The 114,455-nt window shown below is 72.6% G+C and carries 96 protein-coding genes, 1 tRNA gene, 2 pseudogenes and 1 riboswitch (2 of these 100 only partly in view); of the genes and pseudogenes, 62 read left to right on the top strand and 37 right to left on the bottom strand.

Features of this window, described 5'->3' with window-relative positions; translation table 11 throughout:
- Nucleotides 1–718, top strand: partial view of a MazG family protein gene (locus ACIRRH_RS03975; protein ID WP_403061382.1) — the 3' portion only. It extends 320 nt beyond the left edge of the window; the window shows 718 of its 1,038 coding nt (coding positions 321–1,038); its start codon lies beyond the left edge, outside the window; it ends in the stop codon at nt 716–718.
- Between the two features lie 65 nt (nt 719–783).
- Here the strand turns inward: ACIRRH_RS03975 and ACIRRH_RS03980 are convergent, their stop codons facing one another.
- A complete protein-coding gene (locus ACIRRH_RS03980) occupies nt 784–1,206 on the bottom strand; it encodes an SDR family NAD(P)-dependent oxidoreductase (RefSeq protein WP_403061385.1) in 423 nt (140 codons plus the stop codon).
- Nucleotides 1,207–1,484: 278 nt separating this feature from the next.
- Between ACIRRH_RS03980 and ACIRRH_RS03985 the strand changes: the two genes are divergently transcribed.
- From ACIRRH_RS03985 to ACIRRH_RS04015, 7 genes and pseudogenes are all read left to right on the top strand, one after another.
- Nucleotides 1,485–2,807, top strand: coding sequence for a cytochrome P450 (locus ACIRRH_RS03985; protein ID WP_403061388.1), 1,323 nt, complete (start codon nt 1,485–1,487; stop codon nt 2,805–2,807).
- A gap of 219 nt (nt 2,808–3,026) precedes the next feature.
- A riboswitch (cyclic di-AMP (ydaO/yuaA leader) is annotated at nt 3,027–3,195 on the top strand.
- A gap of 5 nt (nt 3,196–3,200) precedes the next feature.
- Nucleotides 3,201–4,106 carry a transglycosylase family protein gene (locus tag ACIRRH_RS03990; protein WP_403061390.1) on the top strand — a complete coding sequence of 302 codons (906 nt, stop codon included), beginning with the start codon at nt 3,201–3,203 and terminating at the stop codon, nt 4,104–4,106.
- Between the two features lie 322 nt (nt 4,107–4,428).
- A complete protein-coding gene (gene eno / locus ACIRRH_RS03995) occupies nt 4,429–5,715 on the top strand; it encodes a phosphopyruvate hydratase (RefSeq protein ID WP_224281265.1) in 1,287 nt (428 codons plus the stop codon).
- Nucleotides 5,716–5,856: 141 nt separating this feature from the next.
- The gene (locus tag ACIRRH_RS04000; protein WP_403061394.1) at nt 5,857–6,375 is read left to right on the top strand and encodes a septum formation initiator family protein; all 519 of its coding nucleotides are present in this window, start codon (nt 5,857–5,859) and stop codon (nt 6,373–6,375) included.
- Nucleotides 6,347–6,874 (top strand): annotated as a pseudogene (locus tag ACIRRH_RS04005) (DUF501 domain-containing protein); the annotation flags it as partial. The gene ACIRRH_RS04000 and the pseudogene ACIRRH_RS04005, both read left to right, overlap by 29 nt.
- Nucleotides 6,875–7,014: 140 nt before the next feature.
- Nucleotides 7,015–7,956, top strand: coding sequence for an exopolyphosphatase (locus ACIRRH_RS04010; RefSeq protein WP_403061397.1), 942 nt, complete (start codon nt 7,015–7,017; stop codon nt 7,954–7,956).
- 428 nt (nt 7,957–8,384) lie between these two features.
- Entirely contained in the window at nt 8,385–9,752 is a 1,368-nt protein-coding gene (locus ACIRRH_RS04015; RefSeq protein ID WP_403061400.1) for an NAD(P)/FAD-dependent oxidoreductase, read from the top strand.
- A gap of 179 nt (nt 9,753–9,931) precedes the next feature.
- Here ACIRRH_RS04015 and ACIRRH_RS04020 read toward each other — a convergent pair whose 3' ends face one another.
- Nucleotides 9,932–12,490 (bottom strand): ABC transporter permease, encoded by a 2,559-nt coding sequence (locus ACIRRH_RS04020; RefSeq protein ID WP_403061403.1) that lies wholly within the window; start codon nt 12,488–12,490, stop codon nt 9,932–9,934.
- Nucleotides 12,491–12,536: 46 nt separating this feature from the next.
- A complete protein-coding gene (locus ACIRRH_RS04025; RefSeq protein WP_403061406.1) occupies nt 12,537–13,310 on the bottom strand; it encodes an ABC transporter ATP-binding protein in 774 nt (257 codons plus the stop codon).
- 293 nt (nt 13,311–13,603) lie between these two features.
- On the opposite strand from ACIRRH_RS04025, the gene ACIRRH_RS04030 reads away from it, so the two are divergent.
- The 3 genes from ACIRRH_RS04030 to ACIRRH_RS04040 all read left to right on the top strand — a co-directional run bounded on the left by ACIRRH_RS04030 (nt 13,604) and on the right by ACIRRH_RS04040 (nt 15,153).
- Nucleotides 13,604–13,685, top strand: a tRNA-Leu gene (locus ACIRRH_RS04030).
- 139 nt (nt 13,686–13,824) lie between these two features.
- Nucleotides 13,825–14,697: a Bax inhibitor-1/YccA family protein gene (locus ACIRRH_RS04035; protein ID WP_403061409.1), complete on the top strand. Its 873-nt coding sequence runs from the start codon at nt 13,825–13,827 to the stop codon at nt 14,695–14,697.
- A gap of 87 nt (nt 14,698–14,784) precedes the next feature.
- Nucleotides 14,785–15,153 (top strand): hypothetical protein, encoded by a 369-nt coding sequence (locus ACIRRH_RS04040; RefSeq protein WP_403061412.1) that lies wholly within the window; start codon nt 14,785–14,787, stop codon nt 15,151–15,153.
- 199 nt (nt 15,154–15,352) lie between these two features.
- Here ACIRRH_RS04040 and ACIRRH_RS04045 read toward each other — a convergent pair whose 3' ends face one another.
- From ACIRRH_RS04045 to ACIRRH_RS04055, 3 genes are all read right to left on the bottom strand, one after another.
- Nucleotides 15,353–16,294, bottom strand: coding sequence for a hypothetical protein (locus ACIRRH_RS04045; protein ID WP_403061415.1), 942 nt, complete (start codon nt 16,292–16,294; stop codon nt 15,353–15,355).
- Between the two features lie 290 nt (nt 16,295–16,584).
- Nucleotides 16,585–17,805: an acetyl-CoA C-acetyltransferase gene (locus tag ACIRRH_RS04050; protein ID WP_403061418.1), complete on the bottom strand. Its 1,221-nt coding sequence runs from the start codon at nt 17,803–17,805 to the stop codon at nt 16,585–16,587.
- Nucleotides 17,806–17,868: 63 nt separating this feature from the next.
- Nucleotides 17,869–18,951, bottom strand: coding sequence for an SGNH/GDSL hydrolase family protein (locus tag ACIRRH_RS04055; protein WP_403061421.1), 1,083 nt, complete (start codon nt 18,949–18,951; stop codon nt 17,869–17,871).
- 214 nt (nt 18,952–19,165) lie between these two features.
- Between ACIRRH_RS04055 and ACIRRH_RS04060 the strand changes: the two genes are divergently transcribed.
- The 5 genes from ACIRRH_RS04060 (at nt 19,166) to ACIRRH_RS04080 (ending at nt 24,355) form a co-directional block, all read left to right on the top strand.
- The gene (locus ACIRRH_RS04060; protein WP_403061424.1) at nt 19,166–20,566 is read left to right on the top strand and encodes a cystathionine beta-synthase; all 1,401 of its coding nucleotides are present in this window, start codon (nt 19,166–19,168) and stop codon (nt 20,564–20,566) included.
- A gap of 511 nt (nt 20,567–21,077) precedes the next feature.
- Complete coding sequence (locus ACIRRH_RS04065) at nt 21,078–21,416, top strand: hypothetical protein (protein ID WP_224279784.1); 339 nt, start codon at nt 21,078–21,080, stop codon at nt 21,414–21,416.
- 200 nt (nt 21,417–21,616) lie between these two features.
- Entirely contained in the window at nt 21,617–22,903 is a 1,287-nt protein-coding gene (locus ACIRRH_RS04070) for an Ig-like domain-containing protein (RefSeq protein WP_403061428.1), read from the top strand.
- Nucleotides 22,904–22,979: 76 nt separating this feature from the next.
- Complete coding sequence (locus ACIRRH_RS04075) at nt 22,980–23,531, top strand: SigE family RNA polymerase sigma factor (protein WP_224279788.1); 552 nt, start codon at nt 22,980–22,982, stop codon at nt 23,529–23,531.
- Nucleotides 23,528–24,355 carry a hypothetical protein gene (locus tag ACIRRH_RS04080; RefSeq protein WP_403061431.1) on the top strand — a complete coding sequence of 276 codons (828 nt, stop codon included), beginning with the start codon at nt 23,528–23,530 and terminating at the stop codon, nt 24,353–24,355. The genes ACIRRH_RS04075 and ACIRRH_RS04080 overlap by 4 nt, the downstream gene beginning before the upstream one ends.
- Nucleotides 24,356–24,371: 16 nt before the next feature.
- Here ACIRRH_RS04080 and msrA read toward each other — a convergent pair whose 3' ends face one another.
- The 3 genes from msrA to ACIRRH_RS04095 all read right to left on the bottom strand — a co-directional run bounded on the left by msrA (nt 24,372) and on the right by ACIRRH_RS04095 (nt 27,899).
- A complete protein-coding gene (gene msrA / locus ACIRRH_RS04085; protein ID WP_403061434.1) occupies nt 24,372–25,037 on the bottom strand; it encodes a peptide-methionine (S)-S-oxide reductase MsrA in 666 nt (221 codons plus the stop codon).
- A gap of 91 nt (nt 25,038–25,128) precedes the next feature.
- Nucleotides 25,129–26,250: a hypothetical protein gene (locus ACIRRH_RS04090; RefSeq protein WP_403061437.1), complete on the bottom strand. Its 1,122-nt coding sequence runs from the start codon at nt 26,248–26,250 to the stop codon at nt 25,129–25,131.
- Nucleotides 26,251–26,285: 35 nt separating this feature from the next.
- Nucleotides 26,286–27,899, bottom strand: coding sequence for a M48 family metalloprotease (locus ACIRRH_RS04095; RefSeq protein ID WP_403061440.1), 1,614 nt, complete (start codon nt 27,897–27,899; stop codon nt 26,286–26,288).
- Between the two features lie 234 nt (nt 27,900–28,133).
- On the opposite strand from ACIRRH_RS04095, the gene ACIRRH_RS04100 reads away from it, so the two are divergent.
- Complete coding sequence (locus ACIRRH_RS04100) at nt 28,134–29,288, top strand: cystathionine gamma-synthase (RefSeq protein WP_224279810.1); 1,155 nt, start codon at nt 28,134–28,136, stop codon at nt 29,286–29,288.
- A 24-nt stretch (nt 29,289–29,312) separates the two neighbouring features.
- On the opposite strand, the gene ACIRRH_RS04105 is transcribed toward ACIRRH_RS04100, so the two are convergent.
- Nucleotides 29,313–29,795, bottom strand: coding sequence for a MarR family winged helix-turn-helix transcriptional regulator (locus ACIRRH_RS04105; protein ID WP_403061444.1), 483 nt, complete (start codon nt 29,793–29,795; stop codon nt 29,313–29,315).
- A gap of 122 nt (nt 29,796–29,917) precedes the next feature.
- Between ACIRRH_RS04105 and ilvA the strand changes: the two genes are divergently transcribed.
- From ilvA to ACIRRH_RS04120, 3 genes are all read left to right on the top strand, one after another.
- Entirely contained in the window at nt 29,918–31,129 is a 1,212-nt protein-coding gene (ilvA, locus tag ACIRRH_RS04110; RefSeq protein WP_403061447.1) for a threonine ammonia-lyase, read from the top strand.
- Nucleotides 31,130–31,283: 154 nt separating this feature from the next.
- Nucleotides 31,284–32,348 carry an ATP-binding cassette domain-containing protein gene (locus ACIRRH_RS04115; RefSeq protein WP_403061450.1) on the top strand — a complete coding sequence of 355 codons (1,065 nt, stop codon included), beginning with the start codon at nt 31,284–31,286 and terminating at the stop codon, nt 32,346–32,348.
- A gap of 1 nt (nt 32,349) precedes the next feature.
- The gene (locus ACIRRH_RS04120; RefSeq protein ID WP_403061453.1) at nt 32,350–33,207 is read left to right on the top strand and encodes an ABC transporter permease; all 858 of its coding nucleotides are present in this window, start codon (nt 32,350–32,352) and stop codon (nt 33,205–33,207) included.
- A gap of 78 nt (nt 33,208–33,285) precedes the next feature.
- On the opposite strand, the gene greA is transcribed toward ACIRRH_RS04120, so the two are convergent.
- Both greA and ACIRRH_RS04130 read right to left on the bottom strand, forming a co-directional pair.
- Nucleotides 33,286–33,786: a transcription elongation factor GreA gene (gene greA, locus ACIRRH_RS04125; RefSeq protein ID WP_207811066.1), complete on the bottom strand. Its 501-nt coding sequence runs from the start codon at nt 33,784–33,786 to the stop codon at nt 33,286–33,288.
- A 330-nt stretch (nt 33,787–34,116) separates the two neighbouring features.
- Nucleotides 34,117–34,530, bottom strand: coding sequence for a DUF4307 domain-containing protein (locus ACIRRH_RS04130; protein ID WP_403061456.1), 414 nt, complete (start codon nt 34,528–34,530; stop codon nt 34,117–34,119).
- Between the two features lie 244 nt (nt 34,531–34,774).
- Between ACIRRH_RS04130 and mca the strand changes: the two genes are divergently transcribed.
- The 4 genes from mca (at nt 34,775) to ACIRRH_RS04150 (ending at nt 39,097) form a co-directional block, all read left to right on the top strand.
- Nucleotides 34,775–35,680 (top strand): mycothiol conjugate amidase Mca, encoded by a 906-nt coding sequence (mca, locus tag ACIRRH_RS04135; RefSeq protein WP_403061459.1) that lies wholly within the window; start codon nt 34,775–34,777, stop codon nt 35,678–35,680.
- A 49-nt stretch (nt 35,681–35,729) separates the two neighbouring features.
- Nucleotides 35,730–35,921: a hypothetical protein gene (locus ACIRRH_RS04140; RefSeq protein ID WP_224279824.1), complete on the top strand. Its 192-nt coding sequence runs from the start codon at nt 35,730–35,732 to the stop codon at nt 35,919–35,921.
- Between the two features lie 177 nt (nt 35,922–36,098).
- The gene (locus tag ACIRRH_RS04145) at nt 36,099–38,141 is read left to right on the top strand and encodes a thioredoxin domain-containing protein (protein WP_403061462.1); all 2,043 of its coding nucleotides are present in this window, start codon (nt 36,099–36,101) and stop codon (nt 38,139–38,141) included.
- Between the two features lie 65 nt (nt 38,142–38,206).
- The gene (locus ACIRRH_RS04150; RefSeq protein WP_403061465.1) at nt 38,207–39,097 is read left to right on the top strand and encodes a GNAT family N-acetyltransferase; all 891 of its coding nucleotides are present in this window, start codon (nt 38,207–38,209) and stop codon (nt 39,095–39,097) included.
- A gap of 436 nt (nt 39,098–39,533) precedes the next feature.
- Here the strand turns inward: ACIRRH_RS04150 and ACIRRH_RS04155 are convergent, their stop codons facing one another.
- The 3 genes from ACIRRH_RS04155 to ACIRRH_RS04165 are packed head-to-tail and all read right to left on the bottom strand — an operon-like array spanning nt 39,534 to nt 42,321.
- Nucleotides 39,534–40,061: a hypothetical protein gene (locus ACIRRH_RS04155; protein ID WP_403061468.1), complete on the bottom strand. Its 528-nt coding sequence runs from the start codon at nt 40,059–40,061 to the stop codon at nt 39,534–39,536.
- 51 nt (nt 40,062–40,112) lie between these two features.
- On the bottom strand, nt 40,113–40,769 hold the full coding sequence (locus ACIRRH_RS04160; protein ID WP_403061471.1) for a TetR family transcriptional regulator: 657 nt from the start codon (nt 40,767–40,769) through the stop codon (nt 40,113–40,115).
- Between the two features lie 7 nt (nt 40,770–40,776).
- Nucleotides 40,777–42,321 (bottom strand): MFS transporter, encoded by a 1,545-nt coding sequence (locus ACIRRH_RS04165; RefSeq protein ID WP_403061474.1) that lies wholly within the window; start codon nt 42,319–42,321, stop codon nt 40,777–40,779.
- A gap of 344 nt (nt 42,322–42,665) precedes the next feature.
- On the opposite strand from ACIRRH_RS04165, the gene ACIRRH_RS04170 reads away from it, so the two are divergent.
- Nucleotides 42,666–43,283, top strand: a complete 618-nt coding sequence (locus ACIRRH_RS04170; RefSeq protein ID WP_403061477.1) for a hypothetical protein — start codon at nt 42,666–42,668, stop codon at nt 43,281–43,283.
- Here ACIRRH_RS04170 and ACIRRH_RS04175 read toward each other — a convergent pair.
- Entirely contained in the window at nt 43,254–43,928 is a 675-nt protein-coding gene (locus tag ACIRRH_RS04175) for a hemolysin III family protein (RefSeq protein WP_403061480.1), read from the bottom strand. The two genes, ACIRRH_RS04170 and ACIRRH_RS04175, sit on opposite strands and share 30 nt — an antisense overlap.
- A gap of 284 nt (nt 43,929–44,212) precedes the next feature.
- Between ACIRRH_RS04175 and ACIRRH_RS04180 the strand changes: the two genes are divergently transcribed.
- Nucleotides 44,213–46,039 (top strand): phosphoenolpyruvate carboxykinase (GTP), encoded by a 1,827-nt coding sequence (locus ACIRRH_RS04180; RefSeq protein WP_403061483.1) that lies wholly within the window; start codon nt 44,213–44,215, stop codon nt 46,037–46,039.
- Nucleotides 46,040–46,205: 166 nt separating this feature from the next.
- On the opposite strand, the gene ACIRRH_RS04185 is transcribed toward ACIRRH_RS04180, so the two are convergent.
- Complete coding sequence (locus ACIRRH_RS04185) at nt 46,206–47,420, bottom strand: pyridoxal phosphate-dependent aminotransferase (RefSeq protein WP_224284358.1); 1,215 nt, start codon at nt 47,418–47,420, stop codon at nt 46,206–46,208.
- Between the two features lie 245 nt (nt 47,421–47,665).
- On the opposite strand from ACIRRH_RS04185, the gene ACIRRH_RS04190 reads away from it, so the two are divergent.
- The gene (locus ACIRRH_RS04190; RefSeq protein WP_403061487.1) at nt 47,666–48,385 is read left to right on the top strand and encodes a prepilin peptidase; all 720 of its coding nucleotides are present in this window, start codon (nt 47,666–47,668) and stop codon (nt 48,383–48,385) included.
- 236 nt (nt 48,386–48,621) lie between these two features.
- Here ACIRRH_RS04190 and ACIRRH_RS04195 read toward each other — a convergent pair whose 3' ends face one another.
- Complete coding sequence (locus ACIRRH_RS04195) at nt 48,622–50,229, bottom strand: chitinase (protein ID WP_403061490.1); 1,608 nt, start codon at nt 50,227–50,229, stop codon at nt 48,622–48,624.
- A gap of 398 nt (nt 50,230–50,627) precedes the next feature.
- Here ACIRRH_RS04195 and ACIRRH_RS04200 point away from each other — a divergent pair, with 398 nt between their 5' ends.
- The 4 genes from ACIRRH_RS04200 to ACIRRH_RS04215 all read left to right on the top strand — a co-directional run bounded on the left by ACIRRH_RS04200 (nt 50,628) and on the right by ACIRRH_RS04215 (nt 56,201).
- Nucleotides 50,628–51,422: an isoprenyl transferase gene (locus tag ACIRRH_RS04200; protein WP_403061493.1), complete on the top strand. Its 795-nt coding sequence runs from the start codon at nt 50,628–50,630 to the stop codon at nt 51,420–51,422.
- 237 nt (nt 51,423–51,659) lie between these two features.
- Nucleotides 51,660–52,994 carry a PhoH family protein gene (locus ACIRRH_RS04205; protein WP_403061496.1) on the top strand — a complete coding sequence of 445 codons (1,335 nt, stop codon included), beginning with the start codon at nt 51,660–51,662 and terminating at the stop codon, nt 52,992–52,994.
- Nucleotides 52,995–53,427: 433 nt separating this feature from the next.
- Nucleotides 53,428–54,186, top strand: coding sequence for a transglycosylase SLT domain-containing protein (locus tag ACIRRH_RS04210; RefSeq protein WP_403061499.1), 759 nt, complete (start codon nt 53,428–53,430; stop codon nt 54,184–54,186).
- Nucleotides 54,187–54,677: 491 nt separating this feature from the next.
- Nucleotides 54,678–56,201, top strand: a complete 1,524-nt coding sequence (locus ACIRRH_RS04215) for an AI-2E family transporter (RefSeq protein WP_403061502.1) — start codon at nt 54,678–54,680, stop codon at nt 56,199–56,201.
- Nucleotides 56,202–56,311: 110 nt separating this feature from the next.
- On the opposite strand, the gene ACIRRH_RS04220 is transcribed toward ACIRRH_RS04215, so the two are convergent.
- Nucleotides 56,312–56,854 carry an alkyl hydroperoxide reductase gene (locus tag ACIRRH_RS04220; protein ID WP_403061505.1) on the bottom strand — a complete coding sequence of 181 codons (543 nt, stop codon included), beginning with the start codon at nt 56,852–56,854 and terminating at the stop codon, nt 56,312–56,314.
- 3 nt (nt 56,855–56,857) lie between these two features.
- On the bottom strand, nt 56,858–57,409 hold the full coding sequence (locus ACIRRH_RS04225; protein ID WP_224283642.1) for a peroxiredoxin: 552 nt from the start codon (nt 57,407–57,409) through the stop codon (nt 56,858–56,860).
- Nucleotides 57,410–57,600: 191 nt separating this feature from the next.
- On the opposite strand from ACIRRH_RS04225, the gene ACIRRH_RS04230 reads away from it, so the two are divergent.
- On the top strand, nt 57,601–58,551 hold the full coding sequence (locus ACIRRH_RS04230) for a LysR substrate-binding domain-containing protein (protein WP_403061508.1): 951 nt from the start codon (nt 57,601–57,603) through the stop codon (nt 58,549–58,551).
- On the opposite strand, the gene ACIRRH_RS04235 is transcribed toward ACIRRH_RS04230, so the two are convergent.
- Nucleotides 58,548–59,186, bottom strand: a complete 639-nt coding sequence (locus ACIRRH_RS04235; RefSeq protein WP_403061511.1) for a TetR/AcrR family transcriptional regulator — start codon at nt 59,184–59,186, stop codon at nt 58,548–58,550. The genes ACIRRH_RS04230 and ACIRRH_RS04235 overlap by 4 nt on opposite strands.
- A 124-nt stretch (nt 59,187–59,310) precedes the next feature.
- Between ACIRRH_RS04235 and ACIRRH_RS04240 the strand changes: the two genes are divergently transcribed.
- The gene (locus ACIRRH_RS04240) at nt 59,311–61,506 is read left to right on the top strand and encodes an MMPL family transporter (protein ID WP_403061513.1); all 2,196 of its coding nucleotides are present in this window, start codon (nt 59,311–59,313) and stop codon (nt 61,504–61,506) included.
- A 45-nt stretch (nt 61,507–61,551) separates the two neighbouring features.
- Here ACIRRH_RS04240 and ACIRRH_RS04245 read toward each other — a convergent pair whose 3' ends face one another.
- From ACIRRH_RS04245 to ACIRRH_RS04255, 3 genes are all read right to left on the bottom strand, one after another.
- Nucleotides 61,552–63,456, bottom strand: a complete 1,905-nt coding sequence (locus ACIRRH_RS04245) for a SpoIIE family protein phosphatase (RefSeq protein ID WP_403061516.1) — start codon at nt 63,454–63,456, stop codon at nt 61,552–61,554.
- A gap of 83 nt (nt 63,457–63,539) precedes the next feature.
- Nucleotides 63,540–64,304 (bottom strand): class I SAM-dependent methyltransferase, encoded by a 765-nt coding sequence (locus ACIRRH_RS04250; RefSeq protein ID WP_403061519.1) that lies wholly within the window; start codon nt 64,302–64,304, stop codon nt 63,540–63,542.
- Nucleotides 64,305–64,787: 483 nt separating this feature from the next.
- Nucleotides 64,788–67,742, bottom strand: a complete 2,955-nt coding sequence (locus ACIRRH_RS04255) for an AfsR/SARP family transcriptional regulator (protein ID WP_403061522.1) — start codon at nt 67,740–67,742, stop codon at nt 64,788–64,790.
- A 214-nt stretch (nt 67,743–67,956) separates the two neighbouring features.
- On the opposite strand from ACIRRH_RS04255, the gene ACIRRH_RS04260 reads away from it, so the two are divergent.
- Nucleotides 67,957–68,241, top strand: coding sequence for a hypothetical protein (locus ACIRRH_RS04260; RefSeq protein ID WP_403061525.1), 285 nt, complete (start codon nt 67,957–67,959; stop codon nt 68,239–68,241).
- Nucleotides 68,242–68,495: 254 nt separating this feature from the next.
- Here ACIRRH_RS04260 and ACIRRH_RS04265 read toward each other — a convergent pair whose 3' ends face one another.
- The gene (locus tag ACIRRH_RS04265; protein ID WP_224282603.1) at nt 68,496–68,699 is read right to left on the bottom strand and encodes a hypothetical protein; all 204 of its coding nucleotides are present in this window, start codon (nt 68,697–68,699) and stop codon (nt 68,496–68,498) included.
- Between the two features lie 137 nt (nt 68,700–68,836).
- Here ACIRRH_RS04265 and ACIRRH_RS04270 point away from each other — a divergent pair, with 137 nt between their 5' ends.
- Nucleotides 68,837–69,595: a GntR family transcriptional regulator gene (locus ACIRRH_RS04270; RefSeq protein WP_403061528.1), complete on the top strand. Its 759-nt coding sequence runs from the start codon at nt 68,837–68,839 to the stop codon at nt 69,593–69,595.
- A gap of 73 nt (nt 69,596–69,668) precedes the next feature.
- Here ACIRRH_RS04270 and ACIRRH_RS04275 read toward each other — a convergent pair whose 3' ends face one another.
- The gene (locus tag ACIRRH_RS04275) at nt 69,669–71,336 is read right to left on the bottom strand and encodes a fumarate hydratase (RefSeq protein WP_403061531.1); all 1,668 of its coding nucleotides are present in this window, start codon (nt 71,334–71,336) and stop codon (nt 69,669–69,671) included.
- A gap of 147 nt (nt 71,337–71,483) precedes the next feature.
- Between ACIRRH_RS04275 and ACIRRH_RS04280 the strand changes: the two genes are divergently transcribed.
- Nucleotides 71,484–72,239: a DUF1707 domain-containing protein gene (locus tag ACIRRH_RS04280; protein ID WP_403061534.1), complete on the top strand. Its 756-nt coding sequence runs from the start codon at nt 71,484–71,486 to the stop codon at nt 72,237–72,239.
- Between the two features lie 315 nt (nt 72,240–72,554).
- Nucleotides 72,555–72,932, top strand: a complete 378-nt coding sequence (locus ACIRRH_RS04285) for a WhiB family transcriptional regulator (RefSeq protein ID WP_403062399.1) — start codon at nt 72,555–72,557, stop codon at nt 72,930–72,932.
- An 87-nt stretch (nt 72,933–73,019) separates the two neighbouring features.
- On the opposite strand, the gene glpX is transcribed toward ACIRRH_RS04285, so the two are convergent.
- Nucleotides 73,020–74,060: a class II fructose-bisphosphatase gene (glpX, locus tag ACIRRH_RS04290; RefSeq protein WP_224283188.1), complete on the bottom strand. Its 1,041-nt coding sequence runs from the start codon at nt 74,058–74,060 to the stop codon at nt 73,020–73,022.
- A gap of 215 nt (nt 74,061–74,275) precedes the next feature.
- Here glpX and ACIRRH_RS04295 point away from each other — a divergent pair, with 215 nt between their 5' ends.
- Nucleotides 74,276–74,812, top strand: a complete 537-nt coding sequence (locus tag ACIRRH_RS04295; RefSeq protein ID WP_403061537.1) for a DUF4245 domain-containing protein — start codon at nt 74,276–74,278, stop codon at nt 74,810–74,812.
- A 76-nt stretch (nt 74,813–74,888) separates the two neighbouring features.
- Here ACIRRH_RS04295 and ACIRRH_RS04300 read toward each other — a convergent pair whose 3' ends face one another.
- From ACIRRH_RS04300 to ACIRRH_RS04315, 4 genes are all read right to left on the bottom strand, one after another.
- Entirely contained in the window at nt 74,889–75,491 is a 603-nt protein-coding gene (locus ACIRRH_RS04300) for a malonic semialdehyde reductase (protein ID WP_403061540.1), read from the bottom strand.
- A 111-nt stretch (nt 75,492–75,602) separates the two neighbouring features.
- Nucleotides 75,603–75,869, bottom strand: a complete 267-nt coding sequence (locus ACIRRH_RS04305; protein WP_403061543.1) for an exodeoxyribonuclease VII small subunit — start codon at nt 75,867–75,869, stop codon at nt 75,603–75,605.
- A gap of 62 nt (nt 75,870–75,931) precedes the next feature.
- A complete protein-coding gene (xseA, locus tag ACIRRH_RS04310) occupies nt 75,932–77,146 on the bottom strand; it encodes an exodeoxyribonuclease VII large subunit (RefSeq protein ID WP_403061546.1) in 1,215 nt (404 codons plus the stop codon).
- Between the two features lie 10 nt (nt 77,147–77,156).
- Nucleotides 77,157–78,524: an APC family permease gene (locus ACIRRH_RS04315; RefSeq protein WP_403061549.1), complete on the bottom strand. Its 1,368-nt coding sequence runs from the start codon at nt 78,522–78,524 to the stop codon at nt 77,157–77,159.
- A gap of 120 nt (nt 78,525–78,644) precedes the next feature.
- Between ACIRRH_RS04315 and ACIRRH_RS04320 the strand changes: the two genes are divergently transcribed.
- Both ACIRRH_RS04320 and ppgK read left to right on the top strand, forming a co-directional pair.
- The gene (locus ACIRRH_RS04320) at nt 78,645–79,619 is read left to right on the top strand and encodes a 4-hydroxy-3-methylbut-2-enyl diphosphate reductase (protein ID WP_403061552.1); all 975 of its coding nucleotides are present in this window, start codon (nt 78,645–78,647) and stop codon (nt 79,617–79,619) included.
- Between the two features lie 162 nt (nt 79,620–79,781).
- Entirely contained in the window at nt 79,782–80,528 is a 747-nt protein-coding gene (gene ppgK / locus ACIRRH_RS04325) for a polyphosphate--glucose phosphotransferase (protein ID WP_403061555.1), read from the top strand.
- A gap of 22 nt (nt 80,529–80,550) precedes the next feature.
- Here the strand turns inward: ppgK and ACIRRH_RS04330 are convergent, their stop codons facing one another.
- Nucleotides 80,551–81,198 (bottom strand): DUF6542 domain-containing protein, encoded by a 648-nt coding sequence (locus tag ACIRRH_RS04330; protein ID WP_403061558.1) that lies wholly within the window; start codon nt 81,196–81,198, stop codon nt 80,551–80,553.
- 152 nt (nt 81,199–81,350) lie between these two features.
- On the opposite strand from ACIRRH_RS04330, the gene ACIRRH_RS04335 reads away from it, so the two are divergent.
- The 5 genes from ACIRRH_RS04335 (at nt 81,351) to ACIRRH_RS04355 (ending at nt 86,026) form a co-directional block, all read left to right on the top strand.
- Nucleotides 81,351–81,482 (top strand): hypothetical protein, encoded by a 132-nt coding sequence (locus ACIRRH_RS04335; protein WP_403061561.1) that lies wholly within the window; start codon nt 81,351–81,353, stop codon nt 81,480–81,482.
- A gap of 84 nt (nt 81,483–81,566) precedes the next feature.
- Nucleotides 81,567–82,640, top strand: a complete 1,074-nt coding sequence (gene ychF / locus ACIRRH_RS04340) for a redox-regulated ATPase YchF (RefSeq protein WP_403061563.1) — start codon at nt 81,567–81,569, stop codon at nt 82,638–82,640.
- 158 nt (nt 82,641–82,798) lie between these two features.
- Entirely contained in the window at nt 82,799–84,139 is a 1,341-nt protein-coding gene (locus ACIRRH_RS04345; protein ID WP_403061565.1) for a sensor histidine kinase, read from the top strand.
- A 36-nt stretch (nt 84,140–84,175) separates the two neighbouring features.
- Nucleotides 84,176–84,946, top strand: coding sequence for a hypothetical protein (locus tag ACIRRH_RS04350; protein WP_403061567.1), 771 nt, complete (start codon nt 84,176–84,178; stop codon nt 84,944–84,946).
- Nucleotides 84,947–85,054: 108 nt separating this feature from the next.
- Entirely contained in the window at nt 85,055–86,026 is a 972-nt protein-coding gene (locus ACIRRH_RS04355) for an ArsR/SmtB family transcription factor (RefSeq protein ID WP_403061570.1), read from the top strand.
- 222 nt (nt 86,027–86,248) lie between these two features.
- Here ACIRRH_RS04355 and ACIRRH_RS04360 read toward each other — a convergent pair whose 3' ends face one another.
- Complete coding sequence (locus ACIRRH_RS04360) at nt 86,249–86,905, bottom strand: response regulator (protein ID WP_403061573.1); 657 nt, start codon at nt 86,903–86,905, stop codon at nt 86,249–86,251.
- Nucleotides 86,906–87,267: 362 nt separating this feature from the next.
- Here ACIRRH_RS04360 and lanKC point away from each other — a divergent pair, with 362 nt between their 5' ends.
- From lanKC to ACIRRH_RS04405, 9 genes are all read left to right on the top strand, one after another.
- Nucleotides 87,268–89,865, top strand: a complete 2,598-nt coding sequence (gene lanKC / locus ACIRRH_RS04365; protein ID WP_403061576.1) for a class III lanthionine synthetase LanKC — start codon at nt 87,268–87,270, stop codon at nt 89,863–89,865.
- Nucleotides 89,859–89,948 (top strand): class III lanthipeptide, encoded by a 90-nt coding sequence (locus ACIRRH_RS04370; RefSeq protein ID WP_194252494.1) that lies wholly within the window; start codon nt 89,859–89,861, stop codon nt 89,946–89,948. Before lanKC ends, ACIRRH_RS04370 begins: the two co-directional genes overlap by 7 nt.
- A 59-nt stretch (nt 89,949–90,007) precedes the next feature.
- On the top strand, nt 90,008–90,097 hold the full coding sequence (locus ACIRRH_RS04375) for a class III lanthipeptide (protein WP_403061580.1): 90 nt from the start codon (nt 90,008–90,010) through the stop codon (nt 90,095–90,097).
- Nucleotides 90,098–90,151: 54 nt separating this feature from the next.
- On the top strand, nt 90,152–90,241 hold the full coding sequence (locus tag ACIRRH_RS04380) for a class III lanthipeptide (RefSeq protein ID WP_224279911.1): 90 nt from the start codon (nt 90,152–90,154) through the stop codon (nt 90,239–90,241).
- Nucleotides 90,242–90,295: 54 nt separating this feature from the next.
- Complete coding sequence (locus tag ACIRRH_RS04385; protein ID WP_194252494.1) at nt 90,296–90,385, top strand: class III lanthipeptide; 90 nt, start codon at nt 90,296–90,298, stop codon at nt 90,383–90,385.
- A 260-nt stretch (nt 90,386–90,645) separates the two neighbouring features.
- Complete coding sequence (locus ACIRRH_RS04390; protein WP_403061584.1) at nt 90,646–92,589, top strand: FtsX-like permease family protein; 1,944 nt, start codon at nt 90,646–90,648, stop codon at nt 92,587–92,589.
- Entirely contained in the window at nt 92,586–93,857 is a 1,272-nt protein-coding gene (locus tag ACIRRH_RS04395; RefSeq protein WP_403061587.1) for an MFS transporter, read from the top strand. The genes ACIRRH_RS04390 and ACIRRH_RS04395 overlap by 4 nt, the downstream gene beginning before the upstream one ends.
- Nucleotides 93,850–95,847, top strand: coding sequence for a prolyl oligopeptidase family serine peptidase (locus ACIRRH_RS04400; RefSeq protein ID WP_403061590.1), 1,998 nt, complete (start codon nt 93,850–93,852; stop codon nt 95,845–95,847). The genes ACIRRH_RS04395 and ACIRRH_RS04400 overlap by 8 nt, the downstream gene beginning before the upstream one ends.
- The gene (locus ACIRRH_RS04405; protein ID WP_403061593.1) at nt 95,844–96,638 is read left to right on the top strand and encodes an ABC transporter ATP-binding protein; all 795 of its coding nucleotides are present in this window, start codon (nt 95,844–95,846) and stop codon (nt 96,636–96,638) included. The genes ACIRRH_RS04400 and ACIRRH_RS04405 overlap by 4 nt, the downstream gene beginning before the upstream one ends.
- A gap of 152 nt (nt 96,639–96,790) precedes the next feature.
- Here ACIRRH_RS04405 and ACIRRH_RS04410 read toward each other — a convergent pair whose 3' ends face one another.
- Together ACIRRH_RS04410 and ACIRRH_RS04415 are read right to left on the bottom strand one after the other, a co-directional pair.
- The gene (locus tag ACIRRH_RS04410) at nt 96,791–97,453 is read right to left on the bottom strand and encodes an HAD-IA family hydrolase (protein ID WP_403061596.1); all 663 of its coding nucleotides are present in this window, start codon (nt 97,451–97,453) and stop codon (nt 96,791–96,793) included.
- Nucleotides 97,454–97,529: 76 nt separating this feature from the next.
- A pseudogene (locus ACIRRH_RS04415) lies at nt 97,530–98,671 on the bottom strand (dihydrofolate reductase family protein).
- 163 nt (nt 98,672–98,834) lie between these two features.
- On the opposite strand from ACIRRH_RS04415, the gene ACIRRH_RS04420 reads away from it, so the two are divergent.
- The 6 genes from ACIRRH_RS04420 (at nt 98,835) to ACIRRH_RS04445 (ending at nt 109,764) form a co-directional block, all read left to right on the top strand.
- On the top strand, nt 98,835–99,653 hold the full coding sequence (locus tag ACIRRH_RS04420; protein ID WP_403061598.1) for a methyltransferase domain-containing protein: 819 nt from the start codon (nt 98,835–98,837) through the stop codon (nt 99,651–99,653).
- Nucleotides 99,654–99,801: 148 nt separating this feature from the next.
- Nucleotides 99,802–101,310 (top strand): DUF4190 domain-containing protein, encoded by a 1,509-nt coding sequence (locus ACIRRH_RS04425; protein WP_403061601.1) that lies wholly within the window; start codon nt 99,802–99,804, stop codon nt 101,308–101,310.
- Nucleotides 101,311–101,647: 337 nt separating this feature from the next.
- The gene (locus ACIRRH_RS04430; RefSeq protein ID WP_403061604.1) at nt 101,648–102,145 is read left to right on the top strand and encodes an NUDIX domain-containing protein; all 498 of its coding nucleotides are present in this window, start codon (nt 101,648–101,650) and stop codon (nt 102,143–102,145) included.
- A 139-nt stretch (nt 102,146–102,284) separates the two neighbouring features.
- Entirely contained in the window at nt 102,285–105,032 is a 2,748-nt protein-coding gene (locus tag ACIRRH_RS04435; protein ID WP_403061607.1) for a SpoIIE family protein phosphatase, read from the top strand.
- 309 nt (nt 105,033–105,341) lie between these two features.
- Nucleotides 105,342–107,861, top strand: coding sequence for a SpoIIE family protein phosphatase (locus tag ACIRRH_RS04440; RefSeq protein WP_403062402.1), 2,520 nt, complete (start codon nt 105,342–105,344; stop codon nt 107,859–107,861).
- 91 nt (nt 107,862–107,952) lie between these two features.
- Nucleotides 107,953–109,764 (top strand): ABC transporter family substrate-binding protein, encoded by a 1,812-nt coding sequence (locus tag ACIRRH_RS04445; protein WP_403061610.1) that lies wholly within the window; start codon nt 107,953–107,955, stop codon nt 109,762–109,764.
- Here the strand turns inward: ACIRRH_RS04445 and ACIRRH_RS04450 are convergent.
- Together ACIRRH_RS04450 and ACIRRH_RS04455 are read right to left on the bottom strand one after the other, a co-directional pair.
- Complete coding sequence (locus ACIRRH_RS04450) at nt 109,761–110,474, bottom strand: alpha/beta fold hydrolase (protein WP_403061613.1); 714 nt, start codon at nt 110,472–110,474, stop codon at nt 109,761–109,763. The genes ACIRRH_RS04445 and ACIRRH_RS04450 overlap by 4 nt on opposite strands.
- Nucleotides 110,471–110,641: a hypothetical protein gene (locus ACIRRH_RS04455; RefSeq protein ID WP_403061616.1), complete on the bottom strand. Its 171-nt coding sequence runs from the start codon at nt 110,639–110,641 to the stop codon at nt 110,471–110,473. The genes ACIRRH_RS04450 and ACIRRH_RS04455 overlap by 4 nt, the downstream gene beginning before the upstream one ends.
- Before the next feature lie 257 nt (nt 110,642–110,898).
- Between ACIRRH_RS04455 and typA the strand changes: the two genes are divergently transcribed.
- Entirely contained in the window at nt 110,899–112,803 is a 1,905-nt protein-coding gene (gene typA, locus ACIRRH_RS04460; RefSeq protein ID WP_224279967.1) for a translational GTPase TypA, read from the top strand.
- A gap of 431 nt (nt 112,804–113,234) precedes the next feature.
- A protein-coding gene (locus ACIRRH_RS04465) for an ABC transporter substrate-binding protein (protein WP_403061619.1) crosses the window boundary here: on the top strand, nt 113,235–114,455 show its 5' portion. The gene runs 414 nt beyond the window's last position; 1,221 of the gene's 1,635 nt are visible here — the first part of the coding sequence; it begins with the start codon at nt 113,235–113,237; its stop codon lies beyond the right edge, outside the window.

The raw sequence follows: 114,455 nt of genomic DNA on the forward strand, positions 1-114,455 counted from the left end.
CGCGGTGGAGCACGCCGGCGAGGTGCCGGAGATCGAGGTGCTGCCCGGCTCGTACGACCTGCCGGGGTCACGGCTGCTGGACCTGGTGACGGTGATGGACCGGCTGCGCTCCCCGGGCGGCTGCCCCTGGGACGCCGAGCAGACGCACGAGAGCCTGGTGAAGTACCTGGTCGAGGAGGCGTACGAGCTGGTCGAGGCGATCGAGGAGGGGGACCGGGAGACGCTGCGCGAGGAGCTGGGTGACGTCCTGCTGCAGGTGTTCTTCCACTCCCGGATCGCCGAGGAGCACCCGGCCGAGCCGTTCACCATCGACGACGTGGCCGGGGACATCGTCGAGAAGCTGATGTACCGGCACCCGCACGTGTTCGGGGACGTCGAGGCCGGGGGCGCCGCCGAGGTGGAGGCGAACTGGGAGCAGCTGAAGGCGGCCGAGAAGGCGGACCGCGAGTCGGTGCTGGACGGGGTGCCGGCCGGGCTGCCCTCGTTGGCGTACGCGGCGAAGCTGGTGTCCCGGGTGCGCCGGGCGGGCTTCACGGGGGTGCCGGACGAGCCGTACGAGCTGCCGGCCGAGCTGACCGCCGACTCGGCGGGCCGGCTGCTGCTCGCGGTGGCGCAGCGGGCGCACGACGCCGGGGTGGACGTGGACGCGGCACTGCGGTCGGCCGCGCGCGGTTACCGGGACGCGGTGCGCGCGGCCGAGGGCCTCAAGCCGGAGTGACGGGCCCCGGCTCGGAGTGACGGGCCCGGGCTCGGGGTGACGGCCCGGGCCTGGAGTGACGGGCCTCAGGCCGCCTTGGCGGCGGGCTCGGGGCGCCGCTGCGGCGGGACGAGTTCGCCGATGGCCTCGCCGACGAGGACGACGAGTTCGGCGAGGCGCTCCAGGTCGAGGTGGTCGGGCAGCTCGGCCAGCGAGACGATCCGTTCGCCGTCCGGGCCGGCCACGGCGAACAGGTCGATCGGTCCGAGGTGCTTCTCGGCGGTGTCCACGAGGGCGGCGACGTCGCTGGGGCGGCGGATGTCGCCGCAGACGCCGACGACGGGGCAGCCGGGCCGGTCGAGCTCGGAGGCGAGGTCCTCGGCGATGCCGACGTGCTGGTCGGCGATCAGCATTCCGGTGGCGCCGGCCGCGGCGAACCGACGGGCGAGGCCCGCGCCCGACCCGCCGTCGAGGACCGCGATGACGACGACTGACCCGCTGACCCGCATGGCCTGCTCCTCCCTGTGGACGACACCGCACCGGCGCCCACGCGTACTGCGGAGGATCGTAGGCACGTCCTGACCCTCCGCAACAGGGATTACCCCTCAGGTGACCAGGCTCACGCCCGCCCCGCGGCCAAGAGTCGGCCAAGAGCTGTCCACGGGCTGTCCACGGCCCGTCCATGGACGGGCCACGGAGTGTTGGCGCGCCGGACGCGATCCGCGGGCGGGGGAGCGGCGGCCCGCCGGAGGGAGGGCGGGCCCGTCGCACCGGATACGGTCGGTCCATGCCTGCTCAGCCCGACCCCGCCCGTCCCGCCGCCGCGACCTCCGACGCCACCGCCCCGCAGCTGTTCACCTGGGAGTTCGCCGCCGACCCGTACCCCGCCTACGCCTGGCTGCGCGAGCACGCCCCGGTGCACCGCACCACGCTGCCGAGCGGCGTCGACGCCTGGCTGGTGACCCGGTACGCGGACGCCCGGCAGGCGCTCGCGGACAGCCGGCTGTCGAAGAACCCGGCGCACCACAGCGGGCAGGCGCACCGCACCGGCCGGGTGGGCATCCCGGGGGAGCGGCAGGCGGACCTGATGACCCACCTGCTGAACATCGACCCGCCGGACCACACCCGGCTGCGCCGACTGGTGTCGAAGGCGTTCACCCCGCGCCGGGTGGCCGAGTTCGAGCCGCGGGTGCAGCAGCTCACCGACCGGCTGATCGACGGCTTCGCGCAGCGCGGTTCGGCGGACCTGATCCACGAGTTCGCCTTCCCGCTCCCCATCTACGCGATCTGCGACATGCTGGGCGTGCCGGCCGAGGACCAGGACGATCTGCGTGACTGGGCGGGCATGATGATCCGCCACCACGGTGGGCAGCGCGGTGGGGTGGGCCGGGCGGTCAAGCGCATCCGCGCCTACCTGGTGGACCTCATCCACCGCAAGCGGGCGGACCTCGGTGACGACCTGATCTCCGGCCTGATCCGGGCCAGCGACCACGGCGAGCACCTGACGGAGAACGAGGCCGCCGCCATGTGCTTCGTGTTGATCTTCGCGGGGTTCGAAACCACCATCAACCTGATCGGCAACGGCACCTACGCGCTGCTGCGCAATCCGGAGCAGCGCCGGTTGCTGCAGGAGTCGGTGGCGCGCGGGGAGACCGCGCTGCTGGAGACCGGGATCGAGGAACTCCTGCGCTACGACGGGCCGGTGGAGCTGGCGACCTGGCGGTTCGCGACCCGGCCGCTGACCATCGGCGGGGTGGACATCCCGGTCGGCGACCCGGTGCTGGTGGTGCTGGCCGCGGCGGACCGCGACCCGGCCCGGTTCGCGGACGAGAACACCCTGGACCTGGCCCGGGCCGACAACCCCCACCTGGGGTTCGGGCACGGCATCCACTACTGCATCGGCGCCCCGCTGGCCCGGATGGAAGGGCGCGCCGCGCTGGCCACGCTGCTTTCCCGGCTGCCCGATCTGCGGCTCGCGGAAAGCCCGGAGAATCTGCGCTGGCGCGGCGGTCTGATCATGCGTGGGCTGCGCGAACTCCCGGTGGAATTCAGCCCGGAGAGCCGCTCCCCGCACACGCCTGCGCATACCCCGTCCGCGCCCTCGCGCTGAGGTCACGCGACGGACGTCACCGATCGCCTGCCGGCGAGGGTGTGAACGCCCATCAATCCGGACATAACGCCGCCGGTGGTAGGCGATCGGACACGGGCCGTAATTTTCATGTGATATCGACGATATGAGCTTGTGATTGGTCTGATGATCTGTCTACTCTCCCTGGAGTTCGCAGCTGCGGACCTCGTGCGCGGAACGCCGAATCCTGCCCGCCGCGCCACGGGAAACCGACCAGAACCCTGGGCAGGGGCGGGGGAACCAGGTTTGTTGCCGTCTCCCCACGGCTTGGGGTGAAGCCGCCCGAGCGGAATCGTCTCCGCGTACGGCGGCCGGGCCACCTCCCGGTCCGAACCCGACAGCTCACCTCGCAGGCGTGCGGAGAGGGACCTCTTCATGCTGTTCGTTGGAACTGGCCGTCACCGTCGTCGCACCCAGGCCGAGAAGGCCATCGCCGTCGCCGGTGTGGCCGGCGTCGGACTCGCGATGCCGCTCCTCACCGCCACCGGCGCCTCCGCCGCCCCGGCCTCCACCTGGGACTCCGTCGCCCAGTGCGAGAGCGGCGGCAACTGGAGCATCAACACCGGCAACGGCTTCTACGGCGGCCTCCAGTTCACCTCCAGCACCTGGAAGGCGTACGGCGGCACCGCCTACGCGCCGCAGGCCAACCAGGCCAGCAAGGCCCAGCAGATCTCGGTCGCCGAGAAGGTGCTGGCCTCGCAGGGTCCGGGGGCCTGGCCGGTCTGCTCCCAGAAGGCCGGTCTGGCCAAGGGCGGTGCCCCGGCCGCGGTCGACACCTCCTCGGACGCCAAGGCGCAGTCCGCCCCCAAGCAGCAGACCCCGAAGCCCGCCGCCAAGCCGGCCGAGAAGCCGGTCGCGCAGAAGCAGGCCGCCCAGAAGCCGGCGCAGAAGCCCGCCGCGCAGCCGGTCCAGCAGGCCGCCCCGCAGCAGCAGGCGCAGCCGCAGACCCCGGGCTTCTCCGGCAAGGCCGGCTGGGACGCCGACGCCAAGGTGTACTGGTACCAGAACAACGGCGCCTGGTACTGGACCAGCCACCAGAGCGTCTACCAGCAGTACGCCGGCCAGGCCGCCGCCCAGCCGCAGTACGCCCCGCAGGCCGCGCAGTACGCCCCGCAGGCCACCGGCCACGACTACACGGTCCGCGCGGGTGACACCCTGTCGACCATCGCCGCCGCCCAGGGCGTGTCCGGCGGCTGGAACGCGCTGTACGAGCAGAACCACGCCACCGTCGGCGGCGACCCGAACCTGATCCTGCCCGGCCAGGTGCTGCACCTCGGCTGAGCCGTCGCGGCCGGCGCCGGGCCGTGGTGCCCGGCGCCGGTCCGTCATGTCCGGCGCCGACGCCGTCGCGTGTTCCGTCCCGGCATCCGAAGGGGCCTCGGTCCTACCGGTCCCCTTCGTCCGCATTCGCCCGCTCCGGTGGGACAAGCTGGGGCAAGCAGGTGAACTACCGGTGGGTAGTGGGGCCACACGCTGAGACGGGACCGAGGTCGGCGTGGCCCCGGGAGCCCGGGCGGTTAGGCTCTGGTCGTAACGACTCCGCAATCGTCCTGCTGACAGCACCACCGTCAGACCGGACCCTGCTTCCGCAAGGAGATGCCTCGTGCCGTCCATCGATGTCGTCGTAGCCCGTGAGATCCTCGACTCGCGCGGCAACCCCACGGTCGAGGTCGAGGTCGGCCTCGACGACGGCAGCACGGGTCGTGCCGCTGTCCCGTCGGGTGCCTCCACCGGTGCCTTCGAGGCGCTGGAGCTGCGTGACGGCGACAAGAACCGCTACTTCGGCAAGGGCGTCGAGAAGGCCGTCCTGGCCGTCATCGAGCAGATCGGCCCGGAGCTGGTCGGCTACGACGCCACCGAGCAGCGCCTGATCGACCAGGCCATGCTGGACCTGGACGCCACCCCGGACAAGTCCTCGCTCGGCGCCAACGCCATCCTGGGCGTCTCGCTGGCCGTCGCGCACGCCGCCTCCGAGGCCAGCGACCTGCCGCTGTTCCGCTACCTGGGCGGCCCGAACGCGCACGTCCTGCCGGTCCCGATGATGAACATCCTCAACGGCGGTTCGCACGCGGACTCCAACGTCGACATCCAGGAGTTCATGATCGCCCCGATCGGCGCGGAGTCCTTCTCCGAGGCCGTCCGCTGGGGCGTCGAGGTCTACCACACGCTCAAGGGCGTGCTGAAGGAGCGCGGCCTGTCCACCGGTCTGGGCGACGAGGGCGGCTTCGCCCCGAACCTGGACTCCAACCGCGAGGCCCTGGACCTCATCGTCGAGGCCATCCAGAAGGCCGGCTACGTGCCCGGCCGTGACGTCGCGCTGGCCCTGGACGTCGCCTCCTCCGAGTTCTACGAGGACGGTGCCTACCAGTTCGAGGGCAAGGCGCTCACCTCCGCCGAGCTCATCGAGTACTACGCCGGGCTGGTCGCCGCCTACCCGCTGGTCTCCATCGAGGACCCGCTGGACGAGTCGGACTGGGACGGCTGGAAGGCCATGACCGAGAAGCTGGGCGACAAGGTCCAGCTGGTCGGCGACGACCTGTTCGTCACCAACCCGGCCCGCCTGGCCCGCGGCATCGAGACCGGCACCGCCAACGCGCTGCTGGTGAAGGTGAACCAGATCGGTTCGCTGACCGAGACCCTGGACGCCGTCGAGCTGGCCCAGCGCAACGGCTACCGCTGCATGATGTCGCACCGCTCCGGCGAGACCGAGGACGTCACCATCGCCGACCTGGCCGTCGCCACCAACTGCGGCCAGATCAAGACCGGTGCCCCGGCCCGCTCCGAGCGCGTCGCCAAGTACAACCAGCTGCTGCGCATCGAGGAGATCCTCGACGACGCCGCCGAGTACGCCGGCCGCGGCGCCTTCCCGCGCTTCCGCTCCGCGGAGTGATCGGTACCGCCACGCGGACTGTCGAGCACGGCAAGCACGAGGGCCGGGCGTTCCCGGTAGCGCACGCCTGACCGGTGCCCCGCCGTTCACCCCGTAGGGTGGACGGCGGGGCACCGTCGCGACCAGGAGGGGATACGGGAGATGGCTGGCTGGAGGATCCCGGGCTTGGCGGCCCGGCCCCGGTTCACGAGCCGGGCGACCGTCCTCGTCCTGGTGCTCTGCTCGCTGGTGGCGATCCTCGCCTACCCGACGCGGCAGTTCATCTCCCAGCGCGCCGAGATCTCCGCCCAGCGGGCGAAGGCCGACCACGCGCGCCAGCAGGTCGAGCAGCTGCGCCGGGAGAAGGCCCGCTGGCAGGACCCGGAGTACGTCAAGGCGCAGGCCCGCGCCCGGCTGCACTACGCGGTGCCGGGGGAGACCCCGTACATCGCGGTGGATCCGGCCGGCCAGTCCTCCGCCCAGCCCTCCTCGTCCGCGGCCGGTGCCGCCTCCTCCCAGAACACAGCCTCCGGAAGCGCCGGCGAGGCGAAGGCCGCCAAGCCCTGGTACGCCGGCATCTGGGACTCGGTGGACGCCGCCGACACCGCTGCGGCGGCCGCCGCCACCCCCCTTCCGCTCCCACCGTCCCCCGTTGGAGACACCTCCCCCCATGACCACTGAGAACCACCCCACCGTCTCCGACGCCGACGTCGCGGCCATCGCCGCCCAGCTCGGCCGGGTGCCGCGCGGCCTGCGCGGCGTGGCGCACCGCTGCCCCTGCGGCAACCCGGACGTCGTGGAGACGGCGCCCCGGCTGCCGGACGGCACGCCGTTCCCCACGCTCTACTACCTGACCTGCCCCAAGGCCGCCTCGCTGATCGGCACCCTGGAGGCGGAGGGCGTGATGAAGGAGCAGAGCGCCCGGCTCGCCGAGGACCCGGAGCTGGCCGCCGCCTACCAGAAGGCGCACGAGGACTACATCGCCCGGCGCGACGCGATCGAGGTACTGGAGGGCTTCCCGAGCGCGGGCGGCATGCCGGACCGGGTGAAGTGCCTGCACGTGCTGGTCGGCCACTCGCTGGCGGCCGGCGAGGGCGTCAACCCGCTCGGCGACGAGGCGATCGGCATGCTGGAGGACTGGTGGGCCAAGGGCCCGTGCGTCTCCCCGGCCGAGGTCGAGGCCGCCGGTGAGCGGGTCGCCCGCAACCGCGCCAAGGAGCAGGACCACGAGGCCGTGATCGCCGCCAAGCAGCAGAAGACCGCCGAGCGCGCCGCGAAGAAGCGCGCCGCCGACGAGGCCGCGGCGGAGCAGGAGTCCGAGTGAGCACGACCCGTGTGGCCGCGATTGACTGCGGCACCAACTCGATCCGCCTGCTGGTCGCCGACCTCGACCCGGAGACCGGGGAGATCACCGACCTGGACCGCCGGATGATCGTCAACCGGCTGGGCCAGGGCGTGGACCAGACCGGCCGGCTGCACCCGGACGCGCTGGCCCGCACCTTCGCGGCCTGCCGGGAGTACCAGGAGATCATCTCCGGCTTCGGCGTCGGCCCCGAGCGGCTCCGCTTCGTCGCCACCAGCGCCTCCCGGGACGCCGAGAACAGCGACGAGTACGTCAAGGGCGTGCGCGACATCCTGGGTGTCGAGCCCGAGGTGGTGAGCGGCGAGGAGGAGGCGCACCTGTCCTTCGTGGGCGCCACCAAGGAGCTGACCGGCGGGCAGTTCCCCGGTCCGTACCTGGTGTTCGACCTCGGTGGCGGCTCCACCGAGTTCGTGCTCGGCGCGGACGACGTGCAGGCGGCGCGTTCGGTGAACATCGGCTGCGTGCGGCTCACCGAGCGGTACTTCGGCGACACCGAGCTGCCCTCCGAGGAACAGGTCGCGGCGGCCCGGGCGCACGTGCGCGCCGAGCTGGACCGGGCCGAGGAGGTCGTCCCGCTGACCGGCGCGGCCACCCTGGTGGGCCTGGCCGGCACGGTCACCACGGTGTCCGCGATCGCCCAGGGCCTGCCCGGCTACGACTCGGCGGCGATCCACCACTCGCGGGTGAGCCGGGAGCGGGTCGCCGAGATCACCCGGGAGCTGCTGGCCGCCACCCACGCCGAGCGCGCGGCCATCCCGTCGATGCACCCGGGCCGGGTGGACGTGATCGCGGCCGGGGCGCTGGAGCTCCTGGAGATCATGGAGCGCACCGGCGCTGCCGAGGTGGTCGTGAGCGAGCACGACATCCTCGACGGCATTGCCTGGGGTATTGCCCCCTGACCCCGTGCACGGCTTATCCGGACCGGCCCCGGCACCCCTTTCGGGGGTCGGGGCCGGGGCGCGCCCGAACCCGGACGGGAAAGTTCGTGAATTTCTTCACATGGTGATCGGGTCATTCGTCGCACCGGCCCGCCCGCTACGTCCGAAATGTGGGACCGAAGGCCCGTCGGTCGGGTCGCCCATGAGATCGCAGGTCAGACCTGGTTCGAGGTTTGAATATCGAAAACACGCGCGGGAACCCGGGCGCTGTGCGGATCGTTGCTGCTCAGGCCGGTAGTGCTCCGGCGCGCGTTCGCGCGGGGTCGCCCAGGGGTGCGAGCCCCCGCGCCGGGCCCGGTTTTGCGGCCGCGCAGTGTAGCACGGGGGGTCCGTCAACTTGTGACCGGGCTCACGAAGGCTGCTCCGGACGGTGCTGGATACTTTCGGATATGAGCACCACGGAGCGTCCTCGCATCCTCATTGTCGGCGGTGGTTACGTCGGCCTGTATGCCGCGATGCGCATCCTCAAGAAGATGCGCTACGGCGAAGCGACCGTCACGGTCGTGGACCCGCGGTCGTACATGACGTACCTGCCCTTCCTCCCCGAGGCGGCCGGCGGCAACGTCGCGCCCCGCAACCTCGTCGCGCCGCTGCGCAGCGCCCTCAAGCAGGCGGAGGTGCTGACCGGGTCCGTCACCGGCATCGACCACGCCCGTAAGGTCGCCACCATCCAGCCCGCGGCCGGCGACAGCTACGAGCTGCCCTTCGAGTACCTGGTCGTCGCGACCGGCTCGGTCTCCCGCACCTTCCCGATCCCGGGTCTGGCGGAGAACGGCATCGGCATGAAGACGGTCGAGGAGGCCATCGGCCTCCGCAACCACGTCATGGCCCAGCTGGACAAGGCCGAGTCCACCACGGACGAGGAGATCCGCCGCAAGGCCCTGACCTTCGTGGTGATCGGTGGCGGCTTCGCCGGCATCGAGACGGTCGCCGAGATCGAGGACATGGCCCGCGACGCGGCCAAGCTGTACAAGACCGTCAGCCGCGACGACATGCGCTTCGTCGTCGTCGAGGCGGCCAACCGCATCCTCCCCGAGATGGGCCCGGACCTCGGTCTGTGGACCAAGGAGAAGCTCGAGGAGCGCAACATCGAGGTCTACATCGAGACCTCGATGGACTCCTGCGTCGACGGCCACGTCATGCTGAAGAACGGCATGGAGATGGACGCCTCCACCATCGTGTGGACGGCCGGCGTGAAGCCGAACCCGGTGCTGTCCGAGTTCGGTCTGCCGCTGGGCCCGCGCGGCCACGTCGACACCGCGCCGACCCTGCAGGTCCAGGGCTTCGACTACGTCTGGGCCGCCGGCGACAACGCCCAGGTCCCGGACCTCGCCGCCGGCGAGGGCGCCTGGTGCCCGCCGAACGCGCAGCACGCCTGCCGCCAGGCCGTCGTCCTCGGCGACAACGTGATCTCCGGCATGCGCGGCTTCCCGCAGAAGGAGTACAAGCACAAGAACCTCGGTGCGGTCGCCGGTCTCGGCCTGCACAAGGGCGTGGCGATCCTCTTCGGCAAGTACAAGCTGAAGGGCCGTCCGGCCTGGTGGTTCCACCGCCTGTACCACGGCGCGATGGTGCCGACCTTCAACCGCAAGGTCCGCGTCTTCACCGACTGGACGCTCGCGATGTTCCTCAAGCGCGAGATGGTCGGCCTGTCCCAGATGGAGCGGCCGCAGCTTCCGATCCAGGAGGTCACCCCGCCCACCAAGCCCGTCGAGGCCGCCAAGCCGGCCGCCGACAAGGCGCTCGCCAGCAAGTAAGCGACTGAGACCCCGGTGTGGGAGCACCGGGGTATGAGTCGGAGGCTCTCCGCCCGGCAGCATTGCCGGACCACGACCTCCGTGGTGCTCAGCCGGCCGTGCGACCGGGCGGAGTACAGAAGTAGAAGGTCCCCTGCCGAAACCCTTCGGCAGGGGACCTCTCTCGTTCCGGGGAGCGGTCAGTCGGTCTTGATGCTCGACAGGATGTCCAGCTTGGACGCCCGGCGGGCCGGCCAGATCGCGGCCACCAGGCCGACCACCCCGGCCAGCGCCAGGAACAGCGCCAGCTGGCCGTACGGCAGGACCGTGGTCAGGCCGGAGAGGCTGGACTTCAGGGTGCCGTTGATCGCCCAGGCGATGAAGCAGCCGAGCAGCAGGCCGATGCCGGCGCCGAACAGCGAGATCAGCACGGACTCCAGACGGACCATCCGCTTGATGCCTCCGCGGTCCAGGCCGATCGCCCGCAGCATCCCGATCTCGCGCTTGCGCTCGAAGACCGACATCGCCAGCGTGTTGACCACGCCCAGGATCGCGATCAGGACCGCCATCCCGAGCAGGCCGTACATCACGTTCAGCGCGAAGGTGATGGTCTGGCTGAACCCGTCCCGGATGTCCTGCCGGGACTTCACCTCGATCACCGGGTTGGCCCCGGTGGCGTCCTTGAGCGCCTGCTTGAGGCCGTCGGTGGCGCCGTCCTTGCCCTTGACCAGGACGTCGGAGACGTATGGCTTGGGCTCGTGCTTGGCGATCTCGCTGTTGGCCAGCATGACCTTGCCGAGCGCGCCGCCCGCCTTGTACACGCCGCCGACGGTGAGCTGACCGGTGGACTCGTCCGGGAAGGTCACGTTCAGCACCGAGCCGGTGGTGGCGTTCAGCTTCTTGGCGGCGTCCTCGTCGAGCAGCAGCCGGCCGTTGCCGAAGTCGGCGGTGGAGCCGCTGGTCAGCTCGACGTCGGCGAGCTGGTCGAGGGTGGCCGGGTCCAGGCCGCTGATCGTCTTGTAGGTGCCGTTGAGCTTCCAGTCGGTGGTGGTCATCGCCGAGGAAGCGGCCACCCCGGGGGCCTTGGCGATCTGGGCGGGCACCTGCTCGGACAGGCTCATGCCGTTGGCGGCCCCGACGACGAAGTCGGCCTTCATCGAGCTGGTGACGGCCCGGTCGATGGTGTCGTTGACCGAGGCGCCGATCACGGTGAGGCCGGTGACCAGGGTCAGACCGATGGTCAGCGCGGCGGCGGTGGCGGCGGTGCGGCGCGGGTTGCGCACCGCGTTCTGCTGGGCGAGCTTGCCCGGGGTGCCGCCGAGCCCGCGCAGCAGCGGGCCGACCAGTGCGACGACCGGACGGGAGAGCAGCGGCAGCAGGACGAACACGCCGATCAGGGTCAGGAAGGCCCCCAGGGCGACCGGTATCCGGCCGCTGTCGTTGCCGGTGGAGGCGCCGTAGCCGATCAGCGCCAGGCCGCCGGCGGCGAGCACCGAGCCGATCGTGTTGCGGACCACCAGGCTCTTCTGGGAGACCGGCTGGTCGCCGCTGCTCATCGCGGCCACCGGGGCGATCCGGGAGGCGCGGATGGCGGGCAGCAGGGCCGAGGCGACCGTCACCAGGATGCCGACCACGACCGTCACCACGATGGTGAGCGGCTTGATCACCAGCGAGCCGTTCGGCATGTTCTCGTTCATCGCACCGATCAGCGACTGCATCCCGGCGCCGATCCCGACGCCGGCCAGCAGACCGGCCGCGGCGGAGACAGTGCCGATCAGCAGGGCCTCGATCAGCACGGACCGGGTGACCTGCTTGCGGCTGGCGCCGATGGCGCGCATCAGGGCCAGTTCCTTGGTGCGCTGGGCGACCAGCATGGTGAAGGTGTTGGCGATGATGAAGATGCCGACGAAGAGCGAGATGCAGGCGAAGGCCAGGAACATCGTGCGCAGGCTGTCGGTGGCCTTGGTGATCATGGCCTGCTCGTCGGCCTTGAGCTTGGCGCCGGTCTCGACGTCGAACTGGGGGCCGGACGGCATCGTGGGCTGGGCCTGGGCGAGCAGAGCGTCCTGGCTGGTCCCGGGCTTGGCGGTGAGCACGATGCTGCTGTAGCGGCCCGGCTCCAGCAGGGTCTGCTGGGCGGTGGCCTTGTCGAACAGGGTGAGCGTGCCGCCCGTGTTCACCACCGGGTCGTCGGTGGTGAAGACGCCGGTGAGCTTCGCCTCGACGACCGGGCCGTTGGCGGCGACCCGGACGGTGTCGCCGACCTTGTAGCCGGCCTTGTCGGCGGTCTTGCGGTCGAGCGCGACCTCCTTGGCGGCCTTCGGGCCCTGGCCCTCGACCATCGGGTAGCGCGGGTCCTTGCCGTCCTGGCCCGGCGCGAAGTTGGCACCCTTGGCGGCCCAGACCTGGCCGATCAGGGTGCCCTTCTTGTCGGCGACGCCGGTGAAGCCGCTGACCACGCCACGGGCGCCGGCGGTGCCCGGCAGGGCGGCCAGCTGCTGGAGGGTGGCGTCGGTGAGGGTGGCCGAGCCGCCCTCGCTCTTCTGCCGGGCGGAGGCGGAGGAACCGGCCGCGCGGTCCACCACCTGGACCGAGACGTCCGAGTAGCTCTTGGAGTTGCTGTCCCGCATGGCCTTGCCGAAGGTGTCGGAGAAGACCATGGTGCCGGCCACGAAGGCGGTGCCGAGCATGACGGCCAGCGCCGTCATCAGCAGTCGGCCCTTGTGGGCCAGCACGTTGCGCAGTGCGGTGCGATACATGGGGTGTCCTGGGAGGGTCGGTGAGCGGGCTGCGGCTGCCGGTGTGTCAGCTGGTACGGCCCTTGGCGTCGAAGCGGCGCATGCGGTCCAGGACGGTGTCGGCGGTGGGGTTGTGGAGTTCGTCGACGATGCGGCCGTCGGCGAGGAAGACGACGCGGTCGGCGTAGGAGGCGGCGACCGGGTCGTGGGTGACCATGACGACGGTCTGGCCGAGTTCGCGTACGGAGTTGCGCAGGAAGGAGAGGATCTCGGCGCCGGAGCGGGAGTCGAGGTTGCCGGTGGGCTCGTCGGCGAAGATGATGTCGGGCTTGCCGGCCAGGGCGCGGGCGCAGGCGACGCGCTGCTGCTGGCCGCCGGAGAGCTGGGAGGGCCGGTGGCTGAGGCGCCCGGACAGGCCCACGGTGTCGACGACGCGGTCGAGCCAGGCCTTGTCGACCTTGCGGCCGGCGATGTCCATCGGGAGCGTGATGTTCTCCAGGGCGGTCAGCGTGGGGAGCAGGTTGAAGGCCTGGAAGATGAAGCCGATGTGGTCCCGGCGCAGCTGGGTGAGCTGCTTGTCCTTGAGGCCGACGAGCTCGGTGTCGCCGATGGTGGAGGAGCCGGAGGTGACGGTGTCGAGGCCGGCCATGCAGTGCATGAGGGTGGACTTGCCGGAGCCGGACGGGCCCATGATGGCGGTGAACTCGCCCTGGGGGAAGACGACGCTGACGTTGTCGAGGGCGACGACGCGGGTCTCCCCCTCCCCGTAGACCTTGTTCAGGCCGGTGGCTCGGGCGGCCGCCAGGCCGGTGTGGACGGCGGTTGCGGTCGACGTGGTCACGGGGGGCTCCTTTTGTGCTGGTGGACTTGTACCTCCATGTTCCGCGACGTGATCATGGTCTTGCGTCGCTCCGCCGGACGGTTGGCCCTACCACCGCTGGGCGTACGGGATGGGTGGACCTCTCCTCCTGCGGTATGACGTGAACCCTGAGGCAGGAGGATGGCCGGAACGGATATCCTTCGTGGCCGAATCCCGAACAGGTCGTCAGATCGCAAGGAAACATGACAACTTCCGGGGCTTGGAACATGCGAAAGGGCGAGCCGGACGACTAGGCTCAGGGTGGTTTCGCAGACGCCCGGATGGTGGAACGCAGACACGGGCAGCTTAAAACTGCTTGGCCGCGAGGCCGTGCCGGTTCGAGTCCGGCTCCGGGCACCGATCGTCCGGCGGGGGCGCGACGGCGTCCCCGCCGGACGTTGTTCACTGGATCCTCCTCGCGGCGTATCCCGAAATTTTTGCCATGCCATTACCCTTGTGCACGGGCGGTGCAGTGCCGCCACGGAGGGAATGAGCAATGAGAAGCAGCAACCCGGTCTTCTCGCGGGAGGGGTCCTTCACCCGCGACGCCGGCTACGCGGGGTTCGGTACCACCGCGCAGGCCGGGAGCCCGAACGGCAACAACCCCTACGCGGGCACGCCGTACGCCCAGCAGCCGCAGGGTCAGCCCCCGCTGACCGACGAGCAGCTCTACGAGCTGTACAACGGGCCGTCGGCCGGCCCGGCGGCCACCGGGCGGATGACGCTGGACGACGTGGTCGCCCGCACCGCGATGACGCTGCTGACGCTGGTCGCCGCCGGTGCGGTGGCCTGGTTCGCGCTGCCGTTCGAGAACTACGGCTACGCCGCCGGCGCCTCGATCGTCGCCTTCGTCGTCTACCTGGTCATCGCCTTCAAGCGCAGTGTGAGCCCGCCGCTGATACTGACGTACGCGGCCCTCCAGGGCTTCGCGATGGGCGCCATCTCACACGCCTTCAACACCGTGCTGAACGGCATCGTGATCCAGGCGGTGCTGGGTACGGCGGCGGTCTTCGCGGCGATGCTGTTCGCCTACAAGAGCGGTCGCATCCGGGTCACCGCGCGCTACCAGCGGATCGGCATCGCGATCGCCATGGGCTTCGTGCTGCTCATGCTGGTCAACATGGTCGCCATGGCCTTCGGCGCCGACATGGGGCTGCGCTCCGGCCCGCTGGGCATCGTGGTCGGCCTGGTCGGCATCGGTCTGGGTGCCTTCTTCCTGTCGCTGGACTTCGCGGCGATCGAGGAGGCCATCGCCCAGGGCGCCCCGCAGCGTGAGTCGTGGCGGGCCGCCTTCGGGCTGACCCTGTCGCTGGTCTGGATCTACATGGAGATGCTGCGGCTGATCGCGATCCTGCGCGGCGACGACTGACGGTCCGTCCCGCTGTGCACCACTGCCGCCGGGCCCCGGAGCCACTCGCTCCGGGGCCCGGCGGCTTTCTCGCTTACGCTCCTACCCATGCATGACGTAGAGCCCCTGGTCGAAGCCGTCGAGTCCCTGGCGGATCGTTTCCGCTCGCTGCCGCAGAGCAAGCTGCTGGGCACAGTGCCCGGGTACGCCTCGCGGGCGGCGGCCGCGCTGGAGCTGGCCCGTCGGCTGGCCGGGCTGGCGCTGGCGGCGGAGGGCGGGCCGCAGCGGGAGTTCCCGGACGCCGGGGCCTTCGCGGTGGGGGACCAGCTGGCCGTCGCCGGGCACGACCTGGCGGCCGCGCTCGCGGCGCTGCCGGAGGGCGCGGAGGTGGCGCTGCCGGACGGGCCGGTGGCGGCGGCCGAGGTGCTGGCCGGAGCGGTGGCCGCGGTGCGGGAGACGGCGGCGCTCTGCGGCTGAGCGGGCGGAGCGGGCTCACCATCGAGCGGCGCGCGGGGGCGAACGCCCCTGCCGGGCGGTGGGGGAGCGGCCGGTGCGCGAGCGCCCGTACGGGCGGCACGGAGGTGCCGGACGGAGTCCGGGAACGCCGAAGGCCGGCCGGGTCGGTAACCCCTTGACCCGGCCGGCCTTCGGCGTGCTGCGCGCCGGTGAACTGGTGTCAGATGCTGGCGACCACCCGGTCGGCGAGCACGTAGACGGCCTCCTCGTCGGTGGAGAAGGTCAGCGAGTAGGAGCCGGAGAAGCGCGAGCCGCCGAGCAGCCGGACGTGTTCACCGGCGCGGACGGCGTCGATCAGCCGGTAGGCGGCCTCCCGGTCGCCCGGGGCCACGCAGAGGGTGGTGCCGTCGGCGAAGGCGTACACGTCCAGGGTGCCCAGCGGGCCCGGGCGGACGTCGATCAGGGCGACGGCCTCCTCGGCGAGGGCGGCCAGCCGGCCGTCGGTCCACTCCCGGGACGACGCCTGGCTGGGCACGAAGTCGGGGTGCGAGGGGTGGCGGCGCGGGTCGGGCGCGGCGACCGGGGCCTCCTCGACGGCCGGGTCGGCGTCCAGCAGTCCGGCCTCCAGGCCGGTGGCCAGCAGGTCGGCCTCGCGGCGGGCCCGGGCGTCCTTGGCGGTCTCGCCGACCGGGTGGCCGGGGCGCAGCGGCACGCCGCCCTCGGTGCCGGGCTCGGCGGGGGCGGTGCCGCCCTCGTCGATCAGGTCCTCCAGCGCGGAGCGCAGCGCCTCGCCGAACTCCGGGTCCATCGTCCCGGCGTTGTCGGCGGCGTCCTGCGGGCCGGTGGGGCGGGGGAAGAAGAGCGGCCACTCGTCGGTGCCGGAGAACGTGCCGGAGAACGGGGAGTCGAACAGCGGCGCGTCCTCGGCCGCGCGGGCCTCCTGCTCGGCCCAGAACGCCCGGGCCTCGGTGATCTCCCGCTCACGGTCGGCGGCGAGCGCCTCGGTGACGGCCCGGCGTATCGCGGCCTCGTCCACCGGCGCGGGCGCGGCCTGGGCCGCGGCCTGCGCGTCCAGCCGGCGGGACAGTCCCCGGAGGTGGAGCAGCACGGCGGTCGACACGGTGATCAGGATCAGCAGCAGGATGGTGTAGACGGCGCTCACGGAACGTACTCCTAGCGAGGAGCGGAACGGGGTTACGTGTCCACACTGCCGCATGCGGGGCTGTTACCGCAGTGGCGAATGTCCAATTCGTCCGTGACTTTCGCTCTTGTCCCCAAATTGTTAGGTAACACCGTTCTACGCAGTGGAGTTGATCCGCTCCGCAGTGTCGATTTCCGGCTCGAAAACGACAGAAAAGAGGGCCGGATCGACCTCGCGGTGTGATTCGGCCCTCAATTACGCAGTGTCACTCCAAATGGGTGGTCCAGACCCTTCGGAGGGTGACCGGAGGGTCAGCTGAGGCGCTCGATGACCATCGCCATGCCCTGGCCGCCGCCGACGCACATGGTCTCCAGGCCGAACTGCTTGTCGTGCCACTGCAGGGAGTTGATCAGGGTGGTGGTGATCCGGGCGCCGGTCATGCCGAAGGGGTGGCCGACCGCGATCGCGCCGCCGTTGACGTTCAGCTTGTCCAGGTCGACGCCGAGGTCGCGGTAGGACGGGATCACCTGGGCCGCGAAGGCCTCGTTGATCTCGACCAGGTCGATGTCGTCGATGGTCAGGCCGGCCCGCTTGAGCGCCTGCTTGGAGGCCTCGACCGGGCCGTAGCCCATGATCTCGGGGGAGAGCGCGCTGACACCGGTGGAGACCACCCGGGCGAGCGGGGTGATGCCCAGCTCGCGGGCCTTGGTGTCGGACATGATGACCAGCGCGGCCGCGCCGTCGTTCAGCGGGCAGCAGTTACCCGCGGTCACGGTGCCGTCGGGGCGGAACACCGGCTTCAGGCCGGCCACGCCCTCCAGGGTGACGCCGGCGCGCGGGCCGTCGTCCGTGCTGACCACGGTCCCGTCCGGAAGCGTCACCGGGGTGATCTCGCGCTCCCAGAAGCCGGCCTTGATGGCGGCCTCGGCGAGGTTCTGCGAGCGGACGCCGAACTCGTCCTGCTCGGCGCGCGTGATGCCCTTGAGCGCGGCCAGGTTCTCGGCGGTCTGGCCCATCGCGATGTAGGCGTCCGGCAGCAGGCCGTCCTCGCGCGGGTCGTGCCACTCGCCGCCTCCCTCCTCCGCGCGCTTCCTGGTGCGGGCCTGGGCCTCGTCGAAGATCGGGTTCATGGTGCCCGGCAGGCCGTCCGAGGTGCCGTTCACGCTGCGCGAGACGGTCTCCACGCCGGCCGAGACGAAGACGTCGCCCTCGCCCGCCCTGATCGCGTGCAGCGCCATCCGCGTGGTCTGGAGCGAGGAGGAGCAGTAGCGGGTGATGGTGGTGCCGGGCAGGTAGTCCATGCCCATCTGGACGGCCACGATGCGGGCCAGGTTGTGGCCCTGCTCGCCGCCGGGCAGGCCGCAGCCCAGCATCAGGTCGTCGATCTCGCGCGGGTCCAGCTGCGGCACCTTGGCCAGGGCGGCCTGGATGATGTGGGCGGTCAGGTCGTCCGGGCGGACGTCCTTGAGCGAGCCCTTGAAGGCCCGGCCGATCGGCGAACGGGCGGCGCTGACGATGACGGCTTCGGGCATGGCGGGCTCCTCGCTCGGTGACGGCGGACCTGGCGTCCGGGAGGAAAGTTACCGCCTGGTAGGTCAGGCGTCACCCGCCGCAGGGTGTGAGCTGGCCGACGTGTTCCCGGAGGCCCCGCCGGGGGCCGTACCGGCTTTCTTCCCGTTCTCCGGGCCGGGCAGGCCTGTCCGCAGCCGGTGGCGCAACTGGGCCCAGCGGCGCCCGGCGCCCTCCGCCGGTACGGCCGCCACCTCGGTGCCCGCCCGCCCGGCCGCCGCGGCGGCGGCCATGGCGACCGGCAGCACCGCGGCGCCCGGGGCGGCCGTGGCCGGGCGCTCCTCCTCCGGCCAGAGTCCGAGCGCGGCACAGACCGAGGGCAGCACGGCCATCGCGGCGGTCGCGTAGCCCTGGGCGGAGGGGTGGTAGCGGTCGGCGGCGAACATCTCCGGGCGGGCGGCGAATTCCGGGCCCAGCAGCGAGCCCAGCGAGACCGTCCGGCCGCCCGCCTCCACCACCGCGATGGTCTGCGCGGCGGCCAGCTGCCGGCTCAGCCGGCGGGCCACCCAGCGCAGCGGCGGCCGCACCGGCTTGATCGTCCCGAGGTCCGGGCAGGTTCCCACAACCACCTCGCAGCCGTTGGCGTGCAGGGCGGCGACGGCCTCGCCGAGGTGACGGACGGCCAGTTGGGCCGGGCTGTGCCGGGTCACGTCGTTGGCGCCGACCATGATCACGGCGACGTCCGGGTGGTGCGGCAGCGCCTGCTCCAGCTGGCCGGAGAGGTCGGCCGAGCGGCCGCCGGAGCGGGCCGCGTTGACCAGCCGGACGGGGCGCTCGGCCACCGACGCGAGGCCGGCGGCCAGCAGCGCGCCCGGGGTCTCGCCGGCCCGGGCGACGCCGAGGCCGGCGCCGGTGGAGTCGCCGAGGACGGCCAGCACGAGCGGGGCCTGTGCGGCGGCGGAGCCGTCGGCGAAGGCCTCGCCGTAGACGCCGTCCGCCCTGGGCGGGAGGGTCTCCAGGGCGCCGATGGCCTGGATGGCGAGTTTGCTCTCGGTCAGCAGCAGGCCGACCAGGCCCACCCCGAGCAGGCCGAGCCCGCCGCCGCCGTACGCCGCCGCCGTGGCGATCCGGCGGGCCACCCGGGCCCGCGAGTCCCGTGCCCCTGGCATCCGGTGCCCCCTTCACGTGGTCCTGCCGGCCCTCCGGGGCCACGGCAATGCCTGCACAGCGGTCTTACCCGCGCGCGGGGCGGGAGTACCGGAGGCGCCGGTGGGGGTGGGCCATTGGGGGAGGTGGGCAAGAGGGGGGTCGCGGGGCGGGTGCCACGCCCTACGCTTTGCAGTACCGAAAGCACTCGCATGCCCACAGACCGGGAGGACCCCCGTGCGGTACCACAACTCGATCATCGACCTGGTCGGCAACACGCCGCTGGTCAAGCTGAACAAGGTCACCGAGGGCATCAGCGCGACAGTGCTGGCGAAGGTCGAGTACTTCAACCCCGGCGGCTCGGTCAAGGACCGCATCGCGATGCGCATGATCGAGGCCGCCGAGGCCTCGGGTGCCCTCAAGCCGGGCGGCACCATCGTCGAGCCTACCTCCGGCAACACCGGTGTCGGCCTGGCGATCGTGGCCCAGCAGAAGGGCTACAAGTGCATCTTCGTCTGTCCTGACAAGGTCTCGACCGACAAGATCAACACCCTGCGCGCGTACGGCGCCGAGGTGGTCGTCTGCCCGACCGCCGTCGCCCCGGAGCACCCGGACTCGTACTACAACGTCTCCGACCGCCTGGTCCGGGAGACCCCGAACGCCTGGAAGCCGGACCAGTACTCCAACCCGGAGAACCCGGCCTCGCACTACCACTCCACCGGCCCGGAGCTGTGGGAGCAGACCGAGGGGCGGATCACCCACTTCGTGGCCGGCGTCGGCACCGGCGGCACCATCTCCGGCACCGGCAACTACCTGAAGGAGGCCTCCGGCGGCAAGGTCAAGGTGATCGGCGCCGACCCGGAGGGCTCGGTCTACTCGGGCGGCACCGGCCGGCCGTACCTGGTCGAGGGCGTCGGTGAGGACTTCTGGCCGACCGCCTACGACCGCAACGTCGCGGACCGGATCGTCGCCGTCTCCGACAAGGACTCGTTCCAGATGACCCGCCGCCTGGCCAAGGAGGAGGGCCTGCTGGTCGGCGGCTCCTGCGGCATGGCCGTGGTGGCCGCGCTGGAGGTCGCCAAGGACCTCGGGCCGGACGACGTCGTGGTGGTGCTGCTGCCGGACGGCGGCCGCGGCTACCTGTCGAAGATCTTCAACGACGACTGGATGGCCGACTACGGCTTCCTGCCCTCCTCCACCGACGAGGCGCACATCGGCGAGGTGCTGGCCCGCAAGGAGTCCATCGAGCAGGGCGGCGTCCCGCAGTTCGTCCACATGCACCCGAACGAGACGGTCGCCGAGGCGGTCCGGGTGCTGCGCGAGTACGGCGTCTCGCAGATGCCGGTGGTCTCCCCGGGCGCCGGCCACCCGGACATCATGGCCGGCGAGGTGATCGGCTCGGTGGTGGAGAAGCTGCTGCTGGAGGGCATCTTCGCCAAGGAGATCGAGCTCAGCGACACGCTGGACAAGGTGATGTCCAAGCCGCTGCCGGTGGTCGGCTCGGGCGAGACCGTCACCAACCTGATGACCGTGCTGGAGAAGGCCGACGCGGCCGTCGTGCTGGTCGAGGGCAAGCCCCAGGGCATCGTCACCCGTCAGGACCTGCTGGGCTTCCTGACCGGCCGCGGCCAGCACTGACGCGACGTCACCGGCGCTGCCGCCCTTCCGCGGGCGGATGCGGAGGATCCGTCCACGGGGGAAGTGGTACACCGGCGTCACCTGCCCGCAGCACGTGGTTAACAAGGCTCGGGCATCGTGGTCGTCAACGGCAGGACGCCGAGTGAGGCGACGGCAACCGTCCGGGAGCGGCTCCCCGGCGACCGCGGTCGGCTCCGGACACGTCGGGCGGCCCTGACCCGGCCGCCGTGTCCTCCCGCCGTGGGAGGCGCCGTCGTCCCGCCCCTGCCCGGCCCCGGCCGGCTGGCAGGGTGCGGCGGCTCCCGCGGCAGCACCGCGCCGCACGGCGCGTGTCCCCGCGGCTCCCGGGTGGGGGAGTCCGCGGGGGGAACGGTGGGGCCGGTCCTTCTCCGAGGGGCCGGCCCCTTCCGTTCGCGCCGTCCGGGCTTGTTCGCGCCGGGCGCGCGGGGGTGTGTTCCGGGCAGCCGCCCGTGCGCCACGCCGGGCGTGGCCGTCCCGTACGCTCGCACGCATGACCAGCACTGAAACGACCGACCAGGACGCCCCGCGCTACGTCCGGGTCAAGATCGAGCTCATCGCGGAGATCACCGACGAGGGCGCGCTCAAGGCGGCCGCCCTGGAGGCCGTCACCGCGGACGAGTACCTCGACGACGAGGAGCGCGCCCAGTCCGTCGAGGCCATCGAGGTGGACCCGTCGGGTTCGCTCGCCCACTTCATCGACCCCGTCGCGCTGCTCGGCGAGGTGCCCGGGGTGGAGCTCGCCTCGGCGACCTGGGAGTCGGCGCAGACCGAGTTCGACCCGGACGACGAGGAGTGGGACGAGTACCGGGTGGAAGACTCCGCCGAGTAGGACGGAACCACCGGGTGACGGCGTCCGCCGTCACCGCCCGTGAACGCCCGGTCCGCCCTGCGGGTCGGGCGTTTTGTCCCTGTTCGTCGGGAAGTTGGGTCATCTCATACGATCGCTTACCCTTCGGTGATGGAACCGTGAACGGGCGGATTGCGTTTCTGTATCCGTAATGCCCGGGATGATCTACAGGGAGACGCGACGTGACGGCACGGGACGGTCAGGGGCGGGCGGCCGCAAGCAGCTGGAGCCGGCGCGGGGTCCTCGCGGGACTGATCGGAGCGCCCGTCCTGCTGCTGGCGGCCTGCAACGACAACAGCAGCAGCGCCAGCAGCAGTGGCACCGGTGGCAGCGGCGCCGGCGGCGCGAACGGCACCCCGGGCTCCGGCGGTGCGAGCAGCAGCGCCCCGAAGACCTCGGCCGCGGTCATCACGGTCGTCCCGGCCGACGGCGCCGCCTCGGCGAGCTTCAGCGAGCCGGTCAAGGTCACCGTCGCCAACGGCACCCTGAGCAGCGTCAAGGTCACCGACACCACCGGCAAGGAGCTGGCCGGCCAGCTCTCCGCCGACGGCACCGGCTGGACCTCGGCCGCCGCCCCTGCCAGCGGTACCAAGTACACCGTCGCCGCCACCGCTTTCGACAAGGACAAGCTGGAGGCGGACTCCAACGCCGTCTTCACCACGGCGACCCCGGCCAACACCTTCGTCGGCTACTTCACCCCCGAGGACGGCTCGACGGTCGGCGTCGGCATGCCGGTCTCGATCAACTTCAGCAAGCCGATCACCGACCGCAAGACCGTCCAGCAGGCGATCACGGTGATAGCCGAGCCGGGCGTCGAGATCGTCGGTCACTGGTTCTCCAGCACCCGCCTCGACTTCCGGCCGCAGGAGTACTGGGCCAAGGGCACCAAGGTCACCCTCAAGCTCCGGCTCAAGGACGTCGAGGGCGCCAAGGGCGTGTACGGCACCCAGTCCAAGGACGTGAGCTTCACCATCGGCCGCGCCCAGACCAGCGTCGCCGACCTCGCCGCCAAGAAGCTCACCGTCACCACGGACGGCCAGGTCAGCGCGGTCTACAAGATCTCCGGCGGCTCGCCCGAGCACACCACCTGGGGCGGCAAGATGGTGATCTCCGAGCAGTACACCCAGACCCGGATGAACTCGCAGACCGTCAACCTGGGCAGCGAGTACGACATCGCGGACGTGCCGCACGCCCAGCGCCTCAGCACCTCGGGCACCTTCATCCACGGCAACTACTGGTCCTCGCCGTCGATCTTCGGCGGCCAGAACACCAGCCACGGCTGCGTCGGCCTCCAGGACGCCAAGGGCGCCCAGGACGCCGGCACGGACGGCTACAAGTTCTACAAGTCCTCGATGGTCGGCGACGTGGTCGAGGTCGTGAACTCCGGTGACAAGACGGTGGCCCCGGACAACGGCCTGAACGGCTGGAACATGGGCTGGGCCGCCTGGAAGGCCGGCAGCGCCGTCTGACCCGGCTCCGCACCCCAGCCGGAAAAACTTTCCGGGCGGACCGAACCTCGCGGTCCGCCCGAGGAGTAGGACGGGTGTGAAACGCGAGCAGAGACAGCGCCAGGACGCCGAGTTCAGCGCGTTCGTCGCCGGGAGCGGTCGCCAACTGCTGAGGCTGGCCGAGCTGCTGACCGGCGACCCGGACCGGGCGAAGGACATCGTGCAGTCCGCGCTGGAGCGGGCCTACCTGAACTGGCACCGGATCACCGGGGACGACCCGAGCGCGTACGTCCGCCGGATCGTGGTCAACCAGCACCGCGACTGGTGGCGCCGGCTGCGCAACCACGAGCTGCCCACCGAGCACACCCCCGACCGGCCGCTCGCCGAGGACCTCGCCGAACGGCAGGCCGAACGGGCCCTGCTGCACCAGGCGCTGGGCACCCTCACCCGCCGGGAGCGGACGGTCGTCGTGCTGCGGTACTACGGGGACCTCACCGAGGCCGCCGTCGCGGCCGAACTGGGCATCGCCCAGGGCACGGTGAAGAGCACGCTGCACCGGGCGATGTCGAAGCTGCGCGCACTACCCCAACTCGCCGACCGCTCCGGCGGGGTGGCGGGTTCCACGACGCACATCGAGGTGACGGTATGAGCTTCGAGAACCGGCTGGGCCGGCTGCTCAAGGACGAGGACCCGTACGCGAGCGGGCCGGACCCGGTGCCGATCATCGCCGCCGCCCGGCGCCGCCGGGCCAGGCGCAGAGCGGGGACCGGGGCGGCCGTGGTCGCGGTGGCCCTGGTCTGCGGGGCGACGGCGGTGACGGCCGGCAACGCCCGGCACGTCGGGCGGATCGCGGGCGAGGCGGGGGCGGCGATGACCCCGTCGGCCGGAGCAGTGATGACCCCCTCGGCAGGGGTGGCCACGCAGCTGCCCGGCACTGCGACCGCCACCCCCAGCTACGTCCCGTCCCCGCTGCCGACCAGGCTGCTGCTCTCCCCGGTGAAGCGGGTCGCCGCCGGGGAGAGGATCCAGATCACCGAGAACTTCCGGATGTGGGTCACCCCGACCGAGAAGTGCCAGGACGTCCGGACCGGTGGGGTCTGGAGCCCCGGCGCGAACTGCTGGGACCTGCGCAGCGACAACCTGGACCACGACAAGCCCAACGTCGCGGCCCAGATGTACAGCAACAAGGACGCCGCGGTCGTCGCCAGCTACTACCTGGGCCCGTCCCCGAGCACGATCGTCGCGTACCGGGACGGCATTCCGACCACGGCCACCCTGGTCACCACCGCCGGTATGCAGGGGTGGACCGGCTACTACGTGGTCCTGCCCCCGATGCCCGAGCGCGACCCCGCCATCCACCGGCCGTCGGTCAGCCCCGCGATCGGGGTGTACGACGCCACGGGCGCCCTGCTGGCGTCGCTTCCCGGCTTCGCGACGGACGGCAGCGACGAGAAGGTCCCGGACCGGCTGTGACCGGCGCCGGGGAAGGTCAGCCCTCGGTGCGGGCCACGCCGATCGGGCAGGAGGCGCCGGTGCCGCCGAGACCGCAGTACCCGTTGGGGTTCTTGGCCTCCGACAGGTACTGCTGGTGGTACGGCTCGGCCGGGAAGAACGGGCCCGCCGGGGCGATCTCGGTGGTGACCGGGCCGTAACCGAGCGCGGTCAGGGACGGCTGGAACGCGTCCCGGGTGGCCGCCGCGGCCTCGGCCTGGGCGGGGGAGTGGGTGTAGACGGCGGAGCGGTACTGGGTGCCCACGTCGTTGCCCTGGCGGTTGCCCTGGGTCGGGTCGTGCGCCTCCCAGAAGGTCTTCAGCAGGCGCTCGTAGGAGATCACCGCCGGGTCGTACACCACCCGGACCGCCTCGGTGTGCCCGGTCAGCCCGCTGCACACCTCCTCGTACGTCGGGTTGGGGGTGTGGCCGCCCTGGTAGCCGACCAGGGTCGTCCAGACGCCGGGCAGCCGCCAGAAGGTGCGCTCGGCGCCCCAGAAGCAGCCCAGTCCGAAGTCGGCCACCTCCAGGCCCTGCGGGTACGGACCGGTCAGCGGGTGCCCGAGCACGGTGTGCGGCTCGGTCAGGGCGAAGCCCGGGCTCGGCCGACCGGGCAGCGCCTGGTCGGCGGGGACGAGCGAGGTCTTGTGGCGGTTGAACAGCACGGCCTGCTCCAGCGGGTCGGGAAAGGTGGCTCAGGGTGCAACGCGAACGGCCGCCCCCGGATTCCGGGAGCGGCCGTACGGACCGGTCTTCCTAGCGGGCCGCCTCGACGGCGCCTTGGACCGCGTCGATCCGCAGGTCGACGAAGGACTGCCGGGGATCGTTGAAGTTGGTGAACGGCGGCGGGATGAACCGGCCGAGTGCCTGGTACTGCTCCAGCGCCTCGGTCATCCGGCCGGCCCGGGTCAGGGCGTACGCGAGCCAGCCGCGGGTGTACGTGGTGCGGATGTGGTCGGGGTCGGCGGCCGCGAGGTCGGCGAGTGCGGCGTCCAGGGCGGCGCCGACCTCCGGGCGCTGCCAGGCGGAGAGCTTCTCCCGGTCCCGGGCGAACTGCTCCCAGTACGCCTCCAGCTTGATCGGCGCGAGCAGACTGCCGGTCGGCGCGGCGGCGATCGCCTCGTCGATGAAGGCGTGCATCAGCTCGTGGCTGCCGTGCCACTTCGCGCACCAGTACTGCAGCGCCCGGTTGTGCGCGCCCCAGTGGTGCGGATCGCGCGCGGTCAGCTCGGCCCAGAGCTGCCGGAACCGGTCGTTGGACCAGTTGTGGCCCATGGCGACGCCGATCCGGGCGGCCCACGGGTTGGGATCGTCGGGGGCGAGCTCGGCCGCCTTCGCGCACGCCTCGTCGGCCTCCGTCAGGATCCGGTGGAAGCCCTCGAACTGCTCGCGGGTGACCTCGCTGGCCCGGGCGCTGGTCCGGATCTTCCATGCCAGGCCGATCAGCGCGTTCGCGTGCAGCAGCGCGGCGGTCGGGTCCTGCGGTCGTTCCGCGCGCCAGGCGCGCAGCCAGGCGTCGTCCTCGGCCGCCAGGTCGGCCGGTTCGTACAGCCGCCGCCAGCGGACATCGGGGGTGCCGTCAGCGGCGAGGTGGGCGGCGACCGGCCGCCAGTCGCCGGCCTTCGCGGCGGCGAGCGCGGCCGCCTCCTCGGGGCCGGGCTCGCCGAACGGGACCAGCTCGCTGCCGAGGAGCAGCCCGTGGTCGGCGGGGGTGATGGTGTTCGCCGCCCGCCTCTCCTCGGCGAGCCGCGCCTCGTGGCGGGCGATGGTCGCCTTGGCCCGTTCCAGCTGCGCCAGCTTGCGCTTGGCCAGCCGGGTCATGACGACCGGGAACAGCAGGGCGAGGCCGACGACGACGAGCACGATGATGCCGATCAAGGGAGCTCCTTCCGCGTGTGGACGGGGTCAGGCGGTCAGGCGGCCGGGAGGCCGGCCCCGGCGAGCAGCGCGCGCAGCGGCGCGGTGTCCGCGGTGTCCGTGCAGGCGGCGTCGAGGGCCGCCCCGAAGCCGTCCTCGAAGCCGTCCGGCAGGTGGAGCTCGGCCGGTCCGGACCAGGAGAGCTCCCAGCGGGCCAGGCCGGCGTCGGCCAGTGCGACGACGGTGGCGTGTGACAGTTCCTCGCGCAGCACCGGGCGGGCGAACTCGCGGGCGGCCCGGCCGGTGGCCGCGGCGGCCTCCTCGCTCTTCGGCAGCCGGTCGGTGAACTCCCAGGCCCGGCCGGCGTCGACGGCGTCGAGCAGGCCGTGGACGGTGGGCCGCAGGCCCAGCTCGGTCAGCGCCCGGTACGCCGGGGCGGCCGCCTCGCGGGCGTGCGACAGCATCGCCCCGCGGACCAGCTCGGGCCATTCGACCCGCTGCTTGCGGGCCGCCTCGGGGATCAGGGAGACGACCTCCAGTTCGGTCAGCACCCGCTCGGCGTCGTGCAGCAGGGCGAGGGCCGGGCCGGCGGCACCGGGGCCGCGCCCGTCGTCGGGCAGCGCCTCGATCGCGGCGACCCGGCGGTCGATCGGCGGGTGCGAGTCGTACGGGTCGGGCTGCTCCTCGGGCAGTTCGAGCGCGTACTCGGCGAGTTCCTGCCGGCGCTTCGGGTCGGTCAGCAGGTGGGCCAGGCCGCCGTAGACCTGGCCGGGCGGCGGGAGCAGGCCCGCGTCCCAGCCGAGGGTGGCGTAGCGGCCGAGGTAGAAGTCCTGCGCGGAGTCCAGCACCGGAATCTTGCGGAGCGCCGCGGCGGTGGCGTCCCGGCCGGCGATCTGGGCGGCGACCTGGTCGGCCGCGTACTCCTGGCGGCGGCCGACCGCCTCGGAGACCCGGAAGTAGAGCTTGGCGTAGAGGGTGAAGAGCTTGGCGAGCACCCGGTCGACGCCGCCGGAGGCCTGCTCGCCGGACGGCTTGCGGCCCTTGGCCAGCCGCTTTTCGGCCTTGGCGGCCAGCTTGGCGGCCTCCGTGGCCTGGTGCTGGTCGGCGCGCTGGTGGAGCCCGCCGATGGTGTGCAGGACGGCGCGGCGGCCGGCCACCGTGACGGCGGCCAGCCGGACGTCCCGGTTGCTGTAGTGGCCGAACTCGTGGGCCAGCACGGACTCCAGCTCGCCCTCGGTGAGGCCGATCAGCAGTGGGGCGCCGATGACCAGGTGCCGCTTGCCGGGGACCAGGCCGAGCATCCTGGCCTCCTCGTACACGCCCGCGTTGACCTCGGGCACGAGCCGGATCTCGGCCGGTCCGCGGACGCCGGTCCGCTCGGAGATCCGGTCGACCACGGCCCAGAGGGCGGGCTGCTGCTCGCGGGTGAGGAGCACGCCGGGCACCTCGCCGTCGTCCTTGCGGCGGCGGGTCAGGAACACCACCCGGACCACCGGGTAGGCGATGACGGCGGTCAGCGCCCAGATCTTGAACAGACCCGGGCGCATGTGGTCCGACGCCTGGTACAGGGCGATGTCGAGGGCGAGCAGGCCCACGACGATGCCGACGGCGAGCAGGTAGAAGCCGACGAGCAGGGCCACGGCCGTGACGGCTCGGATGGATGTGCTCATGCCAGTGGAACGCTGGGGCGCGCCCATGCGGTGATCCTCCCCGGGGGCGCGACGGCAGGGCGGCGCGCGACTGTTGCATGGTGAACATGTGTACGACGGGTGGAGATCGTAGCGGTCGCCAGGGGCTCGGCGCACCGCGGTTTCGGCCCGCCGCACCCCCGCTCCCACCTGCGGGTTCGTACTGCTTTCCGGTTCGTGCGGGCTTGACGGCATTCGCACACTAGGCTCGGACCCATGACCCAGCACCAGCTTCCTCAGGGCTTCGAGACCCTCGCCATCCACGCGGGTCAGGAAGCAGACCCCCAGACCGGGGCCGTCGTCACGCCGATCTACCAGGTGTCCACCTACAAGCAGGACGGGGTGGGGGGCCTGCGGGGCGGCTACGAGTACAGCCGCAGCGCCAACCCGACCCGCACCGCGCTGGAGGAGTGCCTCGCGGCGCTGGAGGGCGGCGCCCGCGGCCTCGCCTTCGCCTCCGGCCTGGCCGCCGAGGACACCCTGCTGCGCACCATCCTCAAGCCGGGTGACCACATCGTGATCCCCAACGACGCCTACGGCGGCACCTTCCGGCTGTTCGCCAAGGTGCTGACCCGCTGGGGCGTCGAGTTCTCCGTCGCCAACACCCAGGACCTGGCCACCGTCCGCGAGGCGCTGCGCCCCAACACCCGTGCGGTGTGGGTGGAGACGCCGTCCAACCCGCTGCTGGGCATCACCGACCTGGCCGCGCTGGCCGAGCTCGCGCACGGCGCCGGCGCGCTGCTGGTGGTCGACAACACCTTCGCCAGCCCGTACCTCCAGCAGCCGATCTCGCTCGGCGCGGACGCGGTCGTGCACTCCACCACCAAGTACATGGGCGGCCACTCGGACGTGGTCGGCGGTGCGCTGGTGCTGGCCGACGCGGGCCTCGGCGAGGAGGTCGCGTACCACCAGAACGCGATGGGCGCCGTTTCCGGCCCGTTCGACGCCTGGCTGGTGCTGCGCGGCATCAAGACGCTGGGTGTCCGGATGGACCGGCACAGCGCCAACGCGGAGAAGGTCGCCGAGCTGCTGGCGAGCCACCCGAAGGTCAGCCAGGTGCTCTACCCGGGCCTGCCCGAGCACCCCGGCCACGACATCGCGGCCAAGCAGATGAAGGCCTTCGGCGGCATGGTCTCGTTCCGGGTCGCCGGCGGCGAGGAGGCGGCCGTCGAGGTCTGCAACCGTGCGCAGCTGTTCACCCTCGGCGAGTCGCTCGGCGGTGTCGAGTCGCTGATCGAGCACCCGGGCCGGATGACCCACGCCTCGGCGGCCGGCTCGCCGCTGGAGGTGCCGTCCGACCTGGTGCGCGTCTCGGTCGGCATCGAGTCGATCGACGACCTGCTGGCCGACCTCAAGCAGGCGCTGGGCTGAGGCCGTCGGGGGCCCCGCGGCCCCTCACTGCCCCTGCTGGTCCGCCGTGTACGACTCCATCGCGAGGTTGAAGCGGGCCAGCAGGGCGCAGAACGCGCGCTGCTCCTCCGGCGGCCAGCCGGCCACCAGGCGGCGGGTCAACTCGGCCCGGCCGTCCCGGACTTCGGTGAGCCGGCCGGCGCCGTGCGAGGTCAGCGCGAGCCGTACGGCGCGGCGGTCGGCCGGGTCCTGCACCCGGCCGACCAGTCCGGCCGCGACCAGCGGGGCGACCTGGCGGGTCACCGTGGAGGAGTCCACGCCCAGCGCCTCGGCCAGCGCCTTGACGTTGGCCGGCCCGTGCCGCTCCAGCCGGTCGAGCAGCAGGTAGGCGGCCCGGTCCAGCGCCCCGACCCCGCCGCCGGGGGTCCGGACCTGCTCCATGCGGCGTGCGAACACCGCTAGCTGGTACTGGAGTTGGGTGTGCACGGGGTCGGTGCGGTCGGTGGCCTGGGGCGAGGTCGTCGTCATCGCGGCTCACGATCGTCGTGCGGTGAGGGAGGCTCAGAAGCAGCAGCGTACGCGGGCCGGGCGGGCCCGGGAACAGGCCCGGCATCCCGGATTGCCGCCGCCCGCGCCCGTAGTCTGGCGCCATGCACAACTGGCCGATCACCCTCGACGACGTCCGCGGCGCCCAGAAAATGCTTGCCGGGGTCGCCCGGGTGACCCCGATGGAGGGCAGTCGGCACCTCTCCGGGCTGGTCGGTGCGCCGGTCCACCTGAAGTGCGAGAACCTCCAGCGCACCGGGTCCTTCAAGCTGCGCGGGGCGTACGTGCGGATCGCGGGACTCTCCCCGGTGCAGCGGGCCGGCGGGGTGGTGGCGGCGAGCGCCGGGAACCACGCCCAGGGAGTGGCGCTGGCGGCCTCGCTGCTGGGCGTGCACTCCACGGTGTTCATGCCGGTCTCGGCGCCGCTGCCGAAGGTCGCGGCCACCCGTGAGTACGGCGCCGAGGTGCGGCTGCACGGCGCCACCGTGGACGAGGCGCTCCAGGCCGCTCAGCGGTACGCGGAGGCGACCGGAGCGGTGTTCATCCACCCCTTCGACCACTGGGACGTGGTCACCGGTCAGGCGACCGTCGGGCTGGAGATCCTGGAGCAGTGCCCCGAGGTGCGGACCATCCTGGTCGCGGTGGGCGGCGGCGGACTGCTGGCCGGGATCGCGGCGGCGGTCAAGCCGCTGCGGCCGGACGTGCGGGTGGTCGGGGTGCAGGCGGCCGGCGCGGCCGCGTACCCGCCCTCGCTGGCGGCTGGGCGGCCGGTGTCGCTGGAGCGCTTCGCCACCATGGCGGACGGGATCATGGTCGGGCGCCCCGGCGACATCCCGTTCGAGGTGGTGAACGTGCTGGCGGACGGCATCCGCACGGTCTCCGAGGACGCACTGTCGCGGGCGCTGCTGCTGGGGCTGGAGCGGCTGAAGCTGGTGGTCGAGCCGGCCGGGGCGGCCCCGATCGCGGCGCTGCTGGAACAGCCGGACTCCTTCGAGGGTCCGGTGGTGGCGGTGCTGTCCGGCGGCAACATCGACCCGCAGCTGATGCAGCGGGTGCTGCGGCACGGGCTGGCGGCGGCCGGGCGCTACCTGTCGCTGCGGGTGCGGCTGGCGGACAAGCCAGGCGCGCTGGCGGACCTGCTGGGCGTGCTGACCAGGGTGGACGCCAACGTGCTGGACGTGGCGCACGTGCGGATCGACCCGCGGCTGGGGCTGACCGAGGTCGAGGTGGACCTGCACCTGGAGACCAAGGGGCCGGAGCACTGCGCGCTGGTGGTCGGAGAGTTGCGGGACGCGGGCTACGTGGTCTCCGGCTGACTCCTGCCCCTTGACGCGATATATCGCGTACTGCGAGACTCGCGATACATCGCGTTCGCGTTCCCACGCGTCGAGAAGCGAGTCACTCGCGTGCCCGAAAACAGGGCGAAGTGGGACGGATCGCCCCATACGTTCGAGGAGATGAGGCAAGGCCATGGCGCCAGCCATCCAAGCCGAGAACCTGGTGAAGACCTTCGGCGACGTACGAGCTCTGGACGGTGTCAGTCTCGACGTCCCGGAGGGCACGGTGCTCGGGCTGCTCGGCCCGAACGGCGCCGGGAAGACCACCACCGTGCGGGTGCTCACCACCCTGCTCCGCCCCGACTCCGGCCGCGCCGTGGTCGCCGGGGTCGACGTGCTCAAGCACCCGAACAAGGTCCGCAGCCTGATCGGCCTGTCCGGCCAGTACGCGGCGGTCGACGAGTACCTGACCGGCTTCGAGAACCTCACCATGGTCGGCGAGCTCTACCAGATGAGCAACCGCGCGGCGAAGGCCCGCGCGCTGGAGCTGCTGGAGTGGTTCAACCTCACCGAGGCCAAGGACCGCACCGCCAAGACCTACTCCGGCGGCATGCGCCGGCGCCTGGACCTCGCCGCCGCGCTGGTCGTCCGGCCGCCGGTGATGTTCCTGGACGAGCCGACCACCGGCCTCGACCCGCGCAACCGGCTCGCGCTCTGGGAGGTCATCGAGACGCTGGTCGAGCAGGGCACCACGCTGCTGCTCACCACCCAGTACCTGGAGGAGGCCGACCGGCTCGCCCACGACATCGCGGTGGTCGACCACGGCCGGGTGATCGCCCGCGGCACCGCCGACCAGCTCAAGGCGCAGATCGGCGGCGAGCGGATCGAGGTCGTGGTGCACGAGCGCGGCAGGATCGGCGACGCGGTCGCCGCGCTGTCCGGCTACGCGCTGAACGAACCGACGGTGGAGAAGAACACCCGCCGGATCACCGTGCCGGTCAGCGGCGGCGCCCGGGTGCTGGCCGACGCGATCCGCGAACTGGACGCCCGCGGGATCGAGATGGACGACATCGGGCTGCGCCGCCCGACCCTGGACGACGTCTTCCTCACCCTCACCGGCCGCGTCGCCGAGGAGCAGCAGGAGGAGGACGGCGCCGACCCCGGGGCGCGCGGCCGGGGCAAGGGCAAGGGGGGCGTGGGCGGAACGGACGGCCCGGGTCCGGACAGGCAGGCCGTCGCGGCCGGGAAGGGGAACTGAGATGAGCACCGCCACCGAGCACGCCATCGGCGGGGCGGTACCCAGGCAGCGCCGGGGGATCGCCGCCTCCCTGCACGACTCCTGGGTGGTTGCCAAGCGCAACCTGCGCCGGATGACCCGCATCCCGGAGATCGTGGTCTTCGGACTGATGCAGCCGGTCATGTTCGTGCTGCTGTTCTCGTACGTGATGGGCGGGGCGATCAAGATCCCCGGCACGGACTCCAGCTCGGACACGTACATCCAGTTCCTGATGGCCGGCATCTTCGCCCAGACCGTCACCTTCGCCGTCGCCGGCGCCTCGGCTGGCATCGCCGAGGACATGAGCAAGGGGCTGGTGGACCGGTTCCGCTCGCTGCCGATGGCCCGTTCGGCGGTGCTCGTCGGCCGCACCCTCGCGGACCTGTGCCAGACCGCGTTCATCCTGGTCGTGCTGGCGCTGGTCGCGCTGCTGGTCGGCTGGCGGATCCACGACGGCGTGCTCAACGCGCTCGGCGCCTTCGCACTGCTGCTCCTGCTGGGCTACGCCTTCTCCTGGATCGGAGCGCTGATCGGCCTGTCGGTGCGCAGCCCCGAGGCGGCCACCTCGGCCGGTCTGATCTGGCTGTTCCCGCTGACCTTCGTCTCCAACGCCTTCGTGCCGGTCTCCTCGATGCCGGATTGGCTCCAGCAGGTCGGGTACTGGAACCCGTTCAGCGCCACCGTGCAGGCCTGCCGGGTGCTGTTCGGCAATCAGGTCGGGCCGGTCGACAGCGCCTGGCCGATGGAGCACGCGGCGCTGGTGTCGGTGATGTGGTCGGTGGTGATCACCGCGGTGTTCTCGTGGCTGGCGGTGCGCAAGTACCGCTCCTCCACCGCCTGACCGGGCACCCCCGGAACACCGGAGGGCGGCCGCGGAAGTCCTGGACCTCCGCGGCCGCCCTCGTGTCGTGCGACTAGGTCAGCCGGCGTGCGGCACGACCTTGACGATCTTCACCATGGCCGGCTTGCCGTTCGGCAGCTCGTAGGTGGCCTCGTCGCCGATCTGCTTGCCGTCGATCGCGCGGCCCAGCGGGGACTGCGGCGAGTAGACGTCCAGGTCGTCGGCGCCCGCGACCTCGCGGGAGGCGAGCAGGAACTCCATGAGGTCGTCCTCGTCGCCGTCGAAGGCGACCGTGACGACCATGCCCGGGGCCACCACGCCCGAGTCGGCCGGCGCCTCGCCGACCTTGGCCCGCTCCAGCAGCTGGGTCAGCTGGCGGATGCGCAGCTCGTACTTCCCCTGCTCCTCCTTCGCCGCGTGATAGCCGGCGTTCTCCTTGAGGTCGCCCTCCTCGCGCGCCGCCTCGATCTTCTGGGCGATCTCGATGCGCCAGGGCCCGGTCAGGTGGTCCAGCTCGGCCTTGAGCTGGTCGTAGCCGGCCTGAGTGAGCCAGGTCACGTTCTCGCTGGTCTGGGTCACGGGTGCTCCTCGTAGGTGCTGGGGCTGTGCTGAGGGTGTGAGTCGTCAGCAGGGGTGGTGGTGATATCGGTCTCAACTACAAAGCAACGCCCGCTCCCGTACCATCCGGTGCGGAAGGGGCGAAACCACGAGCCTAACAAGTCCTGCTGACAAGCGGGAGAGGCGTTGGCGCGCCATTGACGGTGGCGTGACGCCGGGGTGTACGGCAACGGAGTGCGGGACCTTCTACGGATGCCCGCTCTCCGGATCGAATATGCGCGCTACGGGAGACGGAGTGCACTGCTCAGGGCGCACACCGCCGGGCGGGGGTGCACGCTGCTCGGGTGCGCGCTACTTGGCCGGGGTGCAGCCGAGCAGCTCGGCGGTGGTGCCGCGCGAGGTGGTGCGCAGGGTGACCACCGCGTCGTAGCTGGAGCCGGCCGCCGGGACCGGGAAGTCGGCCACCCCGACCGTCCCGTGGTCGTCGCCCTGCGAGCGGACCGTGCAGGTGCCGGCCTGCCCGTCGCTCTTGCGCACGGTGAGGTGCAGCTGGACCTCGGAGTCGGAGAGCACCTGGAAGGTCGGCACCGAGCCGTTGATCTTCGACTCGCGCAGCACGTAGGAGCCGCCCAGCCAGGCGATCAGGCCCAGGCCGAGCACGCCGCAGACCGCGCCGATCACCTTCAGGCGGCGGTCCGAGGCGCGGTCGCCGCCGCGGCCGTAGCGCCCCTCGGGCAGACCGGTGGCGGTGGTGTCTGCACTCATCGGACTCCGTCCTCTCCTGGGGGAGGGGCCGCGCGGGTGGTGCGGGGGGAATGCGACGCTCCTCCAGTCCGTCACTATAGGAGGGGCACGCCCGCGGCCGGTCCGGCGGGGGCAGGGCTCGGCCGCGCCGGCGACGTTCAGCGGCCCGGCCCCGCGGCGACGCGGTCCCGAAGTGAGCGGTTCGTACGGTGGGCAGACCCGGACTTCGCGGAACGCCCGACGAGTGTGGAAGGAACGCAAGGCGTTGACTGAGCAGTTGCGACTGATGGCGGTGCACGCCCACCCGGACGACGAGTCCAGCAAGGGCGCGGCCACCATGGCCATGTACGTCGAGCAGGGCGTGGACGTGCTGGTGGCCACCTGCACGGGGGGCGAGCGCGGGTCGGTCCTCAACCCCAAGCTCCAGGGGGACCCGTACATCGAGGAGAACATCCACGAGGTGCGCCGCAAGGAGATGGACGAGGCGCGGGCGATCCTCGGCGTCGGGCAGGCCTGGCTGGGCTTCGTGGACTCCGGCCTGCCCGAGGGGGACCCGCTGCCCCCGCTGCCCGAGGGCTGCTTCGCCCTCCAGGACATCAAGGAGGCGGCGGAGCCGCTGGTCCGGCTGATCCGCGAGTTCAAGCCGCAGGTCATCACGACCTACGACGAGAACGGCGGCTACCCGCACCCGGACCACATCATGACCCACAAGATCACCATGGTGGCCTTCGACGCCGCGGGCGACCCGGACGCCTACCCGCAGGCCGGTGAGCCCTGGCAGCCGCTCAAGCTGTACTACAACCACGGCTTCCCGATGGGCCGCATCCGGGCCCTGCACGAGTACCTCACCGAGCACGGCCACGAGTCGCCGTACGGCGAGTGGATCGAGGGCTGGGAGAAGAGCGGCCGCAAGGAGCGCGAGATCACCACCCGGGTCCACTGCGGCGACTGGTTCGAGACCCGTGACCGCGCGCTGATCGCCCACGCGACCCAGATCGACCCGGACGGCCCGTGGTTCCGCGTCCCGCTGGAGGTCCAGCGGGAGGTCTGGCCCACCGAGGACTACGAGCTCGCCCGTACCCTGGTCGACGTGGACCTGCCGGAGGACGACCTGTTCGCCGGCCTGCGCACGCCCACCCTGGCGGTCGAGGCCGCCGACACGCGCGACTGAACCACCCCCCGATGGCCCGGCTCCCCGTGAGCCGGGCCACCATAGAGATATGAGTGCCTCCGTGAACCTCGTCCACCTCGCCGCTGACCTCGCCGTCGACGACGCCAAGGTCACCCCTGGCCTCCTCGGCTTCCTCGTCTTCGCCGCCCTCGGCGTCGCGACCTGGTTCCTGGCCAAGTCGATGAACCGGCAGTTCAAGAAGGTCGACTTCGTCGAGCAGCCGGAGGCCCCGAAGGAGTGAGCCGCCGGCCCCGCCCGCGGTGACCACCGGGCTCCGGCCGCATCGTCGACGGACTCCTCGGCCCGACCCCGACCGGGGTGCCCGGGCGGATGCGGACCTTCGACGCCGACCTCGGGACCGGCTCCCGGACCGGCCTGACCTGCCGCGCGCCGGCGCCGGATGCGCGAGGATGGGGGCATGCCGAACCGTCTCGCGGACGCGACCTCGCCGTACCTGCTCCAGCACGCCGACAACCCCGTGGACTGGTGGCCGTGGGGGGTGGAGGCCTTCGACGAGGCGCGGCGGCGCGGCGTGCCGGTGCTGCTCTCGGTCGGCTACTCGGCTTGCCACTGGTGTCACGTCATGGCGCACGAGAGCTTCGAGGACGCCGGGCTCGCCGAGTACCTCAACGAGCGGTTCGTCTCCGTCAAGGTGGACCGGGAGGAGCGGCCGGACGTCGACGCCGTGTACATGGAGGCGGTGCAGGCCGCGACCGGGCAGGGCGGGTGGCCGATGACGGTGTTCCTCACCCCCGACAAGGAGCCGTTCTACTTCGGCACCTACTTCCCGCCGCAGCCCCGGCACGGGATGCCGTCCTTCCGGCAGGTGCTGGAGGGTGTGGACGCCGCCTGGCGGGACCGGCGGGAGGAGGTCGGCCAGGTCGCCGGACGGATCCGGGCCGACCTGGCCGAACGGGCCGCCGTCTACTCGGCCGGCGCCCACAACCCGCCCGGAGAGGCGGATCTGCACCAGGCGCTGGTGACCCTCAGCCGGGACTTCGACCAGAGCCGCGGCGGCTTCGGCGGCGCCCCCAAGTTCCCGCCGGCCATGGTGCTGGAGTTCCTGCTGCGCCACCACGCCCGGACCGGCTCGGAGGCGGCGCTGGAGATGGCCGTCCGCACCGGCGAGGCGATGGCCCGCGGCGGCATCCACGACCAGCTCGGCGGCGGCTTCGCCCGGTACGCGGTGGACGCCGGCTGGGTGGTGCCGCACTTCGAGAAGATGCTGTACGACAACGCCCTGCTGCTGCGTGCCTACCTGCACCTGTGGCGGTCCACCGGATCGGACCTGGCCCGCCGGGTCGCGCTGTCCACGGCGGACTTCCTGCTGCGCGAACTCCGCACGCCCGAGGGCGCGTTCGCCTCGGCGCTGGACGCCGACAGCCTGGACGAGGAGACCGGCGCGATGGCCGAGGGTGCCTACTACGCCTGGGAGCCCGGCCAGTTGGTCGACCTGCTCGGCCCCGCCGACGCGGCCACCGCCGCCCGGCTGTTCACCGTAACCGCCGACGGCACCTTCGAACACAGCAGCTCCGTGCTCCAACTCCTCGCTGACCCCGAGGACTTCGCCGAGTACGAGACGATCCGGGCGCGGATGGCCGAGGCCCGGGCGGCCCGCCCCGCCCCGGCCCGGGACGACAAGGTGGTCGCCGCCTGGAACGGCCTCGCCATCGCCGCCCTCGCCGAGACCGGTGCACTGCTGGACCGCCCCGACCTGGTCGAGGCCGCCGAACGCGCCGCCGACCTGCTGCTCGCCGTCCACCTCACCGAGGACGGCCGGCTGCTGCGCACCTCCCGGGACGGCCGGGCCGGAACCAACGCCGGCGTGCTGGAGGACTACGCGGACACCGCCGAGGGCTTCCTCGCGCTGTACGCCGTCACCGGCGAGTCCTCCTGGCTCCAGCTGGCGGGCGGCCTGCTCGACACCGTGCTCAAGCACTTCACCGACGAGGCCTCCGGCGCGCTCTACGACACCGCCGATGACGCCGAGGAGCTGATCCGCCGCCCGCAGGACCCGACCGACAACGCCACCCCGTCCGGCTGGACGGCCGCCGCCGGCGCCCTGCTCACGTACGCCGCGTACACCGGATCCGACCGGCACCGCACGGCCGCCGAGCGGGCCCTCGGCGTGGTCGGCGCGCTCGCCGGCCGGGCGCCGCGGTTCATCGGCTGGGGCCTCGCCGTCGCCGAGGCGCTGCTCGACGGGCCGCGCGAGGTCGCCGTCGTCGGCCCGGACGGCGACCCGGCCACCGCGGCGCTGCGGCGGGCCGCGCTGCTCGGGACGGCGCCGGGGACGGTGGTCGCGGTCGGCACGCTCGGAGGGACCGAGGTGCCGCTGCTGGCCGACCGGCCGCTGGTCGACGGGGCGCCCGCGGCGTACGTCTGCCGGCACTTCGCCTGTGACGCCCCGACCACCGATCCGGCGGTACTGGCCGAGAAGCTGGGCGTGGTGGTCGCATAGCGGGCGTTCCGGCGGCGGCCGGATAATCGTTGGCGGACACGTCCGGGTCCGGTCCACCATGGGCCATGACCTGGACTTTCAGCACCTCCCTCGACGAGTTCCGGGAGGAGGCAGGGGCCTTCCTGGCCGCCCGCCCCGCCGAGAACACCGTCCTGCTCACCATCACGCACCGGCTGACCGAGTCCGGCCCGACCGTGTTCGGCGAACCGCCGGTCTTCGGCTGGTGGCGGGCCGAGGAGGGCGGCCCGGTCGCGGGCGCCTTCCTCCGGACACCGCCGTTCGACCCCCGGCTCTCCTTCATGCCGCCGGCCGCGGCCGCCGAGCTGGCGGTCGGCCTGGCCGCCGCCGGAACCGGGTTCACCACGGTGACCGGGGTCGGCGGCGGCTCCGAAGCGGTCCGCGCCTTCGCCGACGCCTGGACGGCGGCCACCGGCACCGAGCAGTCCGTCCGCTTCGACGAACGGCTCTACCGGCTCGGCGAGTTGGCCGACCCGCCGCGCCCGCCCGCAGGCCGCCACCGGCTGGCCGAACCGGCCGACCGCGAACTGGCGATCCGCTGGTACGAGGAGTTCCTGGTCGAGGCCGAGGTCGAACTCCCCGACGTCCCGCGGGCGGTGGACGAGCGGATCGCGAACGGCTGCCTGCACCTGTGGGAGGACGACGGCCGCCCGGTCGCCCTGGCGGGCAGCAGCCCGATCCTCGTCGGCATGTCCCGCATCGGCCCGGTCTACACCCCCACCGGGAGCCGCGGGCACGGCTACGGCACCGCCGTCACCGCCGCCGCCTCGGCCCACGTCCTCGCCCACGGCGCCACCGAGGTCCTGCTCTACACCAACCTCGCCAACCCGACCAGCAACTCCATCTACCAGCAGATCGGCTACCTGCCGGTGGAGGACTCCCTGATCGTGGACTTCCGCGCCCCCTGGCGGAGCCGCGGGGCCGTCAAGCGTCCTTGATCGGGTGCACACCAGCCACCTTCGTCCCGAAGGGGTCGGTGGTGGCCACCGTGGCCGGCGCCGGCAGGTGATCGGCGTTCTTCGGCGAACGAACCGGGTGCGCCGTACCTGAGGGACATGCCGGCGGTGGGGGCGCCTCCGGAGACCTGTGGCCCCTCGTTGGGAAACATCGCTGCGGTTGTCGCGGGCAAGCCCGGCGAGGTCCATGTGACGAAGGGCCGGGGATGATGTCCCGCTGGACGGCGATCGGCTCGGCAGCGCTGTCCGTCGTCGTCGCGGCGACCCTCGGAACGGTGTTGTTCTCCAACGGTTACGGGCCGTTGGCCCTGCACGACCGGGGCGGCGCGCTGAGTCCCAGTGCGGCGCAGAGCCGGGTCGACGCCGTCCTGCGTGCCACCATGGGGGCGGTCTCACCGGCGCTCAGCGGGGCCGGCCGTCACTCCCAGTCCCACCTGATCCCCAGGAGGCACGGCCGCAGGGCCGTGGCGACCAGGTGGACGCAGTGGTGGCCGTCGAGGGTGAGTTCCTCGGTCTCGTACGGGGCGTCGCCGGGGGAGCGGAGGGCGAAGCGGTGGCAGCGGACGGGGAGGGCGGCGGGGTGGAAGGCGATCTGGAGGACGTACTGGCCGGCGCCGGCGTTGAAGCCGCGGACGTATTCGCAGCTGGGGTCGGCGGAGGGTGCGTCGTCGAAGCCGTAGCCGAGCAGCTGGGTGTCGCCGGTGCGTAACCGGCGGTCGAGGAGCAGTTCGGCGGCGAGCAGGTGGTGGGCCTGGTCGCGTCGGATGCGGCCGGGGCGGCAGTTCTCGGCCGTGACGGCGGCGGCCGCCCTGGGGGCCACCGCGCTGGCGGGCGCGGGTGCCGTGCTGCGGCGCAGGACGGGTGTCCGTCGCGGCTGACGGCGGGCGGGGCCCGGCCGGTCGGGCCGGGCCCCGCTGCCCGCACGCGTCATGCCCGCACGCGTCATGACGGGAGCGCACCCCGAGGGAGGGAGTCCCACCCGCCGTCGGAGGGGATCTCACATCCCGGCGAAGCCGCTCCCCAACAGCGCGAAGGTCTGATCGATCAGGGAAGCGATGTCCTCCCGCCCCCCGCCCGCGGCCCATTGGAGGAGGGCTTCGGCGGTGGCCGCGGTGATGGCGGCCGCGGTCACCCTCATCTCGTACGTGGGCTCCTCGACGCCGGCCCGCCGGGTGAGCACGGTGAGGAAGAGCTCCTGCGGGTTGTTGTCGCCCCGGTGCAGTGCGGCGCGCAGCGCGGAGACCTCGGTGATCAGCCGCATCCGGGTGAACAGTTCCTCGCGCTCGTGCTGGAGCAGCTCGTGGATCAGGTTGGCCATGGCTCCCCGGCAGGACTCCAGGAAGGGCTCGTCGGCGGGCCGCTCCAGCAGGGCGGCGATCACCGCCGGGTCGTACTCGTCGGAGAGGACCAGGTCCTCCTTGGTGGCGAAGTAGCGGAAGAAGGTGGACGGCGAGACCTCGGCGGCGGCGGCGATCTGCTCGACCGTGGTGTTGTCGTAGCCCTGCTCGGAGATCAGCCGGTACGCCTCGCGGCGGATGGTCTGGCGGGTCTTCAGCTTCTTGCGCTCGCGCAGCGACAGCGGCGCCTCCAGTTTCGCCTGGACCGGGTTGGTCGGGGCGTCCGGGAGGGCCGCGGTCGGCTGCTGGGGAGTCATGCCCCGATTATCCGTGATCTCCGGCGTCGGCCGGGGTGTCCGCGGGCATCCGGGCCGCGACCAGCACCGCCGAGACCACCGCGACCAGCCCGGAGACCAGCAGCACCACCCCCATCCCGTGCACGTACGCGGCGTGCGCGGAGGCGCTGAGCGCCGGCCCGCCGCCGGCCCGGGCGACGGCGTCGGCGGCGACCACCGACTCGCCGGCCCGGTGCGCCGCCTCGGCCGGCAGCCCGCCGGTGTCCAGTGCACCGCGGTACGCCCCGGACAGCAGGCTGCCGAAGGCGGCGATCCCGATCGCGCCGCCGACCTGCCGCAGGGTCTGCAACAGTCCCGAGCCGACCCCGGCCCGGGCCGGCGGCAGCGTGACCAGGGCGGAGGACTGTGCGGTGATCAGCGACAGTCCCATGCCGACGCCGAGCACGCTGAGCCAGATCGCGGCCCGCCCGTAGCCGTCGCCGAGGCCGGTACGGCTGCCGAACAGCAGCGCGGCGGCGAGCAGGGCCAGGCCGAGGGTGATCACCGTACGGGCGCCGAGCCGGTCGACCAGGCGCTCGGTGGCCTTGGCGGCGACCAGCAGCCCGAGCATCATCGGCATCAGCCGCAGCCCGCTGCCCAGGGCGTCCGCGCCGAGCACGCTCTGGAAGTAGAGCGGCAGGACGAAGAAGGCGCCGAACAGGACGAGCGAGATCAGCGTGGCGGCGACGGAGGACCAGCGGAAGGTGCGGTCCGCGAGCAGCCCGAGGTCGAGCATCGGGTCGCGCTGCCGGCGGCTGCGCAGCACCAGCGCGGTGAGGGCGAGCAGCGAGCCGGCCAGCGTGCCGAGCACCAGCGGATCGGTCCAGCCGCGCTCGGCGCCCTCGATGATGCCGTAGGTGAGTCCGGCCAGGCCGGCGGCGGCGAGCACGGTGGCGAGCAGGTCGATCCGGGGCGCGGCCGGGTTGCGGCTCTCCGGCAGCAGCAGCACGCAGGCGGCGATGCCGATCGCGGTGAGCGGGACGTTGATCGCGAAGACCGAGCCCCACCAGAAGTGCCGGAGCAGGAAGCCGCCGACCAGCGGCCCGAGCGGAGCGCCGAGGGAGAGCGCGGCGGCCAGGATCGCGGTGGCCCGGCGCTGTTCGGCGGGCGGGAAGAGACCGGGGATCACCGCCAGCGACATCGGCATCACCAGCGCGGCGGCCAGGCCCATCCCGGCGCGGGCGGCGATCAGGGTGGCGGGGGAGCCGGTGAGCATGCCGACGGCGGAGGCCAGGCCGAACATGGCGAGCCCGGTGGTGAGCGTGCGGCGGCGGCCGAACCGGTCGCCGAGCAGGCCGGCGGGGAGCATCACGGCGGCGAAGACCACGGTGTAGGCGTCGACGATCCACTGCTGCTGCCCGGTGGTGGCCCCCAACTGTGCGGCCAGCGTGGGCAGCGCGACGTTGAGGACCGTCATGTCGAAGCTGATCACCAGGACGCTCAGGGCGACGGCGACCAGGGCGAGCCAGCGGCGTGGATCGGCGGAGACGGCGGGTGCGGCGGTGGCCGCGGTTGCGGGCGGGGCGGCGGGCACGGTTCCTCCATGTGCCTCTACTGAAAGCTTCTCTCAAATGAGAGTAACTATCAAAAGGTGGCGACCGTCAACCCGTGCGGTCAACCCGCGCCGTCGAACCCGAGCCGTCGATCCGTCAGTACGGTCGAATGACTACGCTCCGTAATGTGTCCTGGAAGTGCTGCTTCCGCACAAGGAATTGACGCAACGTTGATCTGTCGTTCGCCGCCCCGGGGCAGTCGGCCATGACTGTCGGTAGATACGATGTGGCAATCGGTCAGTGCTGGCCGACGCGTGCCGAGAGCGGAGAAGGGGTGGGGCGGCAGGAGCCGACCACGAGCCCGGCACCGGGAAAGGGGACCGAAGTGGCCGACGCGGACGACAGGCAGGCGAGCACCCAGGTGTGGGGTTCGGTGGTGGTGGTGGGCTCTGCGCTGGCCGTGGTCGCGGCCTATCTGATCAACGGCGCCCCGCTGGTCCTGGCGGTCGCCGGGGTCGAGACCCTGCTGCTCATGGTCTACGTCGCCCGCCGCTGGCGCGCGCTGCACGGCCGTCCGGCCCCGGTCCGGCACCGCCCGCGCCGGGGCGTCCCGGACGCCGCGCACTGCGAGCGCTGCCGCCGGGCCCGCGAGGCGCTGGACGCTCGGCAGGCGCGGGCCCGCTCGGCCGGCGCGGTGTGGCAGCCCGGGGCTGTGCTGCTCCCGACGCCGGCCGGGTCACCGCGCGAGCCGTACCGGGGGCCGGGCGAGTCCCACCGGGAGTCGCACGGCGAGCACCACCACGCGCACGGGCTGCCGCAGGACCCGGCCCCGCACTCGGAGCCCGGCGCCGCCGACCACCCGGCCCACCCGCGCCGCCCGCAGATCCGGGCCCCGTACGAGCGGCCCTGGACAGCGGGACGGGCGGCCGTCCGGTCCGTGGACCGTTCGACCGCCCGTCGGGGTGCGCCGGGATCAGCCGGCCGTGCTGTACGCCACCAGTGAGACGCCGACGTACTGGACGATGAACGCCCCGAGGGTGAAGGCGTGGAACACCTCGTGGAACCCGAACCAGCGCGGTGAGGGGTTGGGCCGCTTGAGCCCGTACACCACGCCGCCGATGCTGTAGAGCACCCCGCCGACGATCATCAGCACCAGGACGGCGACCCCGCCGGTGCGCAGGAAGTCCGGCAGGAAGAAGGCGGCGGCCCAGCCCAGCGCGAGGTACACCGGCGTGTACAGCCAGCGCGGCGCGCCGACCCAGAACACCCGGAACGCGATCCCGGCCAGCGCGCCGCCCCAGACCGCCCAGAGCAGCAGCTGCTGGTCGGCGCCCTTGAGCAGCAGCATCGTGAACGGCGTGTAGGTGCCCGCGATGATCAGGAAGATGTTCGCGTGGTCCAGCCGGCGCAGCACGGCGTCCCCGCGCGGGCCCCAGTCGAAGCGGTGGTACACCGCGCTGACCCCGAACAGCAGCCAGGCGCTGACCGAGTAGGTGGCGCAGGCGATCTTGGCGGGCGTGGAGTCGGCCAGGCAGATCAGCACGATGCCGGCGGCCACCGTGGCAGGGAACATCCCGGCGTGCAGCCAGCCGCGCCACTTCGGCTTGCTCTCCGTGAGTGCACTCTCCGCGAGCGCAGCAGCAGTCATGCGCAGCATGCTACCCGTTACCTACGGAGCCGTAGGTTACTCGCGCGTAGGAAGTGGCGATCGTCACTGTTAGACGTTTTGGAGTATTTGGAGTGTGGCGCCGCGCACTCCGTCGGGGGTTCGGCTGGCTTATTACTGCCCGGTAATCATACTTACTGTAGTAAAAGGTGCGTCAATTTCGACGCTTCGCTGCGTTCTGGCCTTGAGTCCGGAGCTACGCTGCAAGCACCCTCAGACCCCCGCGACGCCATCTCCTCGCCGAGATGGCGTGAAACGGAGCGATCGTGTCGTACGAGATCTCTGCTCTCAGCGCATCCGCGCCCACCCGCCACAAGCAGCTGCTCGCTTGGGTGAGCGAGATCGCCGAGCTCACCCAGCCGGACCGCATCGAGTGGTGCGACGGTTCCGACGAGGAGTACCAGCGCCTCGCGGACCTGCTGGTGGCTCAGGGCACCTTCAAGAAGCTCAACGAGGAGAAGCGCCCCAACTCCTACTACGCCGCCTCGGACCCCACGGACGTGGCGCGCGTGGAGGACCGCACCTTCATCTGCTCCGAGCAGGAGAAGGACGCCGGTCCGACCAACAACTGGAAGGCCCCCGCCGAGATGCGCGAGGTCTTCCAGGGCGAGCAGGGCCTCTTCCGCGGCGCGATGAAGGGCCGCACGATGTACGTCGTGCCCTTCTCGATGGGCCCGGTCGGCTCCCCGCTGGCCGCGTACGGCGTCGAGATCACCGACTCCGCCTACGTCGCCGTCTCCATGCGCGTGATGACCCGCATGGGCCAGGCCGTGCTGGACCAGCTCGGCGAGGACGGCGACTTCGTCAAGGCCGTGCACACCGTCGGCGCCCCGCTCGCCGAGGGCGAGGCGGACGTGCCGTGGCCGTGCAACAGCACCAAGTACATCTCGCACTTCCCGGAGACCAAGGAGATCTGGTCCTTCGGCTCGGGCTACGGCGGCAACGCCCTGCTCGGCAAGAAGTGCTACGCGCTGCGCATCGCCTCGACCATGGCCCGCGACGAGGGCTGGCTGGCCGAGCACATGCTGATCCTGAAGCTCACCCCGCCGAGCGGCGAGGCCAAGTACGTCGCGGCCGCCTTCCCCTCGGCCTGCGGCAAGACCAACCTGGCCATGCTCCAGCCGACGGTCCCGGGCTGGAAGGTCGAGACGATCGGCGACGACATCGCCTGGATGCGCTTCGGCGCCGACGGCCGCCTGTACGCCATCAACCCCGAGGCCGGCTTCTTCGGCGTCGCCCCCGGCACCGGCGTGGACACCAACGCCAACGCCATCGACACCCTGTGGGGCAACACCGTCTTCACCAACGTCGCCCTCACCGACGACGGCGACGTGTGGTGGGAGGGCCTCACCGAGGAGCCCCCGGCGCACCTGACCGACTGGCGCGGCAACGACTGGACCCCCGAGTCCGGCACCCCGGCCGCCCACCCGAACGCCCGCTTCGCCGTCCCGGCCGCGCAGTGCCCGACCATCGCCCCGGAGTGGGAGGACCAGGCGGGCGTGCCGATCTCGGCGATCCTGTTCGGCGGCCGCCGCGCCACCGCCGTCCCGCTGGTGACCGAGTCCTTCGACTGGCAGCACGGCGTCTTCCTCGGCGCCAACATCGCCTCCGAGAAGACCGCCGCCGCCGAGGGCACCGTCGGCGAGCTGCGTCGCGACCCGTTCGCGATGCTGCCGTTCTGCGGCTACAACATGGGTGACTACTTCGCCCACTGGCTGAAGGTCGGCGCCCAGGCGGACGCCGCCAAGCTGCCGAAGATCTACTACGTCAACTGGTTCCGCAAGGACGCCGAGGGCAAGTTCGTCTGGCCCGGCTACGGCGAGAACAGCCGCGTGCTCAAGTGGATCGTCGAGCGCCTGGAGGGCACCGGCGAGGGCGTCGAGACCCCGATCGGCGTGCTGCCGACCGTCGAGGGCTTCGACCTCGGCGACCTGGACCTCTCCAAGGAGGACCTCGACCTGCTCTTCACCGTGGACGCCGACATCTGGCGCCAGGAGGCCGCCCTCGTGCCGGCCCACCTGGAGACCTTCGGCGACCACACTCCGAAGGAGCTGTGGGACGAGTACCGGAACCTCGTCGCGCGCCTCGGCTGAGCCTGAGCCTCAGCCGGGAGAGAGGCGGGCGCGCGGCACGAACCGCGCGCCCCGCCGAGCGGCAGGACGGCCGGAGTTCCGCCGGGCGATTTTCCCCCGACCAAGGAGATCGCCCGGGCCGGAACTCCGGCCGTAGTGTTTTCCGCCCCCTCGGAGGGCCGGCTCCTCACGGCTGCACGTAGCCGCCGAGAAAGTCGCCGATCCGGGTCACCGCGTCGGTGATCTCCTCCGCCCGGGGCAGCGTGACCAGCCGGAAGTGGTCCGGCTCGGGCCAGTTGAAGCCGGTGCCCTGGACCAGCAGGATGCGCTGGGAGCGCAGCAGGTCGAGCACCATCCGGGCGTCGTCCCTGATCTTGTGGACCTTGGGGTCCAGCCGGGGGAAGGCGTACAGCGCGCCCTTGGGCTTGACGCAGCTGACCCCCGGGATCCGGTTCAGCAGCTCGTACGCGGCGTCGCGCGAGGCGTGCAGCCGGCCGCCGGGCAGCACCAGGTCGCGGATCGACTGCCGCCCGCCGAGGGCGGCGGCCACCGCGTGCTGCGCGGGCATGTTGGCGCACAGCCGCATCGAGGCGAGCACGGTCAGGCCCTCGATGTAGCTGCGGGCCCGGTGCCGGTCGCCGGACAGCACCATCCAGCCGGAGCGGAAGCCCGCGACCCGGTACGCCTTGGACAGTCCGTTGAAGGTGACGCAGAAGAGGTCCGGGGCCAGGGTGGCCAGCGGGACGTGCTCGGCGTCGTCGTAGAGGATCTTGTCGTAGATCTCGTCCGCGTAGACCACCAGGTCGTGCCGGCGGGCGATCTCCGTGATGCCCTCCAGCACCTCGCGCGGATAGACCGCGCCGGTCGGGTTGTTCGGGTTGATCACCACGATGGCCCTGGTCCGGTCGGTGACCTTGGCCTCGATGTCGGCGAGGTCCGGGTACCACTCGGACTGCTCGTCGCAGCGGTAGTGCACCGCGGTGCCGCCGGCCAGCGAGACCGAGGCGGTCCACAGCGGGTAGTCCGGGGCCGGGACGAGCACCTCGTCGCCGTCGTCCAGCAGCGCGGTCATGGCCAGCTGGATCAGTTCGGAGACGCCGTTGCCGAGGAAGACGTCCTCGACGGAGAGGCCGTGCAGCCCGCGGTCCTCGTAGTGCATGACCACCGCGCGGCGGGCGGAGAGCAGGCCCTTGGAGTCTCCGTAGCCGTGCGCGTTGGCGAGGTTGCGCAGGATGTCCTGGAGGATCTCCGGGGGCGCCTCGAAACCGAAGGTGGCCGGATTGCCGGTGTTGAGCTTGAGGATGCGGTGGCCCTGTTCCTCCAGCCGCATCGCCTCGTCGAGTACCGGACCGCGGATGTCGTAGCAGACATTGGCGAGCTTGCTGGACTGGATGACCTGCATGTCCGCCTACTTTAGGGGTACGCAGGGGCCGTGGGGCGGCTCTCCGGAGGGGTGCTTCCGAGGGCCCGAACGGCTCCCTTGGATCGGCAGGCGGCGGTGGCGGGCGGCCTTCCGAACCGGCAGTCGAAGGTCCGGAATCCTCGTGTGTGCGAGGAGCGCACGCGGGCGTGCGGAACGAGACGGACGGCACGCCGCCCGGCGCGGGAGGATGTGGCCGGTGCGTCGATCGAGGAGGGGGTGCGCCGGTGGTCCCGGTCGTGGTCGCGGCGGTGCTGGTCGGTCTCCTGGCGGCTCCGCCGCTGCGCGGGCAGATCGCCCGGTTCGCGGTGCCGGAGGGCCGGCCCTGGTGCGACGACTGCCCGTCGTGCGGGCGCGCGGTGCGGCTGCTGCCGCCGACCGGGCGCTGCCCGGGCTGCCGGGAGCGACTGGGCGCCGGCCCCTGGACGGTGGAGCCGGTCGCGGTGGCGGTCGCCGTCGCGGTGGCGTACGCGGCGGACGGGCTGCTGGTGCCGACCCTGGCGCTGGCCTGGGCGGCAGCGGTCGGGGTGGCGCTCGGCTTCGTCGATGCGCGGGTGCGCCGACTGCCGTACCGGCTCACCCTGCCGCTGCTCGGCGGGGTGACCGCGCTGTTGCTGCTCGCGGCGTCGGCCGAGGGCGACCCCGGCGCGCTGCTGCGCTGCCTGCTGGCCGCGCTCGCGGTCGGGGGCGTGCTCGAACTGGCCGTCTGGCTGGGCGCGTTGGGCCCCGGCGACTCCCCGCTCGGGCTCGCCCTGGGCGGGCTGCTCGGCTGGTACGGCTGGTCGGTGGCGCTCGGCGGGCTGTTCGCCGCGATGGTGCTCGCCGGGCTGTGGGCCACCCTGCGGGCCGCCGCCGCGCTGGCCCGCCGCCGCCCGGTGCGCGGGCTCGACCTCCCGGTCGGCCCGTTCCTGCTGCTCGGCGCGCTCACCGCGGTCCTGGCGCGGTGAGCGCGCGCGTTCGGCAGCAATCGCGCGCTCTCGGCGGGATCGCGCGCTCTCGGCAGTGACAAGGGGAGCGGAACGGAAGGGCCCGCCGCACCGGTCGGTGCGACGGGCCCCGCCGCCGACGCGCAGGCCCCACCCTCAAGGAGCGGCGCGCCGGGGGAGTTGAGCTCTGGTGGCTGCGGCCGGGTGGCGGCCGCGGCCGAGTGCCGCAGCCGTCCGTGGCGGCTGCGGCCTTGCCGTTACGGCATCTTGTGGACGAACGGGCCGACCGCGCTGGAGAACGCGTTGCCGTTGTTGGCGTCCCAGTTGGTCGACCAGGTCATCGCGCCGCGGATGGTCGGCCACTTGGCCGGCGGCACGAAGCTGCCGCAGTTGCTGCCGGTGGCCAGGCAGTCCAGCGCGTTGTTCACCACGGCCGGCGAGACGTAGCCGCCGCCCGCCGCCTTGGTGGAGGCCGGGACGCCGATGCCCACCTGGTCCGGCCGCAGGCCGCCCTGGATGTGGGTGCAGACCTGCGAGGTGATGAAGTCGATGGTGCCCTGGTTGTAGACCTTGCCGTCGCAGCCGTTCATGCCGCCCGAGTTGTAGAACTGGGTGTTGACGACGGTGAGGATGTCCTTGGTCTTCAGCGCCAGCTGGAAGTAGGCGCCGGCGGTGCTGTACATCCCGATGGTCTCGGGGGCCATGGTCAGCACGAAGCCGGGGCCGACCTTGGCCTGGAGGGCGTGCAGCGCGTCGCCGAGCGGGCCGGCCTGGACGCCGTTCTCCAGGTCGACGTCGATGCCGTCGAAGCCGTAGTCCTTGATGATCGCGTAGGCGCTGTTGACGAAGTTGGCGCCGGCGGTGGCGTCCCCGACGGTGATCGCGCCGTTCTGGCCGCCGATGGAGAGGATGACCTTCTTGCCGGCCGCCTGCTTGGCCTTGATGTCGGCGCGGAACTGGGCGTCCGTGTAGCCGCCGAGCGCCTTGGACAGGCCCGGGTCCAGGGTGAAGCTGATCGCGCCGGTCTGGGTCGGCACGGCGTCGGCGAAGGAGACCGCGATGATGTCGTACGCGCTCTGGACGTCGCTCAGCCGCTGCACGGTCGAGTTGTTGTCGAAGTTCTGCCAGTAGCCGGTGACCAGGTGGGCGGGCAGGCCGGTGGCCGGCGGGGTGGTGCTGGTCGGCGTGGCGGTGGGGGTCGCCGTCGCGGTCTGGGTCGCCGTCGCGGTGGGGGTCGGGGTCGCCGTCCTGGTCGGCGTCGCGGTGGCCGTGGGGGAGGCGGTCGCCGTCTGCGTGGGGGTGGGGGTCGCGGTCGGCGACGGGGTACCGGTGCCGCCGGGGCCGATCAGCGCGACGTCGTCGGCCAGGTAGGCGCTCTGGCCGTACCAGCCGTGCAGGTAGACGGTGACGCTGGTGGCGTTCGCCCCGGTGGTGAAGGTGGTGGACAGCTGGTTCCAGCTGTTCTGGTTCGACCAGACCAACGGGTCGGTGCCGCCGGTGCCGCGCGCACCGAGGTAGACGTACGGACCGTGGACCCACGCGCTCAGCGTGTAGCTGGTGTTGGGCAGCACGCTGATGGTCTGGGTGCACTCGGCGGTGTCGCCGGCGCCCGGGGTGGCCTGGAGGGCGCCGGTGCCGGAGTGGACCGGGGAGGAGACCGTGGTCGCGGCGCCGGTGCAGGTCCAGCCCGCGAGCCCGCCGTCGAAGCCGCCGTTGCCGACCAGGTTGCCGACCGCCGCGCTGGCGCCGCCGGCGAAGAGGGCGAGGCCGCCGCCGGCCAGGGCGAGGGCGGTGGCACCGGCCGCGACGGCCGGGAGGGGGCTGCGCCGGCGCTTGTGCGAAGGCTGGTTCAGCGTACGGGCCATGGGGTGACGCTCCTGGGGGAGGAGCGGCCGCCGCGGTGGGGGGCGCGGCGGCCGCGTGTGGGGGAGGGGAAGTCCGAAGTGAGCCTGCGGGGCGGAGGGGGAGGATCGTTCCGTCCCGGATCAAAAGCTGGACTAGACCATTGCTGGCCGTCAAGCACCGGAAGAACGGCTTACGGTTCCGTTAAGGATTCGGAGACCGTTCCGTGTCCCCGCCCCGGGGGCCCGGAACCACCCCGCCGCCCGCCCGGACGGCCCCCGACACGCCGGTCGCGACAGACTTCGTACAGGACCGTGACCAGACCGCTACCTGGGGCTTTACCGTGCACCTGCGTGCCGGAGTAGGCTGCGCCGGGGGCGGTGACGCACCAGTTGCAACGAGCACGGAGGGGCCGGGAAACATGGGTCTGCGCGATGTCGCCGAACGGACGCCGGGGCTTCGCACCCTGCTCAGCGGGATGTACGGGCTCTACGGCCGGCGGGTCGAGGTCCACCTCGCGAGCACCCCGCGCCACATCGGCGTGATCCTGGACGGCAACCGCCGCTGGGCCAAGGCGGCCGGCGGCTCCACCGCGTACGGCCACCAGCGCGGCGCCGACAAGATCAGCGAGTTCCTCGGCTGGTGCGACGAGACCCACGTCAAGGTCGTCACCCTCTGGATGCTCTCCACCGACAACCTGGACCGCCCGGCCGACGAGCTCGTCCCGCTGCTCGGCATCATCGAGGACGCCGTCACCGGCCTGGCCGCCGCCCGCCGCTGGCGGGTCAACCCGGTCGGGGCGCTGGACCTGCTGCCGCAGCACACCGCCGACGTGCTCAAGCGGGCCGCCGACCAGACCGCCGAGATCGACGGCATCACGGTCAACGTCGCGGTCGGCTACGGCGGCCGGCACGAGATCGCCGACGCCGTCCGCTCGCTGCTCCAGGAGCAGGCCGGCCGCGGCACCTCGATCGAGGAACTGGCCGAGATCCTGACCGTCGAGCACATCTCCGAGCACCTGTACACCCGCAACCAGCCCGACCCCGACCTGATCATCCGCACCTCGGGCGAGCAGCGGCTGTCCGGTTTCCTGCTCTGGCAGAGCGCGCACAGCGAGTTCTACTTCTGCGAGGCGTACTGGCCGGCCTTCCGCAAGGTCGACTTCCTGCGCGCGCTGCGCGCGTACGAGCAGCGCCACCGGCGGTTGGGGCTGTAGTCCCGGGCCGGCGGCCCCCGGCCCCGGCCGCCCGGAGGAAATGACCGCCGTAGGCCTGGCCTACCCGGCGCCGGCGCGAGGCCAAACGTTCACCGGCAATGATCCGTCAGTTCGCCGGGCACGCGAATGCACCGTTCCCCGCCTGGGAATACTCCAGTCAGTCCGGCCCCGAGGCCACAGGGGCAGCGGGGGCCGGCTTGCCGCGGATGACGCAGGGTCATCCGCTCTGGAGGCCTAGTGGTCAGTTCCAAGAGCCGCCGGACACCAGACCGGCGCACGTACGTTCTCGACACCAGCGTGCTCCTGGCGGACCCGCTCGCCATGACCCGCTTCGAGGAGCACGAGGTCGTCCTCCCGGTGGTGGTCGTCACCGAGTTGGAGGCCAAGCGGCACCACCCGGAGCTGGGCTACTTCGCCCGCCAGGCGCTGCGGCTGCTCGACGACTACCGCATCCGCCACGGCCGGCTCGACGAGCCGATCCCGGTCGGCGAGCTCGGCGGCACCATCCGGGTCGAGCTCAACCACTCCGACGTGTCGATACTGCCGGTCGGCTACCGGGCCGGCGGCGGTGAGGCGGACACCCGGATCCTCGCAGTCGCCCGCAACCTCCAGGCCGAGGGCTACGACGTCACCGTCGTGTCCAAGGACCTGCCGCTGCGGATCAAGGCCAGCTCGGTGGGCCTGCTCGCCGAGGAGTACCGGGCCGAGCTCGCGATCACCTCGGGCTGGACGGGCATGTCGGAACTGCACGTCCCGGCCGACCAGGTGGACGCGCTGTTCTCGGCCGGCCACGACGCCGGGGTGGACGTCGACGGGGCCACCGAGCTGCCCGTCCACACCGGACTGGTGCTCACCTCGGAGCGCGGCCGCGCGCTCGGCCGGGTCACCGGCGACGGCCGGGTGCGGCTGGTGCGCGGCGAGCGCGAGGCGTTCGGGCTGCGCGGGCGCAGCGCCGAGCAGCGGGTGGCGCTGGACCTGCTGCTCGACCCGGAGATCGGCATCGTCTCGATGGGCGGTCGGGCCGGCACCGGGAAGTCTGCGCTGGCGCTGTGCGCGGGGCTGGAAGCGGTCCTGGAGCGGGGGCAGCACCGCAAGGTGATGGTCTTCCGGCCGCTGTACGCGGTCGGCGGGCAGGAGCTGGGCTACCTGCCCGGCACCGAGGCGGAGAAGATGGGCCCCTGGGCGCAGGCGGTCTTCGACACCCTCTCCGCCGTCACCACCCCGGACGTGATCGAGGAGGTCATCTCGCGCGGGATGCTGGAGGTGCTGCCGCTGACCCACATCCGGGGGCGCTCGCTGCACGACGCGTTCGTGATCGTGGACGAGGCGCAGTCGCTGGAGCGGAACGTCCTGCTGACGGTGCTGTCCCGGATCGGCCAGGGTTCGCGGGTGGTGCTCACCCACGACGTGGCGCAGCGGGACAACCTCCGGGTGGGCCGCTACGACGGTGTGGTGGCGGTGGTGGAGAAGTTGAAGGGCCATCCGCTCTTCGCCCACATCACGCTCACCCGCTCGGAGCGTTCGCCGATCGCGGCGCTGGTCACGGAGATGCTGGAGGACATCCACCCGTGATCCGCCCCAGATAGGGGCATAGTCGGACAATACGGTCAACTGGTGGCCTGGAGCCCGCTCCTGACGGAGCGGGCTCCATCCGGTTCATCACATCGAGTGCTTTCCGTCCAGGGAACTGCTGTGCGGTGAATGTGACATGCGCCACGCGGGCGGGAATTGCGTCGACAGTGCCCGGTGCGGCATGGTGAGGGTTCTGTCAGGCCCCGCGTACGGCGCGGCAGGGCTCCCGGACTCCGGGAGTCAGGCCCCGGAAGGTCCGCCAACTCCGGTCGGTGGACGCATAATTGAAGACCGTTGAGCTGTACGCCGCCCGATTCCAACGCCCGGTCGCCTCACCTCGGCCGGACGCCGGGCCAGCACCTCCCGTGACCAGAGCACCGTGCGGAGGTCCGTGTCAAGGGGCATGTTGCGCCCGTACGGTCACACGTGGGCGATGCTGGAAGGAATCCATGTGACTCGGATCTCGGTCCGGGGAGTTGCTGTGGCCTCCGCCACCGCCGTCACCGCTGTCGGTGCCGTCGTGGGTATGGCCTCGGGCAGCGAGGGCAAGACGACGCAGACGGTCGATGTCGCCGGCGCGACCCTGCTTGCCGAAGTCCCCTCTGGCGCCCAGGCGCAGACCATCAGTGACAACATCGGCCAGCAGGCATCCGCCCAGCAGGCCTCCGCCGACGCCGCCGCCAAGGCTGCCGCGGAGCAGAAGGCCGCCGAGGAGGCCGCGCGCCAGAAGGCCGCCGCGGACGCCCAGGCGAAGGCCGACGCCCAGGCCAAGGCCGACGCGGACAAGGCGGCCAAGGCCGCCGACGACGCGCGCAAGGCCGCCGACGCCGCCGCCAACCGCTCCAAGGCCCGCTCGGCGATGACCGCGGTCGAGGACAGCGCGCCGCCCGTCTCGGTCAGCCCCGGCTCGGTCCAGGACCTGGCCCGGCAGATCGTCGGCAACGACGCGCAGTTCCAGTGCTTCAGCCAGATCGTGAAGCGCGAGAGCGGCTGGGACTACACCGCGACCAACAAGAGCTCCGGCGCGTACGGTCTGGTCCAGGCGCTGCCCGGCACCAAGATGGCCTCGGCCGGTGCCGACTGGCGCACCAACCCGGCCACCCAGATCAAGTGGGGCCTCAGCTACATGAACAGCCGCTACGGCAGCCCCTGTGGCGCGTGGTCGTTCTGGCAGGGCCACAACTGGTACTAGGAACGGCTGCCGCTCCGGCGGCGTGGTTCCGCACGGCCCCCGGCTGCTCGTCCGCCCAGGACGCGCGGCCGGGGGCCGTGGCGTTCTCCGGCCCGGGCGTTCTCCGGCCCGGGACGAGGGGCGGGCCGCGCCGCCCGGGCTGCGCTGACCATTGCGCCCTCGGGCGGTGCGGCCCCGGTTGCGGACGCGGGGCGCGGGAAGGGGTCCTGGTTGCTCCCCGCACCGGCCGGTCCGCCGGCAGGTGGCCGTGGGGCGACCTCGGCGGTTCGGCTCCGGGGTCTCGTCCCGACTCCTCCCCAGCGAACCATGTCCGAAACCAGATGGAACCTGGCGTTTTGTCCGGTACATCGGGATGGGAGGTTCTGGTCGAACGGACCGGCGGTCGGACTGGCCGAGCCCTCGCCGGGTAGCGTCATCCCTGACGGCCGCGGCAGGACCCGCGGCGTACCGCCGGGCACGGCGGGTTCGGCAGGGGAGCGGTGGTAGCGAGGATGGCGCGGGGCGGAAAGGCCTTCAAGGCCGTGGCCAAGGGCATGGCCGTGGTGGCGAGCGCGGCCGCCGTGATCGAACGGCGCCGGCGTGCCGCGATGGCGGCCGACCCCGACGAGCCGGCCCTCCCGGCGCCGGCCGCCGGGCACGTGCCGGCGCTCGTGGACGGGGGTGTCCCGGCACTCGACGAGGCGCCCGGCCCGGTCCCGGTCCCGCGGGCCGACCCGGCCCCGGCGGTGCCGGCGGCCCCGGCGGTCGACGCGGTCCCGCCGTCCGCCGCGGCGGCCCCGGCCACCCAGGCCGTACCGGTCGCGCACACCGGGCTCGGACGGGAGTACCACCCCGGCCGCCCGGCCACGCCCGCCGAGGCGGTGCCGTGGGGGCTGCGGGTGGCCGCCGAGTCGACCTGGCGGCTGCTGCTGCTCGGCGCCGCGCTCTACGTCGTCTTCTACGTGGTCGACATGCTGCGGCTGGTCGCCTTCTCGGTGCTGGCCTCGTTGCTGATCACCGCGCTGCTGGAGCCCTCGGTCTCCTGGCTGCGCCGGCGCGGGGTCCCGCACTCGCTGGCGGCGGGCGGGGTGTTCCTCAGCGGCCTGGCGGGGATCGGGCTGGTCGGCTGGTTCGTGGTCTGGCAGGTGACGACCAACCTCTCGGACGTCACCACCCAGGTGAAGACCGGCGTCAACCAGCTGCGGGACTGGCTGGTCACCGGGCCGCTGCACCTGACCCAGCAGCAGATCACCGACTTCGCCAACCAGATCACCAAGGCCATCACCACCAACACCGATCAGCTCACCTCGGCCTCGATCACCGGCGCGCAGATCGCCGTCGAGGTGCTGACCGCGCTGCTGATGACCTTCTTCACCACCTTCTTCTTCCTCTACGACGGCGCGAAGATCTGGAACTGGGCGCTGCGCGGCCTGCCCCGGCACTCCCGCTTCGCGATGGCCGGGGCCGGTCCGAAGGCCTGGGCGACGCTCACCGCCTACGTGCGCGGCACGGTCTGCGTGGCCTTCATCGACGCGCTCTGCATCGGCATCGGCGTCGACCTGCTGGGCGTGCCGCTGGCCCTGCCGCTGGCCGTGATCATCTTCCTGGGCGCCTTCGTCCCGCTGGTCGGCGCGCTGGTCACCGGCACCGTCGCGGTGCTGATCGCGCTGGTCACCCAGGGGCCGTGGACGGCGCTGATGGTGCTGGTGGTGCTGGTGGTGGTGATGCAGGTCGAGAGCCACATCCTCCAGCCGCTGATCCTCGGCCGGGCCGTCCGGGTCCACCCGCTCGGCGTCGTGCTCGGCGTCGCGGCCGGCGGCATCATCGGCGGCATCGGCGGCGCGGTGGTCGCCGTCCCGCTGATCGCCGTCACCAACACCGTGGTGACCCACCTGCGCCGCCGCAACGAGGCCGGCCAGGCCGTCTTCACCGCGCTCGAAGCCGCCCGCGAGGCCGCCGAACGCACGGCCGGGCGTACGGCCGAGCGCGCCGCGGCCACCCACCCAGCCCCGTCGGCCGCACCCGCCACCGACTGACCCCGCCGCCGGCCGGCCCAGCCCTACCGGCCCCGCCGGTCCGGGAGAACGACGACGGGCCCCTCGCGGACGTGGTGTCCGGGAGGGGCCCGTCGGGGTGCCGGGGTGCGTCAGGCGCCGGCGGTGGCCAGGACGGCCTCGGAGTCGAGGACGCCGGCCACGGCCTGGAGGACGGCGGCGATCTTCATCGAGGCCTGGATGACCTCGCGCTCGACGCCGGCCTTGCGCAGGACGGCCTCGTGCGAGTCGAGGCACTGCCCGCAGCCGTTGATGGCCGAGACCGCGAAGCACCAGAGCTCGAAGTCGACCTTCTCGACGCCCGGGGTGCCGATGATGTTCATCCGCAGACCGGCCCGCATCGTGCTGTACTCCTTGTCGGAGAGCAGGTGCAGCGTCCGGTAGTAGACGTTGTTCATCCCCATGATCGCGGCCGCGCCCTTGGCGGCGGTGTACGCCTCCGGGGAGAGGTTGGCCTTGGCCTCGGGCTCCAGCTCGCGCAGCAGACCGGGGCTGCGGGTGGCCATCGCGCAGGACAGCACCGTGCCCCAGAGCTGCTGGGCGGGGAGGTCGGAGTTGCCGATGACCGAGCCCAGGTTGAGCTTGAGGTCCTTGGCGTAGTCCGGGAGGGCGGCCTTCAGGTCGTCGAGAGCCATGGGTCAGCCCGCCAGCAGGGCCTGGGCGTCGAGGGTGTCCTCGCCCTTGTTCCAGTTGCACGGGCACAGCTCGTCGGTCTGCAGGGCGTCCAGCACCCGCAGGACCTCCTTGGGGTTACGGCCGACGGAGCCGGCGGTCACCATGACGAACTGGATCTCGTTGTTCGGGTCGACGATGAAGACGGCGCGCTGGGCGGTGCCGTCCTCGTTCTCGACGCCGCAGTCGCGCATCAGGTCGTGCTTGATGTCGGCCAGCATCGGGAAGGGCAGGTCGCGCAGGTCCTTGTGGTCCTTGCGCCAGGCGTGGTGCACGAACTCGGAGTCGCCGGAGACACCGAGGATCTGGGCGTCACGGTCGGCGAACTCGTCGTTCAGCTTGCCGAACGCGGCGATCTCGGTCGGGCAGACGAAGGTGAAGTCCATCGGCCAGAAGAAGACGACCTTCCACTTGCCCTCGTAGGACTTGTGGTTGATGTCGGCGAAGGCGCTCGCGGCGTCCAGGTCGACACAGGCCTTGAGGTCGAACTCGGGGAACTTGTCACCGATCGTGAGCACGTTCGCTTCTCCTGAAGTGAGATGAGGGGAGCTTTGTCCGGAATCCGGACATCACTCACGATTCCACATCGTGGACTGATCAGGGAAATAGCTACACTGGATGTGTCTGATCGGAGATTGTTATCAGTACCGAATCCCCCACGTCGCGGCCGGGTCCCCGCAGGAACACCGGCACCAAGGGTGACCAGACTGTGGCGAGCGCCACAGTCCGCAGCCCGCGCACGCCGACCGTCGCCCAGCTGCGGGCCTTCGTCGCGGTGGCCGAGCACCGGCACTTCCGGGAGGCCGCCGCCGCCACCGGGACCAGCCAGCCCGCACTGTCCGGGGCGGTCGCGGCGCTGGAGGAGTCGCTGGGCGCGCAGTTGGTCGAGCGTACGACGCGCAAGGTGATTGTCACCCCGCTGGGGGAGCGCGTGCGCCAGCACGCCCGTCGGGTGCTCGCCTCGCTGCAGGCCCTCACCGAGGAGGTCGAGGCCGCCCGCCGCCCGTTCACCGGGCCGCTGCACCTGGGCGTCATCCCGACCGTCGCGCCCTACCTGCTGCCCACCGTGCTGCGGCTGGTCCGCGACCGCTTCCCGGACCTGGAGCTGCACGTCCACGAGGAGCGCACCCCCTCGCTGCTGGAGGGCCTGGCCGCCGGGCGGCTGGACGTCCTGCTGCTCGCGCTGCCGGCCGGCGGGGCCTCGCCGACCAGGGACATCCCGCTGTTCGACGAGGACTTCGTCCTGCTCACCCCGCCCGGCCACCCGCTCGCCGGGCGGATCGACGTGCCGCGCGACGTGCTGCTCGACCTGGACGTGCTGCTGCTGGAGGAGGGCCACTGCCTGCGCGACCAGGCGCTGGACATCTGCCGCGAGGTCGGCGCCGCCCCGGCGGGCTCGACCACCCGCGCCGCAGGCCTGTCCACCCTGGTCCAGCTGGTCGCCGGGGGCCTCGGGGTGACCCTGCTGCCCGCCACCGCGCTGGACGTCGAGGCCGGGCGCACCGATCGGCTGGCCGCCGTCCGCTTCGCCGCCCCGGCGCCCGGCCGCCGGATCGGGCTGGCCGTCCGGCCGGGCTCGGCCCGCAGCGCCGAGTACGAGCGCTTCGCGGCCGCGCTGCGCGAGGTGCTGGCCGAGCTGCCGGTCCGGATCGCCTCCTAGGAGGTCTGGCGGAGTTCCGCTGCCGGGGTGCCCAGGCAGAGCCCGACCGTCGTCGCGACCAGGAGCTCCAGCGCCTCCAGGGTGTCCTGGTCGGGGCGGTCGCCGGGCCGGCGCAGGGTGAGGTGGCGGGCCGTCAGGCCGTCGAAGCCGCTGAGGAAGTGGACGGCGATCCGGCGGGCGGGCAGCGCCAGGGCCAGGCCGTGGGCGGCCGCGAGGGCGCTGAGCATCTCGGCGGCGGTGCCCTCGATGTCGTGCTGGAGCCCGAGCATGATCTCCTGCATGTCCGGGTCGCGCATGGCCAGCGCCCCGAACTCGCTCAGCAGCACGCAGCGCCCGTGCTCGCCGGTGGCGGCCTCCCAGAGCGCGTGCACCAGGGTGCGGACCTGTTCGCCGAACGCGCCGTCGCCGGGGGAGGCGGCGCGCACCTCGCCGACGAAGTCGGACTTCAGCTGCTGGACGACCGCCCGGTAGAGGTCCTTCTTGGTGCCGAAGGTGTAGTGCACCGTCGCCTGTGCCACGCCCAGCTCGGCCGCGATCGCGCGGGTGCTGCCGGCCGCGATTCCCTCCCTGGTCATCAGGTCGATCGCGGCCTGGACCAGTTGCGGTCGGCGTTCGGAGGCGGGGACGTGAGCCATTCAGCCAGGGTAGCGCCACGAGCGAGCAACTGTGTCGCATGATCTTGTCGGCCAACTTTGTCGCTCGACAAAGTTCGGTCTACGGTGGGACGCGACCTGCCCTGACCGACCCGAGGGACCGCCGATGGCCACGTACCTGTACCGACTGGGCCGATACTGCTTCCGGCGGCGACGGGCCGTCGTCGCCGTCTGGATCGCCCTGCTCATCGCCATCGGCGGGGCCGCGGGCGCCTTCGCCGGCAAGACCACCGATGAGTTCAAGGTTCCGGGCACCGAGGCGCAGGCCACCCTGGACCGGATCAAGGACACCTTCCCGGCGCAGGGCCACGGCTCCGCGCAGGTCGTCTTCGCCGCCGGTGCGCCCGGCGGCATCGGGACGCCCGAGGCGGGCAGGGCGGTCGGCGAGGCCGTCGCCCGGATCGCCCAGGTGCCGGGCGTGGCCGCGGTGCCGGACCCGTACGCCACCGGTGCGCTCTCGCCGGACGGGAAGGTCGCGCTCGCGCTGGTCTCGTTCGACCACAAGCTCGCCGACGTCACCGACCAGCAGCGCGAGGCCGTGAAGGCCGCCGCCGAGCCGGCCCGCGCGGCCGGGCTGGACGTGGCCTTCGGCGGCGACGCGTACAACACGATGGCCCGGATCGAGGGCGGCAGCGAGGCGATCGGCCTGGTGGTGGCCGGGCTGGTGCTGGTGGTGACCCTCGGCACGCTGGTCGCCGCCGGGCTGCCGCTGCTGACCGCGCTGGTCGGCGTCGGCGTGACGATGGCCGGCCTGCTGGCGCTCACCGGCTCCTTCGAGATCATCACCACCGCGCCGGTGCTGGCCCTGATGGTCGGCCTCGCCGTCGGCATCGACTACGCGCTGTTCATCCTCTTCCGGCACCGCCGCCACCTGGACGAGGGCCTGGAGCCGGAGGAGGCCGCAGCCCGGGCCACCGCGACCGCCGGCAGCGCCGTCGTCTTCGCCGGCCTGACCGTGGTCGTCGCGCTCGCCGGACTCGCCGTCGCGGGCGTCCCCTTCCTCACCGTGATGGGTCTGGCCGCCTCCGGGGCCGTGGTGGTGGCCGTCCTGGTCGCGATCACGCTGCTGCCCGCCGTGCTGGGCTTCACCGGCCGGGCCATCGACCGGCTGCCCGTCTGGAAGCGGGCCCTGACCGCCAACGGCCGCACCACCCTGGGCGAGCGCTGGGGCCGCTTCGTGGTCCGCCGCCCGCTGCCCGTCCTGCTGGTCGCACTGGCCGGGCTGGGCACCCTGGCGGTGCCCGCCGCGAGCCTGGACCTCGGTCTGCCGAGCGCCGGTTCGCAGGCCGCCGGGACGGACGCGCGCAAGGCGTACGACCTGGTCGGCGAGAGCTTCGGGCCGGGCTTCAACGCGCCGCTGGTGGTCGTGGTGGACGCCCACGGGGCTCCGCAGCCCGAGCAGGCGGTGCAGGGCGTGGCCGCGAAGCTCCAGACCCTCGACGGCGTCGGCACGCTGCTGCCGCCGGCCGTCGACCAGGCGAGCCGCACCGCGCTGGTGACCGTCATCCCGCGGACCGGCCCGGACCACGAGGACACCAAGGCGCTGGTCAACGAGATCCGCGGCCAGAAGACGGAGCTGAAGTCGGCGACCGGCGCGGACATCGCCGTCACCGGCACCACGGCCGCCAACATCGACGTCTCCACCAAGCTCGGCCAGGCACTGCCGCCGTTCCTCGCGGTGATCGCCGGGATCGCGGTGGTGCTGCTGGCGCTGGCATTCCGCTCGGTGCTCGTCCCGCTCAAGGCGGTGGCCGGGTTCCTGCTCAGCATCACCGCCTCGCTCGGCGCGGTGGTCGCGGTCTACCAGTGGGGCTGGCTGGACGGGCTGATCGACGTGCCCAAGGTCGGGCCGGTGGTGAGCTTCGTGCCGATCCTGCTGATCGGCGTGCTGTTCGGGCTGGCGATGGACTACGAGCTGTTCCTGGTCTCCGGGATGAAGGAGCAGCACGTCCACGGCGCGGCGCCGCGCGAGGCCGTGGTGGCCGGCGTGCGGAACGGGGCCCGGGTGGTCACCGCGGCCGCGCTGATCATGGTGGCGGTGTTCGGCTCGTTCGTCTTCGGCCACGACCCGATCGTCCAGCCGATCGGCTTCGCCCTCGCGGTGGGCGTGCTGGTGGACGCCTTCGTGGTGCGGATGGCGCTGGTGCCGGCCGCGATGGCGCTGTTCGGCAAGGCCGCCTGGTGGTTCCCGAAGCGGCTGGAGAAGGTCGTGCCGCGGGTGGACATGGAGGGCGAGCAGCTGATCGCCCGGCTGGCGGAGCAGCCGGCCGAGGAGCCGGCCAAGGAGCCGACCCGGGTCTGACGGCCCGTACGAGGCGCCCGGCGGGAACCCTCCCGCCGGGCGCCGTCACGTCTGCACGGGCAGCCGCTGCTCGAACCAGACCACCTTGCCGGTGCCCAGCCTGGTCGCGCCCCAGCGGTCCGCGCACCGGGCGACTATCTGCAGCCCGCGCCCGCGTTCGTCCTCCGGCCCGGTGCGGCGCGGGCGCGGCAGCAGCGGGCTGTCGTCGCCGACCTCGCAGCGCAGCCGGGTGGTGCGCACCAGGCTCAGGGTGACCGGCCGGGTCGCGTGCTGGACGGCGTTGGTCACCAGCTCGCTGACCATCAGTTCCGTCCCCTCGCTGAGCTCGTCCAGCCCCCAGCGGCGCAGCGTGTGCGCGGCCAGCCGACGGGCCCGGCCCGGTGTCTCGTTGCGCGGCTGGAGGTACCAGTGCGCGACGTCCCCGGCCGGGATGCCGTCGAAGCAGGCGCCGAGCAGTGCGATGTCGTCGCCGCGGTCGCCGGGCGGCAGGATCCGCAGCGCCTCCTGGCACAGCTGCTCGGGGGACTGCCAGCGGGCGGCGGCGATCCGGGCGCGCAGCACCTCCAGGCCGTCGCTGATCGGGCGGGTGCGGGTCTCCACCAGGCCGTCGGTGAACAACAGCAGCGCCGAGCCGGGCGGTGCGGGCAGCTCGACGGAGTTGAAGTCCACCCCGCCGACGCCGATCGGCGCCCCGGAGTCCAGCTCGACCAGCTCGGCGGTCCCGTCCGGGCGGACCAGCACCGGCGGGACGTGCCCGGCGTTGGCCATCACCACCCGGTTGGCGATCGGGTCGTACACCGCGTAGACGCAGGTGGCCAGGTGCTGTTCACGGCCGAGCCGCTGGGCCTGTTCGTCCAGGTGGTAGAGCACCTCGTGCGGCGGCAGGTCGAGGGCGGCCAGGGTCTGGGCGCTGGTGCGCAGCTGGCCCATGATGGCGGCCGAGGTGAGCGAGTGGCCCATCACGTCGCCCACGATCAGGGCGACCCGGTTGCCGGGCAGCGGGACGGCGTCGTACCAGTCCCCGCCGACCTGCGCGCCGCGCTCACCCGGCAGGTAGCGCTGGGCGATCCGGACGCCGTGCGACTGCGGCAGGCGCAGCGGCAGCATGCTGCGCTGGAGCTCGTTGGCGATCTCCCACTCGCGGGCGTAGCGCAGCGCGGTGTCCACGGCCAGCCCGGCCTGGGTGGCGAGGTGCGCCGCGGTCGCGGTGTCCGCGGCGTCGAAGACCGGGCGGCCGGTGCGTTCGGGAGGGCGGCGGATCAGTATCAGCAGTCCGAGCACGGCCTTGCGGCCGCGAAGCGGCAGGGCGAGGACGGAGGTGCCGGCGGCCAGCCGGGCCACCCCGCGGGTGCCGTACAGCTCGCGCAGCAGGGTCTCGGCGCGCTCGGCGGAGGGCGTGCCGAGGACGGCCGGCTCGGCGGGGCGGCGGCTCAGCAGGGCGTGGGCGAGCGCCCCGCCGCGGGTCACCGGGGTGGCCGGGCCGCCGTCGGCGGTCGAACGGGCGCCGTAGCGGGAACGGCGCCGGTCGTCCAGGCCGCTCGGGCGGCCGCGCCGGCCGATCCGGGTGCCGGTGCTGTGGTGTATCCGCAGCTCCTCCGGGAAGCCGGGTTCGCGTTCGACGTTGGGCAGCGGGTCGCGCAGGTGGATGACGGCGGCGTCGGCGAGCGTCGGGACCAGTACCCGGCCGATGTTGCGCAGCGTCGCGGCGAGGTCGAGGGCGCTGTTGATCCGCCGGGTCGCCGAGTCGAGGTACGCCAGGCGGACCGCCATCTCGGTGCGCTCCGGCCGTGCGCCGGCCCGCTTCGCCGCAGCCGGGGCCACCGTCAGGGCCGGGGCCGAGGGCGAAGCCGGGCCCGCCGCCGTCGGGGCCGAGGTCGGGGCCGGGACCTGACGGCGCTGGCCCGGGACGGCGGGCGGCTGCTCCGCCTCGGTCTTGAGCTGGTCGCGCACGGCTGCCTGTCCTGGATTCTGTGTGGTCGGTGAGCTGTTCTGTTGCACCGGCCGCGGGTGCGGCCGGTCCTGTCCCGGTTCGATCAGCCGACGCGTCGACAGCACAGGAACAGCTGTTCCTCCGGCGGCAGCGAGGTACTGGCCGGTGCGTACGGATGCCCCGAGCACTCCTCGACGGCGAAGCCGGCCGAGACCAGAACCCGCTCCAGATCCTCCCTCAGATACCCACTGATCCGCAGCTCTCTGCCAAGGAACGGAAGCGGAACGTGATCCAGGTCCGCCTCGACCATACCGAGCGCCAGCAGTCCGCCGGGCCGCAGGAGTTCGTGCAGCCGCCCGAGCACGGTCGGGATCTCGTCCTGCGGCAGCAGGATCAGCGAGAAGAACGCGGTGACCGCGGCGAAGTGGCCCCGGCCGTCCGGCCCCAGTTCGGGGGCGTTCCAGACCCGGCCCGCGCGCTCGGTGGCCAGATCGTACAGGTCGATCCGATGGAAGACCGGCGGGAACACGCCCGGGAAGGCGGTCCGCCGGGCCAGCGCGAGCATTCCGTCGGAGAGGTCCGCTCCGGTCACCCGCAGACCGCCCGCGGCCAGCTGCCGGACGGTCGGGTCACCCGTGCCGCAGCCCACGTCCAGCACCGGGGCGCCGGGTTCGAGCCGGGCGAGCAGCAGCCGGCCGCAGGCCAGCTGTCCGTCCTTGGCGGGGAAGGCCTCGCCGTACCCGGCGCCGATGGTGTCGAAGGCGACCGCCTGCAGTGCCCGGGCCGCCCGCCGCCGCCGTACCTCGGGATCGTCGTCGCCGGCGTCCTCGCCGACGGGGAACGGGTCGGATATCTGTCCGGTCGTCACGTTGCGAGGCACCCTTCCACCCGTGGCCTCCGGTGGCTCCTCCGCGGCCCCGTGGGCCGCTGCCGGTGGCGGTACGTCACGCACGCCGCACCACGTGGCCGGACTTCGCACCCCGACGGGTTTCCGGCAGACACTCGTGTGCGTACTGGCATCTGAGAATATGCGCGATCACTGGACCATGGGGTCCCTTTCCGGCCAACTCGCCGTGCTTGGGCCGTTGTGGCCGGGGTTGTGGAAGCACGAGGGTGCGGGCAGGGTTGTGCGCGAGACCCCGCACGCCGGACGGCGCGCCAGGGTGACGTCGATGACCTGCGGTTTTGCCGCTCCGCGGGCGGACTATCTGACGTTTATTGAACGTCAATCGATCCGGTGCACAGTGGAGTCCAGCGCCGGGGAAGCGTTGAGGGCGCTCCCGCAGCCGGGGGGCTGCGGGAGCGCCGACGCGCGGAACGGGGGGAGGTTCTCCGTGGGGGAGCGGAGGCCTTACGGCGCGGGGGGAGAGAGGGGCTCGGTGTGCTGCTGGGAGATGAGGTCCGCCACGGGGGAGGCCTCGGGCACACCGAGCCGTGTGAAGATCGCGTGGGCCTCCTGGAGGCACGCGAGTCCGCGGGCCGGCTGGGCGAGCGCCAACAGCGCCTCGCCCAGCGCGGCGTTCGCCAGGCCCTGGCCGTAGGCGGAGCCCAGCTCCTGGGCGATCGCCAGGGACTCGCCGGCGGCCTCGGCGGCCTCGGCGGGCTCCTCGGCGGAGAGCAGGGCGGAGGCGAGGCGGGCGAGGGTGTAGCCCTCCCAGAGGGGGTTCTGGTGGGACTGGTAGAGGCGGTGCGCCTCGCGCAGGTGCGGGACGGCCTCGCCGCCGGTGAGGACCACACCGAGTTGGTAGAGGGTCTGGGCGAGGAGCGGGCTGTTCTTGGAGGCCCGGGCGGCCGCGACGCCGTCGCGGGCCGACTTGACCGCCGTCTCGGTCATGCCGAGCCGGTGCTGCGCCCGGGCCATGTTGCTGACCACCCGTGCTTCGGCCGTCGGTGCGCCGACGGCCTGGCTGGTGGCACGGGCCTGTTCGTAGAACGACAGGGCCTCGGCCGGACGGTTGCCGACGTTCAGCATCACGCCCAGCATGTTGGCCGTGGCCATCAGGAGAAGCGTCGGATCGTTCGGCGACTGGTGGACCAGGCTCCGGCGGAACGACTGCTCGGCCCCCTGGAAGTCACTGGTGACGGACTCCAGTGTGCCGAGGGCGAGGTGGACCCGGGCGAGCGCGGCGCGGTCGCCGCAGCGCTCCGCGTCGCGGCCGATGGTCTCCAGGATCTGCCGGCCCTGAGGGCCGTGAGTGGGGTCCGGGCCGAGGCTGTACAGCAGGAGCAGCAGGTCGATCGCCGCGTGCTGGGCGGCGCGAGGACCGTCCGCCGCCGCGGCCGTGGCGTAGAGCAGAAGGGCGCCCTCGGTCCGGAGCCAGCCCTGGGCGGAGCCACTGGTCGGTAGGTCGATCCCCGCCGAGGCGGGGGCGGTGAGCAACTCGGGCAGCAGGTCGTCCGGCTCGATGACCTGGGCAGCGTTACGGACGGTCGGGATCAGCAGACCGAGCAGGCGCAGGACCGCCTCCTCCTGCTCCCCGGTGTCCCCGATCCGCTCGTTCTGCCGCTGGGCGTAGAGCCGGAGGAGGTCGTGATAGCGGTAGCGGCCGGGAGTGAAGCACTCCAGCATGTTCGCCTCGACCAGCGCCTCGGCGAGGTCCTCGGCGGTGTACTCGTCCGCGCCGAGCAGCGCCGCGGCGGCCGCCAGTGGGATGTCGGGGGAGTCGATCAGGGCGAGCAGCCGAAAGGCGCGGGCCTCGTCCACGGTCAACTGTCCGTAGCCGAGGCCGATGGTGGTCTCCACGGCGAGGTTGCCGAGCTGGAGTTCGTCCAGCCGCCGGCGCTGGTCCGCTAACCGACGGGCCAGGTCGGAGACGCTCCAGCGCGGTCGGCTGGCCAGCCGGGCGGCGGCGATGCGGACGGCCAGCGGCAGGAAGCCGCAGGCGGTGACGACCTGCATGGCCGCCTCCGGCTCGGCGGCGACCCGCTGCTCACCGACGATGGCCGAGAACAGTGCCAGCGCCTCGTCCGGGGTCAGTTCCTCGACGTCGAACAGCTGGGCGCCGGGGATGCCGGCCAGCCGGGAGCGGCTGGTGGCGAGTACGGCGCAGCCGGAGACACCGGGGATGAGCGGTCGGATCTGGTCGGCGTCGCGGGCGTTGTCCAGCAGGATCAGCATCCGCCGGTTGGCGAGCAGTGAGCGGTAGAGGGCGGCGCGCTGCTCCAGCGAGTCCGGGCTCTCGGTGACACCGAGCGCGTGCAGGAAGTCGCCCAGCACGCCCGCCGGGTCGGCGGGCGTGGCACCGGCGCCACGCAGGTCCACGTACAGCTGCCCGTCCGGGAACTCGGCCCGGACCCGGTGGGCGACGTGCACCGCGAGGGTGGTCTTGCCGACGCCGCCGATGCCGGCCAGCGAGGTGACCACCACGGCCTGGCCGGTGGCGTTCATCAGGACCGTCGAGAGGTCGCCCACCAGCTCGGTGCGACCGCTGAAGTCCGAGACGTCCGCCGGAAGTTGGGCAGGTGGTGCGGCCGGTCCATCCTCCCGGGTGGCGGGGGCGGACGCGATGGGCGGAGCCAGGTCGGGATCGGCGGCGAGGATGCGGGTGTGCATCGCGGACAGGCCCGCGCCCGGTTCGACCCCGAGCTCCTCGATCAGCAGTTTCCGGGTGTCGGTGTAGACGCCGAGCGCCTCGGCCTGACGGCCGCAGCGGTACAGCGCCAGCATCAGCAGCTCGCGCAGCCGCTCGCGCAGCGGGTGTTCGGCCGTCAGGCTGTTGAGCTCGCCGACGATCTCGGCGTGCAGGCCGATCTCCAGGGCGGCCGCGCACAGCTCCTCGGCGGCGGCCACCTGGCGCTCGGCGAGCCGCAGTCGCTGGGCGTCGGCGTAGGGGCCGGGGATGCCGGTCAGCGGGCGGCCGCTGAACAGGTCCAGCGCCTGCGCCAGCAGACGGTGCGCCTTGTGCCTGTCGCCCGCGGTGCGGGCGGCGGCGGCCTCGGCGGAGAGCCGCTCGAAGACCGTCAGGTCGAGTGCTTCGCCCGGGATGCGCAGCGCGTAGCCGTCGGCGACCGAGACCAGCAGCTCGGCGGGTCGGCGCACCTCGCGCCGGGGCTCGATGACGGAGCGCAGCCGGGAGACGTAGGTGCGAAGCGCGGCCACGGCCTGGGCCGGCGGCCGTTCGCCCCAGAGCGCGTCCACCAGGTCCTGGGTGGCGACCGGACGGCCGGAGTGCAGCAGGAGGGTGGTCAGAACGGCCTGCTGCTGGGGGGAGCCGAGGGAGAGGGGTTCCCCGTCGAGCCAGGCCTGGACCGGACCGAGGACTTGGAAGCGCAGCGCAGGGTTCTGCGGCGTCTCCCGAAACTCCATGAAGTCCCCCGATGGCCTGTGGTGTCGATTCCGTGAAAGGGCGCTCGGCGGTCCGCCGTGATGCTTCAGCTTAGGCGGGCACCCGACACTGCCGGACGGCGCCGCAAGCCGCACGATGTTTATCGGACATTTAATCAACTCTACGATACTGTCCGCGCGCCCGAGCCACGGAGGCCGGGCTGACGACAATTGATGACTGAAAGGCGGCCGCCCAATGGCCAACGACCAGAGCGAGACCCCGGTGGCGTCGGCGCCCGAGAACGAGGCGAAGACCGAGGCCCCGGCCGCCGCTGTGGAGGCGGGCAAGGCTGTCGAGGGCGCGGTGGCCGCGGCCTCGAACCCCGCCGAGTACACCGCGCCGACCGACGCGGAGAAGAACGCGTTCGAGGACGGTGCGTTCGGCGACGAGGGCCAGTACATCGAGGAGCCCGCCGAGCCGGCCGACGGCAAGTCGGACAGCCCGTACAAGCCGGAGAGCCTCATCGGCGGCAACCCGTAAGCCGTGTCACCCGAGTGCCCCCGTGCCCCCGTCCGGGCACGGGGGCGCTGTTGGTTATGCGCGCGCCAATTCGCGTGCGGGTGGATAGCGGTGGCCGATTCCCGCCCACGGTGCACGCATGGTGACCGGTGTTATCCGTAACGTGCCCGGCGGCGGGCCCCGGGCGTTCCGGAATTCCGGATTCACCAGGACGGTTGCCCGGGTCTGGGCGTTGTGGTTTGCGTGGATTTCTCCGCAAATTCCCGGTGCTGATCTCAATCAGCCGAATCGCGGGGCCCGGAGGTCGGGCCGACCTGGTGCGGGTCGGTGGTCCATTCCCGGCCGCCGGTCTCGGGGCGCAGGTAGTGCTCGCCGCCGATGGTGTCCATGTAGATGCCGGTACGTCCGGTCCTCCGGTCGAGGACGAGTTCACCCACGTGCGGCCGGTAGGCCGGGGCGTTTCGCTGTCGGGTGCTCACGGTGCCGCTCCTCGCTCTGGTCGGCGACTGGCCAGCATCTCTAGAGAAGCTAATATCTCTAGAGATGTCAACGGTCGTATCTCCTTACCGGCGACCGCGGGCGCGCCTACGATTTGTCCGAGGCAGAGGGAGCGGCGATGACCGGCAGCAGTGGCGACAAACGGCCCAAGTACCAACGGATCGCCGAAGCCCTGAAGGCGGCCATCGACACCGGCCGGTACCGCGCGGGCGACCGCCTGCCCGGCGAGAACGACCTCATGGACGAGTACGGCGTGGCCCGGATGACCGCCCGTCAGGCGCTGGGCGTGCTGCAGAGCGAGGGCATCGCCGAGGCGCGCCGCGGCGCCGGGGTGTTCGTCCGGGACTTCCGGCCGCTGCGCCGGCGCGGCATCCAGCGGCTGGCGCAGGGGCAGTGGGGGTCCGGCCGGTCGATATGGTCGGCGGACATCGACAACCGCAGCCTGGTGGTCGACCAGGTGTCCGTCGCCGAGCAGGGCGCGCCAGAGCACGTGGCCCGGGTGCTCGGGGTCGACCCGGGCGCCCCGATGTGCGTACGGCACCGCCGCTTCGTCCTGGACGGCAAGCCGGTGCTGCTCTCGACCTCCTACCTGCCCGCCGTCCTGGTCGCGGGCACCGCCATCACCCGCGAGGACACCGGCCCCGGCGGCACCTACGCCCGGCTCGCCGAGATCGGCGCCAAGCCCGTGCACTTCCGCGAGGAGGTCCGCTCCCGGATGCCCGGCGCGGAGGAGGCGGCCCGCCTGGAACTGTCCGCAGGCACCCCGGTCATCCTGATCTGCCGCACCGCCTTCGCCGACGAGGGGCAGGTCGTCGAGCTCAACGAGATGATCCTGGACGCCGCCTCCTACGTCCTGGAGTACGACTTCGACGCGTGACCGGGAGGCCGCGCCGGCACGGGAACCGCCCCGGCCGCAGGGGCGGCCGGGGCGGTGGGGGAACGCGGGGGGACTACTCCTTGGAGCGGACGCGCAGGTTGGTGATCAGCGGGCCCTCGGTGGTCTCGCGGAAGAAGTCGTTGCCCTTGTCGTCGACGACGATGAAGGCCGGGAAGTCCTCGACCTCGATGCGCCAGACCGCCTCCATGCCGAGCTCGGCGTACTCCAGCACCTCGACCTTCTTGATGCAGTCCTGGGCGAGCCGGGCGGCAGGGCCGCCGATCGAGCCGAGGTAGAAGCCGCCGTGCGCGGCGCAGGCGTCGGTGACCTGCTTGCTGCGGTTGCCCTTGGCGAGCATGACCATCGAGCCGCCGGCCGCCTGGAACTGGTCGACGTAGGAGTCCATCCGGCCGGCCGTGGTCGGGCCGAAGGAGCCGGAGGCGTAGCCCTCGGGGGTCTTGGCCGGGCCCGCGTAGTAGACCGGGTGGTCCTGGAGGTACTCGGGCATGCCCTCGCCGGCGTCCAGGCGCTCCTTGATCTTGGCGTGGGCGATGTCACGGGCGACCACCAGGGTGCCGGTGAGCGAGAGCCGGGTCTTCACCGGGTACTTGGACAGCTCGGCGCGGATCGCGGACATCGGCTGGTTGAGGTCGACCCGCACCACGTCGTCGTCGAGGTGTTCGTCGGTGGTGTCCGGCAGGTACTTCGCCGGGTCGGTCTCCAGCTGCTCCAGGAACACGCCCTCGGCGGTGATCTTGCCGAGCGCCTGGCGGTCGGCGGAGCAGGAGACGGCCATCGCGACCGGCAGCGAGGCGCCGTGGCGCGGCAGGCGCACCACGCGCACGTCGTGGCAGAAGTACTTGCCGCCGAACTGGGCGCCGATGCCGATCTTCTGGGTCAGCTCGGTGACCTTGGCCTCCAGCTCCAGGTCGCGGAAGCCGTGACCGGTCCTGGCGTCGCCGGAGGTCGGCAGGTTGTCCAGGTAGTGCGCCGAGGCGTACTTGGCGGTCTTCAGCGCGAACTCGGCGCTGGTGCCGCCGATCACGATGGCCAGGTGGTACGGCGGGCAGGCCGCGGTGCCCAGCGAGCGGATCTTCTGCTCCAGGAACGAGAGCATGCTCGCCTCGTTCAGGATGGCCTTGGTCTCCTGGTACAGGTACGACTTGTTGGCGGAGCCGCCGCCCTTGGCCATGAACAGGAACTTGTAGGCGTCGCCGTCGGTGGCGTACAGCTCGATCTGGGCCGGCAGGTTGTTGCCGGTGTTCTTCTCGTCCCACATGGTCACCGGGGCCATCTGGGAGTAGCGCAGGTTGAGCTTGGTGTACGCGTCGTACACGCCGCGCGCGATGGCGGACTCGTCGCCGCCCTCGGTCAGCACGTTCTGGCCGCGCTTGCCCATGACGATCGCGGTGCCGGTGTCCTGGCACATCGGGAGGATGCCGCCGGCCGAGATGTTGACGTTCTTCAGCAGGTCGAGCGCGACGAAGCGGTCGTTGGGGCTGGCCTCCGGGTCGTCCAGGATGCGGCGCAGCTGGGCGAGGTGGGCGGGGCGCAGGTAGTGCGAGATGTCGTGCATCGCCTCGGCCGTCAGCAGCCGCAGCGCCTCGGGCTCGACCTGGAGGAAGGTGCGACCGCCGGCCTCGAAGGTGGAGACACCCTCGGAGGTGAGCTTGCGGTACGGGGTCGGGTCAGCGCCCAGGGGGAGCAGGTCGCTGTACTCGAAGTCTGGCGTGGGAGCCATGGGGGCGGTCCTTAGCTGTCCAGTTGGTCCGGCTGCGTCGGCGAAGCACCATCCAGGGTATGACCCGGTGGAAGTCGGCATGCGGACAGGTCCGCCTTGCGTGACCGGGCTCACTCGCGCAGGAGTGCGACCGACTAGGCTGACCCCGTGGACAACTCGCCGTCGCACGACGACCCGGGGCAGCCGCCGGTGCCGGCGCCCGTACCGATGACCAAACCCGAACTCAAGCCCGACGCCAAGGCCGAGACCGCACCGCGGCCGCACGCGCCGGTCGCGGAGGCGGAGCTGCGCGTCTCCGACGCCGACCGCGAGAAGGTCGCGGAACTGCTGCGGGACGCCTACGCCGAGGGCCGCCTGGACGCGGACGAGCACGCGGAACGCATCGAGGCCGCCTACGCCGCGAAGACCTTCGGCGACCTCGTGCCGCTGACCCGGGACCTGCCGGCCCGTCCGCTGTCCTTCGAGAAGCCGCCGTTGGACGCCCCGCAGGCGACGCGGCCGCCGCAGCCGCCCGCGCGCCAGGAGTCCCCGACGGTGGTGGCGATCTTCGGCGGCGCGTCCCGCAAGGGCCGCTGGCGGGTGGGCTCGCACCTGAGCGCCTTCGCCGCGTTCGGCGGGGTGGAGATCGACCTGACCGACGCCGTGTTCGAGTCTCCCGAGGTGGAGATCACGGTGACGGCGATCTTCGGCGGGGTCGAGGTCCGGGTCCCGGAGAACGTGAGCCTGCAGGGATCCGGCGTCGGCATCTTCGGCGGGTTCGACGTCCGGGAGCAGACCGCGGCGGACCCGTACGCTCCGGTCGTCCGGGTCAAGGGCCTTGCGCTGTTCGGCGGTTGCGAGGCCAAGCCGCGCCGGGGCAAGAAGCTGAAGGAGTGGGTGCGCCGCCAACTCGGCGCCGACTGATCGTCGTTGACCTGCGCAGCGCCCGGCTGGGGATCAACTCCCGGTCGGGCGCTCGGTGTTGCGGCCGGTGCACTGCGTAGTCGATTGCGTGCAGTGTGCATGAATCGCGGTCGGGCGGGGTAGTTCCTTCCGCACATCGCTTCTTGGACGGCTGCGCACCGGAGGCGGCCGAGCGGCCGTGCCGGGGTTGGACAGCGGGGGCTCGCGGCCGGCGGGGGAGCGAGGGTTCCCCGTGTCCAGAGCCTCGTCAGGAGTACGGCCGTGCTGCATCCGATCGAGTCCCGCACCACCTCGCCAGTCGCCGCTGCGCAGGTCCTGGAACGCCGTCCCGGCGTCCGCCCGCAGCCGCAGTCTCCGGGCGGCCCGGCGGGTTCCCCCGCGGGCGAGGACAATCCCTGGCACACCGGTGCTGCGTGTCGGCGGGACGAGGCGGGGCTGTTCTTCGCGCCCTCCAAGGAGCCGACGGCGGCCCGGTTGTCGCGCGAGGAGCAGGCCAAGCAGGTGTGCGCCCGCTGCCCGGTGCTGCTGGAGTGCCGCGAGCACGCGCTGGCCCAGCCGGAGCCGTACGGGGTCTGGGGCGGGCTGACGGCCGCCGAGCGGCGGGTGGTGCTGGCCCGGCGCCGCCGCCGGGAAGCGGAGCTGCGCGAGGCGGCCCGGGTGGCGGCGGCCACGCGGCGCCGGATAGCCGGGTGACGGCGGGCCCGAGAGCGGGAGGACGGCGCACCGCGGCCCCGGCGGAGGGGGATCCCGCCGGGGCCGCGAAGTGCGCTCCCGTGGAGCTCAGTTGGCGCGGTCGAAGTCGATCGCGCTGTACGCCCGCAGCTTCGAGAGCTTGTGGGTGGAGTTGATCTCGCGGATGGTGCCGCTCTTGGAGCGCATCACCAGGGAGCTGGTGGTGGCGGTCTCCGAGCGGTAGTGCACGCCGCGCAGCAGCTCGCCGTCGGTGATGCCGGTGGCGACGAAGAACACGTTCTCGCCGCTGACCAGGTCGTCCGTGGTGAGCACCCGGTCCAGGTCGTGGCCGGCGTCCAGGGCCTTCTGCCGCTCGGCGTCGTCCTTGGGCCACAGCCGGCCCTGGATCACGCCGCCCATGCACTTCATCGCGCAGGCCGCGATGATGCCCTCCGGGGTGCCGCCGACGCCCATCAGCAGGTCGACGCCGGTGCCCTCGCGGGCGGCCATGATGGCGCCGGCCACGTCGCCGTCCGAGATGAACTTGATCCGGGCGCCCGCCTCGCGGATCTCCCGGACCAGGCCGTCGTGGCGCGGGCGGTCGAGCACGACGACGGTGACGTCCTCGACGGCGCTGCCCTTGGCCTTGGCGACCCGGCGGATGTTGACCGCCGCCGGGGCGGTGATGTCGACGAACTCGGCCGCCTCGGGGCCGGCCACCAGCTTGTCCATGTAGAACACGGCGCTGGGGTCGAACATGGTGCCGCGGTCGGCGACGGCCAGCACGGCCACCGCGTTGTTCATGCCCTTGGCGGTCAGCGTGGTGCCGTCCACCGGGTCGACCGCGACGTCGCACTCGGCGCCGGTGCCGTCGCCGACCCGCTCGCCGTTGTAGAGCATCGGGGCTTCGTCCTTCTCGCCCTCGCCGATGACGACGACGCCGTTCATCGAGACGGTCGAGACGAGGGTGCGCATCGCCTTGACGGCGGCGCCGTCCGCGCCGTTCTTGTCGCCACGTCCGACCCACCGGCCGGCGGCCATCGCGGCCGCCTCGGTGACCCGGACGAGTTCGAGCGCGAGGTTCCGGTCGGGAGCCTCGGGCGCGACCTCCAGGGCACTGGGAAGGTGGTGCGGGTACTGCGTGGTCATCGTCGTTACCTCTCTGTACGCGACGGCCAGTGAGCGCCCGACTACTGCCTGGTCGAACGCCGTGGTGAGGGTTCTGCGATCGTATCTGCCCACGAGATGACTGTCTGTGGCGCAGGTCGCTGCTCTGTGGCGGAAACCACCGGTTCGTCCCCTTTCACCCGGACGTGGACACCCCTGGTGGAGGCCCGGAGATGTGGATGGGTCACCATGTGGGGGTGGCAGCAGACAGCAAGGGCATGAGGGGCCGGCAGACCGTACGGGACATGGTCCTGTCGATGCTGGCGGTCGGTTTCGTCGTCGGGGTCGGGTACCTGTTCCTTCCGCACGGCAACGGCGGCGACCCGGTGCGCGTGGTCGGGTACAGGGTGGAGGCGGCCTCCGCCAAGCGCGCCGCGCCGTACCCGCTGCTGTCCCCGGAGGGGCTGCCGGGGCAGTGGCGGGCCACCTCGGTCACCTACCGGCCGGCCGACCAGAACAACGGCAAGGGCAACGCCTGGCACCTGGGCTTCGTGACCCCCTCCGGCCAGTACGCGGCGGTCGAGCAGAGCGACGTGCCGCGCGACTCCCTGCTGGCCGACTACGTGAAGGGCGCCAAGCCGGACGGCACCTCCGAGGTGGCCGGCCGCACCTGGGACCGGGTGCAGGGCGAGAAGGACCGCGCGCTGGCCGTGCAGACCGGCCCCGGAACCGCCCTGCTCACCGGCACCGCCTCCTACGACGAGCTGGCCGAGCTGGCGCAGGCGCTCAAGTAGCCCGCCCCACCCCCTGCGCACGCCGAAGGGCCCCGCACCGGACGAACCGGTGCGGGGCCCTTTCGCGCGGGGCGGATCAGACCGTGGTGACGACCTCGTCGTAGGCCAGGCGCGGCGAACGCGGGAACCAGGCGTCCTCGCCCGGCTTGCCGATGTTGACCACGGCCAGCACCGAGTGCTCGCCGTCGCCGAAGAACTCCTTGTTGAGGCCGTCGGCGTCGTAGCCGGTCATCGGGCCGGCGGCCAGGCCGGCCGCGCGCACGCCGATGATGAAGTAGGCGGCCTGCAGGGCGCCGTTCAGCGTGGCGGACTGCTCGCGGACGCTGCGCTCCGAGAAGAACATGTCCTTGGCCTGCGGGAAGTGCGGGAGCTGGGTCGGCAGCTCCTCGTGGAACTCGTTGTCCGCGGCGAGGATGGCGACCAGCGGGGCGGCGGCGGTCTTGGCCTTGTTGCCGTCCGCCATGTGCTGGACGAGGCGCTCGCGGCCCTCCTCCGAGCGGACCAGGACGACGCGCAGCGGCTGCTGGTTGAAGGCGGTCGGGCCGAACTTCACCAGCTCGTAGATGGCCTGGACCTGCTCCTCGGAGACGGGCTCGTCGGTGAAGGTGTTCGCGGTGCGGGCCTCACGGAACAGCAGGTCCTGAGCGGCGGCGTCGAGTACCAGGGCGTCGGTGGTCATGCTTCTGCACCTCATGCGGAAGGGGGGTTCGTCGGTATGGCCGGCCGCAGCCGGTCACTCCCTCCAACATAGGTGAATATTCAACGATTCCCCAAGTGGATGTGACCCGCCTCACTCCCCGCCCGGGGTCGTGCCCTCCTCGGCGGCCAGTGCGGCGTCCAGCCGGGCCCGGGCGCCGTCCAGCCAGCGCTGGCACACCTTCGCCAGCTGCTCGCCGCGCTCCCACAGGGCCAGCGACTCCTCCAGCGACGTCCCGCCGTTCTCCAGCTGCCGGACGACCTCCAGCAGCGCGTCCCGGGCGTGCTCGTAGCCCAGCGCGTCGTCCGGGTTCGGCGCCGCCGCTGCCGCCGCGTCCTGCTGTTCGTGCTGCTCTGCCATGCGTGCCAGCGTAGGGGGTGGGACGGACAGCGCCACCCCTGCCGGCGCCGCCCCCGCGGTCGCTATCCCTCGTCGGCCACCGTGACGTCGAAGCCGCCGCCCGCCACCCGGGCGCGCAGCCCCTCGCCGGGCGCGACCTGCGCCGGGTCGGTCACCACCGTGCCGTCCGCCCGCTGGAGCACCGCGTAGCCGCGCTCCAGGGTGGCGGCCGGGGAGAGTGCCACCACCCGGGCCAGGGTGTGCCCGAGGTCGCTCTGTGCGTGGTCCAGCCGGTGCCGCAGGGTGCGCCGGACCCGCTCCAGCAGGCCCTCCAGCTCCTGCCCGCGCCCGTCCAGCATCCGGTGCGGGGCGGCCAGCGCCGGGCGGCTGCGCACCCCGTCCAGCCCGTGCTGCTCGCGCTCGACCCGGGACAGCACGTGCCGGCGGGCACGGTCACGCAGCTGGCGGATCCTGGCCAGCTCCTCGCCGACGTCCGGAACCACCCGTTTGGCCGCGTCGGTCGGGGTGGAGGCGCGCAGGTCGGCCACGAAGTCCAGCAGCGGCTGGTCCGGCTCGTGCCCGATCGCGCTCACCACCGGCGTACGGGCGGCCGCGACCAGCCGCACCAGGCCCTCGTCCGAGAACGGCAGCAGGTCCTCCACGCTGCCGCCGCCGCGGGCCACGACGATCACGTCCACCTCGGGGTGCTCGTCCAGCTCCCGCACGGCCGCGCTCACCCGCTCCACCGCGCTGACCCCCTGCACCGGGACGTTGCGCACCTCGAAGCGGACGGCCGGCCAGCGCCGCCGGGCGTTCTCCAGCACGTCCCGTTCGGCCGCCGAGCCGCGTCCGGTCACCAGCCCGACGCACTGCGGCAGGAACGGCAGCGGCTTCTTGCGCTCGGCCGCGAACAGGCCCTCCCCGGCGAGCCGCCGTTTCAGCTGCTCCAGCCGGGCCAGCAGCTCGCCGAGGCCCACCGGGCGGATCTCCGAGGCGCGCATCGACAGCTGTCCCCGCGCCGCGTACCACTCCGGCTTGGCGTGCACGACGACCCGCGCGCCCTCCTGCACCACGTCCGCGACCTGGTCGAACACCGAGCGGAAGCAGGTCACCGTGAGCGACACGTCGGCCTGCGGGTCGCGCAGGGTCAGGAACACCACGCCCGCGCCGGGGCGGCGGCTGAGCTGGGTGATCTGCCCCTCCACCCAGACCGCGCCGAGCCGGTCGATCCAGCCGCCGATCAGCGCGGAGACCTTGCCGACCGGGAGCGGCGCTTCGGGGGAGCTGGTGTTGGCCATGCGTACGAGGCTAGCGGCGTCCGCCGACACGGCCGAGACCGCCGCGGGCGCCGCCCTGGACGGCGAGCACCACCAGGCCGGCCACCAGCCAGACCAGCCCGACGAGCTGCGCGGTGGCCGCGGCCTCGTACACCACCGCCCCGATCACCGCGATGCCCAGCACCGGCACGACCAGGTGCCGCAGCCACCGCCGCGAGCCGTGCCGCACCACGTACCAGCCGATCACCGAGGCGTGCAGCAGCGCGAAGGCGGTCAGTGCGCCCACGTTCACCACCGAGGTGAGCTGGTCCAGCCCGTTGTCCCGGCCGGCCGCCCAGACCGCCGCCGCCATCGTGATCACCGCGGCCGTCAGCAGCGCCCGGCGCGGCACCGCGCTGGCCGGGTCGACCGAGCCGAGGAAGCGCGGCAGCCGCCCGGCCCGGCCCATCGCGAAGACCAGCCGCCCGGCCGCCGCCTGCCCGGCCAGGGCCGCGAATGCCGCGCCGATCGCCTTGGCGGCCGCCACCAGCACGTGCAGCCAGTGCCCGACGCCGCTCTCCACGGTGTCGTAGAAGGCCGAGCCCTGCGCGGCCGGGTCGGCGGCCAGCTGCTGCGGGGCCGTCGGCTCCAGCAGCGCCGCCAGGTAGGTCTGGACGACGAACAGCAGGCCGGCCAGTGCCAGACACCAGAGCACCGCCCGGGCCACCGCCGCCGAGGCGCCGACCGCCTCCTCCACGAAGGTGGCGATCGCGTCGAAGCCCAGGTAGGAGAGCACCGCGATGGACACCGCCGAGATCACCGCGGTCAGCGAGAAGCCCCCGACGGCGGTGAACGGGGTGTCCCAGCCGCGCCGGGCGCCGCCCTGGGCCAGTGCCACCACGGCCGCGACCACGAACACCACCAGCACCACGATCTCCATCGCGAGCACCGCGAAGCCGACCGCCGCCGCCGTCCGCACCCCGGCCAGGTTGAGCCCGGTGGTCACCATCACCGCGAGCGCCGTCCAGACCCAGCGCGAGACGTCGGGCACCAGGGAGTTCAGCGCGATCCCGGAGAACAGGTAGGCCACCGCGGGGATCAGCAGGTAGTCGAGCATCGCCATCCACCCGGCGACGAAGCCCGGGCCCTCGCCCAGCCCGGCCCGCGCGTAGGCGAACACCGAGCCGGTCTGCGGCACCGCGCGCACCATCTGGGCGTACGAGAAGGCGGTGAAGCCCATCGCCACCGTCGCGGCCAGGTACACCGTGGCGACGGCGCCGTGGCTCCTGGCGTCCAGCACGCCGAACACGCCGACCGGGGCCATCGGGGCGATGAACAGCAGTCCGTAGACCATCAGATCACGGACGCCCAGGCTGCGGCGCAGGCCGCTGGGCGCTGCCTGCTCGCTCACAGAGCTCATAGACACCATATTTTGATCGCTGTTGACCTGGTCCGCACGGAAAGTGTCCGCCGTCGGGGGGCTTCCGTCCGGGGAGCCGACAGAGCGGGCGGCGGTTGCGACCGCCCGTACGATGGAGCCATGTCCAAGACCGCGCAGCGCCGTGTCCTGCTCGCCGCCCCCCGGGGCTACTGCGCGGGAGTCGACCGCGCAGTAATCGCCGTGGAGAAGGCCCTGGAGCAGTACGGGGCACCCATCTACGTCCGCAAGCAGATCGTCCACAACAAGTACGTGGTGCAGACCCTGGAGAAGAAGGGCGCGATCTTCGTCGACGAGACGGAGGAGGTGCCCGAGGGCTCGATCGTGGTCTTCTCCGCGCACGGCGTCGCCCCGTCCGTCCACGACGAGGCGCGGGCCGGCAAGCTCGCCACCGTCGACGCGACCTGCCCGCTGGTCACCAAGGTGCACAAGGAGGCCGTGCGCTTCGCCGACGAGGGCTTCGACATCCTGCTGGTGGGCCACGAGGGCCACGAGGAGGTCATCGGCACCATGGGCGAGGCCCCGGACCGGATCCACCTGGTGGACGGCGCCGAGGACGTCGCCAACGTGCAGGTCCGGGACGAGTCCAAGGTCGTCTGGCTGTCCCAGACCACCCTGTCCGTGGACGAGACCATGGCCACCGTCGGCGAGCTGAAGAAGCGCTTCCCGGGGCTGGTCAGCCCGCCCAGCGACGACATCTGCTACGCCACCCAGAACCGCCAGGTCGCGGTCAAGCAGCTGGCCCCGGAGACCGACCTGCTGATCGTGGTCGGCTCCAAGAACTCCTCCAACTCCGTCCGCCTGGTCGAGGTCGGCCTGGAGTACGGTGCGAAGGCCGCCCACCTGGTGGACTTCGCCGAGGAGATCCGCGAGGAGTGGCTGGAGGGCGTCACCACGGTCGGCCTGACCAGCGGCGCCTCGGTGCCGGAGATCCTGGTCGACGGCGTGCTGGAGTTCCTGGCCGCACGCGGTTACGACACGGTCGAGACGGTCAAGACCGCCGAGGAGCACCTGACCTTCTCGCTGCCCAAGGAGCTGCGCCGCGACCTGCGCGCCGAGGCGGCGGGCAAGCTCTGACACTTCCCGGAAGGCCCGGTACCCCGTGGGGGTGCCGGGTCTTCTGCTGTGCGACCGCCTGCTGTGCGCGCCCGGGCGCACTCTCGTAGTTTTGTGCACAGGCTGTGGACAATCACAGGCCGTGGACGAGCGGCCCGCGGCCGACGGCGGAGGGTGGACGAGATGACTGCGGTATTCGGCGTGGACATCGGCGGCTCGGGGATCAAGGGCGCGCCCGTCGACCTCGCCCGGGGCACGCTCGCCGCGGAGCGCTACAAGGTGCTCACCCCGCAGCCGTCCGCCCCCGAGGCCGTGGTCGCCGCCGTCTGCGAGGTGGTCCGGCAGTTCGACCACCAGGGCCCGGTCGGGCTGACCTTCCCCGGCGTGGTGGTCGACGGCCGTACCAGGACGGCGGCCAACGTGGACAAGGGCTGGATCGACCTGGACGCGGCGGGCCTCTTCCGCGAGGCACTGGGGATGCCCGCGACCGTCCTGAACGACGCGGACGCGGCCGGGCTGGCCGAGCTGACGCACGGCGCCGGGCGGGGCCGGTCGGGCGTGGTCCTGGTGCTCACCTTCGGCACCGGCATCGGCAGCGCCCTGTTCGTGGACGGCACGCTGATGCCCAACACCGAGCTGGGCCACCTGGAGCTGCACGGCAAGGACGCCGAGCGCCGGGCCTCCTCGGCCGCCAAGGAGCGGCACGGGCTGAACTGGGAGCAGTGGGCCGGGCGGGTCGACGAGTACCTGGACCTGGTGGAGATGCTCTTCTCGCCGCAGCTGATCGTGATCGGCGGCGGGGTGAGCCGCAAGCACGAGAGGTTCCTGCCGTTGTTGAAGCACCGCCGGGCGCGGGTGGTGCCGGCGGAGCTGCGCAACGACGCGGGCATCGTCGGAGCCGCCATGGCGGCGGCCCGGACGGAGGGCTGAGGCCGGCCTCGCGGGAGCGGCCTCAGCGGGAGCGGTGGATCCGGCGCTGGGCGACGAACCGGGCGAGCACGATCAACGCCGCCAGCCCGGTGCCGGAGAACAGCCAGCCGGCCCGCAGCGCCAGCCCGGTCGCCAGCGACACCACCTGGGCGGTGACGCCCGAGGAGCTCACCGGTTCCAGCAGCAGCACTGCGAGGGCGAAGGCGATCGGCCCGCTGATCGGTGCGGCCAGCAGGTCGGCGTAGCGCACCCGGACGGCCAGCTGGAAGCAGACCACCAGGTAGCCGAGGCCGAACAGCCAGCCCAGGCCGCCGAAGAGCAGCCGGTCCACGCCCGCCACCGCGAGCGTCGCCAGGACGGCGACCACCCCGGTGCCGACGGCCGTCAGCCGGGTCGGCCGACCGGTGCGCCGCCGCCCGTACAGCTGCTGGTCGCCGCGCCCGCGTCCGCGCAGCGGCAGGCGCAGGCGCAGCCGGGGGCCGGCCGGGCGGGTGGTGGCGGGCGGGCCGGCCCCCGGGCGCTGCCGGGAGCCCGGGGCTCCGGCGCTCTCGGGAGGCCGGCCTGGACCGGGGACGGTGGCTGCGGCCGCGCCGGTCGGCGGACGGCGTCTGGGCCCTGGCGGCTGGGTACGGATGCTCTGCTCCACCCGACCAACGTACGGTCCGATCATCGCCACACTGTGTAATGGACTGTTCAGGTCTTGCCCCGTGTCTTCGGACGGGGTGGTGATGTGATCGTCACTCAGGTGCGCTGACCTGCCCGGCCGGGTCGACGGACGATGATCACCGGATCCGTTCGCGGGTCTCTTCACGGGGGAACAGCATGACCGATTTCACGTTCGGACGCTTCGACCGCGTCCGGCTCGACATCCCGGCCGGTGCCGAGGACGAGTGCCGTGCGTTCCGCTCCGGCGTGCCCGGCACGGCCGAGCCGCCGAAGCCGCCGGTGCCGTGAGGCAGGGCGGGGGCTGCCCGTAGACTTGGGGGTCGGCCCGTACGGTGCCGACCCAACTCCTCCAAGCCCACGGGACTGCGCTTCATGTCGCTCACGATCGGAATCGTCGGCCTGCCGAACGTCGGCAAGTCGACCCTGTTCAACGCCCTGACCAAGAACGACGTGCTGGCGGCCAACTACCCGTTCGCCACCATCGAGCCGAACGTCGGCGTGGTCGGCGTCCCGGACGAGCGGCTGGCCAAGCTCGCCGAGATCTTCGGCTCCCAGCGCATCCTCCCGGCCACCGTCGACTTCGTCGACATCGCCGGCATCGTGCGCGGCGCCAGCGAGGGCGAGGGCCTGGGCAACAAGTTCCTCGCCAACATCCGCGAGTCGGACGCGATCTGCCAGGTCGTGCGCGCCTTCACCGACCCGGACGTGGTGCACGTGGACGGCAAGGTGTCGCCCAAGGACGACATCGAGACCATCCACACCGAGCTGATCCTGGCCGACCTCCAGACCATCGAGAAGGTCCTGCCGCGGCTCCAGAAGGAGGCGCGCCTCAAGAAGGACACCGCCCCCGTGCTGGCCGCCGCCGAGGCCGCGCAGGCGATCCTGGAGACCGGCAAGACCCTCTTCGAGGCCGGCTTCGACACCACCCCGATCCGCGACCTCCACCTGCTGACCGCCAAGCCCTTCCTCTACGTCTTCAACGTGGACGAGGCCGAGCTGGCCGACGAGGACTTCAAGAACGCCCAGCGGGAGCTGGTCGCCCCGGCCGAGGCGATCTTCCTGAACGCCAAGATCGAGTCCGAGCTGATCGAGCTGGACGACGACGAGGCCCTGGAGCTCCTCCAGTCCATGGGCCAGGAGGAGCCCGGCCTCGCCACCCTCGCCCGGGTCGGCTTCGACACCCTCGGCCTCCAGACCTACCTGACGGCCGGTCCCAAGGAAGCCCGCGCCTGGACCATCAAGAAGGGCGCCACCGCCCCCGAGGCCGCCGGAGTCATCCACACCGACTTCCAGAAGGGCTTCATCAAGGCCGAGGTGATCTCCTTCGCCGACCTGGTCGAGACCGGCTCCATCGCCGACGCCCGCTCCAAGGGCAAGGCCCGCATCGAGGGCAAGGAGTACGTCATGCACGACGGCGACGTGGTGGAGTTCCGCTTCAACGTCTGAGCGGAACCGCGAACCGCCCCGTTCCTGTGAGGCGGAGTGCACGGAAGGGGCGACCGGGTACCGGTGGCCCCTTCCGTGCCCGCGCGTCGTGCCGGTGGAATCACGCGAAGCGACGTTTTCACCAGCACGGTCAAGTCGCGGCCACTAGCCTTCTCCTGGTGACGAGGCAGACGCGTGATGACGGTCGGCAGTGGGCGTGGTTACGCGGGGTCCTGTGCGTGGTGCTCGTCGCCGCGACGGTGACCATCGCCCTGCTCACCACCCGCTCCGTCGGGCCGCTCATCAGCGTGTCCGGTGCGGCCGGCATCGTCTCGGCCCTGGCCCTGGTCGTATGGGGCCCCCGCCAGCCGGCGTCCCTGCTCGCGATGGTGCCCGCCGCGGGTGCGGTGTCGCTGCTCGTCACGTTCACCTATCAGGGCCCGGCCCGGTCCGCCGCGGCGAACTGGTGGACGGCCGAGACGCTGGCCCTGATGATTCTCGTGGTCGTGGGGGTGCGTCGGCAGCCCGCGACGATCGCCACCGCCCTGGCCGCGTTCCTCGCGGCGGCGATCACGCTGTCGCCGTTGCGCATCGCTCTGAACACCGTGCCACCGTCCAGCCGTGGTGAGAGCCTGCAGCTCTGCCTCATCTGGGCGATCCTGTCCATCGTCGCGGTGGGAATCGGCTTGTACCTGAGAGGGCTCGACGCCCGTAACCGGGCGGCCCTCGCCGCCGAGCGGCGAACCGAACGCATGAATCTGGCACGGGACTTGCACGACTACGCGGCCCACGACGTCACCGCGGTCGTCGTCCTGGTGGAAGCGGCGCAGGTGCTGGCCAAGGAGGATCCCCAGCAGGCGCTGGAGCTTCTGTCCGAGATCGGTGCCGCCGGTGCGCAGGCACTCAAGGCGATGGACCACACCGTCCAGCTGCTCGCCGAGGTCCCGGCGGCCGAGGAGCGCAGGCGCGCCCTCGAGGCTGTCCGGCGGCCGGAGCTGACCGCCGGGAACGACGCCGCGCAGGAGTCGGGCGCGGTCCCGCGGCAGTCCGACGCGCCCAGGCGGGACCTGAGCGAACTGGCCTCCCTGGTGGCGAGGTTCAACCGTACGGGTGCGCCCAAGGCCGTCCTGGACGTGCCGGAGGAGGCCGTGGCGCGCATTTCGCACGAGGCCAGCAGGCTGGGGTACCGGGTGATCGTGGAGGCGCTCACCAACGTGCGGCGGCACGCGGCCACCGCGTCCCGGGTGGTGATCGGGATACGCTGCGCGACCTCCACGGGCTCGCCGGAGCTGCACGTCACCGTCGTCGACGACGCACCCGGCCCCGGCGCCGGGCTCGCGGTGGAACGCCCGACCGGGACCGGTGGAACCGGCATCAGCAGTCTCTCCGAGCGCGCCCGGGAACTGGGGGGAGCGCTCACCGCCGGCCCGCACCACCCGTGCGGGTGGCGGGTCGCGCTGGTGTTGCCGCTGGACAGTACAGACGAGGAATCGGGACCGCACAATCTGCCGAACGGCTGATACCGCTGGGAGCGCTCGCTTGAAACGCTGGTGAGCATGTCTGAGCGAACGGGGGGACGAATCGTTTTGGCGTTGCTGGTCACGGGTGCCGTGGTAGCGCTTCTGAGCGTACGTGTGCTGGATGACCTTGATGCCTCGCCCCGGAACGATCACCGCCTGTTCGCGTTCACGGGCACACGCCTCGCCGTCGTGCTGAGTGGAGACGGCCGCGTGCGGTTGCAGCACGGGCCCGGAGACTCCCTTGCGGTCTCCAGGGAGCTGGCCGGCTCGGCCGCCAAGGCGGGCCACTCCTCCTGGGAGCTGACGGACAGCACGCTCCGCCTTGCCGCCGAGTGCACCGGCATCCCCGTCAACTGCCGTGTGGACTACGTGGTCCAGATCCCCGCCGGGACCGAGGTGACCGTGACGTCTCCGGGATCCGTGACCGCGGTGGGCATGTGCTGTCCGGCCCAGATCTCCACCCGGACGGGAGACATCACGGTCGAGGGGCCGCTCGGACCGCTCCGTCTCAGCTCTGAGAGCGGACGGATCCGCGTGCGTGAAGCCCGGTCCGCCGACGTCGCGGCCTCCACGCGAAGGGCACCGGTCTCCCTTTCCTTCTCCGCCGCGCCGAGTCAGGTCGTCGTCGACTCCGACGTCGGGGACATTTCGGTGGAGCTGCCGGACCCACCTGCGCCCTACCACGTGTCAGCCTCAGGGAAGGACGGAGGCGACGTGCAGGTGGAGCTCCGGGACGTGCCATCGGCCGAGCGCTCGATCAGAGCCCGGACGCGCGACGGCGCCGTCCGGATCCTCAAGCGCAAGTAGGCCGCTGGAGAACCGACGGTTGATCGGCGCAAGTGCGACCTGCCCACCCCGCCACGTGCGCTTCTCGACGAAGAGCACTTTTCCTCCCCCCATAGGAGTGCTTTCCTCATGTTCCGCATCGTTCTGACCACGGCCGATCTGGCGCGAATCAGAATCGGCGAGTCGGAGACCCCGGCCATCGAGAACGTCTTCGCCTTCGAGGCGTTCCGCGAAGAACAGGAAGAAGGGTTTCACCCATGGCGTCGAAGCGTGCACCGACATCTCGCCCAGCGCGACCCTCGAACGGGGCGCGTCGGGCAGCTGATGCGATACGAGGCCGACTCCGAACAGCTGATTGAGCTCTGTACCGGCACGGAGCGCTCAGGGACGGCGTTTCGTGCGGAAATGAGTACGTCCCAGCTGCAGGTTCTGGCGGCCATGCGTGACTTCTTCCGCCTGGCCGTCGCGCCCCACTGGAGTTCGGTCCGGACGCACCTGGACGCGGCCCGCGACACCATGCGCGACATCATGTGCCGCGATGGTGTGGAGGTGCTGCTGGACAGTCTCGGGCCCGGCATCCGGTGGAGCGCGCCCGCTCTGGAGATCTCGGGATTCAAGTCCGGGGAACTGCACCTGTGCGGGGAGGGGCTCGTCCTGTCACCCTCCCTGTTCCTCGCACGACCCGGCCATGTCGTGGTGCCCGGCTCGGGGTCGAACGGCAAGGAGGCGCCGCAGCTGTTCTTCCCGGACCGGCCGCACAGCGACGAACTCGTCCATCTGCTGGGAGGGAGTGCCGACGGACGGGTCGACAGGCAGCCCGGACAACTGGAGAGCCTGGCGGCACTGATGGGCCGGACCCGGGCCGCCGCGCTGCAGGCGCTCAAGGAGGGCTGCACGAACACCGAGCTGGCGGAACGGCTGGGTGTGTCGAGTGCCGCGGTCAGCCAGCACACCGCCGTTCTGCGCGCCGCCGGCCTGATCTCCACCAGGCGCAACCGCAGCCATGCCGTCCACACGGTCACCCGGCTCGGCCACCAACTGCTGCGCGGGCACGGGCCGGGAGCGCAGTGGGTGGTCCCCGCCGCACTGGCGATGGCGTAGCCGACTCCGGTGTGACGGGAGCCGGGCGAGGACTCGTCGGGTTCGGCCACGGGCGGTGACAGCATGGGGCCATGCTGTCGGATCCCGGGTTCCGCCGGTATCGGCCATTCGGCAGATCGTGGACCGGATCGTCCGGGCCGGCCCGTTGTGGCCGGGGCGCGTTCCACGCGCGCCCCGGCCACAACGGCCGCTCCGGCCGTGTGCGGCGCCCCGGCGGTCGGACTACGGTTCCGCCAGCAGCCCGGACTCCCAGACCCAGGCGGCGATCCCCACCCGGTTCTGGACTCCCAACTTCTTCTGCAGCCGGGCCAGATGGGTCTTGACCGTGCCCATCGAGATGAAGAGCTCCGCACCGATGTCGGAGTTGGTGAGCCCTTCCGCGACAAGGCGGGCGACCTCCTCCTCGCGCACGGTCAGCGGTTCGCCGGGCTGCCGGACGGTGCGGCGCTCGTGGCGCAGACGGCTCAGCAGCCGCGTGGTGATCTCCGGGCTGATCATGGAATCGCCCGACGCCGCCGCCCGGACCGCCTCCACGAGCACGGCGGAGCGGGACCGCTTGAGGAGGAACCCGCAGGCTCCTTCCCGCAGGGCCGTGTGGACGTACTCGTCGAGGTCGAACGTGGTCACGACGACGACGCGGACCTCGGGGACGGTCCGGACGACCTCCCGCGTGAGCTCCAGGCCGTCCATCTCCGGCATGCGAATGTCCGCGAGCAGCACGTTCGGAACGAGGGACCGTACGACCTCCAGTGCGGCCACGCCGTTCCCCGCCTCGCCGACGACCTGCATGTCGGGCTGGGCTTCGAGGATCCGGCGGAAGCCCATTCGTATGCTGGCTTGGTCATCGGCCAGCACAATGCGCGTTCTCATGCCGTTCATCGTGCCATGCCGAATATGGATGAGCGGGGGCTGTTTTCCGGTCACCCGGGGATTCGTTTCGGTCACGGCCGCACCGGCGGAACCCGGCGTTCGACTTGTGCGAACGAGGGGCCGCGTGCGGCGCCCGCGGCCCCCCTGGGGTGCGGCGTTCGACAGCGCGCGGACGGCGTCTTCCGGAGGGTTGTTGTCCGCTTAAGTTCTGGCTTTGCCGCATTGCCAACGGGTGGGGCGCGGGAGAGGATCGCTCGTGTCGACAGGGCAACGGTCGCGAATCGGGAAACTCGTTTCGATTACTCGGCTGTTCTTTCGACTCGCATTGTCGAAGCGTATCCCGAGCACCCTCCATGGAAAGGGGAAGGCGAATGGACCCGAGGTATGAGGCGTTCACCATCGCCGACCCCGTCTGGTACGAACCGTTGGACCGTTGCGCGGACTCCAAGTCCCGTTTCTCCCTGTCCGACGGCGATGTCCCGGAGGGCTGGCGACGGGTCGAGGAAGGCGTCTGGGAGTTCCTGGTGCCGGCCGACGCCGGCAAACTGCCCGAGCAGGGCTGGAAGATCCACGTCAGCGCCACCCCGGAGGCCGCGGAGCGGACCATCGAGTCGGCTTGGGAGGTGTGCCGCCGGCTCCGGCTCCCCTGGAAGTTCCTGCGCAGCCGGCACATCGTCACCGCGATGAACACCAAGTACGCGCACCGGGCCAGCAGCGGCAAGACCGTGACCGTGTACCCGCGTACCGAGGGCGAGCTGCGCGAGGCCCTCGAGGAACTCGACAAGGTCCTGCGCGGGCGTCCCGGGCCGTACGTGCTGTCCGACCACCGGTGGAACGAGGGGCCGGTCTCCGTGCGCTACGGAGCCTTCGCCCTGATGTGGTGCGAACTCGCGGACGGCACCAGGGTGCCGGCGCTGCGCGACCCCGACCGGCGTCTCGTGCCGGACCACCGGCGCCCGGCGTTCAGCCTGCCCGACTGGGCTCCGGTGCCGGACTTCCTGGCCGAGCACCTGGCCGCGGACAACGGCATGGCCGGGGACGGAACGCTCGGTGGATACCGGGTCCTCAAGGCGCTCCACTTCTCCAACGGAGGAGGCGTCTACCTCGCCGAGAGCGGCGACGGCCGGCAGGTCGTCCTCAAGGAGGCCCGGCCGCACGCAGGGCTCGACGGAAGCGGCGCCGACGCCGTGGACCGGCTGCGCACCGAGGAATCCGTCCTCGCGAAACTGAGTCATCTCCCGTTCGTCCCGCAGCAGTACGAGTCCTTCACCGTGTGGGAGCACCGCTACCTGGCGATGGAGTACGTCGAGGGCGAGCCGTTCAACACCTGGCTGGGCCGGGACTATCCGCTCACCCGCCACCGGCCGTCGGAGCGGGCCCGCGAGGACTTCGCCGCGCTCGCCGTCGACCGGCTCCGACAGGTCGAGTCGCACGTGACGGCGATGCACGAAGCCGGCCTCGCCTTCGGCGACCTGCACCACCGCAACATCCTGATCCGGCCCGACGGAACAGTCGCACTGGTGGACTTCGAACTGGCCATGCCGGTCGACTCCGTGCGCACGCTCACCCTCGGAGCCCCCGGATTCACCGACCCCACGATCACCGACCCGCGAGAAGCCGACCTGTTCGCCCTGGGCTGCTGCCAGCTGGCGGCCTTCGCTCCGCTGACCGTGCTGACCCTGCGCAACCCGGCCGCGGTCGCCCCGCTGATCGAGCTGGCCACCACCTCGTTCCCGACGCTGCCACCGGAGTTCGTGCGGCAGATGACGGAGCGGCTCGCGCTGTCGCCCGCCCTGCGGCCGCACCTGCCGGCCGCCGGGTCGGATCCGGTCGCGGTGGCGGAGTCGACCGCGCCGTCCACGGCCGCGTTGCTCCGCGGCATCTCCGACGCGGCCGACCCCGGCCGTACCGACCGGCTCTTTCCCGGTGACGTCGCCGGACACCGCCCGGGTGCCTCGCTCGGTCTCGCGTACGGCGCACCGGGAGTCCTCCTGGCCCAACTGGCCGCCGGCGTCGAGCCGTCCGCCGAGCACGTGGAGTGGCTGGCGAGGAGCGCGAGCCGTGCTCCGTCCGACGGCGCCCGCGGGCTCTACGACGGACTCGCCGGTTCCGCGTGGCTCCTGCACAGGCAGGGCCACGCGGAGGCGGCGAACCTCATCGACCGGCTCCTGGACGGACCGCTCCCGGCGTCACCCGGCCTGTTCGGCGGGCTGACGGGCATCGCGCACCTGTTCCTGGACGCGAACCTGAAGGACGAGGGCATCCGCCTGGCCGAGCGTGTCCGTGAACTGGTGGGCAGGCCGGGGTTGTTGGACCGCCCCGGGCTGATGAACGGCTGGTCGGGCCCCGCCGTGCTCTTCGCGCGCTGCGCCGAGGCCACCGGTGACGTCGAATGGGCGCAGGCCGCCGAACGGGCGGTGCGATGCGATCTGCGCTTCGCACGCGACCTGGACGGCATGCTCCAGATGCACAGCTCCAACCGCCTGCTGCCCTACCTGGCCGAGGGCTCCGGCGGTGTCGCCCTGGCGGCCCTGGCGCTGCCCGCGGCGCAGGCCGAGGCGGTGAACGCCGACGCGATCGTGGCGGGCGCCGTGAGCGCCGGTGCGGTTCAACTCGTCGTCCAAGGAGGGCTGTTCAGTGGTCGCGCCGGACTCGCATACGTGCTCTCCCATGCCCTCCTGCGTCTACCTGACCGGCGAGGCGAGCTCGACGACCACCTCCGGGCCCTGGCTCTCCACGTCGCGCCGCACGACGGCGCCCAGGTGCTGCACGGAGATCAACTGGTCCGTCTTTCGACGGACCTGGCGACCGGCTCCGCCGGCGCGATCATCGCGCTGAAAGCCGCCCAGACTCCCGGTAGCCGCCTGCTCCCCGGCGGCCACTCCACCCAGGAGTGGCCCCCGGCCGGAAGGACCGCCACCGGTGACCCGACCGGACTCGACTGGGAAGGAGGTGACTTCGCATGCTGAACGTTCTCGCTCTGCAGGAGCTCGACGAGGAGATCGTCGTCGACGCCCCGATCAGCACCATCAGCCTGGGTGGCTGCCACTGATCCGACGTTGCGTCGGAGCTGTGCGGCTCGGTCCGGACGAGGGGAGGAGGTGATTTCGCATGCTGAACGTTCTCGCTCTGCAGGAGCTGGACGAGGAGATCGTGGTCGAGGCCCCGGTCAGCACCGTGAGCGTCGTCGTGTGCCACTGAGGCACCGGTGACGTCCGCCGCAAACCCCGGAATGCATCGAGGAGGTGATTTCGCATGCTGAACGTTCTCGCTCTGCAGGAGCTGGACGAGGAGATCGTGGTCGAGGCCCCGATCAGCACCGCCAGCTTCGTCGTGTGCCACTGAGGCACCGGTGACGTCCGCCGCAAACCCCGGAATGCATCGAGGAGGTGACTTCACATGCTGAACGTTCTCGCTCTGCAGGAGCTCGACGAGGAGATCGTCGTCGACGCCCCGATCAGCACCATCAGCCTGGGTGGCTGCCACTGATCCGACGTTGCGTCGGAACTGTGCGGCTCGGTCCGGACAAGGGGAGGAGGTGACTTCACATGCTGAACGTTCTCGCTCTGCAGGAGCTGGACGAGGAGATCGTGGTCGAGGCCCCGATCAGCACCGCCAGCATCATCGTGTGCCACTGACACACGGATAATTGAGCAAGACCCGCACCAAAGAAGCGAGTTCGGGGAGGCCGCGGTCAGTGCGGCCTCCCCGGCTCCTTCCAGCTTACGCTCCGATGGAGGACAGCAAACGTGTCCGCGCCTTCCAGCCCTCTCGCCGTCCCGACGAGCATGCGCCGACTGTTCGCCGCCGAGGTCCGGGCCTATCCCGGCAGAGTGGCGGGCGCGGCCCTGGCATGCGCCGTGACGGCCGCCGGACTGGGCGCCAGCGCACTGCTCTTCATCGGGGCCAGCCTCCCGGAGTACCCGAAGAACTCCGCGGCCTGGGCCGCCGCGCAGGATGCGCGGAACCTCCTGTCACTCCTGATGTCCATGCTGCTGATGTGCGCGGTGATGGTCATCGGATCCACCGTCTCCCTGTGGACGGGGCAGCGGCTCTCCCAGTTCGCCGTGCTGCGCGCCCTGGGAGTCAGCGCGAACCGGTTGCGTGGTCTCGTCGCCTTCGACGTCGCGCGGCTCGGCCTGGTGTCGGCGGCGGTGGGCGCGGCCGTGGGCATGGTTCCGCTGGCGGGACTCGGCCGGAGCCTTCTCCTCGACCGCCGGCTGTTCCCGGCGGAGGCCTCGCTTCCCGCCGCGGACCAGACGGTGTGGACGGCGGTGGCCGTCTGCCTCACCACGGCAGGCGTGGGGGTGCTCGCAGCTCTGGCGAGCGTGCTCGCCGCGGGACGGGTCAGCCCCGGCACCCTGTTGCGGGACGCGGAGCTGTCCGTGGCCTCCTCCCGGAGCACGGCGCGCCTGGTGACCGGCCTCGTGCTGCTGGTCACCATGTGTGCCCCGCTGCTGTTCGTCATGGCGTTCATGGACCTGCCGGCGACGCTCCGCGCCGCGATGGCCCCCGGCGTCGCGCTGGTGGTGATCCCCGTACTGGCCGTGCTGGCTCCCTGGATCGTGCCGCCGCTCGTGCGTCCGGCCACCGCGGTGATGCGCCTGTTCGACCGCCGGGTGGGCCGCATCGCGGCCGTGGGCCTGCGGGCCACACCCGCGCGGACGACGGCGATGGCGGTGCCGGTGCTCCTTTCGGTGGGCATCGCGGTGTCGCTGCTCGGCGCCGGGGCCACCATGGGGCAGGCGAAGCACCGGCAGGCCGAGGAGGGCCTGCGCGCGGTGGCGGTCGTCACGGCCGAACCCGGGGCCCGGCTCCCGGTCGCGGCGCCCGCGGTCTCCGACGGGACGGCGGTCCCGCTGGTGGCGACCGAGGTCACGGCTCCGCCCACCTGGTACGACGACCAGCCGGTGGCCACCAGCGCGTGGGGGGTCGACGGCGGCCCCCTGGCCGAGGTCCTGGACCTCAAGGTGCGGGAAGGCCGCATCTCCGACGTGCGGCAGGGCACCTTCGCCGCCGGTGCCATGCAGACCGACGGACACCACTGGCGCCTGGGCCAGGAGGTGAGGTTCGCCATGGCGGACGGCTCCCCGCAGACGCTGACCCTGGCCGCCGTCTACGAACGGGACCTGGCCTTCCCGGAGTTGGTGATCCCGCGGTCGACGGCGCTGGAACACACGCCGTCCGCCTACGCCGACCGGATCCTGCTCACCGGCGCGGCGGACAGCTGGCCGCGCGCGCAGGGCCAGAAGGTCGCCTCCCGCGCCGACCACCTCGCCGAACTCAGCCCGCGCAACGCCGCCGACGACCTGGCCTCCCGGCTCATCGTGGCCGTCGTCGCGGGCTATGCGCTGCTGGCCGCCGCCAACACCAGCTCCCTCGCCCAGCGCGACCGGCGGGCGCAACGAGCGCACCTGCGGGCCCTGGGCCTCGGGCGGTTCCAGATGCTGCGCTGCGTGGTGTACGAGGCCGCGGGGGCGACGGTCGTCGGTGTGGCCCTTGCCGCCGTCACGGCGATCGCCTGCCTGGTCCCCCTGGCCCTGGTCCTGGGCACCGGTGCGATGCCGGCCTTCGACGTCCCCTGGACCGTGGGCGTGACCGTCGCCGCGGCGCTGGCGGTGGCCGTCCCCTCGACCATGACGGCGCATCCGATGTCCGACGTCCAACGGCAGTTCGCGAGGAGGATGACATGAGCGGGGCGTCGACGGCACGGGCGCACGACCCGAAGCGAGGCCTGGGCTGGAAGTTCTGGCTGCTGTTCTTCGGTGAGTCGGCCTCCGCCGTGGGCACGGCGGCCTCGGTCATCGCCCTCCCCGTGATCTCCTTCCAGCACAGCGGAGACGTCCGGCAGGCCGGGTTCATCAGTACCGCGATGTCCCTGGGCATCGTGCTCGCCCGACTGCCGGCCGGCGTGCTCGCCGACCGCTATGAGCGCAGAACCCTGCTGCTCGGCTGCAACGCGGCGGGCGCTCTGGTGCTCGGAGCCCTCGCCGTCCTCGAAACATCGGATGCGGCCCCGCTGGGGGTACTCGTCCTGGCCGCGTTCCTGCTCGGCACCGTGGGCAGCACGCTGGCGCCCGCGGAGAACGTCGCCGTACGGAACTTCGTGGACGCCGACCTGCTGCCCCGCGCCCTGGCGCTGATCCAGAGCCGGATGGCCGTCGCGATGATCGCCGGGCCCCTGGTGGGCGGGGCCCTGCTCAAGGTCGACGCGGCCTGGGTGTTCGCCGCCGACTCCGCGACGTACCTGGCAGCCGCGGGTTGCGCCCTCCTGCTGCCGTCGGGCGCGGGGCCCACGGCCACCGTGGACCAGAACCCGCTGGAGGCGACCCTCACCGGGCTGCGCTTCCTGTGGCGGTCCCCGTTCCTGCGGTACGCGGCACTCAACGCGACCGTCCTCAACCTCGTCTTCAACGGCCTCCTGATCGTCATCATCGCGTCCGCCGAAGGATCCGGGGCCGGTGAGCTGGGCGTCGGGGTGCAGACCGCCGCCATGGGGGCGGGCGGACTGATCGGGTCCCTGGCCGCCGCGCCCGTCGCCCGGCGGCTTCCTCCCGGGCCCGGCGTCGCCGGTGCCACCGGCGTGGTTGCCGCGGCACTCCTGGGCTTCGCCACGGTGCACAGCACCTGGGGGGCCGCCCTGCTGCTCGCGGTCGCCACGGCTGCGGGCCCGGTGATCACCGTGGTCATCGCCGCCACTCAGGTGCGCATCACCCCGCCCGAACTCCAGGGCCGGGTGTACAGCGGCAGCGGCTTCCTCTCCCAGGCCGTCGCCCCGCTCGGCCCGATCCTCGCGGGAGCGTGCTCCCACGCCTTCGGCCTGACCACCACGCTGACCGGCGCCGCGGTCGTCGTGCTGCTCCTCGCGGTGACCGGCGGTTACATCGCGGCGCGCCCCGCCCGGACCGTCGACGCCCGGGTTCCGTCCGAGGAGGAGTTCGTGGAGGTGCCGCGTGGCTGATCCGTACCGCTGGCTGGAGGACACCGGGTCCGTACGTGCGCAGACCTGGCTGGCCGGCCAGCGCGCCCTGCTGGAACGGCACACGGATCACCACCGGGACGCCATGGCCGCCTGGGAGCGGTCGCTCGGTGAGATCGAGGCGGCCGCGACCGGCCGTCCGCTCAGCCCGAACGCCGAGGCCGGAGGCGCGCTCTTCAGCCATGAACTCACCGAGCAGGGAAGTGAGTCGCTGCGCGTGACGGAGCCGGGCGGGCGGCACCGGGTGCTCCTCGAAATCGGTGACCGCACATCGGTGGGCCGGCTGGCCGGGTGGCAGCCCGACCCCGGTGGGCGGATGGTCGTGGCACAGCTCCACCGTGACGGCCACGAGAGCGGCGGACTTCACCTCGTGTCCGTCGCGCCGGGGACGGAGGCGCGCCACCTGCCCGATGCCGCACCGCACCCGGCCGTCGCGTTCACCGGCTCCTTCCTGCTGTACAGCGCCGGCTCCCGCACCGAGCACGCGCTGCGGGTCCACGGCCTCCAGGACGGCACCACCCGCTCCGTGTCCAGCCCCGTGCCCGGTCCGGTGCGGATGTCCCTGCACGCGGGCCCCGGAGGGCACGTGCTCCTGCGCACGCGGACACCCGACGGGGCGCCCGCCCGCTGGTGGTGCACGAACTGGGACGGCCGGTCCGCGCCGGACTGGCACCCGCTGCCGCTGGAGGGCCTGGACATCAGCGCGTACGCCCTGGGCACGGACGCCTTGTACGTCGCCGTGCGGGGGAAGACGGTGTCCCTCCTGGACCTCGCTGCCGTCGCCCGGGGGGCCGCGGCCCCTCCCAGTCCGCTCGCGGACACCTCGGGCAGCAGCGTCCGGGCCCTGCGCGTGCTGGGGCCGGGGCGCTCCCCGCACCTGGCGGTCCTGCGTCGGACCGGCACCACTCGCCGACTCGACATCCTGCGGGCGGATCGGGCCGTCACGGGCGAGGAGGCGGACGAACACGGCTTCAGCTGGCCCGCGCGACTGAGCCTCGGCCCCGCCGGCTACGACGGCGACGGCCGGCTCACCGGTGCGGTCTGGCTGCTCGCCGACGACCCCCGCCACGGCGCCCTGAGCCACCGCGTCACTCCGGGCGCCGCGGCTCCCGCCACGGACCGTCGCTCCGCACTGCGCACCGTCATCGCCGCCGGCCATGACGGCACCGACGTCCCGGTGACCGTCTGCGACCCTTCGCCGGACGCCGTCGGCAGCTCGCTGCCCACGCTGGTCACGGTCTACGGGGGTTTCGGCGTCCCGCTGGAACCGTCCTGGGACCCGCTCTTCGCCGGGTGGCTCTCCGCCGGTGGACGCGTCGCCTGGGTGCACGCCCGGGGCGGCGGGGAGTTCGGAGCGCAGTGGGCGGCGGCCGGGCGCGGGCCGGGCAAGTCCGACACCGTGGACGACCTGCGCGCGGGGGTCCTGGCCCTCGTCACGTCCGGCGAGGCGCGACCCGACACGATCGCCGGGCTCGCCGCCAGCAACGGAGGCCTGGTCCTGGCCGCCGCGATGACCCGTTCCCCCGACCTCTTCGCCGCGGTCGCCTGCGCCGCCCCGCTGACCGACATGGCGCGCTACGACCAGGGCGGCCTCGGCAAGCTCTGGCGCGAGGAGTACGGAGACCCGGCCGACCCCGGTGCCCGGGAAGCCCTGCTGTCCTACTCCCCGTACCACCACGTACGAGACGGCGTCCGCTACCCGGCCGCGCTCCTCATCAGCGGGGGGAACGACGCCCGGGTCCGGCCCTGGCACGCGTGGAAACTCTGCGCCGCCCTGCAGAGCGCCACCACGGCGGACGCCCCGGTCCTCCTCGACCACCAGGAGGACACCGGGCACTACGGACGGGCGGCCGACGCCGCGAGGACCCTGTGTGCCCGGGTCCTGTGCCTGCTCGCCTCCCGCACCGGACTGCACGTCCCCGGAGGTCTTCGGCCTCCGGCACCTGAACCGCCCTTGAGGAGCCCCGCATGACCTCGGCCCAGTTGCCCCACCACGCGGTCCGACAGCCGCACGGCCTGCCGCCCGCCGCCTCCACCGTGGAGCTGACCAAGGTGCACGGCAGCGGCGCACGCCGGGTCACCGCGCTCGACCGGGTCTCCGTCGAGTTCCAGCAGGGCCAGTTCACCGCCATCATGGGGCCGTCCGGATCAGGCAAGTCCACCTTGATGCAGTGCCTGGCCGGCCTGGACTCGCCCACCTCGGGCTCGGCCAGGATCGGCACGATGGAGCTGTCACGCCTCTCGGACCGGCAGCTGACCCGGCTGCGCCGCGAGCGGATCGGCTTCATCTTCCAGGCGTTCCACCTCCTGCCCACCCTCACGGTGGCGGAGAACATCACGCTGCCCCTGGGCATCGCGGGACGCCGCCCCGACCGGCAGTGGCTCGAAGAGGTCGTCACCGTCCTCGGCCTCTCGGACCGGCTCGGCCACCGGCCGGGAGAACTCTCCGGCGGGCAACAGCAACGCGTCGCGTGCGCACGGGCGTTGGCGGGGCGCCCGGAGATCGTCTTCGCCGACGAGCCGACCGGCAATCTCGACACCCGTACGGGTGCCGAAGTCCTCTCCCTGCTCGGCCAGCTGGTCCGGGAGATGGGCCAGACGATCGTGATGGTCACGCACGACCCGGCCGCCGCGGCGTACGCGGACCGCGTGGTCTTCCTCGCCGACGGCCGCATCGTCGATGACCTCTGGCAGCCCGGAACGGGACAACTCCTGGAGCGCATGAACCGGTTCGACGGCCCGCGGGGACCTCGGGGCCGCTGAGCCCGCTGCCGGAGCATGCCGCCGCACCCGGCCGCTGCGGGGCCCCGGCCGGGTGCGCCCGGACGCCGCGGGCGGACTCGACGGCCGGGCGCGTACAACGGACCGCCCGGGCCCGTACCGGCACGGGCCCGGACGGTCCGGTGTTCCGGGGGTCAGCCGATGGTGACGGTGAGCAGGCCGTCGGGGGCGGCGGTGACGGTGACGGCGGTGAGGGTGTCGGCGTGGGCGTCCGGGTGGTGGGGGAGGGCACGCGGGCCGATGCCGATGACGCGGGTGCCGGCGGCCCTGGCGGCGGCGATGCCGGCGCCGGAGTCCTCGAAGGCGAGGCAGTCGGTGGGGGCGAAGCCGAGGGCGGCGGCGCCCTTGAGGAAGCCCTCGGGGTCGGGCTTGCTGGCGCCCACCGACTCGGCGGTGACCAGGACGGGCGGCAGCGGGAGGCCGGCGGCGGCCATCCGGACCCGGGCGAGCGCCTGGTCGGCGGAGGTGACCAGGGCGTGCGGGAGGCCGGCCAGCGAGGCGAGGAAGGCGGCGGCGCCGGGCACCGGGACGACGCCCTCGGTGTCGGCGCGCTCCTTGTCGAGCATCCGCTCGTTGTCGGCCAGGTTGAGCTCGACCGGGCGCTCGGGCAGCAGGGCGGCCATGGTGGCGTGGCCCTGGCGGCCGTGCGCGACGGCGAGCACCTCGGCGGGGTCGAGGCCGTGCTGCTCGGCCCAGCGGCTCCACCAGCGCTCGACCACGGCGTCGGAGTTGACCAGGGTGCCGTCCATGTCCAGGAGAAGGGCGCGGGCGGTCAGCCGGACGGGGGCAGCGGGCATGGGATGGCTCCTCGGTGGGTGCGGCGGCGGGCGAGCCGGAGAGGGCGAGCTCTTTGTTTCTGGATGATACAAAAGATCAGCCGAGCAGGTGGGCGTTGACCGCGCGGGCCTCCTCGGCCAGCTCCGGCAGCTCCACCACCTCGACCCCGGCCGCCGCCAGCAGCGCGGTGCCCTGGCAGTCGGTGACGAACAGGTCCGGCTCGCGCCAGGCGACCACCACCCGCGGCACGCCCGCCGAGACGAGCAGCCGGGCGCACGGCATCGGCCGTGAGGCGCGCTGCCCGCAGGGCTCCAGCGAGCTGTAGACGGTCGCCCCGCGCAGCCGCGGGTCGCCCGCCGGGAGCTTGGCCAGGGCCGCCTCCTCGGCGTGGTCGTGCGGGTCCGCCTCCCGGCTGTAGCCCTCCGCCAGCACCGCGCCGTCGGCGCCGACGATCACCGCGCCGACCGAGAAGGCCGTCTCGGAGGGCGGGCAGCGGCGGGAGAGTTGGACGGCCCGGCGCAGGTGGTCGAGGTCGGTGGACGCGGACTGGGTCACGGCGCGGGCTCCTTCGGGGCGTACCTGAGCAGGACGACGTCGCCCACGGTACGTGCCTCCAGCAGCCGCATCCGCCGGGCCGGGCCGCCCGGGAACGCGGCCGGGCGGACGAACCGGGGCGCCTCGGCCTGGCCGACCAGCAGGGGGGCGACGGCCAGTTGGAGCTCGTCCGCCAGGCCTCCGGCCAGGAGCTGGGTGTGCACGCCCCCGCCGCCCTCGACCATCAGCCGGCGCACCCCGCGGGCGCCCAGGTCGTCCAGCACCGCCCCGAGGTCCACCGCTCCGCCCAGCGCGACCACCTCGGCCAGCCCGTCCAGCCGGGGGCGCAGCACCGCCGCTCCGGCGTCCGTGGTGTAGGCGAGCCTGTCGCCGCCGGTGTGCCAGAACCGCAGGCCGGCGTCGAGCTCGCCGCTCGCGCTGAGCGTCACCTTCAGCGGGTACTCCGGCCGGCCGGCCGCCAGCCGGGCGGTGCGGCGTCCGGGGTCGTTGACCAGCAGCCGGGGGTTGTCGGCGCGCAGCGTGTTGCCGCCGACCAGGATCGCGTCGGCGGCGGCGCGCTCCTCGTCGACCCGGTCGAAGTCGGCGGCGTTGGAGAGCAGCAGCCGGTCGGGGGAGGCGTCGTCGAGGTGGCCGTCGAGCGAGACGGCGGCGCTCAGCAGGACGTAGGGGCGCGGGCCGGGCATGGGCGGGGACCGTTCTGTCGGGGGCGCCTCCACGGTACGGCGGCCGGGTGCGGCCCGGGCCCGCCATGGTCGGAATGTGAGACACATCTTCTCGGGATTCGGGACGGCGAGTAGCGTCGGGGGCGTCGCGGAGCACCGCGCCGACCACGCCCAGGGGGACCTCATGACCGGACCGCAGCCCGCCGCCGTCTACACCCACGGCCACCAGGAGGCCGTGCTGCGCTCGCACCGCTCCCGCACGGCCGCCGACTCGGCCGGCTACCTGCTGCCCGAACTGCGGCCCGGGCAGGCCCTGCTGGACGTCGGCTGCGGGCCCGGCACGATCACCGCGGACCTGGCCGGGCTGGTCGGCCCGCAGGGGCGGGTGGTCGCGGTGGACACCTCCGCCGAGGTGCTGGAACAGGCCGCCGGGCACGTCGCCGGGCGGGGCCTGTCCCATGTCGTGTTCGAGCGTGCCGACGTGCACCGACTGCCCTACCGGGACGGCGAGTTCGACGTGGTGCACGCCCACCAGGTGCTCCAGCACGTGGCCGACCCGGTGGCCGCGCTGCGCGAGCTGCGGCGGGTGACGGCGCCGGGCGGCGTGGTCGCGGTCCGGGACGTGGACTACGCCTCGATGACCTGGTTCCCGGAGGTGCCCGCGCTGGACCGGTGGCTGGAGCTGTACCGGCGGACCGCCCGCGCCAACGGCGGCGAGCCGGACGCCGGACGGCGGCTGCTGTCCTGGGCCCGCGCGGCCGGCTTCACCGAGATCACCGCGAGCGCCGGCACGTGGACGTACGCGACGCCCGAGCAGCGCGCCTGGTGGGGCGGGATGTGGGCGGACCGGGTCACGGGTACCGCGCTGGGCCGGACGGCGGTCGAGCTGGGCTTCGCGGACCGGGACGAGCTGGGGCGGATCGCGGACGGCTGGCGGGAGTGGAGCGCCGCCGGGGACGGCTGGTTCTCGATGCTGCACGGCGAGGTCCTGGCCCGCGGCTGAGCCGACGGAGGGCGGGCCGGGCGGGGCGGGCAGGCGTTCGGAAAGATCGGGTAAAGTCGCGCGACCGTTCAGATCGGGTCCGTTCGGGTCCGAGCCATGGCGCCGAGCGCCGAGCCGATGCCCGTTCCGGCAGGTTGGGGGAGTCCACGTGTCCGAGCCTGAGTCCGAGCTGCCCGCCCCGGGGCCGGAGTCGCCCGCGGTTGCGGAGGCCGGCGCGGACGCGGACGCGGGGACGAAGACGGACACGGGTACGGACCCGGCGCAGACGCCGACGGCCGGCCGGGATCCCCGGGTGGGCTTCCGCAAGGACACCGCCGAGCCGGCGCGGCCCGCCGCGGCCGGGCCGGAGCCGACCGGGCCCGAGCCCGCCCCGCCCGCCCCCGCCGACCCCTGGGCCGCCCCCGACCTCTCCGCCGGTCCGCCCGCCGCCACGGCCCCGCAGGTCGTCCCTCCGTCGGCCGCCCCGCCCCAGCCGCCGTACCCGCTGCCCGCCGGTGGCTGGGCCTCCGTCACCCCCTCCGCCCAGTCCGGCTTCCAGCCCGGCCACCCGTACGCCCCGGCCCCTGGCCAGGGCCCGGCCGCGGCCCCCGCCCCCGGGTTCGTCCCCGGGTTCGTCCCCGGACCCGCCCCCACCAACGGCTTCGCCGTCGGCTCCCTGGTCACCGGCCTGCTCCTGGTGGCCCCGGTGGCCCTGGTGTTCGGCATCCTCGCGCTGGTCCAGATCAACCGCCGCAAGGAGCGCGGCTCCGGGATGGCGGTGACCGGCCTGGTGCTCGGCACGATCGGCACGGTGCTGCTGGCGCTCGCGCTCGGCGCGGCCGACTTCAGCTCGGCGCGGGCCGGTCGCTACGGCCAGGCCCCGAAGGCGCCGGCCGGCTCGGTGCACTGGTCCGACCTCAAGGCCGGCGACTGCTACGACTCCCCCGAGGGTGGTTCCACCGCGGGCGGGGACGGCGACGAGACGGTGTACTGGGTGCACCGGGTGGCCTGCGCCGAGCCGCACCACGGCGAGGTGGCGGGCACCGCCGAACTCCCGGACGGCAACGGCCCCTACCCGGGCGAGAGCGAGGTCCGCGCGTCGGCCGGCCGGCTCTGCCGCACGGTGCTGGACGGCTACGCGCTCGACCAGTGGGTCGTCCCGGACGGCATGGACGACGTCTACCTCTACCCGACCGCGAGGAACTGGGCGTCCGGCGCACGGTACGTCACCTGTGCCTTCGAGGACCGCGACGACCCGCACCGGGGAACGGTCCGCACCGACCGGAGCCGCCTGACCGCGCCCCAGCTGGCCTACCTGGAGGCCGTCCGGAGCTTCAACGACGTCTACCTGGACCCGCCGGACGGGGACGTCTCCGGGGCCGAGGCCGAGTACCGGGCGTGGGCCCGGCGGATGGCCGTCGCCTCCCGGACCGAGGCGGCGGTGCTGGGCGCGCCGTCGGCGCCCTGGCCGGCCGACGTCCAGCCGAAGATCGCCAAGCTGGTCGAGGCCCAGTCCCAGGCGGCCGCCGCCTGGGACGCCGCGGCCTCCGGCGACGACGTGGCGGGTGCCGTCCGCCGGGCCAGGGCGCTGGTGGCCAAGACGGCGCCGACGACCATGGAGATCCGCCGCGGACTGGACCTGTCCACCGGTGAGCAGGTGCCCGACCTGCGGGTCTGAGCGGCCGCGCACCCGGTAACCGGCCGTTGACCGCGCCCGTACCTGCCGGTAACCCGCCGGCCGTACGGTCGTGGGCACGTCCCCGGCCCGACCCCCACGCGAGCCGGGGACCAGCCCGTCCGGCCCGGAGCGCGACAGCCGCAGGAGCTCCCGATACCCTCCCGCCAGGGGCACCTACCGGGTGATGCGGCAGGACGACAACGGCAACCGCTTCCTGGTCGCCAAGGGCCCCGGCCCGCGGGCACAAGCAGATGTACTGGGTCGAAGAGGACGGGGCGGCCCGGCCGGAAGCCGAGGACGGGACGGTCCGGAACGCCTGAGGTCGTAGGGTCGGGCCATGGACGCGACCCACGCCGGCCCCACCCCTGACGCACCTGACACCCCCGCCGCTCCCCGGATCGTGGTCGGCGGTGCGCTGGTCCACCGCGGCCGGGTGCTCGCCGCCCGGCGCAGCGCGCCCGAGGCGGTGGCCGGCCGGTGGGAGTTCCCCGGTGGGAAGACCGAGCCCGGGGAGACCGAGGCCCAGGCACTGGAGCGGGAACTGCTGGAGGAGCTCGGCGTCCGGGCGCGCGCGCTGACCCGGCTGCCGGGCGCGTGGGCCGTGCGCCCCGGCCTGGAGCTGCGCTTCTGGGCCGCGGAATTGCTGGCCGGCGAGCCGCGCGCACTCCAGGACCACGACGCGCTGCGCTGGCTGGGCCCGGACGAGCTGGACGCCGTGGACTGGATCGACCACGACCGTGACGTGCTGCCGCACGTTGCCCGGCTGCTCGCGCAGGGCGGGACGGCGGCCGCGGACAGCGTGTCGGCGGCGGGCGACGCGCAGTCCGCCGGGTAGGTCAATCGGACAAGACGACCCGCGGGCCGGGATAGCCTGGATGCTGCTGGGTATGTCACTTTTCGGCACTATTCGTCACTATCGGTGAGCCGTCCCCAGCCGGCGACGCCGATCCCGACCAGAGCCGGAGGCCCCGTCGGTGTCGAGTACCGGGAACGGCGGCGGGGGAGGGCGGCGGGCAGGCTCCGCGGGAAGCGCCGCCGCCCGCGCCCGACTGCGCCGCGCCGCCCGTCCGGCCGCCCCCCGGCCACCGGCCGGCCGCCGTCGCGGCGGCACCGTCGAGGCCCCCGCCGCCGCGCGGCCCGACCAGCCGGCGCCGACGCTGGCGACGGCCGAGCCGGGCGTCCGGCCCGGCCTGCGCAGCCGCCCCGGCCGGCCGTTCCCCGGCGGTCCGGCCGACGCCCCGGGCGGCCCCGGTGCGCCCGGAGAGGGCAGCCTGCTGGACATGCTCAAGGTCGCCATCGCGATCCTGGACACCGCGGGCCGGGTGGTGCTCTGGAGCCCGGCCGCCGAGGAACTGCTCGGCTGGCCGAACGAGCTGCTGGTCGGCCGCCGGATCGACGAGCTGATCCCCGACCGGGAGCAGGTCGCCCGGATCCGGGCCGCGATCCAGGACACCCTGGGGCACGGCCGCTGGGCCGGCCACGCCGAGCTGTGCGACCGGGACGGCGCACCGGTCGCCGTGGACGCCCGGATCTCCCTCCTGGTGGACGGCGACGGCACCCCGTTCCTCCAGGTCAACATGGCCGAGGCGGGCGCCGTCCGGGCCGTCGAGCGGGACCTCGCGGTGCGCGACGCGCTGTTCGAGCAGTCCCCGCTGGGCATCGCCATCATGGACACCGACCTGCGCTACACCGCCGTCAACCGGACCCTCGCCGAGATGAACGGCGTCGCCCTGGACGACCACGTCGGCCGCACCACCGGCGAGACCCTGCCGGAGCGGGCCGCCGACGAGATCACCGCCATCCAGCGCCAGGTGCTGGCCACCGGAGAGCCGGTCATCGACGTCACCCTGGCCTCCCCGGTCACCACCCGGGCCGGCTACCGCTCGATCTCCTACAGCCGGATGACCGACCGCTCCGGCCGGGTGCTCGGCATCTCCGGCACCGTGATGGACGTGACCGAGCGCTACCGGGCGGTCGCCAAGGTCGAGCACGCCCGGCGCCGGCTCTCGCTGCTCAACGAGTTCGGCTCCCGGGTCGGCGACCTGCTGGACGCCTCCCGGATCGCCCAGGAGCTGGCCGGCTCGGTCGTCCCCCGGCTGTCCGACCACTCGGCGGTGATCCTGCTCCAGGCCGTCGCGCACGGCGACGACCTGCCCCGGCACGGCCACGACCGGCGCACCTCGCTGCTCCAGCTCGGTACCGCCTCCGTCCAGGACGGCCCCGAGGTGGACGTGATGCTGCGCCGCGGCGCCCGGATCACCTTCGCCGAGGACTCCGTCTGCGGCCGGGTGCTGCGCACCGGCGTGCCCGAGCTGCTGTCCGGCGCCGAACAGCTGGACGAGGTCACCTACCCCGGGGACCCGAAGATGCAGGCCGCCCGGGACCTCGGCGTGCACTCGATGCTGGTCGTGCCGCTGCGCGCCCGCGGCATCGTGATCGGCCTGCTGCTGGTCAGCCGGGCCGGCTACCGCGAGGGCTTCGACCGGGACGACCTGGCCTTCACCGTCGAGCTGGCCGACCGGGCCGGCAGCTCGCTGGACAACGCCCGCCTCTACGCCCGCGAGCGCACCGCCGCGCTCACCCTCCAGCGCACCCTGCTCCCGCAGCAGGTCCCGCAGCCCACCGGCGTCGAGGTCGCCTACCGGTACGTGCCCGGCAGCAGCGGCACCGAGGTCGGCGGCGACTGGTTCGACGTCATCCCGCTGCCCGGCGACCGCACCGCGCTGGTGGTCGGCGACGTGATGGGCCACGGCCTGCGGGCCGCCGCCACCATGGGACGGCTGCGCACCGCCGTCCGGGTGCTGGCCGCCCTCGACCTGCCGCCGGACGTCCTGCTGCGGCACGTCCACGAGCTGGCCGACGACCTCGCCCAGGGCCCGGACGAGGCGTTGCTGGCCACCTGCGTCTACGCGGTCTTCGACCCGGCGACGGCCCGGCTCACCGTCGCCAAGGCCGGGCACATCCCGCCGGTGCTGGTGGTGCCGGGAGAGGACGTCGCGGAGCCGACCCACACCGGCGGCCCGCTGCCCGGCGGCGCCGGCCGCATCCTCGACCTGCCCTCCGGCGCCCCGCTCGGCGTCGGCGGAGTTCCGTTCGAGTCGGTCGAACTGAAGATCCCCGAGGGCAGCCTGCTGGCGCTGTGCACCGACGGCCTGGTCGAGTCCCGGGACAAGGACCTGGATGTCGGCCTCGGCCGGCTGGTCACCGTGCTCCAGGAACCGCACGCCTCCATCCAGTCCGCCTGCGAGGCGGTGCTGGACACCATGGAGCAGGGCCGGGAACCGGACGACGTCGCGCTGCTGCTGGCCCGGCTCGGCCACGGCCAGGCCGGCACCCCGACGGCGGGCTGGACCCTGCCGGCCGAGCCCACCGCGGTCTCCCGGGCCCGCCGGCTGGTCCGCGCCATGCTCGCCGAGTGGGGCGTCGAGGAGCTCACCGACACCGCCGAGCTGCTGGTCAGCGAGCTGGTCACGAACGCCGTCCGGTACGCCAGCGCCCCCATCGGGGTGCGGCTGACGCTCGGTGAGACGCTGCTGGTCGAGATCTCCGACCCGCTGCCCGACCCGCCCCGGGAGCGGCACGCGGCCGAGGCCGACGAGGGCGGGCGCGGTCTGGAGCTGGTCCACCTGCTGGCGCTGCGCTGGGGCGCCCGGGCCGAGGGCATCGGCAAAGTGGTCTGGTTCGAGCAGGCGCTGCCGGGTAGTGAGCCCGACGGATCGTGAGCGGAGCGAACAGCAGGGGAGCGGTGCCGCATATGCCATCGGGAGCTCAGGGGGAGCGCGCGCTCCGGAAGGGGGCGCGAGCGTGGCATTGTGGTTGCGCGGGCGGTAGGACAAAAACCTTCGCCCGATCTGATGTTGTGATGTTGAGGGCGTGTGAACGTACCCCTCGATGATGAATACTCGGTCTTCTCGACATCCGGACGGTCGCGGGTTGGAGGGGTCGGTCCGTTGAACAGCACTCCGGCACGGAGCACGTCGCCGAGCAGCAGCCGTCATGCCGCTGTACCCGGGCAGGCCGGCTCCGTGCACCTGCCCGTACCGGACGGCGCGGTCACCGGCCGCGGCCACCGCCCCGTCCCCGGGGACCGGGCGTGGGGCGCCGGCGACCCCGGCTCGATCTACGACTACATCCGGGTCGCCACCTTCGCGATCGGCCCCGACGGGCGGATCAGCCAGTGGAGCGAGCGCGCCGCCGAGTTCTTCGGCGTCCCGGCCGCCGATGCGGTCGGCGCCGACCCGATCACCACCTTCGTCCCCCGCGAGCTCTGGCAGCGCGGCCGGGCCCGGCTGGAACACACCCTGGCCGGCGAGGAGTGGGTCGGCACCACCCCGTACCGGGCTGCCGACGGCGGCGAGGGCCTCGCCGAGCTCTACCTGATGCCCGACAGCGCCCTGCCCACCGCGGGCGCCACCTGCCTGGCCGTCGACCTCGGGCGGCTGCGCCGGATCGAGACCGACCTGGCCGCCTCCGAGGCCGTGTTCGGGCAGACGCCCACCGGCTTCGTGCTGTTCGACGACCGGCTGCGGCTGCAGCGGGTCAACGACGCCTTCGCCTCCGGCATGGGCCTGGTCCCCACCGACCTGGAGGGCCTCACCCCGTACGACCTCTTCCCGCCGTCCGAGGCCGACCGGCTCACCGCCGCCCTGCGCAAGGTCCTGGCCACCGGCGAGCCCGTCTTCGACCTGCGCTTCCACGGCGCCGTACCGACCCGCGAGGGCAACCGGCTCTGGGCCGTCTCGCTGTACCGCCTGAACGGCTCCGCCGGGCAGACCATGGGCGTGGCCGGGCAGGTCTCCGACGTCACCAGCCGGCACGTCGCCGAGCGCGAGGCCGACGGCGTGCGCCGCAACCTGGCCCTGCTCAACGAGGCCAGCGCGCACATCGGCTCCACGCTCGACCTGGAGACCACCGCCAAGGAACTGCTGGACGTCGTCGTCCCGCCGTTCTGCGACCTCGCCACCGTCGACCTCTACACCGCGCTGCTCTCCGGCGAGACCGTGCCCAGCGCCGGCCGGCTCGGCGACACCGTGCTCACCGACGGCAGCGGCGAACTGCGCCGGGTCGCCGTCTCCAGCGTGGTCGGCGGCGCCTCCTCGGTGCTCGGCTCGGTCACCGGCCTGCCGATCGCCGAGGCCGGCGGCACCCTCTGCTACCCGCGCCGCTCCCCGCACGCCCGGGCGCTGCGCACCGGCCGCAGCGTCGTCCCCGAGCCCGGGCCCGACCCGCTGCTGCGCTCCACCCTGATCGTCCCGCTGGTCGCCCGCGACCAGGTGCTCGGCCTCGTCCAGCTCTCCCGGGCGATCGGCAGCGAGCCCTTCGACGCCCGCGACGTCGCGATCGCCGAGGAACTGGTCGCCCGCGCCGCCGTCTGCATCGACAACGCCCGGCTCTACCGGCGCGAGCACGAGCGGGCGCTGATCCTCCAGCGCAGCCTGCTGCCCCCGGGCAACCCGGCCGCCAGCGGCCTGGAGATCGCCTGCCGCTACCTGCCCAGCAACAACAACACCGAGGTCGGCGGCGACTGGTTCGACGTCATCCCGCTGCCCGGCAACCGCACCGCGCTGGTCATCGGCGACGTGATGGGCCGCGGCCTGCGCGCCGCCGTCGCGATGGGCCAGCTGCGCACCGCCGTCCGCACCCTGGCGATGCTCGACCTCGACCCCGCCGAGGTGCTCGGCGCCCTGGACGAGATCGCCCGCGGCCTCGGCGACGACTCGGTGCCGGCCGGCCCGCCCACCCCGTACGGGCGGCTCACCTCGACGGCCGACGAGGAGGCCCGGGAGGTCTACCTGGCCACCTGTGTCTACGCGGTCTACGACGCCGTCACCCGCCGCTGCCTCTTCGCCAACGCCGGCCACCTGCCGCCCGTCCTGCTCAGCCCCGGCGAGGGCGCCCGGATGCTCGACGTGCCGCCCGGCCTGCCGCTCGGCGTCGGCGGCGAGCCCTTCGAGGAGGTCGAGATCGACCTCCCGGACGGCGCCGTGCTCGCCCTCTACACCGACGGCCTGGTGGAGAGCCGCAAGCACCAGCTGGACGAGGGTCTGCGGGCCTTCCGCACCGCGCTCTCCGACGAGGGCAAGGGGCTGGAGGACCTCTGCGACCACGTGCTCGGCGAGCTCAACCCGCACCACGGCGAGGACGACATCGCCCTGCTGATGGCCAAGGTGCACGCCTTCCCCGACGACGCCGTCGGCAACTGGTTCCTGCCGCCCGAGCCCACCTCGGTGGCCAAGGCCCGCGAGCTGGCGTGCAGCTGGCTGCTCTCCCGAGGGCTGGAGGAGCTGGTCGACACCACTGAGCTGCTGGTCAGCGAGCTGGTCACCAACGCGCTCAAGCACGGGCGGGGCGAGATCCGGCTGCGGCTGCTGCGCGAACGCAGCCTGGTCTGCGAGGTCTGGGACGACGGCTACGCACAGCCCCGGCAGAGGCGCGCCCAGGAGACCGACGAGGGCGGGCGCGGCCTGCAACTGGTCAGTCTGCTGGCCGAACGCTGGGGCAGCCGGCGCACGCCCAAGGGCAAGATCGTCTGGTTCGAGCTGGCGCTGTAGCCGTTCGGCAGTGGGCCGGTCGGGTGCAGTCGCCCGGCCGCCCGCCGTGTCGGCCCGTGCCGGGTGCCCGCGGCGGCGTTCGATGGCCGCCATGCGCGTCCGCCAGCTCACCGCCGCAGCCACCGTGCTGCTGCTCGTCGCCGGTCTCGGCGGCTGCTCCGACAGCCCGGCCCCGGCCCGTACCCCAGAGCCCGTACCGGCCTCGGCCGATCCCACCACCACCACCGGGGACGTCCGGCCCGCCGACCGCGACGCCGTCGAGGACGGCGGGGTGCTGCGGTGGGCCGTCGACCGGGTGCCCGCCACGCTCAACGTCTACCAGCCTGCTGCGACGGCCGACTCGGCACTGCTCGCGCACGCCCTCTACCCGTCGCTGTTCCGGCTCGACGAGCACGGGCGGCCCGTCCCCGACCCGGACTACCTGGTCGGCGCCGAGTCCACCCCGCCCGGACAGGAGCCGCAGGTGGTGACCTACCGGCTCAACCCGCAAGCCGTCTGGAGCGACGGCACCCCGCTCTCCGCCGCCGACTTCACCGCCCAGCGGACCGCCCTCGCCGGCCTCGACCGGGCCTACGAGAGCGGGCACCCGGCCGGGTACGACGCCATCGACGTGATCGCCGAGGGCGCCGACCCGCACGAGATCCGGGTCACCTTCCGGCGGCCGTACGCCGAGTGGCAGTCCCTGTTCGGGCCGCTCTACCCGGCCGCCGAGACCGCCACGGCCGCCTCGTTCAACCAGGCGCTGGTCGGCGGGGCGCACCTGACCGCCGGGCCGTACACGGTGTCCCAGTACAACGACGAGGGCGGGCGGGTGACGGTCGGACGCAACCCGCGCTGGTGGGGTGACCGGCCGAAGATCGACCGGATCGACTTCCTCGCGACGCCGCCCGAGCGGCGGCTCGACGACCTCGACCAGGACGAGCTGGACATCGCCCCGCTCACGGCGGCGGTGGACCAGGCGGTGTCGGTCGCGCCGTCCGGCAGCCCCTCCGCACCGTCCGGCAGCCCCTCCGCGGCAGCGGCACCGCCCGCCGCCGCGCCCGAGGTGGCGGCGCTCGCCCTGAAGCGGGCCGAGTCGCTGCCGAACGTCACCGTGCACCGGGCTGCCGCGCCCTCGCTCACCCAGCTCACGGTGAACGCCGCGCGGGGCCCGCTCTCCGACCCGGCGCTGCGGCTCGCGCTCGGCCGGGCCGTCGACCGGCGGCGGATCGCCGACGCCGCCCTCACCCCGCTCGGCCTCGCGCCCGCCCCGCTCGGCAGCCACCTGTTCGCCGGGGACCAGGACGGGTACCGCGACAACAGCGGGTCCGCCGGCCCCGCCGATGCCGCCGGGCTGTTCGACGACGCCGGCTGGAAGCGGCCCGCCAGCGGCGGCACCCGGGCGAAGGGCGGGACGGAACTGGCGCTGAGGCTGCTGGTCCCGGCCGGCTCCGCGACCGCCAAGCGCACCGCCGACGCACTCACCGCGAACCTCGCCGAGCAGGGCGTCGCGGTGCAGACGGTGACCGCGCCCGCCGACACCTTCGTCAAGGACCACCTCGCGGCCGGGGACTTCGACCTCGCGCTCTTCTCCTGGCCGGCCAGCCCCGGCTCGGCGTCCGAGCAGCGCTCCGCGTACGCCAAGCCCCGGCCGAACGCCGACGGCACCGTCGACCCCGGCACCAACTACGGCCGCAGCGGCACCGAGGAGATCGACCGGCTGTTCGACCGGGCGTCCGCCGAGCTCGACCCGGCGGCCCGGCTGGACATGCTGCAGGAGGCGGACGTACGGATCTGGCAGCTCGGGCACTCGGTGCCGCTCTACCAGCGGCCGGAGCTGGTCGGGGTCCGGACCGGGGTGGCCGGCGCGGGCGCGTACGGGTTCGGGTGGCCGCGCTTCCAGGACGTGGGCTGGAGCAGCTAGAGCTCCCGGGCGAAGCGGCGCAGGGCGTCGGTGAAGGCCTCCGGGGCGTCGAAGTTGGCGAGGTGCCGGGCCCGGGGAACCAGCTCGATCCGGGCCCGCCCGTGCGGGTGGGCGGCGGCGAAGGCCCGCTCGCCGGAGCGGAAGGCGGTGTCCTTCTCCCCGTTCAGGATCAGCACCGGGGCCTCGACCCGGCGCAGGACGCCCGGTTCGAAGCGGCCGAGCACCGAGGCCCAGGCGGCGGGCAGGGCCTCGAAGCCGTACCCGGCGCGGATCGTCGCCGCGACCACCTCCGGCGGGTAGAGCCGGCGCAGCAGCCCGTCGTTCCACCGGGACAGCCGCTCGGACGGGACGCGCGGCACCAGCGCGCCGACCGCCCGGTAGGGGACCGCCCAGCGCCCCCGGGTGTCGGCGCTCGCGCCCGCGAGGACCAGCCCGCGCAGCCGCTCCGGGCTGCGGAGGGCGAACTCCAGCGCGACGTACCCGCCCAGCGAGTGCCCGACCACCAGGGCGGGCCCGCCGTCCAGCTCCTCGACCCCCGCCGCGACGGCCGCGCAGGCGGCCGTCAGGCTCCACGGTTCGCCGCGCCTGGCGCCGTGCCCGGGCAGGTCGACGGCCACCACCGGGAACTCCTCCCGCAGCGCCGCCAGCTGTGGGCTCCACTGCCCCGCACTGAACCGGGTGCCGTGCACCAGGACGATCGGCACGCTCACCGGGCCACCGCCGCGGGCCCCGGCTCCGGCAGGCGTTCGACGCCGGCGGTCCCGGCCGGCTCGGGGCACTCCTTGCGGGCCCGGGCCGGACACCCGTCGGACATGAGGGTGGCGGCGGGCGAACGGCCGGCCGGGGCCGGCCGGCGGGAGCAGACGTGTCGGATCACGAACGGAAGGGTGTCGGAACCCGGCCGCCGGGTGAAGGGAGTGTGACCCACCTGTGATCTTGATCCCGCCTGACCGGCTGGTTTCCGCCCACCTCGGCCCTTCCCCGTACGATAGGAGGAAGCCGCGGCATGGCCATGTGCCCGGCGGGTGGACCGGTAGTAGCAGGCGGAACGGGCGGCGGCGATCGACAGGGATCGCAAGTGCGCGTCACGCAGCCGGGCGCCGCAACCCACGATTCCGGGAGAATCCGCAAGGCATGCCCACGCGCAACGACATCCGTAACGTCGCCATCGTCGCCCACGTCGACCACGGCAAGACCACGCTGGTCGACGCCATGCTCAAGCAGGCCGGCGCCTTCGCCGCCCACCAGCAGCTCGACGACCGGATGATGGACTCCAACGACCTGGAGCGCGAGAAGGGCATCACCATTCTCGCGAAGAACACCGCGGTCAAGTACCACCCCAAAGACGGCGGCGCGCCGATCACCATCAACATCATCGACACCCCGGGCCACGCCGACTTCGGTGGCGAGGTCGAGCGTGGTCTGTCGATGGTGGACGCGGTCGTCCTGCTGGTCGACGCCTCCGAGGGTCCGCTGCCGCAGACCCGCTTCGTGCTCCGCAAGGCGCTGTCGGCCCGTCTGCCCGTCATCCTCTGCATCAACAAGACCGACCGTCCGGACTCCCGGATCGACGAGGTCATCAACGAGACCTACGACCTGTTCCTGGACCTGGACGCGGACGAGGACCAGATCGAGTTCCCGATCGTCTACGCCTGCGCCCGTGACGGCGTCGCCTCGCTGACCAAGCCGGAGAACGGTACCGTCCCGGCCGACAGCACCAACCTGGAGCCGTTCTTCTCCACCCTGCTGGAGCACGTCCCGGCCCCCAGCTACGACGAGGACGCCCCGCTCCAGGCCCACGTCACCAACCTGGACGCCGACAACTTCCTCGGCCGCATCGCGCTGCTCCGCGTCGAGCAGGGCGAGCTGCGCAAGGGCCAGACCGTGGCCTGGATCAAGCGCGACGGCAGCATCTCGAACGTCCGCATCTCCGAGCTGCTGATGACCGAGGCGCTCACCCGCAAGCCGGCCGAGGTGGCGGGCCCCGGTGACATCTGCGCCGTCGCCGGCATCTCCGACATCATGATCGGCGAGACCCTGGCCGACCCGGAGAACCCGGTCGCGCTGCCGCTGATCACGGTGGACGAGCCGGCCATCTCGATGACCATCGGCACCAACACCTCGCCGCTGGTCGGCCGCGGCGGCAGCGGCAAGGGCGCGGACGCCAAGTCCGGCGCCAAGGTGGACCGCAAGGTCACCGCCCGCCAGGTGAAGGACCGCCTGGACCGCGAGCTGATCGGTAACGTCTCGCTGCGCGTGCTGGACACCGAGCGCCCGGACGCCTGGGAGGTGCAGGGCCGTGGTGAGCTGGCGCTGGCCATCCTGATCGAGACCATGCGCCGCGAGGGCTTCGAGCTGACCGTCGGCAAGCCGCAGGTGGTCACCAAGGAGGTCAACGGCAAGACCCACGAGCCGGTCGAGCGCCTCACGGTGGACGTGCCCGAGGAGCACATGGGCGCGGTCACGCAGCTCATGGGCATCCGCAAGGGCCGGATGGACAACATGTCCAACCACGGCTCGGGCTGGGTCCGGATGGAGTTCGTCGTGCCGTCCCGCGGTCTGATCGGCTTCCGGACCGAGTTCCTCACCAACACCCGCGGCACCGGCATCGCCCACTCGATCCACGAGGGCCACGAGCCGTGGTTCGGCACGCTGACCACCCGCAACAACGGCTCGCTGGTCGCCGACCGGGCCGGTGTGGTGACCGCCTTCGCGATGACCAACCTGCAGGAGCGCGGCGTGCTCTTCTGCGAGCCGGGCACCGAGGTGTACGAGGGCATGATCGTCGGTGAGAACTCGCGTTCCGACGACATGGACGTGAACATCACCAAGGAGAAGAAGCTCACCAACATGCGGTCCTCGACCGCCGACGTGGCCGAGTCGATCGTCCCGCCGCGCAAGCTCTCGCTGGAGCAGTCGCTGGAGTTCTGCCGCGAGGACGAGTGCATCGAGGTGACCCCGGAGACGGTTCGCATCCGTAAGGTCGTCCTCGACCAGAAGGACCGCGGACGCACCGCCTCGCGCGCCAAGAAGGCGTGATCCGGACGCACTGAACGGCCATTGGCCGGAATGATTCGCCCCCCTTTCCCATGGGAAGGGGGGCGAACTTTTTCAACTACTCCAAGTTGCCGGGAGCGCTATTAACGGAATAGCGCTCATCACACCCGGACGTCCGCTGAGCGGACATGACAGTTCGTCATCCGTGACGACTGTCCGGTTGGTGCCTGTCTGGCTATGTCTCAAATGTCCGGTTTTCGAAACTTACCGACTGTTCATGTGACCTAATTGAGATCGCGACTGGTCACTTTCGTGTCCGTGCGTGACGGATAGTGGGTGCAGTCAGGCTCGGGTCAAGGGTGAACGCGCAGGGGTGCGCGCCGAAACCACGAGCGCGGACGGCACAGCGGGAACGGTTTCGACCGCCTGTCGTGCTCTCCTCGTCGGATAGTCGAATTCAGGAGGCATCCCCCATGCGCGGTGCAACCCAGACCAAGTGGCTCGTCGCGGCTACCGCGATCGCCCTCGCGGCAACCGCATGCAGCACCAGCTCCAAGAGTGGCGACAGCAAGGCCGCTTCCGGCGGCGGCACCATCGCCGTCGAGCTCGGCGAGCCGCAGCACGGCCTGGTGGGGCAGAACACCGCGGAGTCCGAGGGTTCCGAGGTCCTGAACGCGGTCTTCGCCGGCCTGGTCGACTACGACCGCAAGACCAACGCGCCGAAGCTGCGCGTGGCCGAGTCGATCGAGTCCCCGGACAGCAAGGTCTGGACGATCAAGCTCAAGGACGGCTACACCTTCCACAACGGCGAGAAGGTCACCGCCCAGTCCTTCGTCGACGCCTGGAACTGGGGTGCCAACCAGGACAACGCCGCCGAGGGCATGCCGTTCTTCAACAAGATCGAGGGCGCCGACGAGCTCGCCCCGGGCAAGGACAAGAAGCCGACCGCCACGGAGCTCAAGGGCCTGAAGGTCGTCGACGACAAGACCTTCACCGTCACCCTGAGCGCGCCGTTCTCCCAGTTCAAGACCATGCTGGGCTACAACGCCTTCTACCCGCTGCCGAAGGCGTTCTTCAGCGACCCGAAGGCCTTCGGCGAGAAGCCGATCGGCAACGGCCCGTTCGAGATGGACGGCGCCTGGGAGCACAACAAGCAGATCAAGGTCAAGCGCTACGAGAACTTCCCGAGCTTCGACACCAAGGCGAAGCTCGCGGGCGTGACCTTCAAGATCTACGACAACCTGGACACCGCGTACAACGACCTGCGGGCCGACAACATCCAGGCCACCGACAAGCTCCCGATCTCGGCGATGTCCACCGTCGCCCAGGAGTTCGGCGACCGCTACATCTACAAGCCGGAGTCCGGCGTCGGCTACATCGGCTTCCCGATCTCCACCAACCCGGCCACCTACGGCAAGCCGGAGATCCGCAAGGCGATCTCGATGGCGATCGACCGCCAGGCCATCACCAAGACCATCTTCTCGGGCACCCGCGTCCCGGCCGACGACTTCGTCAACCCGCTGGTCGAGGGCTACCGCAAGGGCGCCCTGGGCGACGCCGCCAAGTACGACCCGGCCAAGGCCAAGGAGATCTTCACCCAGGCCGGTGGTGTCCCGAACAACACCATCGAGCTGGGCTACAACGCCGACGGTGGCCACAAGGAGTGGATCGAGGCCGTCGGCAACCAGCTGAAG

This window comes from Kitasatospora sp. NPDC101235 (genome assembly GCF_044767505.1).
Classification (GTDB): domain Bacteria; phylum Actinomycetota; class Actinomycetes; order Streptomycetales; family Streptomycetaceae; genus Kitasatospora.

Bases quoted from the DNA above. Each gene is read 5' to 3' on its own strand.
- ACIRRH_RS03980 (WP_403061385.1), bottom strand. From the start codon at position 1,206: ATGCGGGTCAGCGGGTCAGTCGTCGTCATCGCGGTCCTCGACGGCGGG.
- ACIRRH_RS03985 (WP_403061388.1), top strand. From the start codon at position 1,485: ATGCCTGCTCAGCCCGACCCCGCCCGTCCCGCCGCCGCGACCTCCGAC.
- ACIRRH_RS03990 (WP_403061390.1), top strand. From the start codon at position 3,201: ATGCTGTTCGTTGGAACTGGCCGTCACCGTCGTCGCACCCAGGCCGAG.
- ACIRRH_RS04000 (WP_403061394.1), top strand. From the start codon at position 5,857: ATGGCTGGCTGGAGGATCCCGGGCTTGGCGGCCCGGCCCCGGTTCACG.
- ACIRRH_RS04015 (WP_403061400.1), top strand. From the start codon at position 8,385: ATGAGCACCACGGAGCGTCCTCGCATCCTCATTGTCGGCGGTGGTTAC.
- ACIRRH_RS04020 (WP_403061403.1), bottom strand. From the start codon at position 12,490: ATGTATCGCACCGCACTGCGCAACGTGCTGGCCCACAAGGGCCGACTG.
- ACIRRH_RS04035 (WP_403061409.1), top strand. From the start codon at position 13,825: ATGAGAAGCAGCAACCCGGTCTTCTCGCGGGAGGGGTCCTTCACCCGC.
- ACIRRH_RS04040 (WP_403061412.1), top strand. From the start codon at position 14,785: ATGCATGACGTAGAGCCCCTGGTCGAAGCCGTCGAGTCCCTGGCGGAT.
- ACIRRH_RS04050 (WP_403061418.1), bottom strand. From the start codon at position 17,805: ATGCCCGAAGCCGTCATCGTCAGCGCCGCCCGTTCGCCGATCGGCCGG.
- ACIRRH_RS04055 (WP_403061421.1), bottom strand. From the start codon at position 18,951: ATGCCAGGGGCACGGGACTCGCGGGCCCGGGTGGCCCGCCGGATCGCC.
- ACIRRH_RS04065 (WP_224279784.1), top strand. From the start codon at position 21,078: ATGACCAGCACTGAAACGACCGACCAGGACGCCCCGCGCTACGTCCGG.
- ACIRRH_RS04080 (WP_403061431.1), top strand. From the start codon at position 23,528: ATGAGCTTCGAGAACCGGCTGGGCCGGCTGCTCAAGGACGAGGACCCG.
- ACIRRH_RS04095 (WP_403061440.1), bottom strand. From the start codon at position 27,899: ATGAGCACATCCATCCGAGCCGTCACGGCCGTGGCCCTGCTCGTCGGC.
- ACIRRH_RS04100 (WP_224279810.1), top strand. From the start codon at position 28,134: ATGACCCAGCACCAGCTTCCTCAGGGCTTCGAGACCCTCGCCATCCAC.
- ACIRRH_RS04105 (WP_403061444.1), bottom strand. From the start codon at position 29,795: ATGACGACGACCTCGCCCCAGGCCACCGACCGCACCGACCCCGTGCAC.
- ilvA (WP_403061447.1), top strand. From the start codon at position 29,918: ATGCACAACTGGCCGATCACCCTCGACGACGTCCGCGGCGCCCAGAAA.
- ACIRRH_RS04115 (WP_403061450.1), top strand. From the start codon at position 31,284: ATGGCGCCAGCCATCCAAGCCGAGAACCTGGTGAAGACCTTCGGCGAC.
- ACIRRH_RS04120 (WP_403061453.1), top strand. From the start codon at position 32,350: ATGAGCACCGCCACCGAGCACGCCATCGGCGGGGCGGTACCCAGGCAG.
- ACIRRH_RS04130 (WP_403061456.1), bottom strand. From the start codon at position 34,530: ATGAGTGCAGACACCACCGCCACCGGTCTGCCCGAGGGGCGCTACGGC.
- ACIRRH_RS04140 (WP_224279824.1), top strand. From the start codon at position 35,730: ATGAGTGCCTCCGTGAACCTCGTCCACCTCGCCGCTGACCTCGCCGTC.
- ACIRRH_RS04145 (WP_403061462.1), top strand. From the start codon at position 36,099: ATGCCGAACCGTCTCGCGGACGCGACCTCGCCGTACCTGCTCCAGCAC.
- ACIRRH_RS04150 (WP_403061465.1), top strand. From the start codon at position 38,207: ATGACCTGGACTTTCAGCACCTCCCTCGACGAGTTCCGGGAGGAGGCA.
- ACIRRH_RS04155 (WP_403061468.1), bottom strand. From the start codon at position 40,061: ATGACGCGTGCGGGCATGACGCGTGCGGGCAGCGGGGCCCGGCCCGAC.
- ACIRRH_RS04160 (WP_403061471.1), bottom strand. From the start codon at position 40,769: ATGACTCCCCAGCAGCCGACCGCGGCCCTCCCGGACGCCCCGACCAAC.
- ACIRRH_RS04175 (WP_403061480.1), bottom strand. From the start codon at position 43,928: ATGACTGCTGCTGCGCTCGCGGAGAGTGCACTCACGGAGAGCAAGCCG.
- ACIRRH_RS04185 (WP_224284358.1), bottom strand. From the start codon at position 47,420: ATGCAGGTCATCCAGTCCAGCAAGCTCGCCAATGTCTGCTACGACATC.
- ACIRRH_RS04195 (WP_403061490.1), bottom strand. From the start codon at position 50,229: ATGGCCCGTACGCTGAACCAGCCTTCGCACAAGCGCCGGCGCAGCCCC.
- ACIRRH_RS04200 (WP_403061493.1), top strand. From the start codon at position 50,628: ATGGGTCTGCGCGATGTCGCCGAACGGACGCCGGGGCTTCGCACCCTG.
- ACIRRH_RS04210 (WP_403061499.1), top strand. From the start codon at position 53,428: ATGCTGGAAGGAATCCATGTGACTCGGATCTCGGTCCGGGGAGTTGCT.
- ACIRRH_RS04215 (WP_403061502.1), top strand. From the start codon at position 54,678: ATGGCGCGGGGCGGAAAGGCCTTCAAGGCCGTGGCCAAGGGCATGGCC.
- ACIRRH_RS04220 (WP_403061505.1), bottom strand. From the start codon at position 56,854: ATGGCTCTCGACGACCTGAAGGCCGCCCTCCCGGACTACGCCAAGGAC.
- ACIRRH_RS04235 (WP_403061511.1), bottom strand. From the start codon at position 59,186: ATGGCTCACGTCCCCGCCTCCGAACGCCGACCGCAACTGGTCCAGGCC.
- ACIRRH_RS04240 (WP_403061513.1), top strand. From the start codon at position 59,311: ATGGCCACGTACCTGTACCGACTGGGCCGATACTGCTTCCGGCGGCGA.
- ACIRRH_RS04255 (WP_403061522.1), bottom strand. From the start codon at position 67,742: ATGGAGTTTCGGGAGACGCCGCAGAACCCTGCGCTGCGCTTCCAAGTC.
- ACIRRH_RS04260 (WP_403061525.1), top strand. From the start codon at position 67,957: ATGGCCAACGACCAGAGCGAGACCCCGGTGGCGTCGGCGCCCGAGAAC.
- ACIRRH_RS04270 (WP_403061528.1), top strand. From the start codon at position 68,837: ATGACCGGCAGCAGTGGCGACAAACGGCCCAAGTACCAACGGATCGCC.
- ACIRRH_RS04275 (WP_403061531.1), bottom strand. From the start codon at position 71,336: ATGGCTCCCACGCCAGACTTCGAGTACAGCGACCTGCTCCCCCTGGGC.
- glpX (WP_224283188.1), bottom strand. From the start codon at position 74,060: ATGACCACGCAGTACCCGCACCACCTTCCCAGTGCCCTGGAGGTCGCG.
- ACIRRH_RS04300 (WP_403061540.1), bottom strand. From the start codon at position 75,491: ATGACCACCGACGCCCTGGTACTCGACGCCGCCGCTCAGGACCTGCTG.
- ACIRRH_RS04305 (WP_403061543.1), bottom strand. From the start codon at position 75,869: ATGGCAGAGCAGCACGAACAGCAGGACGCGGCGGCAGCGGCGGCGCCG.
- xseA (WP_403061546.1), bottom strand. From the start codon at position 77,146: ATGGCCAACACCAGCTCCCCCGAAGCGCCGCTCCCGGTCGGCAAGGTC.
- ACIRRH_RS04315 (WP_403061549.1), bottom strand. From the start codon at position 78,524: ATGAGCTCTGTGAGCGAGCAGGCAGCGCCCAGCGGCCTGCGCCGCAGC.
- ACIRRH_RS04320 (WP_403061552.1), top strand. From the start codon at position 78,645: ATGTCCAAGACCGCGCAGCGCCGTGTCCTGCTCGCCGCCCCCCGGGGC.
- ppgK (WP_403061555.1), top strand. From the start codon at position 79,782: ATGACTGCGGTATTCGGCGTGGACATCGGCGGCTCGGGGATCAAGGGC.
- ACIRRH_RS04330 (WP_403061558.1), bottom strand. From the start codon at position 81,198: ATGATCGGACCGTACGTTGGTCGGGTGGAGCAGAGCATCCGTACCCAG.
- ACIRRH_RS04335 (WP_403061561.1), top strand. From the start codon at position 81,351: ATGACCGATTTCACGTTCGGACGCTTCGACCGCGTCCGGCTCGACATC.
- ychF (WP_403061563.1), top strand. From the start codon at position 81,567: ATGTCGCTCACGATCGGAATCGTCGGCCTGCCGAACGTCGGCAAGTCG.
- ACIRRH_RS04350 (WP_403061567.1), top strand. From the start codon at position 84,176: ATGTCTGAGCGAACGGGGGGACGAATCGTTTTGGCGTTGCTGGTCACG.
- ACIRRH_RS04355 (WP_403061570.1), top strand. From the start codon at position 85,055: ATGTTCCGCATCGTTCTGACCACGGCCGATCTGGCGCGAATCAGAATC.
- ACIRRH_RS04360 (WP_403061573.1), bottom strand. From the start codon at position 86,905: ATGAACGGCATGAGAACGCGCATTGTGCTGGCCGATGACCAAGCCAGC.
- lanKC (WP_403061576.1), top strand. From the start codon at position 87,268: ATGGACCCGAGGTATGAGGCGTTCACCATCGCCGACCCCGTCTGGTAC.
- ACIRRH_RS04370 (WP_194252494.1), top strand. From the start codon at position 89,859: ATGCTGAACGTTCTCGCTCTGCAGGAGCTCGACGAGGAGATCGTCGTC.
- ACIRRH_RS04375 (WP_403061580.1), top strand. From the start codon at position 90,008: ATGCTGAACGTTCTCGCTCTGCAGGAGCTGGACGAGGAGATCGTGGTC.
- ACIRRH_RS04380 (WP_224279911.1), top strand. From the start codon at position 90,152: ATGCTGAACGTTCTCGCTCTGCAGGAGCTGGACGAGGAGATCGTGGTC.
- ACIRRH_RS04385 (WP_194252494.1), top strand. From the start codon at position 90,296: ATGCTGAACGTTCTCGCTCTGCAGGAGCTCGACGAGGAGATCGTCGTC.
- ACIRRH_RS04395 (WP_403061587.1), top strand. From the start codon at position 92,586: ATGAGCGGGGCGTCGACGGCACGGGCGCACGACCCGAAGCGAGGCCTG.
- ACIRRH_RS04405 (WP_403061593.1), top strand. From the start codon at position 95,844: ATGACCTCGGCCCAGTTGCCCCACCACGCGGTCCGACAGCCGCACGGC.
- ACIRRH_RS04410 (WP_403061596.1), bottom strand. From the start codon at position 97,453: ATGCCCGCTGCCCCCGTCCGGCTGACCGCCCGCGCCCTTCTCCTGGAC.
- ACIRRH_RS04420 (WP_403061598.1), top strand. From the start codon at position 98,835: ATGACCGGACCGCAGCCCGCCGCCGTCTACACCCACGGCCACCAGGAG.
- ACIRRH_RS04430 (WP_403061604.1), top strand. From the start codon at position 101,648: ATGGACGCGACCCACGCCGGCCCCACCCCTGACGCACCTGACACCCCC.
- ACIRRH_RS04445 (WP_403061610.1), top strand. From the start codon at position 107,953: ATGCGCGTCCGCCAGCTCACCGCCGCAGCCACCGTGCTGCTGCTCGTC.
- typA (WP_224279967.1), top strand. From the start codon at position 110,899: ATGCCCACGCGCAACGACATCCGTAACGTCGCCATCGTCGCCCACGTC.